Source organism: Massilia sp. BGA-UO-ETr-WB1, from assembly GCF_059567845.1.
Genome location: NZ_JCAQOT010000023.1, coordinates 914,490 through 1,024,449, shown reverse-complemented (window position 1 = coordinate 1,024,449; position 109,960 = coordinate 914,490). Strand labels below are relative to the sequence as shown.

Annotated in this window: 108 protein-coding genes, 1 tRNA gene and 1 pseudogene (1 of these 110 running past the window's edge); 58 read left to right on the top strand and 52 right to left on the bottom strand. The window is 66.5% G+C overall.

The annotated features are described in order from the left end of the window. The first annotated feature begins 368 nt into the window (after window positions 1–368). Window positions 369–1,391 carry a tryptophan--tRNA ligase gene (gene trpS / locus AC56DV_RS13040; protein WP_496314698.1) on the top strand — a complete coding sequence of 341 codons (1,023 nt, stop codon included), beginning with the start codon at window positions 369–371 and terminating at the stop codon, window positions 1,389–1,391. Then, on the top strand, window positions 1,391–1,756 hold the full coding sequence (locus tag AC56DV_RS13035; RefSeq protein ID WP_496314697.1) for a DUF1294 domain-containing protein: 366 nt from the start codon (window positions 1,391–1,393) through the stop codon (window positions 1,754–1,756). The genes trpS and AC56DV_RS13035 overlap by 1 nt, the downstream gene beginning before the upstream one ends. A 10-nt stretch (window positions 1,757–1,766) precedes the next feature. Here AC56DV_RS13035 and AC56DV_RS13030 read toward each other — a convergent pair whose 3' ends face one another. Continuing rightward, on the bottom strand, window positions 1,767–2,867 hold the full coding sequence (locus tag AC56DV_RS13030) for a chemotaxis protein CheB (RefSeq protein WP_496314696.1): 1,101 nt from the start codon (window positions 2,865–2,867) through the stop codon (window positions 1,767–1,769). After that, a complete protein-coding gene (locus tag AC56DV_RS13025) occupies window positions 2,864–4,219 on the bottom strand; it encodes an erythromycin esterase family protein (RefSeq protein ID WP_496314695.1) in 1,356 nt (451 codons plus the stop codon). The genes AC56DV_RS13030 and AC56DV_RS13025 overlap by 4 nt, the downstream gene beginning before the upstream one ends. Window positions 4,220–4,385: 166 nt before the next feature. On the opposite strand from AC56DV_RS13025, the gene AC56DV_RS13020 reads away from it, so the two are divergent. After that, window positions 4,386–5,339, top strand: coding sequence for a DMT family transporter (locus AC56DV_RS13020; protein WP_496314731.1), 954 nt, complete (start codon window positions 4,386–4,388; stop codon window positions 5,337–5,339). Between the two features lie 6 nt (window positions 5,340–5,345). On the opposite strand, the gene AC56DV_RS13015 is transcribed toward AC56DV_RS13020, so the two are convergent. The 5 genes from AC56DV_RS13015 to AC56DV_RS12995 form a co-directional block, all read right to left on the bottom strand. Beyond that, on the bottom strand, window positions 5,346–5,978 hold the full coding sequence (locus tag AC56DV_RS13015; RefSeq protein ID WP_496314694.1) for an FMN-binding negative transcriptional regulator: 633 nt from the start codon (window positions 5,976–5,978) through the stop codon (window positions 5,346–5,348). A gap of 165 nt (window positions 5,979–6,143) precedes the next feature. Further along, on the bottom strand, window positions 6,144–6,758 hold the full coding sequence (locus AC56DV_RS13010; RefSeq protein WP_496314693.1) for an LON peptidase substrate-binding domain-containing protein: 615 nt from the start codon (window positions 6,756–6,758) through the stop codon (window positions 6,144–6,146). Between the two features lie 167 nt (window positions 6,759–6,925). Continuing rightward, complete coding sequence (locus AC56DV_RS13005; RefSeq protein ID WP_107872133.1) at window positions 6,926–7,219, bottom strand: H-NS histone family protein; 294 nt, start codon at window positions 7,217–7,219, stop codon at window positions 6,926–6,928. Between the two features lie 176 nt (window positions 7,220–7,395). Then, window positions 7,396–8,532 (bottom strand): PepSY-associated TM helix domain-containing protein, encoded by a 1,137-nt coding sequence (locus AC56DV_RS13000; protein ID WP_496314692.1) that lies wholly within the window; start codon window positions 8,530–8,532, stop codon window positions 7,396–7,398. A 90-nt stretch (window positions 8,533–8,622) separates the two neighbouring features. Continuing rightward, window positions 8,623–9,579 (bottom strand): sugar-transfer associated ATP-grasp domain-containing protein, encoded by a 957-nt coding sequence (locus tag AC56DV_RS12995; protein ID WP_496314691.1) that lies wholly within the window; start codon window positions 9,577–9,579, stop codon window positions 8,623–8,625. Window positions 9,580–9,792: 213 nt separating this feature from the next. On the opposite strand from AC56DV_RS12995, the gene AC56DV_RS12990 reads away from it, so the two are divergent. The 3 genes from AC56DV_RS12990 (at window position 9,793) to AC56DV_RS12980 (ending at window position 11,211) form a co-directional block, all read left to right on the top strand. Beyond that, entirely contained in the window at window positions 9,793–10,641 is an 849-nt protein-coding gene (locus AC56DV_RS12990) for an aldo/keto reductase (protein ID WP_496314690.1), read from the top strand. A 103-nt stretch (window positions 10,642–10,744) separates the two neighbouring features. Beyond that, the gene (locus AC56DV_RS12985) at window positions 10,745–11,008 is read left to right on the top strand and encodes a hypothetical protein (RefSeq protein WP_496314689.1); all 264 of its coding nucleotides are present in this window, start codon (window positions 10,745–10,747) and stop codon (window positions 11,006–11,008) included. Beyond that, window positions 11,005–11,211: a hypothetical protein gene (locus AC56DV_RS12980; protein ID WP_496314688.1), complete on the top strand. Its 207-nt coding sequence runs from the start codon at window positions 11,005–11,007 to the stop codon at window positions 11,209–11,211. Before AC56DV_RS12985 ends, AC56DV_RS12980 begins: the two co-directional genes overlap by 4 nt. 3 nt (window positions 11,212–11,214) lie before the next feature. On the opposite strand, the gene AC56DV_RS12975 is transcribed toward AC56DV_RS12980, so the two are convergent. From AC56DV_RS12975 to AC56DV_RS12960, 4 genes are read right to left on the bottom strand one after another with little or no spacing between them, the layout of a single operon-like run. Further along, window positions 11,215–12,150 carry a LysR family transcriptional regulator gene (locus tag AC56DV_RS12975; protein ID WP_496314687.1) on the bottom strand — a complete coding sequence of 312 codons (936 nt, stop codon included), beginning with the start codon at window positions 12,148–12,150 and terminating at the stop codon, window positions 11,215–11,217. Further along, window positions 12,150–14,426, bottom strand: coding sequence for a GAF domain-containing protein (locus AC56DV_RS12970; protein WP_496314686.1), 2,277 nt, complete (start codon window positions 14,424–14,426; stop codon window positions 12,150–12,152). Before AC56DV_RS12970 ends, AC56DV_RS12975 begins: the two co-directional genes overlap by 1 nt. Continuing rightward, the gene (locus tag AC56DV_RS12965; RefSeq protein ID WP_496314685.1) at window positions 14,423–14,863 is read right to left on the bottom strand and encodes a hypothetical protein; all 441 of its coding nucleotides are present in this window, start codon (window positions 14,861–14,863) and stop codon (window positions 14,423–14,425) included. Before AC56DV_RS12965 ends, AC56DV_RS12970 begins: the two co-directional genes overlap by 4 nt. 57 nt (window positions 14,864–14,920) lie before the next feature. Then, window positions 14,921–17,074 (bottom strand): TonB-dependent receptor plug domain-containing protein, encoded by a 2,154-nt coding sequence (locus tag AC56DV_RS12960; RefSeq protein WP_496314684.1) that lies wholly within the window; start codon window positions 17,072–17,074, stop codon window positions 14,921–14,923. 186 nt (window positions 17,075–17,260) lie between these two features. Between AC56DV_RS12960 and asd the strand changes: the two genes are divergently transcribed. The 5 genes from asd (at window position 17,261) to AC56DV_RS12935 (ending at window position 20,748) form a co-directional block, all read left to right on the top strand. After that, a complete protein-coding gene (gene asd, locus AC56DV_RS12955) occupies window positions 17,261–18,106 on the top strand; it encodes an archaetidylserine decarboxylase (RefSeq protein WP_496314683.1) in 846 nt (281 codons plus the stop codon). A 20-nt stretch (window positions 18,107–18,126) separates the two neighbouring features. Then, window positions 18,127–18,810 carry a thiol:disulfide interchange protein DsbA/DsbL gene (locus AC56DV_RS12950; protein WP_496314682.1) on the top strand — a complete coding sequence of 228 codons (684 nt, stop codon included), beginning with the start codon at window positions 18,127–18,129 and terminating at the stop codon, window positions 18,808–18,810. A 76-nt stretch (window positions 18,811–18,886) separates the two neighbouring features. Beyond that, window positions 18,887–19,168: a type II toxin-antitoxin system RelB/DinJ family antitoxin gene (locus AC56DV_RS12945; protein ID WP_496314681.1), complete on the top strand. Its 282-nt coding sequence runs from the start codon at window positions 18,887–18,889 to the stop codon at window positions 19,166–19,168. Next, window positions 19,146–19,457 (top strand): type II toxin-antitoxin system YafQ family toxin, encoded by a 312-nt coding sequence (locus AC56DV_RS12940; RefSeq protein WP_496314680.1) that lies wholly within the window; start codon window positions 19,146–19,148, stop codon window positions 19,455–19,457. The genes AC56DV_RS12945 and AC56DV_RS12940 overlap by 23 nt, the downstream gene beginning before the upstream one ends. Before the next feature lie 310 nt (window positions 19,458–19,767). Then, the gene (locus tag AC56DV_RS12935; protein ID WP_496314679.1) at window positions 19,768–20,748 is read left to right on the top strand and encodes a hypothetical protein; all 981 of its coding nucleotides are present in this window, start codon (window positions 19,768–19,770) and stop codon (window positions 20,746–20,748) included. A 3-nt stretch (window positions 20,749–20,751) separates the two neighbouring features. Here AC56DV_RS12935 and AC56DV_RS12930 read toward each other — a convergent pair whose 3' ends face one another. Beyond that, on the bottom strand, window positions 20,752–21,669 hold the full coding sequence (locus AC56DV_RS12930) for a LysR family transcriptional regulator (RefSeq protein ID WP_496314678.1): 918 nt from the start codon (window positions 21,667–21,669) through the stop codon (window positions 20,752–20,754). A gap of 158 nt (window positions 21,670–21,827) precedes the next feature. Here AC56DV_RS12930 and AC56DV_RS12925 point away from each other — a divergent pair, with 158 nt between their 5' ends. Together AC56DV_RS12925 and AC56DV_RS12920 are read left to right on the top strand one after the other, a co-directional pair. Next, on the top strand, window positions 21,828–22,883 hold the full coding sequence (locus AC56DV_RS12925) for a porin (protein WP_496314677.1): 1,056 nt from the start codon (window positions 21,828–21,830) through the stop codon (window positions 22,881–22,883). An 11-nt stretch (window positions 22,884–22,894) separates the two neighbouring features. Further along, window positions 22,895–23,305: an acyl-CoA thioesterase gene (locus AC56DV_RS12920; RefSeq protein WP_496314676.1), complete on the top strand. Its 411-nt coding sequence runs from the start codon at window positions 22,895–22,897 to the stop codon at window positions 23,303–23,305. Between the two features lie 14 nt (window positions 23,306–23,319). Here AC56DV_RS12920 and AC56DV_RS12915 read toward each other — a convergent pair whose 3' ends face one another. The 4 genes from AC56DV_RS12915 to AC56DV_RS12900 are packed head-to-tail and all read right to left on the bottom strand — an operon-like array spanning window position 23,320 to window position 26,731. Next, a complete protein-coding gene (locus tag AC56DV_RS12915) occupies window positions 23,320–24,030 on the bottom strand; it encodes an ABC transporter ATP-binding protein (protein WP_496314675.1) in 711 nt (236 codons plus the stop codon). Beyond that, window positions 24,027–24,806 carry an ABC transporter ATP-binding protein gene (locus AC56DV_RS12910; protein WP_496314674.1) on the bottom strand — a complete coding sequence of 260 codons (780 nt, stop codon included), beginning with the start codon at window positions 24,804–24,806 and terminating at the stop codon, window positions 24,027–24,029. The genes AC56DV_RS12915 and AC56DV_RS12910 overlap by 4 nt, the downstream gene beginning before the upstream one ends. Window positions 24,807–24,814: 8 nt before the next feature. After that, window positions 24,815–25,804, bottom strand: coding sequence for a branched-chain amino acid ABC transporter permease (locus tag AC56DV_RS12905; protein WP_496314730.1), 990 nt, complete (start codon window positions 25,802–25,804; stop codon window positions 24,815–24,817). A 6-nt stretch (window positions 25,805–25,810) separates the two neighbouring features. Further along, window positions 25,811–26,731: a branched-chain amino acid ABC transporter permease gene (locus AC56DV_RS12900; protein WP_496314673.1), complete on the bottom strand. Its 921-nt coding sequence runs from the start codon at window positions 26,729–26,731 to the stop codon at window positions 25,811–25,813. Between the two features lie 220 nt (window positions 26,732–26,951). Here AC56DV_RS12900 and AC56DV_RS12895 point away from each other — a divergent pair, with 220 nt between their 5' ends. The 10 genes from AC56DV_RS12895 (at window position 26,952) to AC56DV_RS12850 (ending at window position 38,577) form a co-directional block, all read left to right on the top strand. Further along, window positions 26,952–28,565, top strand: coding sequence for an AMP-binding protein (locus tag AC56DV_RS12895; RefSeq protein WP_496314672.1), 1,614 nt, complete (start codon window positions 26,952–26,954; stop codon window positions 28,563–28,565). 79 nt (window positions 28,566–28,644) lie between these two features. Beyond that, the gene (locus AC56DV_RS12890; RefSeq protein WP_496314671.1) at window positions 28,645–29,838 is read left to right on the top strand and encodes an ABC transporter substrate-binding protein; all 1,194 of its coding nucleotides are present in this window, start codon (window positions 28,645–28,647) and stop codon (window positions 29,836–29,838) included. A 27-nt stretch (window positions 29,839–29,865) separates the two neighbouring features. After that, entirely contained in the window at window positions 29,866–32,271 is a 2,406-nt protein-coding gene (locus AC56DV_RS12885) for a bifunctional salicylyl-CoA 5-hydroxylase/oxidoreductase (RefSeq protein ID WP_496314670.1), read from the top strand. 2 nt (window positions 32,272–32,273) lie between these two features. Next, window positions 32,274–33,089, top strand: a complete 816-nt coding sequence (locus tag AC56DV_RS12880) for an SDR family NAD(P)-dependent oxidoreductase (protein ID WP_496314669.1) — start codon at window positions 32,274–32,276, stop codon at window positions 33,087–33,089. A gap of 11 nt (window positions 33,090–33,100) precedes the next feature. Next, window positions 33,101–33,640 (top strand): MarR family winged helix-turn-helix transcriptional regulator, encoded by a 540-nt coding sequence (locus AC56DV_RS12875; RefSeq protein ID WP_496314668.1) that lies wholly within the window; start codon window positions 33,101–33,103, stop codon window positions 33,638–33,640. An 11-nt stretch (window positions 33,641–33,651) separates the two neighbouring features. Continuing rightward, on the top strand, window positions 33,652–34,506 hold the full coding sequence (locus AC56DV_RS12870; RefSeq protein WP_496314667.1) for an enoyl-CoA hydratase family protein: 855 nt from the start codon (window positions 33,652–33,654) through the stop codon (window positions 34,504–34,506). 9 nt (window positions 34,507–34,515) lie between these two features. Continuing rightward, window positions 34,516–35,673 (top strand): acyl-CoA dehydrogenase family protein, encoded by a 1,158-nt coding sequence (locus AC56DV_RS12865; RefSeq protein WP_496314666.1) that lies wholly within the window; start codon window positions 34,516–34,518, stop codon window positions 35,671–35,673. 39 nt (window positions 35,674–35,712) lie between these two features. Then, window positions 35,713–36,111, top strand: coding sequence for a RidA family protein (locus AC56DV_RS12860; RefSeq protein ID WP_496314665.1), 399 nt, complete (start codon window positions 35,713–35,715; stop codon window positions 36,109–36,111). Further along, the gene (locus AC56DV_RS12855; RefSeq protein WP_496314664.1) at window positions 36,108–37,697 is read left to right on the top strand and encodes a 3-hydroxyacyl-CoA dehydrogenase; all 1,590 of its coding nucleotides are present in this window, start codon (window positions 36,108–36,110) and stop codon (window positions 37,695–37,697) included. Before AC56DV_RS12860 ends, AC56DV_RS12855 begins: the two co-directional genes overlap by 4 nt. Then, window positions 37,660–38,577: an alpha/beta hydrolase gene (locus AC56DV_RS12850; protein WP_496314663.1), complete on the top strand. Its 918-nt coding sequence runs from the start codon at window positions 37,660–37,662 to the stop codon at window positions 38,575–38,577. Before AC56DV_RS12855 ends, AC56DV_RS12850 begins: the two co-directional genes overlap by 38 nt. A 1-nt stretch (window position 38,578) precedes the next feature. Here the strand turns inward: AC56DV_RS12850 and AC56DV_RS12845 are convergent, their stop codons facing one another. Together AC56DV_RS12845 and AC56DV_RS12840 are read right to left on the bottom strand one after the other, a co-directional pair. Next, on the bottom strand, window positions 38,579–39,175 hold the full coding sequence (locus AC56DV_RS12845) for a YdcF family protein (RefSeq protein WP_496314662.1): 597 nt from the start codon (window positions 39,173–39,175) through the stop codon (window positions 38,579–38,581). Between the two features lie 16 nt (window positions 39,176–39,191). After that, the gene (locus AC56DV_RS12840; protein ID WP_496314661.1) at window positions 39,192–39,617 is read right to left on the bottom strand and encodes a GNAT family N-acetyltransferase; all 426 of its coding nucleotides are present in this window, start codon (window positions 39,615–39,617) and stop codon (window positions 39,192–39,194) included. Window positions 39,618–39,802: 185 nt separating this feature from the next. Between AC56DV_RS12840 and AC56DV_RS12835 the strand changes: the two genes are divergently transcribed. The 3 genes from AC56DV_RS12835 (at window position 39,803) to AC56DV_RS12825 (ending at window position 41,864) form a co-directional block, all read left to right on the top strand. After that, entirely contained in the window at window positions 39,803–40,402 is a 600-nt protein-coding gene (locus tag AC56DV_RS12835) for an FMN-dependent NADH-azoreductase (protein WP_496314660.1), read from the top strand. A gap of 41 nt (window positions 40,403–40,443) precedes the next feature. Further along, a complete protein-coding gene (locus AC56DV_RS12830) occupies window positions 40,444–41,322 on the top strand; it encodes a pirin family protein (protein WP_496314659.1) in 879 nt (292 codons plus the stop codon). A gap of 71 nt (window positions 41,323–41,393) precedes the next feature. Continuing rightward, the gene (locus tag AC56DV_RS12825; protein ID WP_496314658.1) at window positions 41,394–41,864 is read left to right on the top strand and encodes a hypothetical protein; all 471 of its coding nucleotides are present in this window, start codon (window positions 41,394–41,396) and stop codon (window positions 41,862–41,864) included. 8 nt (window positions 41,865–41,872) lie between these two features. Here the strand turns inward: AC56DV_RS12825 and AC56DV_RS12820 are convergent, their stop codons facing one another. Then, window positions 41,873–43,036 carry an acyltransferase family protein gene (locus AC56DV_RS12820; protein ID WP_496314657.1) on the bottom strand — a complete coding sequence of 388 codons (1,164 nt, stop codon included), beginning with the start codon at window positions 43,034–43,036 and terminating at the stop codon, window positions 41,873–41,875. A gap of 71 nt (window positions 43,037–43,107) precedes the next feature. Between AC56DV_RS12820 and AC56DV_RS12815 the strand changes: the two genes are divergently transcribed. Then, window positions 43,108–44,070, top strand: coding sequence for a M14 family metallopeptidase (locus AC56DV_RS12815; protein WP_496314656.1), 963 nt, complete (start codon window positions 43,108–43,110; stop codon window positions 44,068–44,070). A 10-nt stretch (window positions 44,071–44,080) separates the two neighbouring features. Here AC56DV_RS12815 and sugE read toward each other — a convergent pair whose 3' ends face one another. After that, complete coding sequence (sugE, locus tag AC56DV_RS12810; protein ID WP_496314655.1) at window positions 44,081–44,395, bottom strand: quaternary ammonium compound efflux SMR transporter SugE; 315 nt, start codon at window positions 44,393–44,395, stop codon at window positions 44,081–44,083. Between the two features lie 65 nt (window positions 44,396–44,460). Here sugE and AC56DV_RS12805 point away from each other — a divergent pair, with 65 nt between their 5' ends. From AC56DV_RS12805 to AC56DV_RS12795, 3 genes are all read left to right on the top strand, one after another. After that, entirely contained in the window at window positions 44,461–44,820 is a 360-nt protein-coding gene (locus tag AC56DV_RS12805) for a DUF1304 domain-containing protein (protein ID WP_496314654.1), read from the top strand. Window positions 44,821–44,924: 104 nt separating this feature from the next. Beyond that, window positions 44,925–45,227, top strand: coding sequence for an ArsR/SmtB family transcription factor (locus AC56DV_RS12800; protein WP_496314653.1), 303 nt, complete (start codon window positions 44,925–44,927; stop codon window positions 45,225–45,227). A 36-nt stretch (window positions 45,228–45,263) separates the two neighbouring features. Further along, window positions 45,264–46,319, top strand: a complete 1,056-nt coding sequence (locus AC56DV_RS12795; protein WP_496314652.1) for an alkene reductase — start codon at window positions 45,264–45,266, stop codon at window positions 46,317–46,319. Window positions 46,320–46,325: 6 nt separating this feature from the next. On the opposite strand, the gene AC56DV_RS12790 is transcribed toward AC56DV_RS12795, so the two are convergent. From AC56DV_RS12790 to ssuE, 8 genes are all read right to left on the bottom strand, one after another. Beyond that, window positions 46,326–46,754 carry a DoxX family protein gene (locus AC56DV_RS12790; protein ID WP_496314651.1) on the bottom strand — a complete coding sequence of 143 codons (429 nt, stop codon included), beginning with the start codon at window positions 46,752–46,754 and terminating at the stop codon, window positions 46,326–46,328. Then, on the bottom strand, window positions 46,751–48,523 hold the full coding sequence (locus AC56DV_RS12785; RefSeq protein ID WP_496314650.1) for an amidohydrolase: 1,773 nt from the start codon (window positions 48,521–48,523) through the stop codon (window positions 46,751–46,753). Before AC56DV_RS12785 ends, AC56DV_RS12790 begins: the two co-directional genes overlap by 4 nt. A 76-nt stretch (window positions 48,524–48,599) precedes the next feature. Continuing rightward, window positions 48,600–49,166, bottom strand: a complete 567-nt coding sequence (locus AC56DV_RS12780) for a YceI family protein (protein ID WP_496314649.1) — start codon at window positions 49,164–49,166, stop codon at window positions 48,600–48,602. 221 nt (window positions 49,167–49,387) lie between these two features. After that, window positions 49,388–50,215 (bottom strand): ATP-binding cassette domain-containing protein, encoded by an 828-nt coding sequence (locus AC56DV_RS12775; RefSeq protein ID WP_496314648.1) that lies wholly within the window; start codon window positions 50,213–50,215, stop codon window positions 49,388–49,390. Window positions 50,216–50,226: 11 nt separating this feature from the next. Continuing rightward, a complete protein-coding gene (gene ssuC, locus AC56DV_RS12770) occupies window positions 50,227–51,018 on the bottom strand; it encodes an aliphatic sulfonate ABC transporter permease SsuC (RefSeq protein WP_496314647.1) in 792 nt (263 codons plus the stop codon). Between the two features lies 1 nt (window position 51,019). After that, window positions 51,020–52,162, bottom strand: a complete 1,143-nt coding sequence (ssuD, locus tag AC56DV_RS12765) for an FMNH2-dependent alkanesulfonate monooxygenase (protein WP_496314729.1) — start codon at window positions 52,160–52,162, stop codon at window positions 51,020–51,022. Between the two features lie 18 nt (window positions 52,163–52,180). After that, window positions 52,181–53,158, bottom strand: coding sequence for a sulfonate ABC transporter substrate-binding protein (locus tag AC56DV_RS12760; RefSeq protein ID WP_496314646.1), 978 nt, complete (start codon window positions 53,156–53,158; stop codon window positions 52,181–52,183). Window positions 53,159–53,200: 42 nt separating this feature from the next. Beyond that, window positions 53,201–53,809, bottom strand: coding sequence for an NADPH-dependent FMN reductase (gene ssuE, locus AC56DV_RS12755; protein WP_496314645.1), 609 nt, complete (start codon window positions 53,807–53,809; stop codon window positions 53,201–53,203). 192 nt (window positions 53,810–54,001) lie between these two features. Here ssuE and AC56DV_RS12750 point away from each other — a divergent pair, with 192 nt between their 5' ends. Genes AC56DV_RS12750 through AC56DV_RS12730 form a run of 5 tightly spaced genes read left to right on the top strand, consistent with a single transcriptional unit; the run spans window position 54,002 to window position 58,884 of the window. Then, entirely contained in the window at window positions 54,002–55,180 is a 1,179-nt protein-coding gene (locus AC56DV_RS12750; protein ID WP_496314644.1) for an acyl-CoA dehydrogenase family protein, read from the top strand. After that, on the top strand, window positions 55,180–55,992 hold the full coding sequence (locus AC56DV_RS12745) for a methionine ABC transporter ATP-binding protein (protein WP_496314643.1): 813 nt from the start codon (window positions 55,180–55,182) through the stop codon (window positions 55,990–55,992). Before AC56DV_RS12750 ends, AC56DV_RS12745 begins: the two co-directional genes overlap by 1 nt. Next, entirely contained in the window at window positions 55,985–56,647 is a 663-nt protein-coding gene (locus AC56DV_RS12740; RefSeq protein WP_496314642.1) for a methionine ABC transporter permease, read from the top strand. Before AC56DV_RS12745 ends, AC56DV_RS12740 begins: the two co-directional genes overlap by 8 nt. A gap of 15 nt (window positions 56,648–56,662) precedes the next feature. Continuing rightward, window positions 56,663–57,526, top strand: coding sequence for a MetQ/NlpA family ABC transporter substrate-binding protein (locus tag AC56DV_RS12735; RefSeq protein ID WP_496314641.1), 864 nt, complete (start codon window positions 56,663–56,665; stop codon window positions 57,524–57,526). Continuing rightward, window positions 57,523–58,884, top strand: coding sequence for an LLM class flavin-dependent oxidoreductase (locus AC56DV_RS12730; RefSeq protein ID WP_496314640.1), 1,362 nt, complete (start codon window positions 57,523–57,525; stop codon window positions 58,882–58,884). The genes AC56DV_RS12735 and AC56DV_RS12730 overlap by 4 nt, the downstream gene beginning before the upstream one ends. Here AC56DV_RS12730 and epsC read toward each other — a convergent pair. Continuing rightward, on the bottom strand, window positions 58,881–59,810 hold the full coding sequence (gene epsC, locus AC56DV_RS12725; protein WP_496314639.1) for a serine O-acetyltransferase EpsC: 930 nt from the start codon (window positions 59,808–59,810) through the stop codon (window positions 58,881–58,883). The genes AC56DV_RS12730 and epsC overlap by 4 nt on opposite strands. 193 nt (window positions 59,811–60,003) lie before the next feature. Between epsC and AC56DV_RS12720 the strand changes: the two genes are divergently transcribed. Then, a complete protein-coding gene (locus AC56DV_RS12720) occupies window positions 60,004–61,188 on the top strand; it encodes a multidrug effflux MFS transporter (protein WP_496314638.1) in 1,185 nt (394 codons plus the stop codon). Here the strand turns inward: AC56DV_RS12720 and AC56DV_RS12715 are convergent. From AC56DV_RS12715 to AC56DV_RS12665, 11 genes are all read right to left on the bottom strand, one after another. Beyond that, on the bottom strand, window positions 61,166–61,414 hold the full coding sequence (locus AC56DV_RS12715) for a hypothetical protein (RefSeq protein ID WP_496314637.1): 249 nt from the start codon (window positions 61,412–61,414) through the stop codon (window positions 61,166–61,168). The genes AC56DV_RS12720 and AC56DV_RS12715 overlap by 23 nt on opposite strands. An 81-nt stretch (window positions 61,415–61,495) precedes the next feature. Beyond that, a complete protein-coding gene (locus tag AC56DV_RS12710) occupies window positions 61,496–63,223 on the bottom strand; it encodes a ShlB/FhaC/HecB family hemolysin secretion/activation protein (protein WP_496314636.1) in 1,728 nt (575 codons plus the stop codon). Continuing rightward, window positions 63,223–73,083 (bottom strand): YDG domain-containing protein, encoded by a 9,861-nt coding sequence (locus AC56DV_RS12705; RefSeq protein WP_496314635.1) that lies wholly within the window; start codon window positions 73,081–73,083, stop codon window positions 63,223–63,225. Before AC56DV_RS12705 ends, AC56DV_RS12710 begins: the two co-directional genes overlap by 1 nt. A gap of 102 nt (window positions 73,084–73,185) precedes the next feature. Further along, entirely contained in the window at window positions 73,186–73,629 is a 444-nt protein-coding gene (locus AC56DV_RS12700) for a DUF6916 family protein (RefSeq protein WP_496314634.1), read from the bottom strand. A 2-nt stretch (window positions 73,630–73,631) separates the two neighbouring features. Then, window positions 73,632–74,150, bottom strand: a complete 519-nt coding sequence (locus AC56DV_RS12695) for a GNAT family N-acetyltransferase (RefSeq protein ID WP_496314633.1) — start codon at window positions 74,148–74,150, stop codon at window positions 73,632–73,634. 2 nt (window positions 74,151–74,152) lie between these two features. Next, window positions 74,153–74,674 carry a phage tail protein gene (locus AC56DV_RS12690; RefSeq protein WP_496314632.1) on the bottom strand — a complete coding sequence of 174 codons (522 nt, stop codon included), beginning with the start codon at window positions 74,672–74,674 and terminating at the stop codon, window positions 74,153–74,155. A gap of 8 nt (window positions 74,675–74,682) precedes the next feature. Continuing rightward, window positions 74,683–75,219 (bottom strand): phage tail protein, encoded by a 537-nt coding sequence (locus AC56DV_RS12685; protein WP_496314631.1) that lies wholly within the window; start codon window positions 75,217–75,219, stop codon window positions 74,683–74,685. A gap of 19 nt (window positions 75,220–75,238) precedes the next feature. Next, complete coding sequence (locus AC56DV_RS12680) at window positions 75,239–75,748, bottom strand: phage tail protein (RefSeq protein ID WP_496314630.1); 510 nt, start codon at window positions 75,746–75,748, stop codon at window positions 75,239–75,241. An 18-nt stretch (window positions 75,749–75,766) separates the two neighbouring features. Next, entirely contained in the window at window positions 75,767–76,051 is a 285-nt protein-coding gene (locus tag AC56DV_RS12675; RefSeq protein WP_496314629.1) for a DUF6916 family protein, read from the bottom strand. 81 nt (window positions 76,052–76,132) lie between these two features. Next, a complete protein-coding gene (locus AC56DV_RS12670) occupies window positions 76,133–76,801 on the bottom strand; it encodes a helix-turn-helix transcriptional regulator (protein WP_496314628.1) in 669 nt (222 codons plus the stop codon). Next, window positions 76,798–78,036 (bottom strand): MFS transporter, encoded by a 1,239-nt coding sequence (locus AC56DV_RS12665; RefSeq protein ID WP_496314627.1) that lies wholly within the window; start codon window positions 78,034–78,036, stop codon window positions 76,798–76,800. Before AC56DV_RS12665 ends, AC56DV_RS12670 begins: the two co-directional genes overlap by 4 nt. A gap of 265 nt (window positions 78,037–78,301) precedes the next feature. On the opposite strand from AC56DV_RS12665, the gene AC56DV_RS12660 reads away from it, so the two are divergent. After that, window positions 78,302–78,856, top strand: a complete 555-nt coding sequence (locus AC56DV_RS12660) for a protein tyrosine phosphatase family protein (RefSeq protein WP_496314626.1) — start codon at window positions 78,302–78,304, stop codon at window positions 78,854–78,856. Window positions 78,857–78,858: 2 nt separating this feature from the next. Here the strand turns inward: AC56DV_RS12660 and AC56DV_RS12655 are convergent, their stop codons facing one another. The 3 genes from AC56DV_RS12655 to AC56DV_RS12645 are packed head-to-tail and all read right to left on the bottom strand — an operon-like array spanning window position 78,859 to window position 80,300. Next, the gene (locus AC56DV_RS12655; RefSeq protein ID WP_496314625.1) at window positions 78,859–79,380 is read right to left on the bottom strand and encodes a GNAT family N-acetyltransferase; all 522 of its coding nucleotides are present in this window, start codon (window positions 79,378–79,380) and stop codon (window positions 78,859–78,861) included. 21 nt (window positions 79,381–79,401) lie between these two features. After that, a complete protein-coding gene (locus tag AC56DV_RS12650) occupies window positions 79,402–79,848 on the bottom strand; it encodes a cupin domain-containing protein (RefSeq protein WP_496314624.1) in 447 nt (148 codons plus the stop codon). A gap of 11 nt (window positions 79,849–79,859) precedes the next feature. Further along, window positions 79,860–80,300 (bottom strand): carboxymuconolactone decarboxylase family protein, encoded by a 441-nt coding sequence (locus tag AC56DV_RS12645; RefSeq protein WP_496314623.1) that lies wholly within the window; start codon window positions 80,298–80,300, stop codon window positions 79,860–79,862. A gap of 144 nt (window positions 80,301–80,444) precedes the next feature. Between AC56DV_RS12645 and pdxR the strand changes: the two genes are divergently transcribed. The 11 genes from pdxR to AC56DV_RS12590 all read left to right on the top strand — a co-directional run bounded on the left by pdxR (window position 80,445) and on the right by AC56DV_RS12590 (window position 92,876). Continuing rightward, on the top strand, window positions 80,445–81,878 hold the full coding sequence (gene pdxR / locus AC56DV_RS12640; protein ID WP_496314622.1) for a MocR-like pyridoxine biosynthesis transcription factor PdxR: 1,434 nt from the start codon (window positions 80,445–80,447) through the stop codon (window positions 81,876–81,878). Window positions 81,879–81,930: 52 nt separating this feature from the next. Then, window positions 81,931–82,233 carry an ArsR/SmtB family transcription factor gene (locus AC56DV_RS12635; protein ID WP_496314621.1) on the top strand — a complete coding sequence of 101 codons (303 nt, stop codon included), beginning with the start codon at window positions 81,931–81,933 and terminating at the stop codon, window positions 82,231–82,233. Between the two features lie 63 nt (window positions 82,234–82,296). Beyond that, on the top strand, window positions 82,297–83,286 hold the full coding sequence (locus AC56DV_RS12630) for a zinc-dependent alcohol dehydrogenase family protein (RefSeq protein ID WP_496314620.1): 990 nt from the start codon (window positions 82,297–82,299) through the stop codon (window positions 83,284–83,286). Then, a complete protein-coding gene (locus AC56DV_RS12625) occupies window positions 83,283–83,582 on the top strand; it encodes an antibiotic biosynthesis monooxygenase family protein (RefSeq protein ID WP_496314619.1) in 300 nt (99 codons plus the stop codon). The genes AC56DV_RS12630 and AC56DV_RS12625 overlap by 4 nt, the downstream gene beginning before the upstream one ends. Window positions 83,583–83,764: 182 nt before the next feature. Further along, on the top strand, window positions 83,765–86,836 hold the full coding sequence (gene fdnG / locus AC56DV_RS12620; protein WP_496314618.1) for a formate dehydrogenase-N subunit alpha: 3,072 nt from the start codon (window positions 83,765–83,767) through the stop codon (window positions 86,834–86,836). Between the two features lie 9 nt (window positions 86,837–86,845). Further along, window positions 86,846–87,769, top strand: coding sequence for a formate dehydrogenase subunit beta (gene fdxH, locus AC56DV_RS12615; protein WP_496314617.1), 924 nt, complete (start codon window positions 86,846–86,848; stop codon window positions 87,767–87,769). After that, the gene (locus AC56DV_RS12610; protein ID WP_496314728.1) at window positions 87,762–88,400 is read left to right on the top strand and encodes a formate dehydrogenase subunit gamma; all 639 of its coding nucleotides are present in this window, start codon (window positions 87,762–87,764) and stop codon (window positions 88,398–88,400) included. The genes fdxH and AC56DV_RS12610 overlap by 8 nt, the downstream gene beginning before the upstream one ends. 37 nt (window positions 88,401–88,437) lie before the next feature. Further along, complete coding sequence (gene fdhE / locus AC56DV_RS12605; RefSeq protein ID WP_496314616.1) at window positions 88,438–89,451, top strand: formate dehydrogenase accessory protein FdhE; 1,014 nt, start codon at window positions 88,438–88,440, stop codon at window positions 89,449–89,451. Then, window positions 89,448–90,911 carry an L-seryl-tRNA(Sec) selenium transferase gene (gene selA / locus AC56DV_RS12600; RefSeq protein WP_496314615.1) on the top strand — a complete coding sequence of 488 codons (1,464 nt, stop codon included), beginning with the start codon at window positions 89,448–89,450 and terminating at the stop codon, window positions 90,909–90,911. The genes fdhE and selA overlap by 4 nt, the downstream gene beginning before the upstream one ends. Continuing rightward, the gene (gene selB, locus AC56DV_RS12595; protein WP_496314614.1) at window positions 90,908–92,827 is read left to right on the top strand and encodes a selenocysteine-specific translation elongation factor; all 1,920 of its coding nucleotides are present in this window, start codon (window positions 90,908–90,910) and stop codon (window positions 92,825–92,827) included. Before selA ends, selB begins: the two co-directional genes overlap by 4 nt. Next, a tRNA-Sec gene (locus AC56DV_RS12590) sits at window positions 92,781–92,876 on the top strand. The genes selB and AC56DV_RS12590 overlap by 47 nt, the downstream gene beginning before the upstream one ends. A gap of 88 nt (window positions 92,877–92,964) precedes the next feature. On the opposite strand, the pseudogene AC56DV_RS12585 reads toward AC56DV_RS12590, so the two are convergent. The 4 genes and pseudogenes from AC56DV_RS12585 to AC56DV_RS12570 form a co-directional block, all read right to left on the bottom strand. Further along, window positions 92,965–94,623 (bottom strand): annotated as a pseudogene (locus tag AC56DV_RS12585) (putative bifunctional diguanylate cyclase/phosphodiesterase); the annotation flags it as partial. An 86-nt stretch (window positions 94,624–94,709) separates the two neighbouring features. Further along, complete coding sequence (locus AC56DV_RS12580) at window positions 94,710–95,240, bottom strand: YfiR family protein (protein WP_496314613.1); 531 nt, start codon at window positions 95,238–95,240, stop codon at window positions 94,710–94,712. 2 nt (window positions 95,241–95,242) lie between these two features. Then, on the bottom strand, window positions 95,243–97,267 hold the full coding sequence (locus AC56DV_RS12575) for a TonB-dependent receptor plug domain-containing protein (RefSeq protein WP_496314612.1): 2,025 nt from the start codon (window positions 97,265–97,267) through the stop codon (window positions 95,243–95,245). A 93-nt stretch (window positions 97,268–97,360) separates the two neighbouring features. Then, window positions 97,361–99,025 carry an SMP-30/gluconolactonase/LRE family protein gene (locus tag AC56DV_RS12570; RefSeq protein WP_496314611.1) on the bottom strand — a complete coding sequence of 555 codons (1,665 nt, stop codon included), beginning with the start codon at window positions 99,023–99,025 and terminating at the stop codon, window positions 97,361–97,363. Window positions 99,026–99,183: 158 nt separating this feature from the next. Here AC56DV_RS12570 and moaA point away from each other — a divergent pair, with 158 nt between their 5' ends. Continuing rightward, window positions 99,184–100,224, top strand: coding sequence for a GTP 3',8-cyclase MoaA (gene moaA, locus AC56DV_RS12565; RefSeq protein ID WP_496314610.1), 1,041 nt, complete (start codon window positions 99,184–99,186; stop codon window positions 100,222–100,224). Here moaA and AC56DV_RS12560 read toward each other — a convergent pair. Beyond that, window positions 100,207–101,628 carry an aminotransferase-like domain-containing protein gene (locus AC56DV_RS12560; protein ID WP_496314609.1) on the bottom strand — a complete coding sequence of 474 codons (1,422 nt, stop codon included), beginning with the start codon at window positions 101,626–101,628 and terminating at the stop codon, window positions 100,207–100,209. The genes moaA and AC56DV_RS12560 overlap by 18 nt on opposite strands. Window positions 101,629–101,724: 96 nt before the next feature. Here AC56DV_RS12560 and AC56DV_RS12555 point away from each other — a divergent pair, with 96 nt between their 5' ends. The 5 genes from AC56DV_RS12555 (at window position 101,725) to AC56DV_RS12535 (ending at window position 103,446) form a co-directional block, all read left to right on the top strand. Further along, complete coding sequence (locus AC56DV_RS12555) at window positions 101,725–101,991, top strand: type II toxin-antitoxin system RelE/ParE family toxin (RefSeq protein WP_496314608.1); 267 nt, start codon at window positions 101,725–101,727, stop codon at window positions 101,989–101,991. Further along, entirely contained in the window at window positions 101,981–102,349 is a 369-nt protein-coding gene (locus AC56DV_RS12550) for a helix-turn-helix domain-containing protein (RefSeq protein WP_496314607.1), read from the top strand. Before AC56DV_RS12555 ends, AC56DV_RS12550 begins: the two co-directional genes overlap by 11 nt. Further along, on the top strand, window positions 102,259–102,453 hold the full coding sequence (locus tag AC56DV_RS12545; RefSeq protein ID WP_496314727.1) for a type II toxin-antitoxin system RelE/ParE family toxin: 195 nt from the start codon (window positions 102,259–102,261) through the stop codon (window positions 102,451–102,453). The genes AC56DV_RS12550 and AC56DV_RS12545 overlap by 91 nt, the downstream gene beginning before the upstream one ends. After that, on the top strand, window positions 102,443–102,766 hold the full coding sequence (locus AC56DV_RS12540; protein ID WP_496314606.1) for a helix-turn-helix domain-containing protein: 324 nt from the start codon (window positions 102,443–102,445) through the stop codon (window positions 102,764–102,766). Before AC56DV_RS12545 ends, AC56DV_RS12540 begins: the two co-directional genes overlap by 11 nt. Before the next feature lie 104 nt (window positions 102,767–102,870). Beyond that, the gene (locus AC56DV_RS12535) at window positions 102,871–103,446 is read left to right on the top strand and encodes a hypothetical protein (protein WP_496314605.1); all 576 of its coding nucleotides are present in this window, start codon (window positions 102,871–102,873) and stop codon (window positions 103,444–103,446) included. 57 nt (window positions 103,447–103,503) lie between these two features. Here the strand turns inward: AC56DV_RS12535 and AC56DV_RS12530 are convergent, their stop codons facing one another. From AC56DV_RS12530 to AC56DV_RS12515, 4 genes are read right to left on the bottom strand one after another with little or no spacing between them, the layout of a single operon-like run. Next, complete coding sequence (locus AC56DV_RS12530; protein ID WP_496314604.1) at window positions 103,504–103,929, bottom strand: RNA 2'-phosphotransferase; 426 nt, start codon at window positions 103,927–103,929, stop codon at window positions 103,504–103,506. Continuing rightward, a complete protein-coding gene (locus AC56DV_RS12525; RefSeq protein WP_496314603.1) occupies window positions 103,901–104,056 on the bottom strand; it encodes an RNA 2'-phosphotransferase in 156 nt (51 codons plus the stop codon). The genes AC56DV_RS12530 and AC56DV_RS12525 overlap by 29 nt, the downstream gene beginning before the upstream one ends. Before the next feature lie 50 nt (window positions 104,057–104,106). After that, window positions 104,107–104,553, bottom strand: coding sequence for a hypothetical protein (locus tag AC56DV_RS12520; RefSeq protein ID WP_496314602.1), 447 nt, complete (start codon window positions 104,551–104,553; stop codon window positions 104,107–104,109). 12 nt (window positions 104,554–104,565) lie between these two features. After that, on the bottom strand, window positions 104,566–105,228 hold the full coding sequence (locus tag AC56DV_RS12515; RefSeq protein ID WP_496314601.1) for a GntR family transcriptional regulator: 663 nt from the start codon (window positions 105,226–105,228) through the stop codon (window positions 104,566–104,568). A gap of 129 nt (window positions 105,229–105,357) precedes the next feature. Between AC56DV_RS12515 and AC56DV_RS12510 the strand changes: the two genes are divergently transcribed. The 4 genes in view from AC56DV_RS12510 to mdcA are tightly spaced (each overlapping or abutting the next) and all read left to right on the top strand, a layout consistent with a single transcriptional unit that may run on beyond the window. After that, window positions 105,358–106,401: a TRAP transporter substrate-binding protein gene (locus AC56DV_RS12510; RefSeq protein ID WP_496314600.1), complete on the top strand. Its 1,044-nt coding sequence runs from the start codon at window positions 105,358–105,360 to the stop codon at window positions 106,399–106,401. Further along, complete coding sequence (locus AC56DV_RS12505; protein WP_496314599.1) at window positions 106,398–106,958, top strand: TRAP transporter small permease; 561 nt, start codon at window positions 106,398–106,400, stop codon at window positions 106,956–106,958. The genes AC56DV_RS12510 and AC56DV_RS12505 overlap by 4 nt, the downstream gene beginning before the upstream one ends. Then, window positions 106,955–108,304, top strand: coding sequence for a TRAP transporter large permease (locus AC56DV_RS12500; protein ID WP_496314598.1), 1,350 nt, complete (start codon window positions 106,955–106,957; stop codon window positions 108,302–108,304). The genes AC56DV_RS12505 and AC56DV_RS12500 overlap by 4 nt, the downstream gene beginning before the upstream one ends. Then, a protein-coding gene (mdcA, locus tag AC56DV_RS12495; RefSeq protein ID WP_496314726.1) for a malonate decarboxylase subunit alpha crosses the window boundary here: on the top strand, window positions 108,304–109,960 show its 5' portion. 26 nt of this gene lie beyond the right edge of the window; only the first 1,657 of its 1,683 coding nucleotides appear in the window; the start codon lies at window positions 108,304–108,306; its stop codon lies off the right edge, out of view. The genes AC56DV_RS12500 and mdcA overlap by 1 nt, the downstream gene beginning before the upstream one ends.

Below are 109,960 nucleotides of genomic sequence, written 5' to 3'. Positions count from 1 at the left end.
ACGCACTTTTTCTACGGCTGTTGCGTCTGCTTGCAAGCTGCCCGGCGCTACGCCAGCTGACATTGGCTGCACACAACTGGACGTAGTTGCAATATTGTTAATTTATTGCGACCAACAAATAGCTGGAATCACGCGCCGCAAACGCGCGCGCCGGTTGCGCCGCCGGCGCCACCTTGACAGGGCGGCGGCAAACTGCAACCATACGGGCATGAAATTTTTCCAACCACATCGCACCTGCCTGAATTGGTGGCCCCGCTGACATAGCGCGGCCACTGCACAGTGATGTGAGTATTTAGTCAACGCCGCCTTCGCAGGGTGGCGTTTTTCTTGGCGCATCGTGCGGGGCGGCAGAACCCCAAGGAATCCGTATGAGCCAGCCTGCAACGCCCACCACCCCGTCCGTGATCCTGACCGGCGACCGTCCCACCGGTCCGCTGCACCTGGGCCATTACGTCGGCAGCCTGCGCAACCGCGTGGCCTACCAGCACGACTACAAGCAGTTCATCATGCTGGCCGACTCGCAAGCGCTGACCGACAACATGGAAGACACCGACAAGGTGCACCGCAACGTGGTGGAAGTGGCGCTGGATTACCTGGCCGTGGGCATCGACCCGGCCAAGTCCACCATCCTGATCCAGTCGCAGATCCCCGAGCTGGCCGAGCTGACTTTCTACTACCTGAACATGGTGACCGTGGCGCGCCTGGAGCGCAACCCGACCGTGAAGCAGGAAATCATCCTGCGCGGCTTCGAGCGCGACATCCCGGCCGGCTTCCTGACCTACCCCGCCAGCCAGGCGGCCGACATTTCGGCCTTCAAGGCCTCGCTGGTGCCGGTGGGCGAAGACCAGATCCCGATGATCGAACAGACCAACGAGATCGTGCGCAAGTTCAACCGCCTGGCCAACCGCGACATCCTGGTCGAGTGCAAGGCGCTGGTGCCGGAAATCGGCCGCCTGCCGGGCATCGACGGCAAGGCCAAGATGAGCAAGTCGCTGGGCAACACCATCAACCTGGGCGCCACCGCCGACGAGATCACCGCCGCCGTGAAGAAGGTCTACACCGACCCGCTGCACCTGCGCGTGCAGGACCCCGGCCACCTGGAAGGCAACGTGGCCTTCATCTACCTGGACGCGTTCGACACCGACAAAGCGGCGCTGGAAGAAATGAAAGCGCACTACGTGCGCGGCGGCCTGGGCGACAGCATCGTCAAGAAGCGCCTGGAAGTGGTGCTGCAGGAAATGCTGGCGCCAATCCGCGCACGCCGCGAGGAGTTCGCCAAGGACAAGGGCCAGGTCATGCAGATCCTGAAGGAAGGCACGGCCAAGGCGCGCGAAGTGGCAGCCAAGACCGCCGACGAAGTCAAGGCCGCGCTGGGCCTGAGCTACTTCTAATGCACCGCAAGGCGGGAGGCGCCGCCTCCTACCTGGCCATCGGCGCGTTCGCCCTGCTGTACCTGGTCGCCGTCCTGCTGTGGCGCATCCCCGCCTGGCCCGGCCTGCTGTACGCTGGGGCCAGCGTGATGTGCTTCATTTTCTACGCCATCGACAAGTCCGCCGCCAAGGCGGGACGCTGGCGCACGCCGGAAAGCACCTTGCTGCTGCTCGGCCTGTGCTGCGGCTGGCCCGGCGCCATCCTCGCGCAGCAATGGCTGCGCCACAAGTCCAGCAAGACCTCCTTCCAGCTCGCCTTCTGGGCCACCGTCGCTGTCAACCTGGCGGCCTTTGGCTGGCTGGCGCAGCGCTTCCCGGGCGCATAGCAGCCAGCAATCAGCAATCCGGGCCGCGCACCAGCGTTTCGCGCAGCACGGCGGCGGCGCGGCGCGCGGACTCGGCGCGGGCCTGGTAGTCGGCCGACGCGGTGAGCAGGCCGCGCGTATCCGCGTGCTCGGCCAGGCGGCGCGCCAGTTCTGCTTTCTCATTGAGCGCGCGGATCGCCGACCACACGGCCTCCTCCACCACCCGGTCCTGCGTCTGCTCCAGCGCCAGCGCGGTGAAGCTGTGGCCGGTGTGGCAGCGGTAGCGGCCGCGCTGCCTGCTGTTCAGGTCGGCGTTCATGTCGGCGTTCGGGCCGGCCTTCGGTTCTCCCTTCAGTTGCCCATCTATCTCCCACAGCGCGCCATGGCACTCGGGACAGGTGAACGTGGACGGCCGCGCAACGCGCGCCAGCTCGCGCAATTCACGGCCGCCGCCGGCGTAGCGGTTCTCCACCTTGATCCATTCGGGCACCTCGCGCGGCTTGGTCTCCATCACTGCGTCCTCCCTGGCTCCCGGTTCGGACGGCGGAAGCGGCGCGGCGGCCAGGGTCTGCAGCATGTCGCCGATATCGTCGAGTCTCAAAACATGGTCCACGGCCACCTGCTCCAGCGCGCTGGCCGGCATGCCGTCGGCAAAGGCGTCGGCCGGATCCTGCACCACGGCGATGCCGCCGCAGGCCTTGATGGCCTGCAGGCCGGCGGCGCCGTCGTCCAGGTGGCCGGTCAGGATCACGCCCGTCGCGCCCGGGCCGTAGGCTGCGGCGGCGGAGCGGAACAGCGGATCGATGGCCGGCCGGGTGTAGTTCTCCATGGCGCCCAACGTCAGCCGCACGCAGCCGATCGGGCCGTCGCGCGCCACCATCAGGTGGCGGTCCGGCGGCGCCACCAGTATCATCGGCTGCGCCAGGTGCTCGCCGTCGCGCGCGTGGCGCACCTGCAGCGCGCACACCTTGCGCAGCAGCGCCGGCAGGATGCTGTCGCGCGCGCCGATATGCATCACCACCAGCAGCGGCGCCGGAAAGTCGGCCGGCAGCTTGCCCAGCACCCGTTTCAACGCGTCCAGCCCGCCCGCCGAGGTACCGATCACCACCACTTTGTCGATCGCCGGCGTCATAGGCCGGACGGATAGGTTTCGGGCGCTTCATCCGTCGCCCACGAGGCAGTCCGTTCCAGCGGCGGCACCGCCGTGCTGCGGTCGATATGGATCAGCGCATCGAACTGGCGCGCGGGGTCGGCCCGGAAATAGTGGCTGCGGCGTTCCGTTTCCGGCCGGTACACCACGCCGATGGCGCGCTCGATCAGCGGCTCGGGCAGGTGCGCCAGCACGCTGTCGCGCCCGCGCAGCGGCAGCAGGAACTCATTGCCGGGCAAGGGCGCGCCGCTGGCGTGCAGCAGGCGCTCGATGCTGTGCGGCAGCGAAGGCTGCACCGCCTTCAGTTCGGCCGGACCGTCCCAGCCGCTGGCGGCGGTGACGCTGCCGGTGTGGGTGGTGAAACCGAGCAGGAAGGACTCGCCGGGCGGATAACCCTCGCGCACCAGCTGGCCCAGGTTGATCTGGCCGCCCTCGCCCATCTCGGTGGCGCGCGCGTCGCCGATGTGGGAGTTGTGCGCCCACACCACGATCTTGGCCGGGCCGCGCCCCTTGCGCGCGCCCAGGTGCTGACGCAGCGCCAGCAGCGTGTCGGCCATGTGGGTGTCGCGCACGTTCCAGGCAGCGTCGCCGGGCTGGAACATGGCGCGGTAATAGGTCTCGGCGTTGCGCGCCACGCGCGCGTTCTGCTGCGCGTAGAACAGCTGGTCCGGCACGGCCGCGCCGGGCCGCGCCATCAGCCGTGCCGCCTGCAGGCTCAGCTCGCGCAGCTGCCCCACCAGTTCGTCCTCGCAGCCGCGCGTCATGCCGAAGGTGGCGGCGTAGCCGTAGCGTTGCGGAAAATCGGCCATGTGGTCGATGCAGGCGTAGCGCTCGCGGGCGCGGTGCGCGGCGGCCGGGTCTTCCTTGTCCAGGTATTCAATCACGGCGTGCATGGACTTGCGCAGGCTGTACAGGTCCAGCCCGTAAAAACCCGTGCGCCGCGCCGGGTCGCCGGCCTGCGCATTGTGCGCGCGCAGCCATTCCACCAGCGCCAGCACTTCCGTATTGCGCCACATCCACTGCGGAAAGCGCTGGAAGCCGGCCAGCGCGCCGGCCGCGTTGATGTCGCCGTCGGAATGCTGCACGTAACGGCTCACGCGCAGCGCGTCCGGCCAGTCGCACTCCACGGCAATGGCGTCGAAGCCGCGCTCGACCACCAGGCGCTTGGTGATTTCCGTGCGCAGGCGGTAGAACTCCGTGGTGCCGTGCGTGGATTCGCCCAGCAGCACGATGCTGGAAGCGCCGATCTGGTCGAGCAGATGATCGAAGTGCGTGTCGTCCGCCAGCGGCAGCAACTCGGCGCGCAGCGCCAGGGCGGTGGCTGAAGCAGTCATGAGGGCCTCCTACCGCCATGATAGTCCCATCCATCGGAGCGCGCCACACGCCTGCCTGTCTGCTTGCCTGCCTGTCTGCTTGCCGGCCTGCTTGCCTTCCGGCCGGGCTTCCGCGCAAGTCCGTGCTGTGCGACACTGTCGCCCTTGCGAACTGGAAAGCTTGATGATGTGGAATGGAGTGCTGTGCGGCCTGCTGGCCGGGGCCATGTGGGGCATGGTGTTCATCGTGCCGGAACTGCTGTCGGCGTTCTCGCCGGTGGAAATGGCGGTGGGCCGCTATATCGCCTACGGCGCCATCGCGCTGGGCCTGATGCTGCCGCGCCTGGGGCGCCTGTACGCTCGGCTGGAGCGCAGCGACTACGCGGCGCTGGTGCGCCATGCGCTGGCCGGCAACATCGTCTACTACATGCTGCTGGCGCTGGGCGTGAAGCTGGCCGGCGTGGCGCCCACCTCCCTGATCATCGGCGTGCTGCCGATCTCGGTCACCCTGATGGGCCGCAAGGACCACGGCGCCTTGCCGCAGCGCCAGCTGGCGCTGCCGCTGCTGGTGGCGGCGGCCGGCATCGCCTGCATCAATGTGGACGTGTTCATGCACGCGGGCGCGGCCGGCAGCACCGTACTGCAGACCTTGCTGGGCGTGCTGTGCGCCACCGGCGCGCTGCTGTGCTGGAGCTGGTACACGCTCGACAACGCGCGCTACCTGAAGCGCAATCCGCATTTCACGAGCGCGGAATGGTCGGCGCTGTACGGCCTGTCCAGCGGCCTGATCGCGCTGCTGATCGGCGCGGTGGCGCTTGCCGTATGGCACGGCGACGTGCTGGGCGCGGCCGGCAAGGCCAGCGGGCGCGACTGGACGATGTTCTGGATCACCAACTCCCTGCTGGCCCTGGGCGCGTCGGTGATCGGCAACCACTTGTGGAATATCGCCAGCCGGCGCGTGCCGGTCACGCTGTCCGGCCAGCTGATCCTGTTTGAAACGCTGTTCGCGCTGCTGTACGGCTTTATCTACAAGCAGCAGTGGCCGCGTCCGCTGGAAGCGGCGGCCATCGTGCTGCTGGCGGCGGGCGTGATGTGGTCGGTGCGGGTGCACGCCATGGAGGAAGACCTGCCGCCGCCGTAAGCGTGCTTACTTCACCAGCGTCGCCTGCACCAGCGCCGCCATCGCTTCCCCGGCGGGCTGCGTGCGCAAACCCTGCACCACGCCCTCGCGGTCGGCCGCGCTGCGGTTCTGGCTCACCTTCCATTTGCCGCTCAGCGACGCCAGCGGGATCTCCATGCCGACGATGGCTTTCATGGTGGCCTCGATGAAGTCCGGCGGCGCGTCCGACAGCTGCCACGGCTGCGGCAGTCCCGCCTCGTGCACGGCGGTCAGGTCGTTCAGCAAGCGCCACAGCCAGGCGCCGTCCTCCACCACGCGCGCGCTGCCGCGCGCCTGTACCATCGCATAGTTCCAGGTCGGCACCACCTTGTGGTGCTCGGCCTTGCTGGCGTACCAGCCGGGGCTGACGTAGGCGTGCGGCCCCTGGAACAGCACCAGGCACTCGCCGCCGTCCCGCAAGGCCTGCCAGACCGGGTTGGCGCGCGCCACGTGGGCGCGCAGCACGCCGCGCTCGCCTTCGCCGGGATACAGGATGAAGGGAATCAGGTCGGCGCTGACGCTGCCGCCGCTGGCGACGATGAGCGTGCCCAGCGGATGGGCGCGCATCAGCCCATGCAACAGTTCGGGGCGTTCTTCGAGGAAGGCGGCTTGGCTATACATGACAGCTCCACGGTGGCGATGGCCCCAGTGTAGCGAGGCAGGGCGCGCGCGGCGAGAGCCACGGCGCGGCGGGAAATTGGAGCCACATCGCGGAGCCAAATCGCGGAGCCACATCGCGGAGCCAGGCGCAAGGCCGGGCCGTGGGAACGGGCCGGGGTGCGACAACTATTCCAGCAAGCCGCTCTCGCACAGCACGTCCTGCACCAGTTCCAGGCGCAGCACCGGGTTGGGCTGGGCCATCAGCAATTGCTTGCGGCCGGGCGGCATGCGCAGCAGCTCGCACCAGCGGTTGGCCACCCAGCCGGCGTCGTCGAGCTTGTAGGGCGGCAGCAGCGGCATCTGGGTGGTCGGCAGCTGGCGCTTCTGCAGCGAACGGATCACGGCGCCCAGGGCGTCGGCCACGTCCTTCTGCTCGCCGGGAACGGGAATTGGCATGTCCGGCTCCAGCATCTCCACCTCGCCCATCCACAGGCCGTGCTTGAGCTGGGCAGCCGAGTTGATGCGGAAGCGCTGGGTGCCGACGCAGGTCAGCTGGAGCAGGCCCGACAGCGGCGAAGTCCAGTCCACGATGCGCGCCATGGTGCCGATATCCGTTAACTCCTCGTGCTGCTCCGGGCGCTGCACCTCGCTGCCGGAAGCCAGCGCCACCACGCCGAATTCCTCGGAGCGGGCGATGCACTTTTTCACCAGGTCGAGATAACGCACTTCGAATACTTGCAACGGCAAGTGTCCGTCTGGAAACAGTACTGTATTAAGAGGAAATAAGGGTATGACAGGCATCTTGCCATCATCGCACGAAATACGTCATGCCGCCGAGCAAAATTCCAGCGCCGGGGCAGGAAGCATGCGGGCTTTGTGGCGAATGCCACACTGTGATTGCCTAAAATGAAAATATCCGCCATGCCCACGCGGGCAAGACGGATATCTTTTACAACAACAACCTGGATTTATTTAATCAGGAAGTCTTCTTTGTTTTTACCTTCCAGCCATTTTGGTGCGCGGCCGCGGCCGGTCCAGCTTTGACCGGTGGCGGTGTCGCGGTATTTCATCGGCACCGGTGCGCGCGGCTTGCTTACTTTCGCAGGTTTGGCCGTGCCAGCCAGATCAGCCAGGGTCAGACCGTGTTCGCGCATGATGGCGGCGATTTTCTCTTTGGCCGAATTCAGCTCGTCGCGGCGGGCGGTTTCCGCCAGGTTTTGCAGTTCAGCGATTTTTGCCTGGTATTCCTGATAAGTGGTCATGACTCAACTCTTCCTCTATGGTTGATAAGAGATTCCCACAAAAGCGATTAGTTACAATCTGTGAGAATTCAAGACCGCAATTTACCACAAGATTACGCCGGCATTCTAGTTAAATATGAAACGCGAGGCATATTTTCCACGCCGGCGTTGAACCCGGCCCGGGTTCGCCGTCTAAACTATTTCTTTTTCCTGCGCAGTAGCCAGGTAGTAATACCGGTTATAAAGAACAGCGCCGGCAGCAATCCCGCCAGCGCCACCAGCCACTTGACGGCGGTGCCGCCCAGTTGGCCCGAATGCAGAGGGAACAGCGCAGCAAGGAAGCGGTCGCCGGGTTTGCCGGATAAAGGATTGATCGCTTCCAGGATTTTACCGCTGCGCATATCGATGTAAATACGCAGGGTGCCGGTACGCTGCCAGTCGTCGGCGCGGCGCAGGCGGGCGATGTATATGCCCTTATCCGGCTGGCGCGAAATACCGGCCATGATGGCGCCGTCGCGCAAATATGGCGCGGCGATGGCCTGCGCTTCGCCCCAGCTAATAGCGGTCTCGCCTTTTTGCAGCGCCGGCCGGGCGATGGCGCGGCGTTCCGCGCCGGTTTCCGCCACGCTGCCCACCATGGCGCCGACCACTTCCGGCAAGCCGTTGTAAAAACCGGTCAGCGCCAGCAGCAGTAAAGGCAGCAGCGCCAGCAAGCCGATGGAACGGTGCAAGTCGTAATTACTGCGGTAGGTACTCTGGTTCAGTTTAATGCGCAGCGCGCGCAGCCATTGGCGCTTGGCGGGCCATGCCAGGTAAAGTCCGCCCGCCAGCAGCACGGCAATAGCGGCGCCGATATAACCTTGCGCCAAACGGCCGGACTTACCCTGGAACATATTCAAATGCCAGGTCTGCATCATGGGCATCAGATATGACGCGCCGAGTCCCACGGCGGCGCGGTCGCGGCTGCCCAGCAAGGCGCCGGTGCAGGCATCCAGCAGGGCTTCGCCGGTTTCCATGCCGGGCGCCTTGAATGTCACGCGCATGCTGCCGCCTTCGTGGCGCGGCAGGAACACGCCGCCGACCCTGGCTTTCGGCCATTGCGCCTGCACCGCCGCGGCGGCGGCGTCCGGCGTGAGCGGCACGGCGCACGCCGATGCGGAGTGGAACAGCCGGGGATTGAGTGCTTCGTCGATTTCGTGTTCGAACACCAGCAGGGTGCCGGTCAGGCCCATCAGCACGAAAAGCAGGCCCAGCGTGAGGCCGGCCCAGCGGTGCAGCCACGCCATGGCCGGACGGAACGGGAAGCGGCGCAAGGGGACGGCTGCGATGGACATTTTCGGAAAGCAATGATTCAGGAAGCCCGCATCATAGCATTCGTGAGAATAAGTCTCAATTACTCGCCATCCCTGCCCCGCCAGCCAGGCTCAGTGCCGGCTGGCCACCGCCGCCCGGTGGGCCAGCTCGCCCTGCCCGATCTCGGCCAGGATGGCGCGCAGGCGCTCGTCCATCAAGCCCCTGCCGGAGATGGCCTGCGGCACCGCCAGCTCCGATTCCGTGTTCAGCTCCAGCAGCACCGGCCCTTCCGGGCACAGCGCCACGTCCCAGTTTTGCAGGCGCAGGCCGGGGAACAGCGCGCTGGCCGCATACACCAGGCGCACCGCGCGCTGCCAGTGCGGCAGCACAAAGCCGGCCAGCGCGCGGCCGGTGCCGGGGTGCTGGGCGATCTCACCGCCCGGCCCCATGCGGCAGATCACCCGCCGCACCAGGCCGCTGTCCGGGTCGACATCGCCCAGGCAGTTGCCGAAGTCGCCGTGCGAGAAATTGTCCAGCATATTGCGGCCCACGGTGATCTTCCAGAACGCCGTGTGCAGCACCGGCCCGCCGGGTGTGACGAAGCAGATGCAGCGCACGCAGCTCACCGCTTCCGAGCCGGTCATGTCGGCGATGGCATGGTGGGCTTTCAGCGGGCGCTGGAACAGCATGCCGCCGTAGGGTTCAAAGTCGAACGGCAGCAGGAATTGCGCCAGGCCGATGTCGTTGCCGTCCAGCAGCCGCAGGCGCTCGCCTTCCATGCCGGCCACGCCCAGCACACCGCGCCCGTAGCCGGCCGAAATGGGCTTGACATAGAACGGATACACGTCGCCGCGCAGCCAGGCCAGCACCGCGTCCTTGCTGGTGAGCACGGTTTCACTGTCGATGCGGCGGCCGGCCGTGGTGTAGGTGGCCAGCGGCTCGGGGGCCGGGAAGCCGGCCGAGCGCAGCAGCACGTGGTTGATCAGCTTGTCGTTCGCCAGCACGCGCGACTGCGGCGAGTTCAATTCGCGGTCCAGCGCGCTGCTCGCGCGCCAGCCGATAAATTCAGCGCGCCTGGCGGGTGTCACAGAGTTGTGCCAGATGCCATAATCGAAATATTCGCCGATCCCGACCGGGGATCGGCGCAATCGCAGGTTGGCGGCTTCCCATACCTGCCGCAACGCGGTTTTACCGCCCGCGTCCCGCGCCAAACGCAACTTGCCAATTAGCAGCCCCATCGAGACCTCCTCTGCAAGAGAGAGGGTCAGTTTAGTTCATACTTTCACATGCCGGAGGTGTAAATGAAGAGTGTGGTTTTATTGTCGGGCCGACAAGTGCCCGCGCTGGGCCAAGGCACCTGGAATATGGGCGAAGATCCGACCTACCGCGCACACGAGGTGGCCGCGCTGCAGCTCGGCATGGACTTGGGCATGACGCTGATCGACACCGCCGAGATGTACGCCGACGGCGGTAGCGAGGAAGTGGTGGGCGAAGCGATCGCCGGGCGGCGCGACGAGGCTTTTCTTGTAAGCAAAGTCTATCCGCACAACGCCACCCGGGCCGGGGTGGTGGCGGCCTGCGAGCGCAGCCTGAAGCGGTTGAATGTCGAGCAGATCGACCTCTACCTGCTGCACTGGCGCGGCTCGGTGCCGCTGGAGGAAACGCTGGAAGGCTTCATGGCGCTGCAGCGGGCCGGCAAGATAGGCGCCTACGGCGTCAGCAATTTCGACCTGGCCGACATGCGCGAAGCGCGCGCGCTGCCCGGCGGCGGCGCCATCACCGTCAACCAGGTGCTGTACAACCTGGCCAAGCGCGGCATTGAATGGGATTTGCTGCCGTGGTCGCAGCAGCAGCAAGTGCCGCTGATGGCCTATTCGCCGCTGGAATCGAATCCGCTGGAGCAGCGCGCCATGCTGGACAACCGCAGCCTGCAAACGGTGGCGCGGCGCCACGGCGCCACCCCGGCGCAGATCGCGCTGGCCTGGCTGCTGCGGCAGGACGGCGTGATCGTCATTCCCAAGGCCGCCAATCCCGACCACATCCGCCAGAACCGCGCCGCGCTCGACTTCGCCCTGAGCGCCGAAGACCTCGCCGAGCTGGACCAGGGCTACCCCCTGCCCCGCCGCCACAGCCCGCTGGCCATGCGCTGACCTGAGATAAGTTCCACGCGCACTTCTGACGCAGCGCACACGGCAGGTATGGCTTTGCGCCGATACTTATCATGCTGTGCGCCGCTGCGTACGGGAGAATAGTGTGAAGAAAAAGAAGAAATGGTGGGAACCTATCGCATTGTTTGCCAGTCATATAGGCAATGCGACGGTGATCCTTCTGCTGCTGTGCGCTGTGGCGAGCGGCACCACCACGCTGCTGCGGCAATTGGCGTACTTGGCCCTCCCCCCGTTCACTTTGTGGCTGTTGACCGTCCTGGACCATGCCACGCTTGCCGCCGGCGCACTACTTTATCTTGGACTACTGGGCGCCCACACTTGGCGGGTGCTGAAGGAGATGCTGAAATGAGTCGAACTCCCTGGGAGATATTCTGCTACTCAGCGAAACAGACACCCCGATTGTATTTCGCGCCACTCGTCGGCGCGGTAAAAGGGGCAATCGAATACACGCGCGAGCAGTATCGTCTTGCCGATGAAGCCGATGCCATTTTCTTTGGCGAGCAAAACGAGACCGATACGCCGACCGGTGTGCCCGCAAAGGAGAGCGGCTGACACTCAGATCGCCGGGCAGCCGCCGGCCTTGAATTTGCAGTGGCGGGCAATGACGGCGCGGATGATGCTCACCAGCTGGCAAGCCGCCGGCCCCGGCCGCTCGGCGTTGGCGATGATCAGCGACAACGACAGCTTGCGCTTCTGTCCCACCCGCAGCCGCAGCGGCTTGAGCAGGCCCGACGCCAGCTGGCTCTGGATCTTGTGCGTGGCCATCCACGCGAAGCCCAGGCCGGCGCACACCATCTCGGTGCGCGTGTTGGGGCTGGTGACGGTCCAGCGCTGGGCCGTGTTGAGCCAGCCGAAATCGCGCGCGCCCTCGCGCGTGGCCGACACGCCGCCGTCGCGCACCACGATGTGCAGGTGGCGTTCCAGGTCGTCCTCGTTCAGGTCGCGGTTCAGGCCGTGCAACGGGTGGCTGGGGTGGGCCACGGCCAGGAATTCGATGTCCAGCAACGCGTCGCCCAGGAAACCGCTGGGCACGTAGTTGGCGATCACCACGTCGGCGCGCTTTTCGCGCAGCACGTCGTCCGACGCGGACAAGATGGTTTCCTCCAGGTTCACCCGCGTGTGCCGCGCCAGCGGCTCGAACTCCTGCAGGATCTGGATCAGCAGCTCGCTAGGGAACAGGCTGTCCACCGCGAAGCGCAACTCGGACTCCCAGCCCTCGTTCAGGCTGGCCGCCAGCTCTTCCAGCTGGAAGGCGTCGTCCAGCAGCTCGCGCGCCTTGCGCAGCAGGGTTTCGCCGTTCTGCGTGAGCCGGGCGCGCCGGCCGTCGATTTCCAGCAGCTCGATGCCCAGCTGCTCCTGCAGCTTGGCCACCATGTAGCTGACCGAGGACTGGCTGCGGTGCAGCGCTTCCGCCGCCTGCGCGTAGCCGCCGCATTCGACGATGGCCTGCAGCACCTGCCACTGCTCCAGCGTGCTCCGTGGAATCTTCATTATTTGCTTTGCATGACGTAAGTGCCGTCCCAGTCGTCCGGCGGCGGTTCGTCCGCCAGCCGCAGGCAACGCTCGATGTACAGCGCGGCCGCCTTGTCGCCGGGGTTCAGCGCCAGCACTTCCTCGAACAGCTTGCGCGCCGCTTCCCATTTGCGCTGGCGGTAGTTGATGATGCCGTTGCGGAACAAGCCCATGGCGTCGATCAGGTTGGGATAGCTGTCCTCGGTGTGGAAGTCCAGCACCTCGTAGATCGCCACCGGCTTGGTCTTGCCCTGCACCACCACGATGTCCAGCTCCCGGGTCCGGTAAGTGCCGCGCAGCGCGCGGTAGGTGAACTCGCTGATCAGGATGTGCGCGCCGTACTGCTTGCAGGCCGACTCCAGCCGCGCCGCCAGGTTCACGCCGTCGCCGATGATGGTGTAGTCCATGCGCTTCTTGGAGCCGATATTGCCCGACACCACCTGGTCCGTGTTCAGGCCGATGCCAATGTCCACCGGCAGCTTGCCGTCGCGCAGGCGCAGCCGGTTCCAGGCGCGCAGCTCGGCCATCATGGCGACGGCGGTGCGCACCGCGCGGTCCGGGTCGTCCTCGTGCGCCACGGGAATGCCGAAGGCGGCCATGATGGCGTCGCCGATGAACTTGTCCAGCATGCCTTCTTCGCGCTGGATGCAGTCCACCATCATGGTGAAGTACTCGTTCAGCAAGGCCACCGTGCCCTGCGCGCCGAGCTGCTCGGTGATGGTGGTGAAGCTGCGCACGTCCGAGAACAGCACCGTGGCGTTGACGTTTTTCCCGCCCAGCATCTCGGCGCCGTTGGCCACCATCTGGTCGGCGATGCCGGGGTCCATATAGCGCGACATGGTGGCTTTCAGCCTCTTCTCGCTGGAAATATCCTCCAGCATCAGCATCCAGCCTATGCCCTTCTTTTCCACCGACAGCAGCGGCTGCACGTTGAAATTGACCGAGATGGTGTCCTCGCCGACGATCAGCGGCGCGTCCATGAAATGCTCGGCCACGTGGTTTTCTTCTACCAGGCGCAGCTTGTCCAGCACCCAGGTGTTGGGACCGGTGAAGAAGTCGGCCGCCTGCCGTCCCAGCAGCTGGGCCGCGTCGGCGCGCAGGATGCGCAGCCCGGCCGCGTTGCAGGTGACGATTTTCTCCTGCCCGTCCAGCGTGATGACGCCGTTCGACATCGACTCCAGCATCGCCTCGTTGTAGTTCTTCATCTGCTGCACGTCGGCGAACAGCTTGGCGTTTTCCAGCGCGATGGAAATCTGCGCCGTGAAGGCGCGCAGGCGCGATTCGTCCTCCATGCTGAAGGGGCCGCCGCGCTTGTTCAGCACTTGCGTCACGCCGATGGTCTTGCCGTGCTTGTTGACAATGGGCACGCACAGGATGGAGCGCGTGAAAAAGCCGGTGCGCTTGTCGAAGGCCGGGTTGAAGCGCAGGTCCGCGTAGGCGTAGGGGATGTTGATGGTTTTGCCGGAGCTGAACACGGCGCCCGCGATGCCGGCCGTGTTCGGCAGGCGGATCTGCATCGACTCCAGCCCCTGGCCCACTTCCGACCACAGCTCGCCGGTTTTCTCGTCGTTCAGGAACAAGGTGGAACGTTCGGCATTGAGCAGGCGCGTGGCTTCGCCCATCACGCGCTGCAGCAGCGAGCCGAGCTTGATGTCGGCCGTCACTTCGGACACCACATCGATGAACTCCATCTCCTGGCGCCGCACCTTCTTCATGTTTTCCAGGAAGCGCGCGCTTTGCAGCGCCAGCGTGCCCTGGGTGGTGAGCGCGGCCAGCAGTTCCAGGTCCTTGCGGGTGAACTGGCCGCGCTTGCGGTTCAGCGTTTGCGACACGCCGATGATCTCGCCCTTGAAGGTGCGGATCGGCACGCACAGGATGTTGCGCGTGACAAAGCCGGTCTGCTCGTCGATGGCGCGGTTGAAGCGCTCGTCGGCATAGGCGTCGGCGATCATCAGCGGCTCGCCGGTGGTGAACACGTGGCCGGCAATGCCGGACGTGTTCAGGAAGCGGATCTCGCGCTGGGTTTCGCCCTGCGCCACGCGCGAGAACAGTTCGTTGGTTTCGGGGTCGTTCAGGAACAGCGTGCCGCGCTCGGCGTCCAACTCCTCGGTGGTCACCTCCACCAGGGCGGTGAGGATTTCGTCCAGCGTGTCGTAGGCCGCCATGCGGCGCGACACTTCCAGCAGCAGTTCGGCCATGCGCAGGCGCGAGGACTGGGCCGCACCCTTCGGGCTGTTGTTCGACATGTCGTTCATGCCGCCGCCCCTTCCAGCGCGCTGCGCAGGGCGCGGATGGTGTCGTGCAGCTGCTGCACCTCGGCGCGCTGCGCGCTGGCCGCCTGCTGCAGCGTGCTGTCATGCTCGGCGTGCACGCGCTCCAGCTCGGCGCGCAGCACCGTGACGGTGTCGCGCAACTGGGCAATCTCGGCGAGCGACCCGGTCAGCGCGGCCTTGACGGCGGTGTCGCGCTCGCCGTGCGCCAGCTCCAGCGCGTCGCGCAGCGACATCACCGTGGCGCGGATCTGCTGCGTCTCGTTGTGCGCGGCGGCCAGCGCGTCCTGCACCTGGCGCTGGCGGTCGTGCTGGGCCTGCTCCAGTTCGGCGCGCAGCACAACGACGGTGCGCTGCAGCTCCCGTACTTCGGACAGGGCGACGCTGAGGGCGTCCGGCTCGGCGTGGTTGGTATTTGTCATGCAGCAATCATACCACCCGCCTCCGCTGCGGAAAACCGCCCCGCCGCCCCGCTAGTCCTACAATTTCCACTCCAGCCCGGCGCGGAACTGCGCCGCGCCCGGCGCCAGCGAATTGCGGCGCAGGCTGCCCCGGGCGTCGGTGTAGGTGGATTCGTCCAGCCAGTCCTCCGCCAGCGCGCTGACAATGGACAGCCTGAGCGCGTGCCTGGGCGTGAACTTGTACAGCAGGTAGACGTCCAGGTCGCGCTTGGCGGTGACGAAGCTGGACTGCTCGGCGCTGATGCGCATGACCCCGCCGCGCTTGAAGACGAAGCTGCCGCCGGCCGTCACCACCCCGTCGGCCGACTTGTAATCCATGCCCAGCGTGGCCGTCAGCGGCAGCTGCTGGTTCAGGCGGTTGTACGGGCCTGGCACGGCGTCCACCCGCGACCAGTTGCGGCTGACGCTGGCGCGCAGGTCGAGCGCGTGCGGCGTTTGCATCACGGCCTTGAGCGGAAACTTCGCTTCCAGTTCCAGGCCGCGCGCGACCGCCCTGCCGTCGTTGACCGAGGTCTGCACCCAGCGCCCGTTTTCCAGCAGCAGCCCCTGGCGCGTGTAATCGCTGATTTTGCGCACGAAGCCGCTGACGCTCAGCAGCGCCGTATCGGCCCAGTAGTGCTCGTAGCCCATGTCCAGCCCCAGCGCCAGCTCCGGCTTCAGTTCGGGGTTGCCGCGGAAATCCGGCGTGTTCTGGGTGTTGTTGGTGGCCATGAAGCGGCGCGGTATCAGCAAGGTGGTGGCCGGCGCCTTATAGGTGCGGGTCAGCGCGGCGCGCAGCTGGTCCTTGGTGTCGGGAATTTTCCACAGCGCCTGGAACACCGGGCTCAGCACACTGCTGCGGTTGCTCACTGGATCGAAACCGGAGCCGTGGCTGCTGGTTTCCAAGCCTTCCCAGCGCAGGCCGGCGTAAATCGACAGGCGCGGCGTGAAGTCCCACTCGTCCTGCGCGTACAGCGCCAGGCGCCGCACGTCGGCGCTGAAGTCCTCGTCCAGGTTGGACTGGCGCGCGCCCGCCAACGGCACTTCGCGCTGCATGCGGGTGTCGTCGCGGCGGCTGTCGGCGCCGTCCCAGCCCATGGACAAGGCGTGGCCCGTCACCAGCGGCGTCGAATACTTGCCGGTGAAGGTATAGCCGCGCTCCTTGGACAGCGTGTCCACCTGGCGGTCCAGTCCCGGCACGCCGTGGCTGGCGCCGGTCTGGCGCGTGCCGTTGCTGTTGCGGTTGGCGTTCAGGCCCAGCTTGGTGTCCAGCTTGCCGCCGCCGGCCAGCTTGTGCACCCAGTTGAGGTCGGTGCGGTAAAAGTCGTTGCGCTGGTGCACGTCGTTGGCGGTAGCGTCGAACTCTTGCGGCGCGCCGAACACGGTGGCCGTGTCCATGGTGGCGACAAAGCGGTAGCGGTTGGAGGCAATGAAGTTCTGCGAGGTCAGCGTGTCGCCGTTGGCCAGCACCCAGTTCAGGCGCGGCGCCAGGCTCAGGTTCTCCAGGCGTCCCACCTCGTTGGACTCGGAATGGCGCAGCACGCTGGGGCGCCCGGCGGCGTCGGTGCCGTTGTCGTCGATCAGCTTGAGCCAGTGGAAGTTCAACCGGTTGAGCGACAACACGGCGGAATAGGAAAAATTGCCGTCCTTGTCGGAGAAGTTGGCGACCCCATTGGCTTGCGAGAAGTCGTTGCCCCGCCCCGCCGTGGCCTTCACCTCGCGCTGCGCCGTCTTGATGGCCTTCTTCAGCACGATGTTGATGGTGCCGGCGATGGCCTGGGTACTGAACTCGGCGCTCGCCGCACGCATGATTTCCACCCGTTCGATGGTGTCCGGCGCCAGCTGGTCGATGGCAAAGCCGGCCGGCGCGCGCTCGCCGTTGAGCAGGATTTGCGTGTAGCCGCTGCCCAGGCCGCGCAGGCGGATGTCCGTGCTGCCGCCGCGCCCGCCCGTCACGCTGATGCCGGGCAGCCGTTTCAGCACGTCGCCGATATTGCTGTCGCCGTAGCGCAGAATTTCCTCCGATCCCACTACAATCTTGCTAGCCGTGTCGTCGCGCCGCGCGTCGTAGTCGGTCCCCGAGGCCCGCACTTCCACTTTCTGTATAGACGTCTTCTCATCCTTCAAAGGCGCCGGCGCAGCCCACGCATTCAAGGCGGAGGCCACGGCGGCGGCGGCGGCGGAGAAATTCATTGCAGTATGAAAGCGAGGCATGGCGCAGTATAACTTTGCAAAAAAGGCTACATTTTCTCATAATTGCTTGTTGTTGGGAAATAGCTTCAATCGTGTGCGGCCCCAGACCAACAAAGCAGAAATTGACCTCCGTGCCTTGCGCGCCGTTATAATGCGTATTCGTCTATATTGATAGGTGTGATAACTGTGTCCGACCGTCTAGCTGTACTGCCGCAATACCTGCTGCCCAAGGGCGCGCTGACCAACTTCGCGGGCCGCGTGGCCGGCGCGAAGGGCGGCGCCATGACTACCCGCCTGATCCGCTGGTTTGTGGGCCGCTACGACGTCAACATGGCCGAAGCGGCCAATCCGGACATCGCCAGCTACGCCTCCTTCAATGAATTCTTCACCCGCGCGCTGCGCCCGGACGCGCGTCCGCTGGCCGACGCCGACTTCATCTGCCCGGTGGACGGCCGCATCAGCCAGTTCGGCGCCATCGAAGACGACCAGATCTTCCAGGCCAAGGGCCACAAATTCAGCACCACCGCGCTGGTGGGCGGCGACCAGGCACTGGCAGCGCAGTTCCAGCACGGCAGCTTCGCCAACCTGTACCTGAGCCCGCGCGACTACCACCGCATCCACATGCCGTGCGACGGCAAGCTGACGCGCATGATCTACGTGCCGGGCGAGCTGTTCTCGGTCAACCCGACCACCGCGCGCGGCATTCCCGGCCTGTTCGCCCGCAACGAGCGCGTGGTGTGCGTGTTCGACACCGCCAGCGGCCCCTTCGTCATGACCCTGGTGGGCGCCACCATCGTCGGCAGCATGGCCACTGTGTGGCACGGCGTGGTCAACCCGCCGCGCCACAGCAGCATCCAGGAGTGGACTTATGCGGACAAGGACATCGTGCTGAAGAAAGGCGATGAACTGGGCCGCTTCCTGCTGGGTTCCACCGTGGTCATGCTGTTCCCCAAGGACACGCTGCATTTCAACAGCAGCTGGCAGCCGGCCGGCCCGGTGCGCCTGGGCGAAACCATGGCCAACCTTAAATAAGACTGCTGGATAAAACTGCGATGCTGCTGAAACGTACCATACTTGCCTTGAGCCTGGCCATGGCCGCCGCCGTTGCCGCCCAGCCCGCCGCCGCCTCCCCCGCCGTGCCGCGCGACGGCGCCGAATACCGCACGCTGGCCTCGCCGGTGACGCCGCAGGCGCAAGGCAAGAAGGTGGAAGTGATCGAATTCTTCATGTACCACTGCCCGGCTTGCAACATGCTGGAACCGGGCCTGGCGGCGTGGGTCAAGAAGCAAGGCGACGCCATCCAGTTCCGCCGCATCCACGTGCCGCACACCGGCGCCGCCGATCCGGAAGCACACCTGTTCCTGACCCTGGAAGCGATGAAGCTGGACGACAGCATGCACGGCAAGGTGCTGAATACCTGGCACGTGGAGCGCAAGCGCCTGAAGTCCGACGAGGACAACCTGGAGTGGGCCGTGAAGAACGGGCTCGACAAGGCGCAGTTCCAGTCCGCCTACAATTCCTTCGGCGTGCTGACGCGCCTGCGCAACCTGGAAAAGCTGGTCGGCAGCTACCGCGTGGACGGCACGCCCACCGTGGTCATCAACGGCCGCTACCTGACCTCGCCCTCCATCGTCGCCGAAAGCAACCCCAACCTGCCGCGCCCGTCGGTGGAAGCGGCAGCGTTCCAGGTGATGGACGCGCTGGTGCTCAAAGCGCAGCAGGAGCTGGGCAAGTAGGCTACGGCGGCTTGCGCTGTGTCATCTCCGGATAGGTTCTTTTATACTAAACTGAAGGACACAACCGGAGATCAGCGTGCCCACTCCCGCCTCATCCATCAATATCCAGATCGACGCCGATTTGGAGCGCCGTGCCAACGAAGCTTTGGCACAGATCGGACTGTCCATGTCGGACGCTGTCCGAATGTTTTTACATCAGGTAGCCAATGATCGCCGCATTCCATGGGACCTTAAAGTTCCGAACGAGACAACGCGCGCTGCCATGAAAGAATGCGACGAAATAATCGCGCATCATCAAGCCCGTTTCATGACTGCCGAAGAACTGTTCGCAGATCTTGAAAAAAACGGCAAAGAGTAAGCGGACCGCGATGCCGCGCGCGGTGGGCTACTCGAAAGAGTTCCCTAAAGATTGGGAGCGCTTGATTCGCGCTGGTCGCTACGACCCCAACAAACTCAAAGAAGCCATGCTGCTATTAATTGCAGGTGAGGCAGCCATGGGGCCGGAATGGCGCGATCACGCGCTGAGCGGCCCGTGGAACGCATACCGGGAATGCCATATAGGTGGAGACTTCCTGCTTATCTACCAAATATCCGGGAATGTCATTACATTTGCGCGCGCCGGAACACATGCGGAGCTCTTTGAGTAAGCTCAACTCCGTTACTGCTAGCCCAAACTCAAAACTACTTCGTTTGAAGTTATTCCACTTTCCCTAGGCAGCGCCGTTCGCAACAAGCGTAAATACAACAAGCTTAACTATTCTCAAAGTAATTGTTTTCGGATGGCAAATTATCTGAGTGCTGTTTGACTCATTCGATCAACCTATCCGGGAGAATTGCCTTGAAGAGTATCTGCGGTACGCCTGTTTTCCAGAAACAACCAAACAAAACTCCGACGAATACATCTGGCGCCTGCTCACGCAATTCGCGGCGCCCGCGCCGGGTGCGCCGGGCACGGTGGTGTTCGAAACCTGGGCCTCGGACGCCGAAACGTTCTCGGCCAAACCCGTCTGGCCCACGCCCGGCGCGCCGAAAAAGTTCCAGCGCAGCGTACTGCGCGCCTCGCGCGCCCACGGCGCCGGCGCAGCCAGCCCGATCGGCCCGATCGATATCCCCTGCACCGCGCCCGGCAACGCGGCGGCCGGCGGCTTCCCGACCGAAGGCACGCCCACGCCCTGCATCGCCGAAGAGGTGCGGCGCAACCGCCCGCAGTTCGACTACATCGTCACCAACGGCCTCAACACCAAGGCCGGCCTGGCGGCAGCCTACGCCAAGTCGCTCGACGTGCAGATGCCCACCAGCGCCATCTCCATCAAGGGCGACTGGGTGCCGGTGCAGACCCTGCTGCAGTGGATGCCGGAACTCGGCAGCGTGGAGCGCATCCGCCAGCTGTACTACACGGGCGTATCCGACAAGATGGAATACGCGGTGGTGGCGCTGCACGTGAGCAGCCGCCAGAACCCAAACTGGGTCTGGGGCACTTTCGAGCACCAGAAGAACCCCGGCCGCTGCGACGACCTGGGCTGCCATGACAGCTTCGGCGCCACCAAACACGTCGTCGCGCCCAACCGGAATGCCATCAACACGCAATACGGCGGCTGCGACAAACCGCCCGCGCTGAAGGCCCTGATGGCGGACGCCAAACTGTCGCCGGTGTGGCAGAACTACTGCCTGAAATCGTCCCAGGTGGACTACGTGGCCAAGGACGGCACGCCCTACGCGCTGGGCAACTCGGTGATCGAGCGGGTGGTCGGCAACGGCACCGTGGTGGCTTCGTCCTGCATCACCTGCCACGCCTATGCCTCGCTCGACGCCGCCGGCTCCACTTCGCTGGCCGCGTTGGCCATGCTGCCCTTCAACCCCACCGGCAAGCCGATCCCAGCCGTCCTCAAAAACTCGCTCAAGTACGACTTCATGTGGGGCGTGCTCCAGGCCAAGTAGGCGTCAGGGCGCGCGGGTGGCGCCGACCGGGCTGCCCAGCGATTCCAGCATGTCCAGGAACACCCGGGTCTTGGCCGGCATCAGCCGGCGGCCCGGGAAAACGGCCCAGCCGGTCACCGTCGGGAAGCTCCATTCGGGCAACACGCGCACCAGCTGCCCGCTTTCCAGGAAACTCCGCGCGAACAGCTCGGTGCTGGCGGCGATGCCGATGCCGGTGCAGGCCATGCGCACCAGCAGCTCCGGCGAGTTGGCGATCATGCGCGCCGGCAGTTCGCGTTCCCACTCGGTTTTGCCGCGCAGCAGATGCCAGCGGATCATGCCGTTCAGCTTGGGCGGCAGGCTGAGCAGGTCATGCTTGTACAGGTCGTCCGGGTGCTCGGGCAGGCCGCGCAAGGTGGTGTAGCCGGGCGAGGCGTACAGCGCCAGCTTGCTGATGGTCACCGCGCGCGCCGCCAGGGTGGAGTCGTCCGGCAGGTTGCCCATGCGGATGGCCAGGTCGAAGCCTTCGGCCACCAGGTCCACCCGGCGCGGCGACACGTCGATCTCCAGCGATATGGCCGGATACTTTTCCATGAAGCGCGCCATCAGCGCGCCCATGGCGTGGTTGGCGAAGTCGCCCGGCATGGACACGCGCAGCAAGCCGCTGGGCGCCTGCTGGCGGTGCTGCGCCAGCGCCCCGGCCGCTTCCACTTCCTCCGTCACCTTGCGCGCGTGCTCCAGCAGGCTGGCGCCGAACTCGGTGAGCACCAGGCGCCGGGTGGTCCTTTGCAGCAGGCGTTCGCCCAGTTGCGCCTCCAGCAGCGACAGCCGGCGCGACACGGTGGACTTGGGCTGCCCCACCCGATCCGCCGCCGCGCTGAAACTGCCGCACTCCACTATCCGGGCGAACAGGAGCAAGTCGCCGGGGTCGATATCCGCCATAAGAATTCCATGCTGTGTATGCCCGCGCACCTTACCACAACAGGCGCTGTCCAGAAAACAACGCAGCCCGCAACGCCTTGCACAAACTGATTTACACCTAATATGTTTAAGCTTAAAGTATATTCCGCAGGCTCCCCAACCCAACCAGGAAAAACAAGATGAAAAAGACCTTGCTCGCAGTCGCCATGTGTTCCACCTGTTCCCTCTCCGGCCTGGCCGCCGCGCAAAGCAGCGTCACCGTGTATGGCGCGGTCGATGCGGGCATCGTGCGCGAATCGGGCGGCGTGGCCGGCAACATCACCAAGCTGACGGGCGGCGTGGAAGGCGGCTCGCGCCTCGGCTTCCGCGGCAGCGAGGACCTGGGCGACGGCATGAAAGGCATCTTCGCGCTGGAGATGGGCTTCGGCCTGGACACCGGCGTGAGCGGCCAGGGCGGCGTGCTGTTCGGCCGCCAGGCGCTGGTCGGCCTGCAAACCAAGTCCGGCACGCTGACGCTGGGCCGCCAGTACACGCCGCTGTTCATGGCCATGACCAATATCGATCCGTTCCAGTCGCTCAGCACCGCCGGCTCCGCCGCCAACCTGATGTCGAACGCCGGCATCCGCATGAACAACACGGTGAAGTACACCATGCCGGACACCATGGGCTTCTCCGGCGAGCTGGCCTACGGCCTGGGCGAAGTGGCCGGCAACAGCGACGCCGGCCGCAACGTGGGCGCCAACCTGGGCTACACCAGCGGCAAGCTCAGCATCAAGGCCGCCTACGCCAACATCAACAGCATCCCGGCCGGCGCCGCCGCCATGACCAAGGGCCGCACCACCATGCTGGGCGCCACCTACGACTTCGGCGTGGCCAAGGCTGCGCTGGCGTACTCGGTCAACCGCGGCACGGTCAACATCAACAACACCATCAACCCGAACGGCCAGGCCGACTCGCGCGACCTGCTGCTGGGCGTGACCGTGCCGTACGGCCCGCACACGCTGCGCGCCTCGGTCATCGACAAGAAGGACCGCGCCGGCACCAGGCGCGGCGCCGACCAGTGGGGCGTAGGCTACAGCTATTACCTGTCGCGCCGCACCGACGTCTACCTGGCCTACGCCAGCATCGACAACGACGCGGCCAAGGGCGCCACCGGCTTCTACACCGTGGGCAACGCCAGCGAAGTGGGCTCGGGCGACCGCGCCATCAACCTCGGCATGCGCCACAACTTCTAACAAGGAACACCATGGATGCGAAACCGGACTGCAGTTTCGAACGCGAAGTGCTGGTCCGGTTTGCGCATTGCGACCCGGCCGGCATCGTCTACTTCCCGCAATACCTGGTGCTGTTCAATGGCCTGGTGGAGGACTGGTTCAACGAGGGGCTGGGCATAGGCTATGCCCACTTCATCGGCGAGCGCCGCTGCGGGCTGCCGATCGTGAAGCTTGATTGCGAGTTCAAGGCGCCCAGCAAGATGGGCGAACGCCTGACGCTGTCGCTGGGCGTGGCGCGCGTGGGCAACAGCTCGATCGCGCTGCGGCTGAGCGCCAGCGCGGGCGGACAGTTGCGCGTGGTGTCCAACCAGGTGCTGGTGACGACCTCGCTCGATACCAACAAGGCCATTCCGATTCCGGAAGACTTGCGCCGCTTGCTGTAGCGGCGCGCCCGCCATCACACTCCCACGTAGCGGTGCCAGACGTCCGGCGCCGCGCGCAGCGTGGGGGAATCTCCAGACCACACCACTTTGCCGCGCTCGATGATCGTATGCTGGTCGGCGAAGCGCGTCAGCCGCTCCACGTACTTGTCGATCACCAGCGTGGTCTGGCCCACGCTGCGCAGCCGCTCCAGGCATGCCCAGATCTCCTCGCGTATCAGCGGCGCCAGGCCTTCGGTGGCCTCGTCCAGTATCAGCAGGTGCGGGTTGGTCATCAGCGCCCGGCCGATGGCCAGCATCTGCTGTTCGCCGCCGGACAGCTGCTTGCCCATATTGCGCACCCGTTCCTTCAGGCGCGGGAACAGCTCGTAGATGCGCGCCAGCGTCCATGGCTCGGCCGACTGCGAACGGTTGGCGGCGAACGCCACCAGGTTCTCCTCCACCGTCAGGTTGGGGAAAATCTGCCGCCCTTCCGGCACGATGGCCAGCCCGGACCGCGCAATGCGGTCGGTCGCCATGCCGTCGATGCGCTGGCCGTTGAAGGTGATGCTGCCGCTGCCGATCCGGTTCAGCCCCAGGATGGAGCGTATGGTGGTGCTCTTGCCCATGCCGTTACGGCCCAGCAGCGTGGCGATGTCGCCGCGCTTGATCTCGAACGTCACGCCGAACAGCACCTGGCTGCTGCCATAGGCCGCCGTAATGTCCTGCACTTTCAGTATCGCGCTCATGCCGTCACCCCGTCGCCCACTTCATCACCCAGTTCGTCGCCCAAGTACGCCTTCTTCACCTCGATATTGCCGCGAATCTGGTCCGGCGTGCCGGTGGCGATGATGCGCCCGGCCACCAGCACCGAAATCCGGTCCGCCATGCGGAACACGGCATCCATGTCGTGCTCGATGATGAGCACCGCGATCTCCGGACGCAGGCTTTCGATCAGCGGTATCATTTCCACCGATTCTTCGTGCCCCATGCCCGCCATCGGCTCGTCCAGCAGCAGAAGGCGCGGGCGCGTGGCCAGCGCCAGGCCCAGTTCGAGCTGCCGCTGCGCGCCGTGCGCCAGGCTGCCGGCCAGTTTGTCCACGTGCGGCCCCAGGCCAACCCGCTGCGCCAGTTCGCGGGCCTCGTCGAACAACGCGCGCTCGCTGAGCGCCGGGCGCCAGAAGCGCATGCTGGAACCGCTGCGCGCCTGCACCGCCAGCGCCAGGTTGTCCAGCACCGAGAAGCGCGGGAAGATGTTAGTGATCTGATAAGAGCGCGCCAGTCCGGCCTGCACCCGCAAGTGCATGGGCACGCGCGTGACGTCCTCCCCGGCAAAGGCGATCCGCCCGCTGTCGGACGCCAGCGCGCCGGAGATCTGGTGAATCAGCGTGGTCTTGCCCGCGCCGTTGGGGCCGATGATGGCGTGGATTTCGCCCGCGTGCACGCTCAGGTTCAGGTGGTCGGTGGCGGTCAGGCCGCCGTAGCGCTTGACCAGGCCTTGCAGTTCCAACAGTGGAGTGCGCATTGCCTCGCTCATTTCCGCTCTCCTTTGAAACGGTCCGCCAGGCTGGCCAGGCCCTTCGGCAGCAGCAGCACCACGATCAGCAAAATCACGCCCAGCGGCAGCTGCCAGTGCTCGGTGTACCCGGCCAGCACCTCTTCCAGCACCAGCAGGGTGAAGGCGCCCAGCACGCCTCCCCAGAAATAGCCGGCGCCGCCCAGGATCACCATCACCATCAGGCTGCCGGACTGGGTCCAGTGCACCAGGCTGGGGCTCACCAGCATGTTCTGGTTGGCGATCAGCGCGCCCGCCAGGCCGGCCAGCGCGCCGGCGATGGCGAAGCAGGTCAGCTTGTAGCGGAACACCGGGTAGCCGATGGCCGCCATGCGCGTTTCATTGTCGCGCACGGCCTGCAGCACGCGGCCGAAGCGCGAATTGACCAGGCGGTGCATCAGCAGCAAACAGCCCGCCAGCAGTGCCAGCACCACGTAGTAGAAGGAAGTGTCGCTCGACAGGTCCACGCCCGGCAGGCCCAGCGAAGAGCGCGACATCAGGTTCAGTCCGTCCTCGCCGCCGTAGCTGCGCAGCGAAATGAACAGGTAGTACACCATCTGCGCGAAGGCCAATGTGATCATGATGAAGTAGATGCCGCGCGTGCGCAGGCATAGCGCGCCGATGGCCAGCGCCATCAGCCCGCCCACCAGCATGGCCGCCGGCCAGCTTATCCATGCCGAGGCCACGCCGTGCTGCATCAGGATGCCGACCGCATAGGCGCCGGCGCCGAAATAGGCCGCGTGACCCAGGCTGACCATGCCGCCGAAGCCGAGGATGAGATTAAGGCTGCTGGCGGCCAGCGCGAAGATCATCAGGCGGCACGCCATGCTGATGTAGAACTCCTGGCCCAGCGCCTGCGCCCCAAGCGGGAAAACCAGGAACAGCGCCAGCAGCACCAGGGTGCGCGGCAGCGGAATGCGATGGTGCAGATTGCTGTGCAGATTGCTATGCAGGGTGGTATGCATGATGGGCTCCTAGCCGCGTGCGGGGAACAAGCCCTCGGGTTTGAAAAACAGCACGGCGGCCATCAGGATGTAGATCAGCATCGATGACAGCGCCGCGCCCAGGTCCGCCAGCAGGCCTTCCGGCGCCATCGCCGCCGTCAGCATGGGCAGCAGGGTGCGGCTCAGCGTGTCCACCATGCCCACCAGCAGCGCGCCGGCCAGCGCGCCCCGGATCGAGCCGATGCCGCCGATGACGATGACCACGAAGGCCAGGATCAGGATGCCCTCCCCCATGCCCGACTGCACCGTGAGTATGGGGCCGAGCAAAGCGCCGGCCAGCCCGCACAGCGCGGCGCCGAAGGCGAACAGCAGCGTGAACACGCGGCCGATGCTGGCCCCCATCACCACCGCCATTTCGCGGTTCGACGCCCCGGCCCGCACGATCATGCCGATGCGGGTCTTCACCACCACGAAGTACAGCAGCAGCGCCACGGCCAGGCCGGCGCCAATGATGAACAGGCGGTACGACGAGTAGCTGAAGTGCGCCGTGAACTGCACCGGCGTAGCCAGCGCGGGCGGCACATTGAGCGAGATCGGCGCGGCGCCCCACAGCATGCGCGCGGCCTGGTTGAAGATCAGGATCAGCGCAAACGTGGCCAGCACTTGCGACAAGTGGTCGCGTCCGTACAGCCGCCGCACCACCGCCAGCTCCAGCACCACGCCCAGCAGCGCGGTGGCGCCCACCGCCAGCAGCAGTCCCAGCCAGTAGGAGCCGGTCAGCCCGGTAAAGCTGGCGGCGAAATAGGCGCCCGCCATATACAGCGAGCCGTGCGCCAGGTTCACCAGGTCCATAATGCCCAGCACCAGTGTCAATCCGGCCGCCAGCAAAAACAGCATCAGACCGAATTGCAGGCCGTTCAGGCCGTGCTCGATCAGTAGCGCGATATCCATGCCCATCCCTCTCCGAAGAAGTGCCTTGAAAAATACTTTAAGCTTCAAGCATGCTACCCGAATTTGGCTCAGCATCAAGCTTTTTCGCTTGCCGGCAGCGCTTTTTTTCGGGCCCGGATATTTTTCTTGACGCCTATATATTTTAAGCTTAAAGTATATTTCAATAGCAGCGCACCAGCAGTTCGGACTCCCCCGCAGACATCGTCAACACGGAGCAGAAATGATCGCTACAGGCTACACCGACACCTTCGCACGGGACAATCTGCCGCCGCGCGATCAATGGCCGGACATGACCCCCTTGCTGCCGGAACTGCACTACCCTGAGCGCCTGAACTGCGCCGCCGCGCTGCTGGACGAGATGGTGGCCAAAGGCCACGGCGCCAGCCCCGCCATCCACAGCTACCAGCTGTCCTGGACCTACGCCGAACTGCTGGAAAAAGTGGACCGCATTGCCCATGTGCTGCGCGGGCCGCTCGGTCTGGAGCCGGGCAACCGCGTGCTGCTGCGCGGCGCCAACAGCCCCATGATGGCGGCGTGCGCGCTGGCGGTGCTGAAGGCCGGCTGCATCCTGGTGCCCACCATGCCGCTGCTGCGCGCCAAGGAACTGTCCATCGCCATCGACAAGGCCAAGGTCAACGCGGTGCTGTGCTGCGCCGCGCTGGCCGAGGAAATGGAGCTGGCGCGCACCCAGACCGGCATGGCCGGCCCCGCCGTCTACTTCGGCGAAGGCGGCACCTTGGAACAGGTGATGGACCGCCAGCCGTCCGCCTTCACCGCCGCCGACACCGCCGCCGACGACGTCTGCATCATCGGCTTCACCTCCGGCACCACCGGCGTCCCCAAAGGCACCATGCACTTCCACCGCGACGTGCTGGCCATTTGCGACTGCTTCCCGCGCTCCACGCTGCGCTCCAACGCCAGCGACGTCTTCATCGGCACGCCGCCGCTGGCCTTCACCTTCGGCCTGGGCGGCCTGCTGCTGTTCCCGCTGCGCGTGGGCGCGGCCGCCGTGCTGCTGGACCGCCTGGCGCCGGACCTGCTGCTGAAAGCGATCCAGGACTTCCGCGCCACCATCTGCTTCACCGCCCCCACCTTCTACCGCCTGATGGCGCCGCTGGTCCAGGGCTACGATCTGTCCTCGCTGCAGAAGGCCGTGTCGGCCGGCGAAGCGCTGCCGAGCGCCACCCGCACGCTGTGGCGCGACAGCACCGGCCTGGAAATCATCGACGGCATCGGCGCCACCGAAATGCTGCACATCTTCATCTCGGCCGCCGGCGACGCGGTGCGGCCCGGCGCCACCGGCAAGGCCATCCCCGGCTACCAGGCTTGCGTGCTGGGCCCGGACGGCGAAGCGCTGCCGCCCGGCGAAGTGGGCCAACTGGCCGTCAAGGGCCCCACCGGCTGCCGCTACCTGGACGACGCGCGCCAGCAGCAGTACGTGCGCAACGGCTGGAACCTCACCGGCGACGCCTACCGCATGGACCAGGACGGCTATTTCTGGTACCACGCGCGCACCGATGACATGATCATCTCGGCTGGCTACAATATCGCCGCGCCGGAAGTGGAAGAGGCGCTGATGTGCCATCCGGCCGTGGCCGAATGCGCGGTGGTGGGCTGGCCGGACGAGGAACGCGGCCAGATCGTCAAGGCATTCGTGGTGCTGCGGCCGGGCCACGACGCCGGCGCCGAACTGGCGCGCACGCTGCAGGAGCACGTCAAGCAGACCGTGGCGCCTTACAAGTATCCGCGTGCCGTAGAATTCCTGGCGGCGCTGCCGCGCACCCAGAGCGGCAAGCTGCAGCGCCATGTGCTGCGCAGCGCGCCGCTCAAGTAGGCCTGCAACCAGGCCCATCGTCATCGCACATAATCATAATAATCACAATAACCAACCACCACCCAGCCAGGAGCCGCCAGTGAAACTCAACGCCACCGCATTCCGCCACACCGCCCTCGCCGCCGCTTCCGCCGCCGCCCTGCTGGCTGCGGCCGCCCCGGCATCCGCCGCCGACAGTGTGAAGGTCGGCATGGTCACCACGCTGTCCGGCGCGGGCGCCGGCCTGGGCGTCGACATCCGCGACGGCTTCGCGCTGGCGCTCACCCACCTGGGCAACAAGATGGGCAACCTGCCGGTGGAAGTCGTCACCGGCGACGACCAGCAATCTCCCGACGTGGCCAAGCAGATGGTCGACAAGATGATCAAGAAGGACAAGGTCGACTTCATGACCGGCATCGTGTTCTCCAACCTGATGCTGGCGGTCGGCCCCACGGTGTTCAACTCCAAGACCTATTTCGTCAGCGCCAACGCCGGCCCGTCGCAGTATGCGGGCGAGCAGTGCAACCCCTATTTCTACAACGTCGCCTGGCAGAACGACAACCTGCACGAGGCGGTGGGCCAGCAGGTGCAGCAGCGCGGCTTCAAGAACGTGGCCCTGATCGCGCCGAACTACCCGGCCGGCAAGGACGCGCTGACCGGTTTCAAGCGCTACTACCGGGGCCAGGTGGCCGGCGAGATCCTCACCAAGCTGGGCCAGCTGGATTACGGCACCGAAATGGCGCAGCTGCGCGCCCTGAAGCCGGACGCGGTCTACATCTTCCTGCCGGGCGGCATGGGCGTGAACTTCATCAAGCAGTTCGTCGACGCCGGCCTGTCGAAGAACCTGCAGCTGTTCGGCCCCGGCTTCTCGGCCGACGAGGACATCATCCGCGCGGTGGGTGCGCCGATGCTGGGCATGTTCAATGCGTCCCAGTGGGGGCACGACATCGACAACCCGCAGAACAAGCGCTTCGTGGCCGACTTTGAAAAAACCTACGGCCGCCTGCCCAGCCTGTACGCATCCCAGGGCTACGACGCGGCCATGCTGATGGATTCGGCGGTGCGCGCCGTGAAAGGCAACCTGGCCGACAAGGCCGCCGTGGGCAAGGCGCTGCAGGCGGCCAATTTCAAATCGGTGCGCGGCGACTTCAAGTTCAACCGCAACCACTATCCAATACAGAAGTACTACGCCCGCATGATCGGCAAGGACGCCCAGGGCCGCATCACCAACCGCACGCTGGGCGTGGTATTCGACGCCCACCAGGACGCCTACGTCGGCGCCTGCAAGCTGTAACGAACGTACAGGAAACAAGGAGTCACGATGAACATCACATGCATAGGCGGCGGACCGGCCGGGCTGTATTTCGGCCTGCTGATGAAGAAGCAGAACCCTGCCCACCAGATCACCGTCGTCGAGCGCAACCGCCCGTATGACACCTTCGGCTGGGGCGTGGTGTTCTCGGACCAGACCCTGGGCAACCTGGTCAACGCCGACGAGCAGACCGCGCGCACCATCCTGCAGTCCTTCAACCACTGGGACGACATCGACACCCACTTCAAGGGCGCCACCGTCACCTCGGGCGGCCACGGCTTCTGCGGCATCGGCCGCAAGCGCCTGCTCAACATCCTGCAGCGCCGCTGCGAGGAGCTGGGCGTGAAGCTGGTGTTCGAGACCGACGTGGCCGACGACCAGGAAATCGCGGCCGCCTACAACGCCGACCTGGTGATCGCCAGCGACGGCTTGAACAGCCGCATCCGCACCCGCTACGCCGCCAGCTACCAGCCGGACATCGAACAGCGCCAGTGCCGCTTCGTCTGGCTCGGCACCAAGAAGCTGTTCTCGGCCTTCACCTTCGCGTTCGAGGAAACCGAGCATGGCTGGTTCCAGGCCCACGCCTACCAGTACGACGGCGACACCTCCACCTTCATCGTCGAAACGCCCGAGGAAGTGTGGCGCAAGGCGGGGCTGGACCAGATGAGCCAGCAGGAATCGATCGCCTTCTGTGAGCGCCTGTTCGCCAAGCACCTGGACGGCAATGCCCTGATCAGCAACGCCACCCATTTGCGCGGTTCTGCGGCATGGATCACCTTCCCGCGCATCATCTGCAACAACTGGGTGCACTGGAATACCGTGGGCGGAAAACGCGTGCCCGTGGTCTTGATGGGCGACGCCGCCCACAGCGCGCACTCCTCCATCGGCTCCGGCACCAAGCTGGCGCTGGAGGATGCGATCGAACTGGCGCGCTGCTTCGAGAAGCACGGCCAACCTGGTGATAGCGGCATGGAACAAGTGCTGGACGCCTACCAGAAAGTGCGCGCGGTGGAAGTGCTGAAGATCCAGAGCGCGGCCCGCAACTCCATGGAATGGTTCGAAAACGTGGAACGCTACACCGCCATGGAGGCCGAGCAGTTCGCCTACTCCATGCTGACGCGCAGCCAGCGCCTGTCGCACGAGAACCTGCGCGTGCGCGACGCCGGCTACGTGGAACGCTACGAACGCTGGATCGCCGAGCAGGCCCACGCGCAAGCGGGACTGGCGCCGCCGCCCGCCGGCCGCCACAGCATTCCGCCCATGCTCACGCCCTTCAAGCTGCGCGGCACGGTACTGAAGAACCGCATCGTGGTGTCGCCCATGGCCCAGTATTCGGCGGTGGACGGCGTGGCGGGCGACTACCACCTGGTGCACCTGGGCGCGCGCGCCATGGGCGGCGCCGGGCTGGTGTTCGCCGAAATGACCTGCGTGTCCGCCGACGCGCGCATCACCCCGGCCTGCCCCGGCCTGTACGCGCCGGAACACACGGCGGCGTGGAAGCGCATTGTCGACTTCGTTCACAACAACACCAGCGCCAAGATCGCCATGCAGATCGGCCACGCCGGCGCCAAGGGCTCCACCCGCCGCGCCTGGGACGGCATCGACCAGCCGCTCGAATCGGGCAACTGGCCGCTGGTGTCGGCCTCCGAGCAGCAGTACCTGCCCGGCGTGTCGCAGACGTCGCGCGCGGCGACGGCCGAAGACATGGCGCGCATCAAGGCCGATTTCGTGTCCGCCACGGTGGCGGCGGCCGAAGCGGGCTTCGACTGGCTGGAACTGCACTGCGCGCACGGCTACCTGCTGTCGTCCTTCATCTCGCCGCTCACCAACCACCGCCAGGACGAATACGGCGGCTCGCTGGAGAACCGCTGCCGCTATCCGCTGGAAGTGTTCAAGGCGGTGCGCGCCGCCTGGCCGCAGGACAAGCCGATCAGCGTGCGCATTTCGGCGCATGACTGGGTGGAAGGCGGCATCACGCCGGACGACGCTGTGGCCATCGCGCTCCTGTTCAAGGATGCGGGCGCGGACATGATCGACTGCTCGTCGGGCCAGGTCAGCAAGCAGGAAAAGCCGGTCTACGGCCGCATGTTCCAGACGCCGTTCGCGGACCGGGTGCGCAACGAGGCCGGCATTCCCACCATTGCGGTGGGCGCCATCTTCGAAGCGGACCACGCCAACAGCATCATCGCAGCCGGCCGCGCCGACCTGTGCGCGGTGGCCCGTCCGCACCTGGCCAATCCGGCCTGGACGCTGAACGAAGCGGCCAAGATCGGCTACCTGGACGTGGAATGGCCGCAGCAGTACACGGCCGGCAAAGTGCAGCTGGAGCGCAACCTGGAGCGCGAGCGCCAGATCGCGGCGGCCAACAGCGGCATGACGCCGCAGCAGATCGCAGCCAAGCTGCTGGAAGGATAAGCATGAAATCCCCCACCAGCGCCGGCGCAGGCCCGCTGCACGGCAAGCACGCCTTCGTTACCGGCGGCGGGCGCGGCATCGGCAGCGCCATCGCCCTCGCCCTGCTGCTGCAAGGCGCCCGCGTCACCCTGGCCGGCCGTACCGCCGCCGTGCTGGAACAGACCGCGCACGAGCTGGCGTCCGCGCTGGCCGGCGGCACTGCGGCCGCAGTGGACTACGTCACCGTCGACGTCACCAGCCGCGAATCCGTGGACCAGGCCATGGCCGAAGCGGCGCGCCGCCACGGCCGCATCGACATCCTGGTCAACAACGCCGGCCAGGCCGCGTCGGCGCCATTCAGCAAGACCGGCAGCGACGTCTGGCGCCAGATGATGGCGGTGAACCTGGACGGCAGCTACCACTGCATCCAGGCCGCGCTGCCCGGCATGCTGGCGGCGGGCTGGGGCCGCATCGTCAACGTCGCCAGCACCGCCGGGCTCACCGGCTACGCCTACGTGTCCGCCTACTGCGCCGCCAAGCACGGCGTCATCGGCCTCACGCGCGCGCTGGCGCTGGAACTGGCCACCAAGGGCATCACCGTCAACGCAGTCTGCCCCGGCTACACCGAAACCGACATCGTCAAGGACGCCGTCGCCAATATCGTCGCCAAGACCGGCCGCAGCGAAGCACAGGCGCGCGCCGAACTGGCGGCCGGCAATCCGCAGAAACAACTGGTACAGCCGGAACAGGTGGCCGACGCCGTGGCCTGGCTGTGCCAGCCCGGCGCCAGCGCCATGACCGGGCAGTCGCTGGCCGTGGCCGGCGGCGAAATCATGTAAGGAAGCACCGAATGACATCCAAAACACCAGCCGCGCCTGCCGCGGACGTCCAGCCCGCGCCGTCCGCCCAGGTCTTCGACCTGGAATCGCGCCTGACGCAAGACCACCACCAATCGCTCAAGCTGTGGCTGCGCATGCTCTCCTGCACCACCATGATAGAGAGCGAAATCCGCACCCGCCTGCGCAACGAATTCGGCATCACCCTGCCCCGCTTCGACCTGATGGCCCAGCTGCAGCGCCATCCCGAAGGCCTGCGCATGGGAGAACTGTCCAAGCGCATGATGGTCACCGGCGGCAACATCACCGGCATCACAGACCAGCTGGAACACGAAAAGCTGGTGCTGCGCGTGCCCGACCCGAAAGACCGACGCGCCTACAGCGTCAAGCTCACCGCCGCCGGCCGCCGCTCGTTCGAGCGCATGGCGCAGGTGCACGAAGGCTGGATCGCCGAGCTGCTGGACGGCCTCTCGGTAAAAGAAAAGAACGACATGATCGCGCTGCTGTCGCGCATGAAAGGCCATCTCAGCGACGGCCCCCACCAGGACGAATAAGGAACACCGCCATGCGCTACCTCCCAGGAGCCCCACACCAACTGCCCGGCAACAGCCAGGCGCTCGCCGGCTACCAGGCCGCGCACTTCAAGTTCGAAGTGCAGGCCGGCGTCGCCACGCTGACGCTGAACCGCCCCGAGCGCAAGAACCCGCTCACCTTCGACTCTTACGCCGAGCTGCGCGACCTGTTCCGCGCGCTGGCCTACGCCGAGGACGTGAAAGCCGTCGTCATCACCGGCGCCGGCGAGAACTTCTGCTCCGGCGGCGACGTGCACGACATCATCGGCCCGCTCACCAAGCTGGACATGCCCGGCCTGCTGGCCTTCACCCGCATGACGGGCGACCTGGTGAAAGCCGTGCGCGCCTGCCCGCAGCCGGTGATCGCCGCCATCGACGGCGTGTGCGCCGGCGCCGGCGCCATCCTGGCCATGGCGTCCGACATGCGCCTCGGCACGGAGCGCAGCAAGACCGCCTTCCTGTTCACCCGCGTGGGCCTGGCCGGCTGCGACATGGGCGCCTGCGCGCTGCTGCCGCGCCTCATCGGCCAGGGCCGCGCCGCCGAGCTGCTGTACACCGGCCGCTCCATGGGCGGCGCCGAAGCCGAGCGCTGGGGCTTCTTCAACAGCCTGCACGCGCCGGACGCCCTGCTGCAAGCGGCGCAGGCGCTGGCCCAAGGCCTGGCCGGCGGCCCCACCTTCGCGCACGGCATGACCAAGAAAATGCTGCAGCAGGAGTGGAACATGGGCGTGGACGAAGCCATCGAAGCCGAAGCCCAGGCCCAGGCCATTTGCATGGCCACCAACGACTTCCACCGCGCCTACCACGCTTTCGTGGCCAAGCAAAAACCCGAATTCGAAGGCAATTAAGGAGCCGCCATGTCCGACAAAGATTACCTGAGCTGGCCCTTCCTGGAGCCGCGCCACCGCCAGCTGGAGCAGGAGCTGGACGGCTGGGCCACGCAGCACGTCGCCCAGCACCACGAGCATGACGTGGACGCCGCCTGCCGCGCGCTGGTGACGCAGCTGGGCCAGGCCGGCTGGCTGTCGCACGCCATCGCCGGCAGCCGCCACGGCGGCGCGGCCGACGTGATCGACACCCGCGCCCTGTGCCTGATCCGCGAAACGCTGGCGCGCCACAACGGCCTGGCCGATTTCGCCTTCGCCATGCAGGGCCTGGGTTCCGGCGCCATCAGCCTGTTCGGCAGCGACGCCAACCGCGAAGCCTATCTGCCCCGCGTGGCGCGCGGCGAAGCGATTGCCGCCTTCGCGCTGTCCGAGCCGCAGGCCGGTTCCGACGTGGCGGCCATGCAGTGCGCCGCAGTGCAGGACGGCGACAGCTACATCCTGAACGGCGAGAAGACCTGGATCTCCAACGGCGGCATCGCCGATTTCTACGTGGTGTTCGCCCGCACCGGCGAACAGCCGGGCGCACGCGGCATCTCCGCCTTCATCGTGGACGCCGGCACGCCGGGCTTCGAGATCGCCGAACGCATCAACGTCATCGCGCCGCATCCGCTGGCGCGGCTGAAGTTCACCGGCTGCCGCATCCCCGCCGCGCAGCGCCTGGGCGAAGCCGGCCAGGGCTTCAAGGTTGCCATGGCCACGCTGGACGTTTTCCGCACCTCCGTCGCCGCCGCCGCGCTGGGCTTCGCGCGCCGCGCGCTGGACGAAGCGCTGGCGCACGCCAGGCAGCGCAAGATGTTCGGCCAGACGCTGGCCGATTTCCAGATGACCCAGGCCAAGCTGGCGCAGATGGCCACCGGCATCGACGCCGCCGCCCTGCTCACCTACCGCGCCGCCTGGCAGCGCGACCAGGGCCGCAACGTGACCAAGGAAGCCGCCATGGCCAAGCTCACCGCCACCGAAACCGCGCAGCAGGTGATCGACGCGGCGGTGCAGATGTTCGGCGGCCTGGGCGTGGTCAGCGAGCATCCGGTGGAACGGCTGTACCGCGAAATCCGCTCGCTGCGCATCTACGAAGGCGCCTCCGAAGTCCAGCAACTGATCATCGCGCGCGAAATGCTGCGCGCCTGATCCGATACCCTACAACTGAGTACAACTGAGAGGTACACCATGCAATTCCTGCAACCACCGGGCTGGGTACAGCCCAAGGGCTACGCCAACGGCGTGGCCGCCAGCGGACGCACCGTCTGCGTCAGCGGCATGATAGGCTGGGACGCAGAAGGCCGCTTCCACACCAGCGACTTCGCCGGCCAGGTTGAACAGGCCCTGCGCAACATCGTGGCCGTGCTGGCCGAAGCCAACGCCGGACCTGAGCACGTGGTGCGCATGACTTGGTACGTCACCGACAAAAAAGAATACGTCGCCGCCTACAAGGAAATCGGCGTGGCCTACCGCGCCGTGTTCGGCCGCCATTTCCCCGCCATGACGGCGGTGCAGGTGGCCGGCCTGATCGAAGACCAGGCCAAGGTGGAAATCGAAGTCACCGCCATCGTCCCGGAAAGCGCATGACCATGCAGCCCGTCGCGCAAGGCCGGCTCACGCTCGGCGTGGCCGGCGCCGGCGCCATGGGGCGCGGCATCGCCCAGGTGGCGGCGCAAGCCGGCATCGCCGTGCTGCTGTACGACGTGCAGGACGGCGCCGCAGCCAAAGCCGTGGCCACCGTGCGCGGGCAGCTCGCCACGCTGGTCGGCAAAGGCAAGCTCACGGCGCAAGCCGCCGACGCCGCCGGCGCCATGCTGCACGCGGCGGCAGCGCTGGAAGCGCTGGCCGATTGCGACATCGTTATCGAAGCCATCGTCGAGCAGCTGGAAGCCAAGCGCGCGCTGTTCGACGCGCTGGAAGCCATTGTCCGCCCCGGCTGCGTGCTGGCCACCAATACCTCTTCCCTGTCCGTGACAGCCATAGCGGCAGGCGCGCGCCTGCCGGGCCGCATCGCAGGCTGCCACTTCTTCAACCCCGTGCCGCTGATGAAGGTGGTGGAAGTGATCGCCGGCGCGCTCACTGGCGCCGAGGCCACGCAGGCGCTGACCGCCTTCGTGCGGCGCATCGGCCACACGCCGGTGCAGGCCAGCGACACGCCCGGCTTCATCGTCAACCACGCGGGACGCGGCTACCTCACCGAAGCGCTCAGGATCGTGCAGGAGACCGTCGCCAGCTTCGAGCAGGTGGACACGGTGCTGCGCGGCGCCGCCGGCTTCCGCCTCGGTCCGTTCCAACTGCTGGACCTGACCGGGCTCGACGTGTCGCATCCGGTGATGGAATCGATCTACCGCCAGTATTACCAGGAGCCGCGCTACCGTCCCAGCCCCATCACCGCGCAGCGCCTGGCAGCCGGGCTGCTGGGCAAAAAGACCGGGCAAGGCTTCTACCGCTACACCGAGGACCAGCCGGCCCCGCAAGCCGTCGCAGCACCCGCCGGCGCCCCCCAGCCCTGGACCGGTCCAATCTGGATCGACGCACCCGACGCCGAGACCCTCGCCAGCCTGGCAAGCCTGCTGCGCGGCCTTGGAGCGACAGTGGAAACATCCGCCCGTCCCTCAGCCACTGCCTTGTGCCTGGTGGCGCCTTTGGGTGAAGACACCAGCGCCGGCATCGCACGTCTGGACCTCGACGCCGGCCGCACCCTAGGCATCGATCCCTTGTGCGTGCCGGGCGCGGGCCACGCCACACTGATGCTCAGCCCCGCCACGGACACCGAACTGGCCGCGCGCCTGCTTGCCCTGTTCGAGCAAGGCGGCCACCCCGCCATGGTGATCAACGACAGCGCCGGCTTCATCGTCCAGCGCGTGCTGGCCACCATCATCAATATCGGCTGCGACATCGTCCAGCAAGGCATCTGCACGCCGCCCGACCTGGATAGCGCCGTCACATTAGGCCTCGGCTACCCGCGCGGCCCGCTCGCCTGGGGCGACCATATCGGCCCGCAGCGTGTGCTCGCCATCCTGCGCAACCTGCAGCAACTCACCGGCGACCCGCGCTACCGCCCCAGTCCCTGGCTGGTGCGCCGCGCGCAGCTTGGCCTGTCGCTGCTGCACACCAACGGCCCGAGGAGGCAGCATGCGGAACAAGAGCAGCACCATGAACCACATGGATAACCACAAACAGGACGCCGCCGCCCTCTACCAAGGCTACAGCGCGGCGGAACTGGACCGCCAGTACAACGCACGCGCCACCGTGCCGGACGCCACCGTCTACCTGCGCGCCTACGCCGAACAAAGCGCCGCCATGCGCGCCGCGCTGCCCTGCCACTGCGGCGTGGCCTACGGCGGGCACGAAGACGAGCAGCTCGACATCTTCCCCGCGCCGAATCCCGGCAGCCCGGTGCTGGTGTACATCCACGGCGGCTACTGGCGCGCCCTATCCAAGGACGACTCCTGCTTCATGGCCGCCACCTTCACGGCAGCCGGCGCCACCGTGGTGGCGGTCAACTACTCATTGGCCCCCGGCGTGACACTGGACCATATCGTGGACCAGAACCGCCGCGCGCTGGCCTGGGTGCACCGCCACATCGCCCAATACAACGGCGACGCGGCGAAAGTTTATCTTTGCGGGAGCTCGGCCGGCGGCCACCTGGTCGGCATGCTGCTGGCGCCCGGCTGGCAGCAGGCGCACGGCTTGCCCGAACGCGCGGCGGCGGGCGCCTGCCCGATCAGCGGACTGATGGACCTCGCGCCCATCCCCGCCACGCATATCAACGAGTGGGCCAGACTGGATGCCAAAGCCGCGTGGCGCCTGAGCCCCATCCATCACCTGCCCGAACAAGGCGGCCCGCTGCTCGCCTGCGTTGGCGCCACCGAAACCGCCGAATTCCGCCGCCAGAGCCGCAGCTACGCCGACGCCTGGCGCGCCAACGGGCTGGCGGCCGACTACCTGGAGATCGCCGGCACCAACCATTTCGACGTGGTGCTGGAGCTGGCCAAAGCCGACAGCCTGCTCACGCGCGCGCTGCTGCGCATGATGGGCCTGGCCAGCTGATTTAGCGCCCGGCCAATTGCGGGTAGGCCGGGCAGCCGTCTATCTCTTCCAGGAAGCCTTCGGCCGTATAGCGCGGGATCTTCTCGAATTCGCTGAGCACGCGGGCGCGGAATTCCTCATGCTCATGCCAGCGCTCGGCGGGAACGCCGAAATAGTTGACCGGCGAAACCGACAAGCTCAAGCCAGGCCAGTGTTTTTGCAACGTCATCAGATAGCGCCGGGTCGAGCATATTTTGCCGATGGCGACCACGCTGCGAATCGCGGCGACATCCATCACCTGTGCCACCCTGGCCCGGCCGAATCGCACATTCTCGCCGGTGTTCGCCGCCGCCGTCTCCAGTATCAGCACGCTTTCAGGCATCCCAAGCCGGACCAGCCGCTCGGCGATCATGTCCGCCTCCGCCAGAGGCGAGGATCCGGTCCGTCCGCCGGACACCAGCAGGCGGCTGAACGTGCCGCTCTGCCACAGTCCATGCGCCACCTCGCAGAACTCCGGCACGCCATGCCGGGTACCGAACAGAAACCCCAGATCCGAAACGCGCGCCGGAAATGACGGCATGACGTAGTCGGCAATACGCTTCAGATCGTCGTGCGACATGATGGTGGTAAGTAAGCTATAGCTTCTTGGTCATGAAAATACGGCTGATGCCCTCCAGATCGGAGCCTATCTCGCCAAATGCCACCCACCCATTCTTTTCATAGAAGCCGGGCGCCTGGAAGCTGATCGTGTACAGCACTGCCGAACGACAACCCCGTTCGCGCGCTTCCTCTTCGAATGCTTTCAGGAGTTTGGTGCCCAATCCCGAACCACGCAGAGAATCCGGAAGGTGGAACAGGTCCAGAAACGCCAGCCCAAGCGACGTCCTGCCGACGATTCCTCCCAATACCTCGTTGCTGTCGGGATCTCTCACCATCACACACAGCGGACGCCGGTCACTGATGCCGGCTGCCTGTACGTTGAATTCATCCAGTCCTTTACCAATCACTTCCTCGAACGCGGGTTCCGCGTTGTCGGTAATAACAATGACGCTCTGCTTCAAAGTATTCCCTTTCCTTTTTGATACCTCATCTCAACTGTAACCCATCTTGCACGGGCTGTGGGGTCGCCACCCAATTGTTCCACTGGTGAGCCAATGAAACCCATTTGCCCACCTTAATTAAACATTTTGGGACTGTTAAAGTACATCCATCGCAGCACACAACCCAACACGAAGGAAACGACACCATGAACATCCTGCAAATCAACTCCAGCGCCCGCAGCACCGGTTCCGAATCCACCCGCCTGGCCGACGCCATCGTCGCCAAGCTGACCGCCGCCAATCCAGCCGCCGCCGTCGAGCGCCGCGACCTGGCAGCCAACCCGCACCCGGTGATCGACGAGCCGACCCTGCAAGCCCTGTTCACCCCGGCCGACCAGCGCACTCCCGAACAAGCCGCCCGCGTGGCGCTGGACGACGCCCTGATCGCCCAGGTGCAGGCAGCGGACGTGATCGTGATCGGCGCGCCGATGTACAACTTCGGCATCACCGTGCAGCTGAAATCGTGGTTCGACGCCATCGCCCGTGCCGGCGTGACCTTCAAATACGGCCCAACCGGCCCGGTCGGCCTGCTGACCGGCAAAAAAGTCTACGTCGCCCTGTCGCGTGGCGGCCTGCACCGCGATGCGCCGAGCGACACGCAACTGCCGCACGTGAAGGCCTTCCTGAACTTCGTGGGCCTGACCGACGTGCAGTTCGTCTACTCGGAAGGCCTGGGCATGGGTCCGGACGCGGTAGCCAAGGCACAAGCCGAAGCGGACGCGCAAGTGGACGCGGTCCTGGCATAAAAACGGTACCGGCGGCGCAAATCAACTAAAGGAGTATGGCAATGACACAAGTAACCCAGGAAAATGTGCAGCAGTCGCGCGGCGTGGAGCGCATCGTCAACGGCCAGGCCGTGATGGACGGCGCGGGCGTGAAGATCAACCGTGTCCTCACCCAGCCTTTGCAGCGCCGCCTCGACCCGTTCCTGATGCTGGATAACTTCGGCAGCGACTCGGCCAACGACTACATCGCTGGCTTCCCCGAGCATCCGCACCGGGGCTTCGAGACGGTGACGTACATGCTCACCGGGCGCATGCGCCACAAGGACAGCGCCGGCAACGAAGGCCTGCTGACCAACGGCGGCGTGCAATGGATGACGGCCGGGCGCGGCGTGATCCACTCGGAGATGCCGGAGCAGGAGGAAGGCCGCATGGAAGGCTTCCAGCTGTGGCTGAACCTGCCTGCCAAGGACAAGATGCGCGCCCCGTGGTACCGCGACTTCAACGCCGGGGAGGTGCCGTCGTTCAGCACAGAAGGCGCGCAGGTGCGCGTGATCGCGGGCAGCAGCCACGGCGTGGCCGGTGCGGTGCAGCGCGAAGTGACCGAGCCGATCTACATCGACGTGGAACTGAAGGCGGGCGCCAGCTTCAGCCAGCAGATCCCGGCCGGGCACAACGCCTTCGTGTTCACCTATCGCGGCGGCGTGCACATCGGCGGCAAGCCGGTAGCCAATGGCCGCATGGCGATCCTGGAAAACGCGGCCGGCGCCGACGGCGTAACGGTGCAGGCGGCCGAAGACAGCCGTTTCATCCTGATCGCCGGCAAGCCGCTGAACGAGCCGATCGCGCAGTACGGCCCGTTCGTGATGAACACGCAGGCCGAGCTGATGCAGGCGGTGGAAGACTTCCGCGCCGGCAAGCTGGGCGAAGAAGCGCACGCTTAGTCACCATCAAACCAGCCGCTGGGGGAAGCAAGACCCCCAGGGCTGTCCGCATTTTCCGCTAAAATGCCGCCATGACATCCCCACTCATCGGTTGGCTCAAACATCTGAGCCGTATTTGCGGCTTCGACACCGCCGACTCCTTCCCTCCCGGGCATCCGCACGCGCGCACGCGCTGGAACGCCGCGTATTTCGACATTGCCTCGGACGTGAAAGCGGACGAGATGGAGCGCCGCATCTGCGAAGCCATCGGCAACACGCCGCTGGTGTTCATGCACATCACCGCGCCCACGCCGGGCATGCAGCGGGCGCTGCTGGGCGTGATCGAATCGCGGCTGCGGCACAACAACGGCAAGGAAGCGGCGCAACTGGCCGCGCTGCTGATCAAGGCCTACCAGAGCCCGTACACGGCGGAAGCCATGCCCGGCCTGCGCCGCGCCATCGACAGCACGCGCGACGACGAAGCCCCCGCCCGCGTGCGCGCCCTGCTCGAATTCCTCAACAGCATGCAATCGCCCTACGACGTCATCGAAATGCGCACGTAATTGCGGTACTAGGCACGAGTCGCTTGCAAGCGGTCTGAGCCGCATTCGGGGTCTGACCCCGAATGCGGCTCAGACCGCTTGGCGGGGAAGTAGCGGTCGCGCAGTTTCATGAAGGGGGTTTCGATGGCGGCGTAGAGCAGCCAGCCCACCGGCAGGCTGACCGCCGTCATGATGGCGATGCCGGTCCAGCTGGCGGTGCTGATGCCGTGCTGGGCCAGTTCGGGTTTGAGCAGCAGGAAAATCTGCTTGTGCGTGAGGTAGATGGCGTAGGACCATAGCGCCAGTTTGCCGAAGCCGGGAATCGGCGTCTTTTCCAGCAGCGAGCCGGGGCTGAGCGCGGCTATCAGCAGCAGCGTGACGCCCAGCGCCAGCAGCGGGTAGCCGAATACGGTCATGCCGTAGCCGTAGTGGTCTTCCGCGAACAGGTAGAGCGCCGTGCCGCCCACCGCCATGCCGGCCGCCAGCGCCCAGTTGCCGCGCGAGGTGAGCTTGCTCCACGCGCCTGCGTGGTGGTTCTTCAGCAGCGCCAGCGCCACGCCGGCCACCAGCTCGTCGAAGCGGCACAGCGAGGAATAATAGATGACGTTGTAGTACGGGAAGCCGCCGTCGCTGTCGCCCACCTGCGTCTGCCAGAGGTAGCTGCGGATGATCATGCCGCCCAGAAAGCTAACGGCCACCGCCACCCAGGCCCACGCCAGCGAGCGACGCATGGCGGCGATCAGCAGCGCAATGGCCGGCAACAGCACATAGAACTGCTCTTCCACGCACAGCGACCAGGCGTGCGAGAAGGCGGTGCCGGGCGTGAGGTCGAAATTCTGCGTGAAGGTGAGGAATTGCCACAGCGGCGGCAGCGTCAGCCCGGCGCGGAACCAGGGCCAGAATGCATACAGGGCGAGCACCGCGTAGAACGCGGGCAAGGTGCGCAAAAAACGTCGGATATAAAACGTGCGCAGCGAAAAACCGCCTTCGCCGCGCATGGCGCTGAAGATCTGGTTGCCGATCAGGTAGCCGGACAGGCCGAAGAACAGGTCCACGCCGGTCCATCCGACCTCCCCCCAGAAGCCGAATGGCGCGCGGTTGCTGACGAACAGGACGTAATGGTTCATGAACACGAGCACGATCGCTAATGCGCGCAGCGTGTCTAAACCATGAATTCGGGTTATGGATTTCATATGCTATTTTAAGGGCGAACGGCTGAATCCCCGCTAGAATAACGGCCATTCATCAGTTTCGGGGAACCAGCATGACTGTAGCAAGCGATCTGCATTTCAAATCCGTCAACTATACCGGCCAGGGCAAGGGCCCGCGCGTCATTATCACCGGCGCGGTGCACGGCAACGAAACCTGTGGGACCAAGGGCATCAACCGTGTGATGGAGGAGATCGACAGCGGCAAGCTGCGCATCCTGAACGGCATGGTGACCTTCGTACCCATCGTCAATCCGCTGGCTTACGCCAAGGGCGAGCGCTCGGGCGACCGCAACCTGAACCGCAACCTGTTCCCCAACGAGAATCCGCAGGATTTCGAGGACCGCATCGCCAACTGGCTGTGCCCGCTGCTCGGCCAGCACGAGGTGCTGCTGGACCTGCATTCCTTCAACGCGCAGAGCCAGCCTTTCGTGATGGTGGGCCCGCGCAACAACGATGGCAAGCTGCAGCCTTTCCAGCACGAGGAGAAGGAACGCGCACTGGCGCGCCGCCTGGGCGTGAAGCGTTTTGTCGATGGCTGGATGGCGACTTACGGCGCCGGCGTACAGCGCCGCCTGCGCGATGATTCGCAACTGGAAACCGTGCTGCGTTATGGCGTGGGCACCACCGAGTACATGCGTTCGACCGGCGGCTACGCGCTGACGCTGGAGTGCGGCCAGCACGCCGATCCGCAGGCGCCGGAAGTGGCGTACCGCGCCATCATGAACACCCTCGCCTTCCTGGGCCTGATCGATGCGCCGCAGCCGGTGCCGCTGGCGCCGGAGGACACCGAGTACCTGAGCATGGTGGAAGTGCACGACAAGCAGGATGCGGCCGACAAGTTCAGCCGCGTGTGGTCGAGCTTCGACCGCGTGGCCAAGGGCGACGAGATCGGCCGCCGCGCGGACGGCACGCCGGTGCTGGCCGCCGAGGACGCCATCGTGCTGTTCCCGGACACCAACGCCCGCGCGAACGCCGAATGGTACTACCTGGCCAAGGCCAACCCGGCCGGCTTCTGAACGCTGGCGCTTAATGCGCCAGTTTCAAGCCCAGGATGCCGCAGGTAATCATGGAAATGCACACCAGCCGCAGCACGCCGGCTGGTTCTCCCAGCACCAGGATGCCGAACAGCGCCGTGCCCACGGTGCCGATGCCGGTCCACACGGCGTAGGCAGTGCCCAGCGGCAGGTCGCGCAGCGCCAGGCCCAGCAGCGCCATGCTGCCGCCCATGGACAGCAGGGTCAGCACCGACGGCACCAGCTTGCTGAAGCCTTCGGTGTATTTCAGGCCGACTGCCCAGCCTATCTCCAGCAGTCCGGCAACAAACAAGAACAGCCACGCCATTTTCTCTCCTTATCGGGCAAGCGGGCAGTATATCATTGCAACATTTCCATCATGAAGGATGCCCAATGGTACTGTTTGCACAAGTTGTCACCGGCCTGGTTTTACTGATCCACGTCTACATCGTGCTGCTGGAGACGGTGCTGTTCCGCACGCGCGGGCGCCGCGTGTTCGGCCTGAGCGCCGAAAAGGCGGAGATCGTGCAGCCGGCCATGTCCAACCAGGGCTGCTACAACGGTTTCCTGGTGGCAGCGCTGGCGCTGGGCTTTTTGCACCCGGACCCGGCCACGGCGCGCGCTTTCACGCTGTTCGGCCTGTGCTGCGTGGCGGTGGCGGGCGTGTGGGGCGCGGCCACGGTGTCGCGCCGCATCCTGTTCGTGCAGACGGTGCCGGCCGTGATCGCCCTGCTGCTGCTCCTGCTGGGCTGAAAATTTTGAGTTGCCGACGTGCCGCCAGCACGTTTTTTCTTTATATCGTAGAATGCCGATATACGCATCGGATTTTATAGATGCGAGTATCGCTAAAGCCCAATATGGACATTGACATCGACGCAATCCACAAGGCGCTGGCCAACCCGGTCCGGCGCCAGATCCTGGCCTGGCTCAAGGAGCCGGAAGCCTATTTCGCCGACCAGGCCCACCCGCTGACCTTCGGAGTCTGCGCGGGCCTGATCGACCAGCGCACCGGCCTGTCGCAATCGACCGTGTCGGCCCACCTGGCCACCTTGCAAAAGGCCGGCCTGGTGACGGTGCAGCGGGTGGGACAGTGGAATTTCTTCAAGCGCAACGAGGCAGTGATCCAGGGCTTTATCGACCATATGAACCAGGGCCTGTAACCAATCACCGGGCCCGGCAACTCAAGGAAGATAACCATGGCTAACCTGTTCGACCCTATCAAGATCGGCGACCTGACCCTGAACAACCGCGTCATCATGGCGCCGCTGACGCGCGCCCGCGCCGTGGGCGGCGGCCGTGTGCCGAACGCGCTGATGGCGGAATACTACGTGCAACGCGCCTCCGCAGGCCTGATCCTGAGCGAAGCCACCGCCGTCACGCCGCAGGGCGTGGGCTACGCGGACACGCCGGGCATCTGGTCCGATGAGCAGGTAGCGGGTTGGAAAATGGTGACCGACGCGGTGCACGCGGCCGGCGGCAAGATCTTCCTGCAGCTGTGGCACGTGGGCCGCATTTCGGACCCGAGCTTCCTGAACGGCGAGGCGCCGGTGGCGCCGAGCGCCATCGCGGCCAAGGGCCATGTCAGCCTGCTGCGCCCGCAGCGCGAGTATCCGGTGCCGCGCGCGCTGGAGCTGGAAGAGATTCCGGGCATCGTGGCCGCTTACCGCAAGGGCGCGGAAAACGCCAAGCTGGCCGGCTTTGACGGCGTGGAAATCCACGGCGCCAACGGCTATCTGCTGGACCAGTTCCTGCAAGACGGCACTAACAAGCGCACCGACGCCTATGGCGGCCCGGTCGAGAACCGCGCGCGCCTGCTGCTGGAGGTGACGGATGCGGCGATCGAAGTGTGGGGCGCGGGCCGCGTCGGCATGCATTTGGCGCCGCGCCGCGACTCGCACGATATGAGCGATTCCAACCCGGCCGAGACCTTCGGCTATGTGGCGCGCGAGCTGGGCAAGCGCGGCATCGCCTTCATCTGCGCGCGCGAAGCGGTGGGCGAGGACAGCCTGGGGCCGCTGCTGAAGAAGGAATTCGGCGGCATCTACATCGCCAATGAGAAGATGGACAAGGCTACGGCCAACGCCATCCTGGCAGCAGGCACCGCCGATGCTGTGGCCTGGGGCAAGGACTTCATCGCCAACCCTGACCTGCCGGCGCGCCTGCAGCAGGACGCGGCGCTGAACCCGCAGCGTCCGGAAACCTTCTACCATTCCACGGCGGAAGGCTACACGGACTACCCTGCCCTGGCCTAAGCTAAGCTAAGCAGGACGCGTCAGCTTCGCGTCCAGCGAGTAACGTCCGGCACCGGTCAGCGCGACGGTGCCGAACACGATCACCAGCAGCCAGCCGAACTGCCCCTCGGCGATGCTCCAGTCCGGGTGCACCAGCACCATGGACACGGCCAGCAGAAACACCACCGGCAAGGCCGCCAGCCGCGTGAACAGCCCCAGCGCAATCAGCACCGGGCACACCACTTCGGCGAACAGGGCGCACCACAAGGTGAGCGCGCGCCCCATGCCGAGCGGGTCGTCGATGTGCGCCAGCTCTTCCTGGTAATGCACGATCTTCGGCACGCCGTGCACGTGCAGCAGCAGGGCCGCCCCCGCGATGCGGGTGAACAGCAGCCCCGCATCCGGCGTGAACGGTCCTATCAGTCTGCGCAGCAGGGAGGTAATTTGCTGCGTCATTTGTTCTGGTACCCGCCGTAGTATTTGACCGGGCTCCAGTCGGGCGAGATGTCCGGGACCGGCTGCGCGTACTGCCCAAACTCCTTGCCCGCGTATACCACCTTGCCGTTCACCACGGTGAGCGCGCTTTCCAGGTTCTTGATCTGCTCGACCGGCATGCTGAAGTAATCCTGCGGCAGTATCACCAGGTCCGCGTACTGGCCCTTGGCCAGGGTGCCCTTCACTTTTTCCTCGCCGCTCATCCAGGCGCTGCCGCTGGTCATCAGTTTCAGCGCTTCGTAGCGGCTCAGGATGTCCTTCGGCTGCCACATGCTCAGGCCGCCGGCGGTCTTGCCCGTCACCGCCCAGTACACCGACGGCCACGGGCCGTAGCTGCTCACGCGGGTGCCGTCCGTGCCCAGGCCGACCGGCACTTTCATCTCCAGCATCTTGCGGATCGGCGGCATCTGGCGGGTTTGCGCGCCGTATTGCTTCCAGTAGTGCTCGCCCTGGAAGTACATGCGGTCCTGCACGGCGATGCCGCCGCCCAGCGCTTTCACGCGCGCCAGCTGCGCGTCGCTGATGGTCTCGGCGTGGTCGAAGAACCAGCGCAGGCCTTTCAGCGGGATCTCTTTGTTCACTTTCTCGATCACGGCCAGGTCGCGGTCGATCGATTCGCCATAGGTGGCGTGGATGCGGAACGGCCAGCGGTTCTTCACCAGCAGCCGCAGCACGGCTTCCAGTTCGCCTTCCATGTGCCCCGGCATGTCCGGACGCGGCTCGAGGAAATTCTCGAAGTCGGCCGCGCTCCAGACCAGGTTTTCGCCCGCGCCTTCAGTCGTGTAGCCGTTGGCGTAGAACATATGCTGGTTGCTGTCCGGCTTGGTCAGCGTGAGCCAGCGCTGGTAGTCTTCCAGCTCCTTGCCCGGCTTCTGCGCGAACAGGTAGTAGGAGGTGCGCACGGTCAGCTTGCCGTCCTTGGCCAGCTCGACGGTGACGCCGTAATCGTCCGGGAAATTCTGGCCGCCGCCGCCCGCGTCGATGGCGCTGGTCACGCCCAGGCGGTTCAGCTCGCGGTAGTAGTGCAGCGTGGAGTTCAGCTGCTGGTCGCGCGGCAGCACGTTGGTCTTGGCCAGCGTGGTGTACAGGATCAGCGCGTTCGGCTTGGCGATCAGCTTGCCGGTCGGCTTGCCTTGCGCGTCCAGCTCCACCACGCCATCCTTGAATTTGGTGTCCTTGTTGTAGCCCAGCGTCTCGATGCCCTTCTGGTTCAGGAAGCCCAGGCCGTACAGGTACAGCAGGAAGACCGGCTTGTCCGGCACGGCGGCGTTGATTTCCTCCAGCGTGGGCAGGCGCTTTTCCTCGAACTGGAACTCGTTCCAGCCGCCCACCACCTTGATCCAGGCGCCTTCCGGCGTGCGCGCGGCCTGCTCCCTCAGCATTTCCATCGCCTTTTTCAGCGACGTCACGCCGTCCCAGCGCAGTTCGGCGTTGTAGTTCAGGCCTTCGCGGATGACGTGCAGGTGCGAGTCGTTCAGGCCGGGGATGACGGTGCGGCCGCCGGCGTCGATCACCTGGGTGTTGGCTTTTTTCAGCTTGAGGATCTGGGCATTGCTGCCCACGGCTTCGATTTTGCCGTCCTTCATCGCCACGGCCTGGGCGAAGCTGCCCTCCTTGACCATGGTGGCCACTTTGCCGTTGGTGATGATGAGGTCGGCCGCGAAGGCCGGCGCCAGGAACGCTGCAGACAATGCCGCAGGCAGTACCAGCCTGGTGAATACCGGATTCATGTTGTAGTCCTTGGTTTTATAGGGCACATCAAAAATGGCGGCCGGCCGGCACTGCTTTACTGCTTACTTCAAAAACTTATTCCTTGATCGCTTCGATTGCGAAGGTCAGGGTTACTTCATCGCCCACGTGCGGTGCGTATTTGCCGGCGTTGAAGTCGGAGCGCAGGATCTTGGCGACAGCGTTGGCGCCGCAGGCGTCTTTCTTCAGCATCGGGTGCGGCATGCACTGGAACGAGGTCACGGTCAGGGTCACCGGCTTGGTGATGCCCTTGATGGTCAGGTTGCCGTCCACCGAGGCCACCTTGTCGCCGGCGAAGTTCACCTTGGTCGACTTGTAGGTGATGGCCGGGAACTTGGCGGTGTCCAGGAAGTCCGCGCCTTGAATGTGGTTGTTAAACAGCGGGAAGCCGGTGTTGACCGACTTGGTGTCGATGGTCACGTCCACCGAGCCCGTTTTCGCGGCTTTGTCGATCACGATCTTGCCTTCGGTCTTGTCGAAGCGGCTCACCTGGTTGGAATAGCCGAAGTGCGAGTACTCGAAGCGCGGCGCGGTGTGGGCGACGTCCAGAACGTAGGTTTCCGGCGCAGCATTGGCAGCCATGGACACGCCAGCGGCGATCAGCAGAGCAACGATTTTTTTCATAGTTAAAACTCCAGTCAGTATTGATTATCGGGACGGGCTGTATGCCCGTGATCTTTGTGATTGAAAGCGATTATGCGCTGGCACAAATCGATTGTAAAACGGAAAATATACCGGCTTACTATCGAAAAAATCGATTATGGTCACGTAGACTGAAGCAATCATGTGCGCAGTGTACAGATGGGCGCACGCAGCGCCCATCTGCCAAAGGTAGCATTTTTAACTCAGGCTTGTGCGCGCAGTACGTGCGAGAGGATGCGCTGCTCGAGCGCTGCGAAGGCGGCGGTGCCGCGCGCGGCCGCGCGGGGACGGGGGAGATCGATCGCCAGGTCCAGCGCGATGGCGCCGTCCTCGATCAGCAGCACGCGGTCGGCCAGGGCCACCGCTTCGGTCACGTCGTGCGTCACCAGCACGGCGGTGAAGCCGCGCGCCAGCCACAGGGACTCGATCAGCTGCTGCATTTCGATGCGGGTGAGCGCGTCCAGCGCGCCCAGGGGTTCGTCCAGCAGCAGCACCTGCGGCTGGTGCACCAGTGCGCGCGCCAGCGCCACGCGCTGCTTCTGGCCGCCGGACAGGGCGGACGGCCAGTCGTCGGCGCGCTCGCCCAGGCCCACCGTGGACAGTGCGGCGGCAGCGGCGTTCAGTGCGTGCGGCAGGCCAAGCGCCACGTTCTCCAGCACCGTCTTCCACGGCAGCAGGCGCGCTTCCTGGAACATGATGCGCAAGTCCGCCGCGCCGGAGCCCATGGCGATGCTGCCGCTGTCGGCATGCTCCAGCCCCGCCAGCGCGCGCAGCAAGGTGCTCTTGCCGCAGCCGCTGCGGCCGACGATGGCGACGAACTCCCCCGCTTTCAATTGCAGGTCCACGCCGAGCAGCACTTCGCGCGCGCCGTAGGATTTTCGCAGCGCGGCGATGCCGACGGCCACGCCTTCGCGCCCAGGCGCGCCGCGCGCCAGGGGGTGCGGTTGCGGCGGCCCGGCGTCGCCGCGCGCGGCCTCCCCGGGGGCGTCGGTGAACAGGTCGGATTCAAAGTAGGTGGGTGCGAGCAGCATGGCGCTCCTTTTCAACGGTATGCGGGGTTCCAGCGCAGGAAGTGCTTCTCCATGGCGCGCGATGCCAGGTCGGCCAGTTTGCCGAGCAAGGCGTAAAGCAGTATGCCGACCAGCACCACGTCCGTTTGCAGGAATTCGCGCGCGTTCATGGTCATGTAGCCGATGCCGGCTTGCGCCGAAATGGTTTCGGCCACGATCAGCAGCACCCACACCAGGCCGAGCGAGAAGCGCACGCCCACCAGGATGGACGGCAGCGCGCCGGGCAGGATCACGTCGCGGTACAGCGGCCAGCCGGTCACGCCATAGCTGCGCGCCATCTCGATCAGCGCCGGGTCGGTGGAGCGGATGCCGTGGAAGGTGTTCAGGTACACGGGGAAGAACACGCCCACCGCCAGCAGGAACAGCTTGGCCGTTTCGTCGATGCCGAACCACAGGATCACCAGCGGGATCAGCGCCAGCGCGGGAATGTTGCGTATCATTTGCAAGGTGGTGTCGAGCAGCGTTTCGGCGCGGCGGAAGCTGCCGGTCAGCAGCCCCAGCGCCAGCCCGGCCCCGGCGCCGATGGCAAAGCCGGTGCCGGCGCGCCACAGGCTGGTGCGCAGATGCGTCCACAGTTCGCCGGACACCGCCAGCGTCCAGAAGGCCTGCGCCACCGACCACGGTTCCGGCAGCACGCGGCTGGACAGCCAGCCCGCCCGGGCCGACACTTCCCACAGCAGCAGCAGGCCCACCGGCAGCAGCCACGGCGTGATTGCCGACGCAGCCCCCGGGGCCGCAGGCGCCGATCGATTGACAGCACCCATCTCAGGCCGCCTTCTTCGGCAGGATATTGCTGGCCATGACTTCGCCGAACGGCCCGCTCAGCGACTGCTCCGTGGCGGCCCTGCCCTTGCCCACCAGCGGGAACACCAGCTCCGCGAAGCGGTACGATTCTTCCAGGTGCGGATAGCCGGAGAAGATGAAGGTGTCGATGCCGAGGTCCGCGTATTCCTGGATGCGCGCATGCACCGTCTCCGCGTCGCCCACCAGCGCCGTGCCCGCGCCGCCGCGCACCAGGCCCACGCCGGCCCACAGGTTGGGCGACACTTCCAGCTTGTCGCGCCGGCCGCCGTGCAGCTCGGCCATGCGCCGCTGGCCCACCGAGTCCATCTTGCCGAATGCAGCCTGCGCCCTGGCGATCACCTCGTCGTCCAGGTGGCTGATCAGCTCTTCCGCCGCGCGCCACGCCGCCTCGTTCGTTTCGCGCACGATCACGTGCAGGCGGATGCCGAAACGCACCGTGCGGCCATGTTTGGCGGCGCGCGCCCGGATGTCGGCGATCTTCTCCGCCACGGCGGCGGGCGGTTCGCCCCAGGTCAGATACACGTCCATCTGCTCGGCCGCCAGTTCGTGCGCCGGTTCGGACGAGCCGCCGAAGTACAGCGGCGGATACGGCTTTTGCACCGGCGGATACAGGGTGCGCGCCCCCTTCACCTGGATATGCTTGCCCTCGAAATCGTAGCCCGCCTCGCCGCCCTCGCCCGACAGCGAAGCGCGCCACACGCGGATGAATTCATCGGAAATCTCGTAGCGCCTGGCGTGGTCGGCGAACAGGCCGTCCGCCTCCAGCTCGCCCTGGTCGCCGCCGGTGACCACGTTGATCAGCAGGCGGCCATTGGACAGCCGGTCGAAGGTGGACGCCATGCGCACCGCCAGCCCCGGGGTGGACAGGCCGGGGCGCACCGCCACCAGGAACTTCAGCCTCTTGGTCACATTGATCAGCGACGAAGCCACCACCCATGCGTCCTCGCAGGAACGGCCGGTGGGCAGCAGCACGCCGTCGTAGCCCAGCGTATCGGCCGCCACGGCGACCTGCTGCAGATAGTCCGCATCGACCGCGCGCGCGCCCTTGGACGTGCCGAGGTAGCGGCTGTCGCCATGGGTGGGAATGAACCAGAAAATATTCAACGACATTGCGAATCCTCTTTAAAGCTTAAACGGCAGCAGCGCATCCTTGACGGCTATCGGCTTGGGAATCAGCTTCAGGCCCGCGAACGCGTCCGCCACCTTCTGCTGCGCGGCGATCACTTCCGGCGTTACCGGCTTCACGCCGTATGCGTAGCGCGAGGCGGCCAGTTCCACCACGCCGGCGTCCAGACCGGTCTGCACTGCCAGGATGGCGGCCACTTCCTTCTGGTTCTTCAGGCCCCATTCGTCCACCTTGGCCAGCTCCTCGATCACGATGCGGACGATCTCCTGGTTCTTCTCCGCGTAAGGCCGGGCCGCCAGGTAGAACTGGTGATTGGCCACCAGGCCCTGCCCGTCCACCAGCACCCGCGCGCCCAGCTGCTTCTCGGCCGCCGCCAGGAACGGGTCCCAGATGGCCCAGGCATCCACGCTGCCGCGCTCGAAGGCGGCGCGCGCGTCGGCCGGCGGCAGGAACACCACTTCCACGTCCTTGTACGTGAGGCCGGCCTTCTCCAGCGCCTTTACCAGCAGGTAGTGCACATTGGAGCCCTTGTTCAGGACGATCTTCTTGCCTTTCAGGTCCGCCAGGCTGCGCGCCTTGGAGTCCTTGGGCACCACGATGGCTTCGCTGGACGGCGACGGCGGTTCGTTGCCCACGTAGACCAGGTTGGCGCCGGCGGCCTGCGCGAAGATCGGTGGCGCTTCGCCCACCGTGCCGAAGTCGATGCTGCCCACGTTCAGGCCTTCCAGCAGCACGGGGCCGGCGGGGAACTCGGTCCATTTCACGTCCACGCCCTTGGCGGCAAGGCGCTTCTCCAGCGTGCCGCGCCCTTTCAGGAGTGTCAGCGTGCCGTACTTCTGGTAGCCGATGCGCAGCACCGGCTTGGCCTGCGCCTGCGCTACGCCCGGCAGGCCGGCCACGGCCACGCCTGCAGCGCCCGCGAACAGCAGGCCGATGGTGCGGCGGCGCGCCTGGCGCTTGTGATGATTGCTCATGTATTGTCCTTACTTGTATTGATGTTCTTATGCGTGACGTTTTTATGCGGCCTGGCTGGCGGGCGTGTACGGGTGGTCCTGCAGCGAGCGCACCGGCGCGGCGGCGGCAACCCGCAGCCTGGCCAGCGGCGCCAGGGCCGTCACCAGTTCATCCACGCCGGCCGCCACGCGCGCGGCGATAGGCGGCGCCAGGGCCAGCCCTTCCTCGTCCTGCCAAACCAGCTGCTGGCTGGTGGCGAAGATGCTGGTCAAAACCTGCTTGGCGGCCAGCGCATGCAGCACCGGGCGCAGCGCGTAGTCCAGCGCCAGCATGTGCGACTGCGTGCCGCCGGTGGCGATCGGCAGCACCACCTTGCCCGCCAGCCCGTCCTGCGGCAGCAAGTCCAGGAAGGCCTTTAGCACACCGGAATACGAAGCCTTGTAGACCGGCGTGGCGATCACGATGGCCTGCGCCGACGCCACCGCCTGGATGGCGCGCTGGACGCCCGCATCGCCGATATCGGCATGCAGCAGGGCCTGCGCCGGCAGATCGCGCACGTGCACGCGCTGCAGCTGGTGGCCGTGCACCGCCAGTTTGTCGCCGATATGCAGCAGCAGCCTGCTGGAACTGGAAGGAAGCGCGGGACTGCCGCCAAGAAGTAGGATGCTCATTTTTCTCCCCGTGTTGGATGATTTTTTCCAGACTACGGCCGTCCGCTTGAAAGCAGAACGAATTGTTTTGCGCATCGATATTTGGTTTCCGCCGCATGACGTTTCCGCATATGGAAAGCCGGATTTCTTCGTGTACGGCGCAGGAATGCCGGTGCGATACTGGTCCGCATCGACACCACCGGAATCAGTATCATGGATGAACCATTCTTCGCCGAAGATCCCATCGCCGTCGCTTCGGCCCTGGCCGCGAGGCTGGCGGAAAGCGCCGTGGAGCGCGACCGCGCGGGCGGCCACGCCGCCACCGAACGCGAATGGATACGCGCCTCGGGCCTGCTCACGCTGTCCATCCCCGCTGAATACGGCGGCCAGGGCGCCGGCTGGAGCACGGTCTACCAGGTGATCCGCATCCTGGCGCGCGCCGACAGCGCACTGGCCCACGTTTTCGGCTTCCACCACCTGCAACTGGCGGGCATCCGCCTGTACGGCAGCGCGCAGCAGCAGCGCCGCCTGCTGACGGACACCGTGGAGCAGCGCCTGTTCTGGGGCAACGCCCTCAACCCGCTGGACAAGCGCACCACCGCAGCCGACGCGCGCGGCGGCTACGAGCTGAATGGCCTGAAGAGCTTCGCGTCCGGCTCGGTGGGCTCGGACTGGCTTACGCTGTCGGCCTGGCATGCGCCCACGCAAAGCGCGCTGATCGCCGTGCTGCCCACGCGGCAGGAAGGCATCCGCGTGCAAGCCGACTGGGACGCCTTCGGCCAGCGCCAGACCGACAGCGGCAACGTCTCCTTCAAGGGCGTGCGCCTGCCGCAGGATCTGGTGCTGCAGGCGCCCGGCCAGGTCCCCACGCCGCAGGCCACGCTGCGTTCGCAGGTAGCGCAACTGATCATGGCCAATCTCTATCTCGGCATCGCCGAAGGCGCGTTCGAGGCGGCGCGCACCTACACCAATGACGAGGCCCGGCCATGGTTCCAGTCCGGCGTGCCGTCCGCCAGCGACGACCCGCTGGTGCAGCACCGCTACGGCCAGCTGTGGACTTTGCTGCGGCCCGCGCAGGTGCTGGCGGACCACGCGGCGCAGGAGCTGGACCGCGTGTTCGCGCAGGGCGCGCAGGTGAGCGCGCGCACGCGCGGCGAGCTGGCGGTGGCCGTGGCGGAAGCCAAGGTGCTGTCGCACAAGGCGGGGGTGGAGATCAGCAGCCAGCTGTTCGAGCTGACCGGGGCGCGCTCCACCTCGGCCAAGTATGGCTTCGACCGCTACTGGCGCAACGTGCGCGTGCATACCCTGCACGACCCTATCGACTACAAGTACCGTGACCTGGGGCGCTTTGCGCTGCAAGGCACGCTTCCGGAACCAACTGCATACTCGTAATGACAAATCCAACGCAAGTCCCCCGCGCGCCGCTGATACAGATCCGTGGCGCCAGCAAAACGTTCGCCCTTCCCAAGGGCGGCCAATTCCACGCCGTCAAAAACGTGTCGCTGGAAGTACGCGAGGGCGAAATTTTTGGCCTGATAGGCAAGAGCGGCGCCGGCAAGTCCACCTTGCTGCGCCTGATCAACCTGCTGGAGCAGCCCGACAGCGGCAGCGTAGCGGTCGACGGCCGCGAGCTCACGGCGCTGGGCAAGCGCGAACTGCGCGAGGCGCGGCAGAACATCGGCATGATCTTCCAGCAGTTCAACCTGCTGCAGAACGCCAGCGTGTTCGACAACGTGGCCTTCCCCCTGCGCATCCACGGCGGACGCACCCGCGAGCAGATCGCGGCGCGCGTGCGCGACTGCCTGGAGCTGGTGGAGCTGGGCGGGAAAGCGGACAGTTACCCGGCGCAGCTGTCGGGCGGGCAGAAACAGCGCGTGGCCATTGCGCGGGCGCTGGCCAGCGGGCCGGCGGTGCTGCTGTGCGACGAGCCCACGTCGGCGCTGGACGCGGAAACCACGCGCGCGCTGCTGGCCACGCTGAAGGACATCAACCGGCGGCTGGACGTCACCATCGTCATCGTCAGCCACGAGCTGTCCGTGCTGGACGCCATCTGCGACCGCGTGGCCGTGATCGAGGACGGCGCCATCGCCGAGGAATTCGCGCTCAGCGGCAGCGAAGTGCGCAAGACGGCCCTCGGCCGCGAACTCGCCAGCCTGCGTCCCGCTGCCGCAGCGGCCTTCCGCAAGGAGGCCGCCCATGCTTGAGAAAATCATCACCCTGCTGCCCGAACTGTGGACCGCGTTGGGCCAGACGCTCACCATGCTAGGCATCGGCCTGTCCGCCGCCGTGCTGATCGGCGGCCCACTGGGCGTGCTGCTGTTCCTGGTGGCCGACGGCCAGTCGCTGCAGAACAAGCCCGCCTCCTTGCTGCTGGGCTGGATCGTCAACACCGTGCGCTCCTTCCCCTTCATCATCCTGCTGGTGGCGCTGGTGCCGCTGACGCGCATCATCGCCGGCACCTCCATCGGACCGCTGGCGGCCGCCGTGCCACTGTCCTTTGCAGCCGTTCCCTACTTCGCCCGCATGGTCGAGCAGGCGCTGCGCGAAGTGCCGCGCGGCGTGATCGAGGCGGCGCACGCCATGGGCGCGTCCGAACTGCAGATCGTGCTGCGCGTGCTGCTGGTGGAAGCGCGCTCCGGCCTGGTGCTGGCGCTCACCGTGCTGTCCATCAGCTTCCTGTCCTATTCCGCCGTGGCCGGCGTGGTGGGCGGCGGCGGCATCGGCGATCTCGCCATCCGCTACGGCTACTACCGCTTCGAGACCGACATCATGATCGCCACGGTTGCCGTACTGATCTTCATCGTTCAAACCATCCAGTTCACCGGCAACCGCATCGCGCGCCGGCTCGACAAACGTTAATCCACAGGAGTATCCATGACCACTTTCCACCACGCCCGCCGCCGCACCCTCGTCCTGCGCGCACTCAGCGTTGCAGTCCTCACCGCCGCCGGCCTCGCTGCGGGCCTCGCCCCGGCGCCGGCCAACGCCAAAGACCCGAAGGAAGTCGTGATCGGCACCAGCGCCGGCCCCTACGCCGACCAGATCAAGCTGGGCATCAAGCCGATACTCGAAAAGCAGGGCTACAAGGTCAAGCTGGTTGAGTTCAACGACTACATCCAGCCCAATTTCGCGCTGGCCGACGGCTCGCTGGACGCCAACGTCTTCCAGCACATCATCTACCTGAAGAAGTTCGCCAGCGAGCACAAACTCGCATTGAGCGAACTGGTGACCATCCCCACCGCCCCCATCGCCATCTACAGCAAAAAGCACAAGACGTTGAACGACGCCAAAGAAGGCACCACGGTGGCCCTGCCCAACGATCCGGCCAACCAGGCGCGCGCGCTGGTGCTGCTGGACCAGCTGGGCTGGATCAAACTGCGCACCGGCACCGACCCGATCCGCGCTTCCGAGAAGGACATCGCCGCCAACACGAAGAAGATCAAGCTGGTGCCGCTGGAAGCCGCGCAGTTGCCGCGCTCCCTGCAGGACACGGACTACTCTTTCGTGAACGGCAATTACGCGCTGGCCTCGGGCCTGAAGCTGAGCGAGGCGCTGGTGACGGAGAAGATCTCGCCGAACTACATCAACCTGGTGGCGGTGCGCACGGCGGACAAGAACAAGCAGTTCGCCAAGGACATCGAAGCGGCCTACCGCTCGCGCGAATTCCTGGCCGTGACCAACAAGCATTTTGCCGACTATTCGAAGACCGACTACCAGCTGGCGCTCGAGGCTAAATGAGCAAGCGTATCCGCTTCAATGCGTTTCAGATGAACACGGTGGGCCACCAGTCGCCCGGCCTGTGGACCCATCCGCGCGATACCAGCCACCGCTACACCGAGCCGGAACACTGGTCCGAACTGGCGCGGCTGCTTGAGGCGGGCCGCTTCGACGCCGTGTTCCTGGCCGACGTGCTGGGCGTATACGACGTCTACCAGGGCGGCGTGGAGGCGGCGCTGAAGCACGCGGTGCAGGTACCGCTGAACGACCCGCTCGCGCTGGTGCCGCTGATGGCGCAGGCCACGGAGCACCTTGGCTTCGGCGTTACCTGCGCGCTGACCTACGAGCATCCGTACACTTTCGCGCGCCGCATATCCACGCTGGACCACCTGACGCGCGGCCGCATCGGCTGGAATATCGTCACGGGCTACCTGGACAGCGCGGCGCGCAATCTCGGCCTGGAACACCAGCTGGGCCACGACGAGCGCTACGACCTGGCGGACGAGTACCTGGCGGTGGTGCGCAAGCTGTGGGAATACAGCTGGGAAGACGGCGCGGTGGTGAACGACAAGCAGCGCGGCGTCTACATCGATCCGGCCAAGGTGCACCCGATTGCACACGAGGGCCGCTATTACAAGGTGCCGGGCATCCACCTGTGCGCGCCGTCGCCGCAGCGTACGCCGGTGCTGTTCCAGGCAGGCACATCGAAGCGCGGGACGGCGTTCGCGGCGCAGCATGCGGAGGTGACCTTCGTGAGCGGCCCAAGCAAGGCGGTGGTGGCCAAATACGTGGACGACTTGCGCAGCGCCGCCGTGGCGGCGCGCCGCCGGCCGGACAGCCTGCTGATCTACGCGCAGGCGCTGATCATTACCGGCGCCAGCGAGGAAGAGGCGTGGGCCAAGTACGAGGAATACCGCAGCCATATCGATATCGAGGCCGCGCTCGCGCTGCTGTCCGGCTGGACCGGCGTGGACTTCAGCGCCTATCCGCTGGACGCGACCATAGACTATATCGACTCGGACGCGGGCCGCTCGGCGCTGGCCTCTTTCAGCCAGGCGGACCCGGAACGCACATGGACGGTCCGCGAAGCGGCCGAGTTCATTGGCCTCGGCGGGCGAGGGCCGGTACTGGTGGGCGACGCGCGCCAGGTGGCGGACCTGCTGGAGGGCTGGCAGGACGACACCGGCATCGACGGCTTCAACCTGGCCTTCGCCGTGGCGCACGAATCGATGCGGGACGTGGTGGAATACATCGTGCCCGAGCTGCAGCGCCGGGGGCGCTACCAGCGCGAATACGCGCCCGGCACGCTGCGGCAGAAGTTGGGAAACCCGCTGGGGATCGGGCTGCCGGGACGGGCGCGGACGCCCTCGCCTGCTTAGCGGCAGTCGTTGCGCATCTGCGCCTGGGACACGTTGCTGTCGGCCGGCACGCTTTGCGTCAGCCACACGTTGCCGCCGATGGTGGAGCCAGCGCCGATGGTGATGCGGCCCAGGATGGTGGCGCCGGCGTAGATGACCACGTCGTCCTCCACGATAGGATGGCGCGGCGTGCCCTTGATGAGCGCTCCGCTGGCGTCGGCCGGGAAGCGCTTGGCCCCCAGCGTGACGTGCTGGTACAGCCGCACGCGCTGCCCCAGGATGGCGGTCTCGCCGATCACCACGCCGGTGCCGTGGTCGATGAAGAAGCTGGCGCCGATCTGCGCGGCCGGGTGGATGTCGACCCCGGTCTTGGAGTGCGCAATGTCGCAGATCAGGCGGGCGATGAACGGCGCGCCCAGCTGGTGCAGCAAGTGCGCCAGGCGGTAGTGCAGGATGGCGATGGTGCCCGGATAGCACAGCATGATCTCGGCCACAGAGGTTGCCGCCGGGTCGCCCGCGAAGGCGGCCTGCACGTCCGACACCAGCAGCGCGCGTATGGCCGGCAGGCCGGCGGCGAATTCGCGCGTGATGTTGTTGGCCTGCTCGGTCAGCGCTTCCTCGCTGCTGTGGTTGCACTGCTCGCGGAACTGCAAGCCGCGCCGCACCTGCTCGGTGAGCCGGTTCAGCGTGGTGTTGAGGGTGTCGCCGACGAAGTAGTCGATGCTTTCGTCGGTGAGGTTGGGCCGCCCGTAATGGGTGGGGAACAGCACGGCCGACAGGCCGTTGACGATGGTGGTCAGCGCCTCGCGCGACGGCAGCTCGCGCACCCGGCCCTGGTGGCGGATGTTGTGCGTCGCTTCGCGCGAAATGCGCAGCTGCTCGATCACCGGTCCCAGATTCCAGTGCGCAGGGCGCACGCCGGTGCCGTCATAAGTATCGATAGTCATGGGATCTCAAAAAAACAATGTTATAGCCTTGGGAGCATAATCACCCGCCCCCGCAAAGCGAAGGAATTATTTCGCCGTTCGATATGCGTAATCCGCATATCGATATACCTGCGGAAGCATGCCTGCGGAAGCCCAAGCGGCAGAAGCCGCGTGCGTGACGTAAAATACCGCTCCAGGCAACAATAACCCATCTATGAATATTCTGCTGACACTGCTCCTGGCCGGCCTCACCATGGTCGGGCCGCTTGCCATCGACACCTATCTGCCGTCATTCCCGGCCATCGCGCTGGCATTCGATGCAAGCCCCATCGCCATCCAGCAGACCCTCAGCCTGTTCCTGTTCTGCTTCGCCTTCATGATGCTGTTCTACGGCACCATGTCCGATTCCTTCGGCCGCCGCCCGGTCATCCTGGTGTCGCTGGTGATCTACACCGCCGCCTCCATCGTCGCGGCCATGGCGCCGTCGTTCGGCGTGCTGCTGGCCTGCCGCATCCTGCAAGGCCTGTCGGCCGGCGCCGGCATGGTGGTCAGCCGCGCCATCGTGCAGGACCGCTTCGAGGGCGCCGAGGCGCAGAAGATCATGTCGCACGTGATGATGGTGTTCGGCCTGGCGCCGGCGCTCGCGCCCATCCTGGGCGGCTGGCTGCAGGTGTCCTTCGGCTGGCGCTCCATCTTCTGGTTCCTGACCGGCTTCGGCGTGCTGATGTATTTCGCCGTGCTGCGCCTGCTGCCTGAAAGCCTGCCGAAGCAGGACCGCCATCCCTTCCACGCGGGCGCGATCGCGGCCAACTACTGGAGAGTGCTGTGCCACCGCCAGTTCCTGCTGCTGTCCGTGAGCGTGGGCATGGCGTTCGGCGGCTTTGCGCTGTACATCGGCTCGGCCGCCTATTTCGTGATGCACATCCTGCACCTGCCGGAAACGGCGTTCGCCTGGCTGTTCTTCCCGCTGATCAGCGGATCGGTGGTGGGGTCTGCGCTGTCCGGCAAGCTGGCCAAGCGCTATTCGCAAAGCGCGCAGATCTGGGCCAGCTACGCCATCATGGGTGCGGCGGGCGCCGCCAACATGGCATACAACTACTGGTTCGCGGCGGAAGTGCCGTGGGCGGTGCTGCCGCTGTTCGTGTATTCATTCGCGCTGGCCATCGCCATGCCGCCGATGACGCTGATCGCGCTGAACCACTTCCCCAACAACAGCGGGCTGGCTTCGTCGATGCAGTCGTTCATCCAGATGATCTTGTTCGCGCTGATCTCGGGCGTGGTGGCGCCGCTGCTGTTCGACAGCGCCTACAAGCTGGCTTGCGGGGTGATGGCGGGCCTGGCGATCAGCTTCGCCGCCTGGGTGGCGGCGCACCGCGCTACGGCCACGGCGCCGGCGTAACGTCAATATACTGCGCGCCGCCCTGCTCCGGTTCAGGCTCCGCCTGCTGCGGCAGGCGCGCGTCACCCGTCAGGCCCAGCGCAAGGATCTCCTTGCGCGCCTCGACAAAGTCGGACGTGGAAAGCGGCCGGTCGCGGTCCGGCCAGTTGGCGATGGCCCAGTTCTGCACTTCCTCGAAGCGCTGCCATACCTGATTGATAAACTGGCGCCGCTGTTGCTCATCCATTGCTGTTCTCCAAGATAGCTTTGGGAGCCAGTATAAGCCTGCCGCAGCGCGCCGGGGCGCACGGCAGGCTATCACCCCTCTTTAGAAATAGCGGGCGATCTGCACCCAGGCGCGGGTGCGCGATGAGGTGCCGTCCGAGTCGTCGCCGTTGGCGGCGCGCGCCGGATTGCTGCCGATCTTGGTGGCAATCTGCAGCGAGGCGACGGTTTTCGCCATCGGACGCCAGCTCACGCCCACGCCCGCGCCCTGCAGGCTGTACTTGTTGGCCGCGCCGGCGGCCAGCGCGCCCGCGTACGGCGAGCGCACCAGCGTGACGCGTCCAACGTCGTAGAACACCGACAGGTCCAGCTTGTAGGCCGGCACGTCCCAGTGGGTTTCCAGCGTCACGGTATGGCCCGCGTCGCCGCTCGCCTCGCCGGCCGGATAGGCGCGCACGCGGCCCACCCCGCCCAGCGACAGCTTCTCGCCCGACTCCAGGTTGCCCGATGCGAGCTGCCCGCCGACGCTGGCCAGCAGCGTTACGCCCGGCACCAGGGCCTGGATGCGGCTGACCTGGTAGTTGAAGCGGGTGAATTTGCCTGCGGTGCCGGGGCCGGCCGCGTCGCCGGCGGCGAAGGCGGCGTTGCGCGACAGGTCCACGTCGCCGCGCGTCACGTCGGCGGTGGCCGACACCAGGCCGCCGCCGCCCACGTCGTCCTGCACGTTCAGGCTCAGGCCGACGGTGACGTTGCGTACCAGCTTGTCGCTGATCTGCACGTCCCTGGCCGAGTTCTCATAGCGTTTGTCGTCGTAGCCGGCGCGCAGCTGCACGTTGCGGAAGCGCGAACGCAGCAGCGGATGGGTCACCAGCACCTGGCTGATGTTGGCGCTGCCGCTGGAGTCCAACGATTCGAATTCCTTGCCCAGCTTGTAGCGCATGCGCGAGTGCGCCACGCCGGCGCGCGTGCCCGCCGCGCCCACCGGCATCACGTAGCCCAGGCGGCCATAGTTGAAGTCGGAACCGGTGGTGGAGGCCAGCGCCGACAGTTGCCCGCCCTGCCCGCCGATATCGTCCACATTCAGGCCGCCCGAGATGCGGGTGCGGCCGGTGTAGCGGTTGGAGGAGTTGTCCAGGCTGACGTTACCGTTGAACATGGGCCCTTCGGACAGGCCGATGTCGACCGCCGTTTCGCCGAACTGCGCGCCGGGGCTCAGTTCCGCGCGGGCGTTCACGCCCGGCAGGTCTTCCACCAGCAGCATGGCGCGTTCCAGCTCCGCTTCCTTCAGCGGCTGGCCGGGACGCAGCACGCCGTCCAAGTAGCGGCGCACCAGCTCCTGGCTCACGCGCACGCTGGCGTCCGGCACCAGGCGCACGCTGGACAGGCGGCCTTCCAGTACCTGGATGGTGACCACGCCTTGCGCCAGTTCCTGCGGCGGCAGCGAAGCCGACGCGATCAGGTAGCCATGCGCGCGGTAGTGCGCCGAGATGGCCAGTGCGGCCTGGCCAAGTTCATTGAAGCTCACTTCGCGGCCGGCGTACGGCGCCAGCACCTTGGCCAGTTCCTGTTCGGTGAAGGCGGTGTTTCCCTTGAAGGCGTATCCTTTGACGAACACCTTCTGCTCGCCAGGCAGCGCGGCGCTGGTTTGCGGCTTCACGTCCGGCACCACCTTGGCGCCGGAGCGCACCGGCGGGATCAGCGCGGGCGGACGGTTCGATTCCAGTACGCCGCCGGCGTCCGGCACGGTCTGCGCGAACACGGCGGCGGGCGCCAGCAATACCGCCAGTGCGGCGGCGCGGGCTTTGACTTCCATGTGATTCATGTTGCTCATTACTCCAGGTTCCTTACGCCGCCGTTGCGCGACACGATCTTCGAATTGCCGTTCACGAAAGTGACGTCGTTTGCCGGCGCCGGGGCACCCGCGTTATTGCCGTTGTTGCCGTTGTTGCCGTTGTTGGCGTTGTTCTCTGCGCGCGCTTCCGCCAGCAGGGTTTGCGGGCTGCTGCCGCCGGACGCGGCGCCGAAGCTGCCACTGCCGAAGCCCTGGGCCGTTGCGGCGACAGGGTTCACGCTGTTGACAATGGCGGACACCGGGTCGAACTGGCCCGGCTGCACGCCGGCCGACGTCACGGTCAGCACGCCGTCCAGGTAGAACACGCGGTAGTCGTTCGGCGCCGCGCCGCCGCTGGCGGTAATGGCGTACTGGCCCGCCGCCGACTGCGTCGTGGCGCTGCTGCTCAACACCAGGTTGCCCAGCACGTCGCGCGTGTCCCCGCCCACCAGGCCGCTGACGGTGCTGGTGAAGGCCGGGTTGGCCGTGCCCTGCACACGGGACTTGTCGTCCACCACCACGGTCAGCGTGGCTTGCGAGATGGTGCCGGTGCCGGTTGCCGTGGTGCTGGCCAGCGCGTAGTTGGACGCGTTGCCGTTGGCGCCGCTGGCCAGCGAGTAGCCGCTGGCGGTGACGGTCTTGCCGGCGCCGGCGCTGCGGCTGTCGAACACGCCGGTTGCGGGGCCGTTCAGGGTCAGGCTCTCGCCCGCCACCAGGCCAGCCAGCGTGCCGCGGCTGCTCAGCGTGGCGGCCGTGGTGCCGTCGTAAACCTTGGTGGCCGCCTGCACGCCGGTCACCGTCACGGTGCGCGCCGTGATGGCGCCCGCGCCGCTGGCCACCGTTGGCAGCAGGTAGTTCGACAGCAGAGTGCCCTGGGCGGCGCTGAAGTCCGACGACGACAGGTTGGCCGTCACCGTGGTGGCGCCCGCCACGTTGGCGTCGTTGTACCGGCCGGCGCTGCCGCTTTGCAGCGTGGCGCCCTGCCCCGCCACGAAGCCGGAAAGCACCACGGAACCCGGGGTCAGCACCGCGCTGGCGGTGCCGTCGTAAGTCTTGACGGTGCTGCCGGCGATGCTGGCTTGCAGCGCGCGCTGCGTGATGGTGCCGCTGCCGGTGGCGCTGCCGCCGCTGAAGGTGTAGTTGCCCGCGTCCGCGCCGCTCAGCGCCAGACCGGTGATGTTCACCGTCTTGCCGCTGCCTGCGTTGGCGTCGCTGAAGCTGCCCTGGCCGCTCACCTGCAGCGCATCGCCCGCAATCCGGTCGTCGCCCAGCACCACGGTGGCGCTGGTGCTGCCGTCGTACACCTTGGTCACATTGGCGGCGTTGGCGTTCAGCGCACGCTGGGTGATGGCGCCGGTGGTGTTCACAGTACCGGTGGCCAGTACGTAGTTGCCCGCGTCGGCGCCGGACAGCGCGATACCGCTCACGCTGACAACCTTGCCGCTGCCTGCGTTCTTGTCGGCGAAGTTGGCGCTGCCGCTGCTCAGGGACAGCGCATCGCCGGCAAGGCGGTCGTCGCTCAGCGCAACGGTGGCATTGGTGGTGCCGTCGTAGACCTTGCCGTTGGCGGTGGCGCTCGCGGTCAGCGTGCGCTGCGTAATCGTGCCGCTGCCGCTGGCGGTGGTGGAAGCCAGCAGGTAGTTGCCGGCATCTGCGCCGGACAGCGTAATGCCGCTCGCCGTCACTGCCTTGCCGCTGCCGACGTTCTTGTCGGCGAACGATCCGCCGCTGCTGGACAGCGCCAGCTGGTCGCCGGCGATCCGGTCGTCGCTCAGCGAAATGCTGGCGGACGTGGTGCCGTCGTACACTTTGCCGGCGGCCGAAGCGCCCACGGTCAGCGCGCGCGGCGTGATGCTGGCGGTGGTGCTGGCGGTGGTAGAGCCCAGCACGTAGTTGCCCGCATCGGCGCCGGACAGCGTCAGGCCGGTCACGCTGACCGCCTTGCCGTTGCCCGCGTTCTTGTCCGCAAACGCCGCCTGGCCGGCCAGGGTTACCGTGTCGCCTGCCAGCGCGTCGGAAGCCAGCGTCACGCGGGCGGCAACGCTGCCGTCGTAGACCTTGTTCTGGCCGGTGGCGGTGGCGCTCAGTGCGCGCGCGGTGATGGCGCCGGTGGTTTGCACCGCGCCCGGTGCGATGACGTAGTTGCCCGCGTCCGCGCCGGACAGCGTAATGCCGCCCACGGTGATGGTCTTGCCGGCACCCGCGTTCTTGTCCGCGTAGCTGCCGCTTCCCGACAGCGCCAGGTCGTCGCCGGCCACGCGGTTGTCCGCCAGCGTGACGGCGGCGGACACGCTGCCGTCGTACACCTTGGTGCTGCCGGTGGCGGTGGCGGTCAGCGTCCGCTGGGTGATGGAGCCGGTGGTCGCCAGCGAGGTCGAGGCCAGCGTGTAGTTGCCCGCGTCCGCGCCGCCCAGAGCGATGCCGGAGACCGTCACCGCCTTGCCGCTGCCCACATTCTTGTCGGCGAAGGTCGCCGCGCCGCTCAGGTCCAGCACGTCGCCGGCGATGGCGTCGCTGCCCAGCGAGATCTGGCCGGTCAGCAGGCCGTCATAGACCTTGACCGCGCCGTTGCCGCTCGCGTTCAGTACGCGCTTGGCGATGTCCGCGCTGGCGGTGGCGGTGGTGGCGGCCAGCGTGTAGTTGGCGGCGTCCGTGCCGGAGACGGCGATGCCGCTCACCGTCACGGCCTTGCCGCTGCCGGCGTTCTTGTCCGCGAAGGCGGCGCCGGTGCTGGACAGGGTCAGCACGTCGCCGCCGACACGGTCGTCGCCCAGGGTGGCGCTGGCCGTTGTCAGGCCGTCGTACACCTTGTTGGCGGCGGTGGCGCTGGCGTTCAGCACACGCTGGGTGATGTCCGCGCTGGCGGTGGCGCTGGTCGAGGCCAGCGTGTAGTTGGCAGCGTCCGTGCCGGACAACGCAATGCCGCTCACCGTCACGGTCTTGCCGCTGCCGGCGTTCTTGTCCGCAAAGGCGGCGCCGGTGCTGCTCAGCGACAGCACGTCGCCCGCTACGCGGTTGTCGCTCAGCGTGGCGCTGGCGGCCGTGGCGCCGTCGTACACCTTGTTGCCGGCGCTGGCGCCGACGGACAACTGGCGCGCCGTGATGGCGGCGCTGCTGGTGGCGCTGCCCGATGCCAGCGTGTAGTTGCCGGCGTCCGCGCCGCTCAGGGCCATGCCGGTCACGCTCACGGTCTTGGCGCTGCCCGCGTTCTTGTCCGCGAAGGCGGCATTGCCGGTGATGCTCAGCAGGTCGCCGGAGAGGCGGTCGTCGCTGAAGCTCACGCCGGCCAGCACGTTGCCGTCGTAGACCTTGTTCGCGGCGGTGGCGCCGGCGGTCAGCACGCGCGCCGTGATGTCGGCGCTGCCGGTGGCGCTGGCCGAAGCCAGCACGTAGTTGCCCGCGTCCGCGCCGGACAGCGCCAGGCCGCCGATGGTGACTGCCTTGCCGGTGCCCGCATTCTTGTCCGCAAAACTGGCGCTGCCGCCGGTCAGGATCAGCGCATCGCCCGCCACGCGGTCGTCGGACAGCGTGGCGCTGCTGCTTGCCAGGCCGTCGTAGACCTTGCCGCCGCCCACAGTAGTGGCGTGCAGCGTGCGCGCCGTGATACTGCCGGTGCTGGTGGCCGAGGTCGAGGCCAGCGTGTAGTTGCCAGCGTCGGCGCCGGACAACGCAATGCCGGTGACGGAAACGGTTTTGCCCGTGCCAACGTTTTTGTCCGAGTAGACGGCGCTGCCGCTGGTGGTCAGCACGTCGCCGGCCAGGCGGTCGTCGCCGAGTGCGATGGTGGCTGCGGCCAGGCCGTCATACACCTTGTCGACGGTGCCGGTGCTGGCCGTGAGCGTGCGTTTCGCAATGTCGGCCGTCGCCGTGGCGGTGCCGGAAGCGAGCGTGTAGTTGGCCGCATCCGCGCCCGAGGCGGTAATGCCGTGGACGGTGACGGTCTTGCCGGCACCTGCATTCTTGTCCGCGAAGGACGCGCCGCTGCTGGCCAGGGTCAGCACGTCGCCGGCCACGCGGTCGTCGCCCAGCGTGGCGCTGGCGGCCGTCAGGCCGTCGTACACCTTGCCGCTGGCGGTGGCGCTGGCGTTCAGCACGCGCTGCGAAATGGTGGCAGTGGTGCTGGCCGTGGTGGAGGCCAGCGTGTAGTTGCCAGCGTCCGCGCCGCCCAGTGCGATGCCGGTCACGCTGACGGTCTTGCCGCTGCCCGCGTTCTTGTCGGAGAAAGCGGCGCCGGTGCTGCTCAGCGACAGCACGTCGCCCGCAACGGCGTCGCTGCCGAGGGTGACGGCAGCTGTCGTCAGGCCGTCGTATACCTTGCCGATGCCGGTGGCGCTGGCCACCAGGGTGCGCGGTGTGATGGCGGCGGTGGTGCTGGCGGTGGCGCCGGCGAGCGCGTAGTTGCCCGCGTCCGCGCCGCCCAGCGCGATGCCGGTGACCGTCACAGCCTTGCCGCTGCCCACGTTCTTGTCGCCGAAGGCGGCGCTGCCGCTCAGCACCAGCACGTCGCCCGCCAGGCGGTTGTCGCCCAGGGTGACGGTGGCGCCGGTCAGGCCGTCGTACACCTTGTCGATGCCGGTGGCGCTGGCGGTCAGCGCGCGCTTGGTGATGCTGGCGGTGCCGGTGGCAGTGGTCGAGGCCAGCGTGTAGTTGGCCGCGTCCGCGCCGCCAAGGGTAATGCCTTCGATCGATACGGTCTTGCCCGCGCCCGCGTTCTTGTCCGCGAAACTGGCGCTGGCGCCGGTTAGCGTCAGCGCGTCGCCGGACACGCGGTTGTCGGACAGCGAGGCCGTGGCGGCGGTCAGGCCGTCGTACACCTTGTCCACGCCGACGGCGGTGGCGGTCAGCGCGCGCTGCGTGATGGTGGCCGTGGTGCTGGCGGTGGCGCCGGCAAGCGTGTAGTTGCCCGCGTCCGTGCCGCTCAGCGCGATGCCGGTCACGGTGACGGCCTTGCCGGCGCCGGCGTGCTTGTCGCTGAAGGAGGCCGCGCCGCTGGCGGTGAGCACGTCGCCGGCAACCCGGTCGTCGCCCATGGTCACGGTGGCGGTGGCCAGGCCGTCGTACACCTTGTCCACGCCGGCTGCGGTGGCGGTCAAGGTGCGCTTGGCGATGTTGCCGCTGCCGGTGGCGCTGGTGCTGGCCAGCGTGTAGTTGGCCGCATCGGTGCCGGACAGCGAGATGCCGCTCACACTGATGGTCTTGCCGTTGCCGGCGTTCTTGTTGGCGTAGCTGGCGCCGGTGCTGTTCAGGGTCAGCGCGTCGCCGCTGACGCGGTTGTCGCCCAGCGTGACGGTGGCGGTGGTCAAGCCGTCATAGACCTTGTCCACGCCTGTGGCGGTGGCCGTCAGCGTGCGCTGCGTGATGGCGCCGGTGCCGGCGGCCGTGGCCGAATCGAGCACGTAGTTGGCGGCGTCCGCTCCGCCGGAGATGGCGATGCCAGTGTAGTTCACCGTCTTGCCGCCGCCGGCGTTCTTGTCCTCGAAATTGCCGCTGCCGGTCAAGGTCAGCACGTCGCCCGCAACGCGGTCGTCGCTCAGCACGCCGCTCATGCTGGTGACGCCGGTCAGGCCGTCATACACCTTGCTCACGGCGCCGGCCGTGGCGTGCAGCGTGCGCGGCGTGATATTGCCGGTGGTGACGGCGGTGGAATTGATCAGCGAGTAGTTGGCCGCGTCCGCGCCGGACAGGGCGATGCCGCTGACGCTGATGGATTTTCCGTTGCCCACGCCCTTGGAACCGAAGCTGGCGTTGCCGCTCAGGGTCAGCGCGTCGCCGCCGACGCGGTTGTCGCCGAAGGTCACGGTGGCGCCGGTCAGGCCGTCGTACACCTTGGTGTTGCCGGCGGCGGTGGCGGTCAGCGCACGCGGCGTGATGTTGTAGGTGCGCGCCGCCAGCGCGATGGTGTAGCCGAGCGAACTGGCCAGGGAGCCCAACTGGACCGCGTAACTGCCCACGTTCTTGCTGTCGGTGCCGGACAGGCTGCCGGTCAGTCCGGCGTTGGCGTCGCCGTCGATCAGGCCGGTCGGCGTGACGTAGCCGATCGCGCCCATGGCCAGGCCGTCGTAGACCTTGGTGACGCCGCTGTTGGGCGTGACCGTCAGCACCGGTGCGATTTTGTAAAGGAACCAGTTGCCGCTGCCCGCATATGAGGGGTCGGAGCCGGTGTAGGCCTGGTTGTAGTGCTTGTTATAGCCGGTCATGCCTTCCGTGGTGCTGGTGGGCGCGTCCGAGTACACCAGGTAGCGGCTGCCGGCGCCGGCGCTGATGGTGTTGGTGCCGGCGGCGCTGACGAAGGTGCCGCTGGCGGTGGCGTCGCTGCCGGCGCCGCCCGCCGCCACCAGCACCGAGGTGCCGGAGGTGGCGGTGCCGATCAGGCGGCCGGTGCTGGCAACGCGCACGTCGCTGCCGGCGGTCTTGCCGCTGTTGATCAGGCTGATGCGCGCGCCGCGCACGGTGCCGTCGATCTGGATGTCGCCGCTGGCGTCGTCGCCAGTGCGGGCGCCGGTCGCTATGGTCAGCGAGGTCTGGCCGCTGCCGCTGTCCAGCGTATAGCCGCTGGCCACGGTGATGCCGGCATTGCCGTCGTCGCGGTCGGTAGCCGACACCGAGCTGCTGGAGGAGTTGGCCAGCAAGGACAGGCTGCCGCCGTTGGTGGAGATGTTGCGGTTGACGGTGATGCTGCGGCCGGCCTCCAGCGAGAGGTTGCCGCGCGTGCCCGCGCCGCTGCCGACCAGCACTGAGGCATTGACCAGCAAGTCGTTGCTGGCGCGCAGCGTGACCGAGGTGCCGTTGAAGAGCTGCTGCGCCAGTGCGGAGGCGTCGATGCCCACGTTCAGGCCGGTGGCGTCGGTATAGTTCACGTCGCGGAACACCGGGGCAGCCAGCGAATAAGCGTACACGGCGCCGGTGCCTTCGAGGCCGCCGTTGGCGCTGTTCGCATAGGGCGCGCCAACGACCAGCCGGTCGCCGGCGCCGTTCAGCGCCACCGCGTAGCCAAAGCCGGAATAATCCGGCGTGGTGTGGAAGGTGCCGTCGGCCAGGCGCAGGCCGCGCTGCAGCACCGCTTTCAGCACCGGCGCGCCGCCGGAAGTGTCGATCAGGCGCACGCTGCCCGGCCCCAGGCCGGCATCGGCCACGCCGCCGGTGGACGGCGAGCCGACCGCCAGGCGCGTGCCGTCCGCGCTGTAGGACAGCGAGGAGCCGAACAGCTCGCCGCTCGACAGGTTGACGTTCAGGCTGCTGCCGTTGCTGCTGGCGGTGCTGCTGTAAGTGGCGCTCTGCGACACCGAAGCGCCCCAGTTGAAGGTGTACACCGCGCCCTTCAGGTCGTCCACGCCGACCGCGCCCACCGCCAGCTTGTCGCCGGCCGCGTTGAGCGCAACGGCCGAGCCCAATTGCGCGTTGGCGCCGGCGTTGAAGGCGCTGGCGTAGTTGGCGCCCAGCGTGGTGGTCAGCGCGCCGTTGGTGAACAGGTAGACCGCGCCGCAGCTGGAGCAGTCGTTGTTGCCGCCGCTGTCGTTCACGGCGCCCACGGCCAGCTTGGTGCCGTCGCCGTTCAGCGCCACCGAGGTACCGAACTGTTGGGCGTGCGAGGTGCCGCTGGTACCGCCTGCGCCGCCATAGATGGTGCTGGTCAGGGTCGGCTTGCTGGTGTTGGCAGCCAAATCGAACAGGCGCACCGAACCGCCGCCAACGTTGTCGCCCACCGCGCCCACGGCCAGCTTGGTGCCGGCCGCGTTGAGCGCCACCGAGCTGCCGAACAGCGCGCCGTCCGCCAGCGTCAGGTTGTAGTCGGCATCGCCGTTGTAGCCGGAGCCGATGTTGCTGCGCAGCGTGGCGCCGCTGAAATTGCCGTCGGTGAAGCCGAACAGGCGTACCGAGCCGCGCGCCTCGCCGGTGCCGGCCGTGTAGACGGGATTGGTCCCACTGCCGGAAGTGGTGACGTTGCCGTCCATCGGCACGCCCACCGCCAGCACGGTGCCGTTCGCGCTCATGGCCACGGACGAGCCGAAGCTGGCGCCGCTGGCCAGCAGGCCGCCGTCGGCGTTCTTGCCGCCCGTGTAGCCGCTGCCCAGGATGGCCTCGGCGGTCCAGGTGTAGGCGTAGTTGAAGTCACCGATGACCAGGTTTTTCGGGTCCAGCAGCAGCGCGCCGCCGGCGCCGGCACTGATGCCGTCCAGGCCCACGTAGCGCAGGTCGCCTTTCGACGACACTTCCACCGCGCCGCCATTGCTGCCGACGGCGCCGCCGCGCGCGTTCACCGTGCCCAGCACGGTGGTTTGCTGGTCCGACCACACCACGGCCGTGCCGCCCGCGCCGGCCGCGCCGCGCGCGCTCACGTCGATGGCGCTGCTGTCGTTGATGAAGGTGCGCTCGGCCGAGGCGATGTCCGCCGTCCGGCCCCAGCGCTGGACGAAGCGCGGGTCGGCGCTGCCGTCCTGCGCGGCGCCGCCCTGGAAGGCGCCGCCCACGCGCACCAGGCCGCCCTGCTGCTCGCCGGAGGCGTCCACCTTGGCGCTCAGCAGGCTGACCGTGCCGCCGGACAGGTCGATGCGGCCGCCGCCGGCGCCGCCGCGCGCGCTGTAGCTGCCCGACGTCATCAAGCCGCCGTCTGCCTGCACGGCGATGCTGCCGCCTTGCCCGGTGCCGCCTGCGTTGGCCGTGGCGCCGCTGGTTTCCGTCAGGCTGCCGCCTGCGCGGTAGCTGATGCTGCCGCCGTCGCCGGCCGTGCCCTGCGCCGACACGGTGCCGCCCGAGGCCAGCGCGCCGGCCGCCGTCACGCTGACGCTGCCGCCTTGCGCGCCGTCCGCGCTGATGGCGCCGCCCAGCGACACCGCCTTGCCGCTGATGGCGACGCTGCCGCCGCGCGCGTCCTGGCTGGACGCCTCCAGCCGGCCCGCCTGCACGTCGCCTCCCTCGGCCACCAGGCGGATGCTGCCGCCCTTGGTGCTCAAGCCGCCGGCCTGCACCAGGCCCGCGTTGTTGACGCTGGCGCGCGCCAGCGCATCGGCCGCGCTCGCGCTCAGCAGCACCTGGCCGCCGGCAGCCTGGATCAGGCCCTGGTTCTCGGCCAGCGCGTTGAGCGCGCCGCGGCTGGTGCGCACGGTGATCAGGCCGTCGCCGCGCAGGTCGACGCCGATCTGCTGGCCGGCGGCCAGCGCCACGCTGCCCTGCGGGGCGCTGATGCTGCCGCTATTGGCCACGCTCGGGCCCAGCAGGGCCACGTAGCCGCCGGCCGCGCCGCGCATGGCCGCGATGCTGCCTTCATTGCGCACCGCGCCGCCGCCCTCGCCTGCGAAGCTGTAGTCGCGTGCCAGGAAGTCGCGGTCCGCCAGACCCAGCGAGGACGCCACCAGGCCGCCCACGTTCACCTGCGCGCCCGGCGCGAACAGCACGCCGTTCGGGTTGACCAGGAACACCTGGCCGTTGGCGTCCAGCTTGCCGTAGATCTGCGACGGGTTGGCCGACTGCACGCGGTTCAGCGCCACGGCGTTGGCCGACGGCTGCTTGAACTGCACCGAGGCCTGCGCGCCGATGTCGAAGCTGCCCCAGTTCAGGATGGCCTGCGCGGTGGACTGGTTGACCGTCATCTGGCTGCCGCTGGTGCTGATCTGCGCCTGGCCCGCCGCCACCTGGCCGCCGGTTGGCAGCGCGGTGGGCAGCGGCGGCGCGGCCGATGCGGTCCCGGCAGCCCCGCCCCCCGCCATGCCCGCCGCCGCCAGCGCGGCCAGCAGCGTGGCCTTGCGGCGGCGCGCCCCGCCCTTGCCATGGCCGCGCGCCCCTTCGGCCACCGCCACCCAGCAGGCGTGCACATGGCTCCAGACGAGGCGGTAGTAGCGGTTCATGGTGGCATGTTTGTGCATGGGGTTTCCGTAGCGTTGGGGTCAGGCGAAAAATTTAACTGGCGTGATGGCGTGGTGCGCGCGGCCGCCCGGCTGGCGGCCGTAGCGCGCAATCCGAGTCCATCAGGCTGTGATGTTGAGCAAGTTGAAGTCGGCGCGGAAGTTGCTCAGGCCTTTGGCGCGCGGCAGCGGCACCAGGTGCAGCTGGAACGTGCCGGTGCGGCTGTTCTGCAACTCGTAGGTGCCTTCGGCCACCGCCAGCAGGGCCGCGCCTTCGAACACCAGCGAGAACTGCTGCGTGGCCGGGTCGGGTTGCTTGGCGGGCTGGGCCACTTTCAGCAGTTTGAGCGGCACGGCGCGCAGGTCCGGGTGGTTCAGCCAGAATTGCTGGCCCACCAGCGCCCTGGCGCCGGCCAGGCTCCAGGCGTAGCCGGCGTCGCCGGGCACGGCAGCAGCGGCGCCTGCGGTGCCTGTCCCAGCCGCCACCGCCGGTGCGCCGGCGGCCATGCCCATGCCGCCGATGACGGCGGAGCCAGCGTACAGTTTCAACACATCGCGTCGTTTCATTTTCACTCCTGGATATTTGTTTGCCCGGCCGCGCGCCATTCCATCAGGTCGTGCATGCCGTTTTCACGGATTTTCTGAAAGCCCAGCCGCTGGTACAGCGACAGCGCCGGATTGCCGTGCTCGACGTGGATGCTGACCGCGCCGCCGCTGCCGCTGCCATACTCGGCCGCCTCGCGCTGCAGCGCTTGCAGCAGCAGCGTGCCGTAACCTCGCTGGCGGAACTCGGGCAGTATCGTGATCTCCACGATGTGCAGCGCGCCGGGGCGGCGCCACACGTACAGGCGGCCGACAGGCGTGCGCCGCTGGCCTTCCACCACTTCGGCCACGCAAAACTGCGCGCCCGCGTAGTGCTGGGTATAGTGCTGGTGCTGGGCCTTGAACTGCATCTGCACGAAGGCGGCCTTGGCCGCGTCGTCCCACGGCACGGCGGCCAGTTCGGCCGCGCGCGTGCTGGCGTAGATGCGCTGCAGCAGCGGCATATCCGCTTCGGCGATGGGGCGCAGGTGCAAGGCGTCGCTCATGCTCAGGAGCGCGGCGGGAACACGCCTTGCAGCGCGATGCAGAAGTTAAAGCCCAGCGCAGGCTGGCGGTTGTTGTGCGGCAGGCCGCTGCCGGACGTGGCCAGGCCGCCTGCGTAGGCGTCGACCGTGGCGCCGGTGGTGGAATAGATCTGCGTGCCGCGCGTGACGCCCATCACCACCGACTGGCCCGGTACGCTGTGAGCGGCCTGGCTGCCGCCGCCGCCCTGGTTATGGCTGTGCGCCGGGATTTCAGACTGCTGCAGCGTGACGGTTTCCGAGCCCGTCATCTCGCCCAGGTAGCGCTCGGACAGGCCGCCGCCCTGGCCCACGCCGAGGGGGTGGCGGTCCTGCAGGTCCGGCAGGGCGAAGGTCGACTTGCCATCGCCGCCGTAGAAGGTGCCCAGCAGCGAGAACAGCGCCGTATTCTGCGACAGCGGCAGAAGCTGGCCGTCGCAAAACGCCCAGCCCTTGGGCGCGAAATTGAAGGGGAAGATGCGGATTTCCGCGACAAACGGGTCGGCCATGGCGGTCCTCAGGTAGGGTTCGGGAAGAGCCCGAACAGAGAAATGATGTAGTTGATGCCCAGCGAAGGCCCCATGTTGTCGTGCGGCTGGCTGCCGCCGGTGGCGCCGGTGAACGTGTTGGCATCCGAACGCATCTGGCTCAGGCTGCCGCCCGCTAGGCCGTAGACCGGCACGCCGCCGGTACTGGCCAGCACGCCGGTCCTGGCGGTGTAAGCCGGGCTGGCGCGGTTGCTGGTGGCCACCGGAGGATGGCGGTGCGCCGGTATCTGGCTGGTGCTCAGGGTGACGCTTTCCACGCCGAACATCTCGCCCACGATGTAGCTCGTGCTGATGCCCGGCCCTTGCCCCTGGTGCACCGGGACACGGCCTTGCAGGTCCGGCAAACAGAAAGTTTCCTGGCCGTCGCCGCCGTAAGTGGTGCCGATCAGCTGGAACAACGTTTCGTTTTCAGAAATCGGCAGCGCCTGGCCGGCGCAGATCATCCAGCCGGCCGGGGCGAAACTGCCTGCAAACAGGCGGATCTCGCCGACATAAGGTTGCGCCATGGTGTCGCTCCGCGTTGAGTTAGTTCGGGGAAGGGAAAATGCCTTGCAGCGCAATGCAGTAGCTGAGCGTCAAGGACGGCTGGCGGTTCTCGTGCGCCTGGCCGCCGCCCACGCTCGCGCCGGCAGCGCTGTTCAGCGCCATCAGGTTGTCCGGTGCGCCGAACACGTCGTGGCCCAGGCGCCCTTTGCGGCCCACCATGCCGTTCACCGGCGTGCTGCTGTTGGCGAGTACATCGCTGGCCTTGCCGACGTGGGTGTGGGGCGGCAGGTGCGATTCGCTCAGCGTGACGAATTCCGCGCCCATCTGCGTGCCCAGCGAAAACAAAGAGCCTTTATGCACCGGCGTGCGGCCGCGCATGTCCGGCAAGGCGAAATTGACCCGGCCGTCGCCGCCGTAAGTGGTGCCCAGCAGCGAGAACAATGCCTGGTTCTGGTTGATCGGCAACAATTGGCCGTTGCACAGCGCCCAGCCCTGGGGCGCGAATTGGAACGACATCAGCCGGATTTCGGCCAGGAACGGTTCAGCCATGGATTACTCCTGCAAGATTCAGTTAAAAACGGCTTCGTATTGGATAGCGCCGGCCTTGGCGCCCACCGGCACCAGGAAAATATCGAAATCGCCCGCCGTTTCGTTGTGCAACCGCAACATGCCCTGCCCGAGATTGGGCTGGACCGGGCCTTCGAAGATCAGGGAAAAGGCTTGCGGGCGCGCATAGCCAGGCATGCCGGCGGGCTTGACGGTGGCCAAACGCAGCACCACGCCGCCGCTGCCGGCCACGCCAAATTGCGCGCCTTCATAGGAGCTGAAGAATTCCAGGGAGAGATCTTGCACGAGCGGCACATCGATTGTAATTTAATAAACAATCATTATATCCGCAACAACCAATCGTGTCACTAAACAACTTTATTTTTGCTAGTTAGTTATCTGGCGGATAACGTAAACGCAGCGGCGCGCGCCGGACAGCAAGTGCTCGGCGCGCTCGACCTGGCAGCCCTCGCCCAGCACGCGCTGGAACACCTGCAGCTCGGAGCGGCAGAAGCCCTGGCAGCTGGTGGCGGCGGCGCAGATGGGGCAATGGTTTTCGATCAGCAGCAGGCTGCCGTCGGGCTGGACTTCGGTCTCGGCCATATAGCCTTCGGCGTCGCGCGCGTGCGCCAGGGCTTGCACGCGGACAGCGAGGGCCTGCTGCGGCGCGGCTTGCGGCGTGGCCGCTTCCGCATCCGCTTCGGCCTCCGCCAGCGCCGCCTGGTAGACGGCCTCGCTTTCCTGCTCGCGCGCGGCGATCAGTTTGTCCATGCCCTCCTCGCCGAACAGCGCGCGCACCTGCTGGATCATCTGCAGCGTGAGGTCGGCGTGGCGGTCCGGGAAGCGCGCGTGGCCGGCCTCGGTGAGGTGCCAGCGGCGCGACGGCCGCCCCACCTTGTCGGCCACGTCCTCGAAGCCGACCAGGCCCTTTTCCTGCGCCGATTCCAGCTGCCGGCGCGCGCCCATGGACGTCAGGTCGAGCAGCTCGGCGAGCTTCTGCGCGGTTTGCGGGCCGCGCGTCTTGAGCAGGAAAAGTACGTTGTCGGCAGTGTTCATTCGGGCGTTTTCGTCAGAGTCATCGGGGTGGCCGCAGCGGCGCCGGCGGGCAGCCGCAAGCGCCATGCATGCAGGTGCCAGCCGGCGGCGGCGCTCAGCGCGGCGCCCAGCAGCAGCACCAGGCGGGTGTCGATCAGCGTCAGCACCGCGCCCGCAAGCGCCATCAGTATATTCGCCAGGCAGAAAGTCGTCGACAACAGTCCCATGACCGCGCCCTGCCCGTGCGCGCCGAAACGGTCGGCGGCCCAGTTCTGCACCACCGCGTTGTAAAAGGAATTCGGCAGGCCGAACAGCACGATGCCTACCAGGCCCAGCCACAGGTTGCCCAGCGCGACCAGCCCCACCGCGCAAGCGATGCCGAATGCATGCAAGGACGCGCGCTTGAGCGGCGCGGTGGCGCTGGGACGCCCGGAAAACAGCGAGGACAGCGTCATCAGCCCGCACAGGCCGACGTTGATGGCGGCGATGCCCTGCGCGTCGTAGCGCCCCACTTCCACCAGCCACAGCGGATAGAACTCGTAGAACGCCGTCACGCCGCAGGTGACCGCCAGCTGGATCTTGAACAGCGTGCGCAGTTCGGCGTGCTTGAGCAGGTTGAGGGAATGGCGGTCGCGCGCCACCTGCCACCACGAGGTGGTGAGCGTGGACGGCGCCTCGCGCGGCAGCACCGCCATCACCACCAGCGCCACCGCCAGCAGCGCGCCGGCGGCAATCCAGAACGGCACCGTCAGGCCGTAGCCCACCGTGAGGCCGCCCAGCAGCGGACCGGCCAGCCAGCCGAAGTGGAAGGCGCCGTTCAGCCAGCCGATGGCGCGGTTGCGCAGCGGCCCTTGCAGCCGCTCGGCCAGCATGGCGCGCGCCACCGCGCCGTTACCTTCGAGCAGACCGGTGGCGAAGCGGGCCGCCAGGAACAGCGGGTAGGATTCGAGCATCATGGCGCCGGCCGTCAACGCGTGGCCGGCGGCGGCGCCAAGGCCGGTGGCCAGCAGGACCGGGCGGCGGCCATAACGGTCCGACAGCGCGCCGAGCACTGCGGAACCGATCAGCAGGCCGAGGGGATTGATCATCACCGCCACGCTGAACAGCAGCTTGGGCGGCAGGCCGAAGAACTGATTCAGGCCGGATTCGGCGCCGGACGCGAATAGCGGCGGCAAAATGGGATATGGGAGCGAGGCTCCGATGGTGGACAGCAGGGCCAGCAGGCAGGCGGCGGTGATCAGCAGCGCATTTTTCATGGTGTTCTCGGGTTGCTAAAGTCCCATCAATATACTTGCGCGCCAGCCATAAGTAAACAATATTGTTTACTTATATTGCTGCGTAAGTTGATTGGCGGCAGGACAATTGCGGCACAGGAGCCGTACAATCCCGGTATCGAACCGGTCCGGCAATACGATGAGCGACTGGAAGCTGTGCATGCGCGACCGCCAGCAGATCGCGTTTTGCGGAGCTTGCGCGTGGCAAGACAGTTCCACCATTTTTTAATTCGTGAAGGCACACCGCATGCGCATTGACAGGCTACCCGGCAGCATTTTGATCGCGATCGCCGTGCTGATTTCGGCGCTGGCCGCCACGCAGGCGCGGGCCGAAGAGCAGGGCATCCAGGCGCCGAACGTGGTTGCCATCTCGCCGAGGATCGTGACATCGGGCCAGCCGACTGCCGCCTCCCTCGCCCGGCTCGCCAACCAAGGCTTCCAGGCCGTCATCTACCTTGCGCCGCCCACAGTCCCCGACGCCATTGCCGGCGAGGCGGAAACGATCCGGCGCCAGGGGCTGGAATTCGTCAACATCCCTATCCCGTTCGGAGATCCCACCGAAGCCGACTTCGAACAGTTCGTCGAGGCGATGGACCGGTTTCGGGACATGAAGGTGCTGGTCCATTGCCAAGTCAATATGCGCGCCTCCACCTTCACGTTCCTGTACCGGGTGATCAAAGAGCGGGAGCCACCGGAGCAGGCCTACCAGGCGGTGGCGCGGGTCTGGTCGCCCCGGGGGCCCTGGAACCGGCTGCTGACATCCCAACTGCGCAAGGCGGGGATAGCGTTCGAACCGTACTGACCTCACGCGTGCAGATCGATTTCCAGCATGCCCTCGCGCGCTTGCCGGTAGCCGAGTTTGTTGAACAGGCGCCGCGCCTGGCTGTTTTCGACCGCCACGTCCGCCACTAAGCAGTTCAGGCGCAGCACGTCTTCAGCGAAATCCGCCAACAGGCCAAGGGCTTCCGACATATAGCCGTTGCCCCAGGCGGAGCGCTTTAGCAAGCAACCCACTTCCGCCCTCCGCAATGCGCTGTCGAAGCTATGCAGGCCGCAGGTGCCGACCATCTGGCCCCCATCGCGCAAGGCAACCGCCCATTCAAGGGACTGGCCCCTGACAAGGAGGCTGCGCACGCTCTTGAGCATCAGCCCTACCGTATCCAGGCCAGGGAACGGCGCCTCGTCCGTGTATTTCATGACCTGCGGGTCGCCGTAGATATCGAACAGGGCCCCCGCATCGCTGTCCGCCATGGCTCGGAGGACGAGCCGCTCGCCCCGCAGGACGGGCAAGATGGAGGGAAGGCATAGCTGGCTGGTTTCGGTCATCCGCCGATTATAGCGACACCTCTACTTGTCCAGCGGAAGAACCGGAGGATCGCCCTCGCCCAGCATCATGTAGACCAGCAGCCTGGCCGGCTTGGTGGCGCTGGCGTTGCGCGACACGGCATGCTCGATCAGCGGCGTTTCGTACCAGGAATCACCCTGCTTGTAGGTCACGGGCTTGCCGTCGCCCAGCTGCGACACCACCGCCCCCTCCATCACGTAGGCGAACACGGAGCCCGGATGGCGGTGCGGATTGGAAGCCTGGCCGGGAGCGTAGGTCACCGTCATCAGCACGCCGTGCTTGCCCGGCGCGTCCGGCAGCGGCAGGTGCTGCAGGACGCCCAGCTTTTCCTTGCCGGTGGCGGCATCCTTTTCGGCGTGGCCTTCGTGGGCGCCCGCGACCAGCGGCAGCGACAGCGCGGCGACTGCGGCGGCCGCCACCGCAGTCATGGATATGGATCGACGTTGCATGGTGGCGCTCCTTACAGGGTTGGTGCTTTGCGGAAGCCGATTGCCAACCGGTTCCAGCTATTGATGGTATTGATGGCCATGGTCACGGCCACCATCTCGGCTGGCGTGAAGTGCTCGGCCAGTTCAGCGTAGACCGCGTCCGGCGCGCGCGTGTCGGCGATGCGGGTCAGCGCCTCGGTCCAGGCCAGCGCGGCGCGTTCGCGGGCGGTGAAGAACGGCGTTTCTTCCCACACCACCAGGCCGCTCAGGCGGCGCTCCGTTTCACCGGCCTTGCGCATGTCGCTGGTATGCAGGTCCACGCAGAAGGCGCAGCCGTTGATCTGCGAGGCGCGCAGCTTGATCAGTTCCACCAGCGGCGGCTCCAGCCCCAGCTTGCCGACCGCCACTTCCAGCGCGATCATGGCTTTCAGGGCGTCCGGGTTGGCGGCGTAAAAATCGATACGTGGGTGCATTTTGCTGTTCCTTCAATGTGTTGTTCAGTGAGACCATTTTAGGAGCGTGAACCGGCGCCACAGGGTGCCAATTCCAGTCAAATTGAGCAGGCCAAGAGTCCAATCCCTTGCCAAGCCGTGCGAATCCGGGCAGCCTTGCTATCCATGGAACTCCACATCGTTATCGAAGGCCGCAAAGACCTCACCGGGCAGCTTTACCGCCAACTGTCGGACGCGATCCGCAGCGGGCGGCTGGCGCCCGGCCAGCAGCTGCCCCCTACCCGCCTGCTGGCCGGGCAGCTTGGCCTGTCGCGCAAGACCGTGGCCGAAGCCTATAGCCGGCTGACGCTGGACAAGCTGGTGCTGGGCCGCGTGGGCGCGGGCAGCTTCGTGCAGGCGCCGGCGTCGCCGCGTCCGCAGCACATGGACCGCAGCGGCCTGGCCAGCGCGGACATCGTGCGCAAATGGGACAGCATGCCCACGCCGCTGCGCCACCCGCTGCCGGAAGGGCGCTCGCGCTACGAGTTCATCGGCGGCGGCACCACGCCCAGCCACTTCCCGATGGACCAATGGCGCCGCTGCGTCACGCACGCCCTGCGCCAGGACCCGATGCTGCGCGGCCGCTACGGCGACGCGGAAGGCTTGCCGGTGCTGCGCGAAGCCATCGCGCGCCACATCGCCTACGCGCGCGGCGTGGCGTGCACGCCCGCCAACGTAGTGGTGACCAACGGCGCGCAGCAGGCGCTGGACTTGCTGGGCCGCGTGCTGCTGGAGCCAGGCTGCGTAGTGGCGGTGGAAGAGCCCGGCTACCCCGCCGCGCGCGGCCTGTTCACCAGCCAGGGCGCGCAGGTGGTGGGCATACCGGTGGACGACGAAGGCATCATCGTGGAACGCATACCGGACGGCACGCGGCTGATCTACGTCACGCCCGCGCACCAATTCCCGCTCGGGATGCCGATGAGCGTGGCGCGCCGCCGCGCCCTGCTGGCCCGCGCGCGCGACATCGGCGCCATCATCATCGAGGACGACTACGACAGCGAGTTCCGCTACGAAGGCCGGCCCACGGACGCGCTGCAAAGCATGGACACCCACGGCATCGTGGTCTTCGTCGGCACCTTCTCGAAGGTGATGCTGCCGGAGCTGAGGCTGGGCTACATGGTGCTGCCGGAGACGCTGCTGAACGCCACGCTGACGGTCAAGCATCTGACGGACTGGCACACCAACACCATGAACCAGCACGCGCTGGCCAAGTTCATCGGCGACGGCTACCTGCAAAAGCACATCCGCCGCTGCCACGGCATTTACGCCACGCGGCGCGAGCGCCTGCAGACGCTGTTCGCCACGCTGCTGGCGCGATGGTTCGAGCTGGTGCCGGCCGAAGCGGGCTTCCACCTGGCGGCGCTGTGCAAGCGCCAGGTTGACATCGACCTGCTGCTGCGCCTCGCGCGCCGCGCCGAAGTGGGACTGTACCGGCTGGCCGACTTCTACGCCGACCAGCCGCCGCAGCAAGGCCTGTTCCTCGGCTACGGCGCCATCGACACGCTGGACATCGAGCCCGCCCTGACCCGCGTGCGGGACATTTTGATTGAGATGGGATAGCCCGGAAAAATTTCGCATTGACATATCGAAAAATATCGATATACTGTGGTTTATGGACCTGCTCGAAATATTCAAAGCCCTCTCAAACCGCACACGCCTCGACATCTTGAGAGGTTTGAAGGAACCCGCGAAGTACTTCCCTCCCCAGGATGAAGGGGACGTCGAGACGGTTGGAGTCTGCGTCAGCAGTATTCAGGAAGGCGTCGGACTGTCGCAGTCCACCGTGTCCAGTTACCTGGCGACGCTGCAACGGGCAGGCCTGGTCGAAGTCAGGCGCATCGGCCAGTGGACGTACTACAAGCGGAACGAAGCAACCATCAATGCCCTTGCCGAGGTGCTAGGGAAAGAGCTGTAAATTTTTTTGCCACTTCATATCGATAATTCTCGATATCCCTTTTTAACGAAATAAGGACACACAATGAAAGCGATGACACTTAAAGCATTTGGCGGCCCCGAATCATTCGAGTTTTCCGACGTGCCCAAGCCAGTTCCGCAGGCGGGACAGGTCCTGGTCAGGGTCCATGCCACCTCGATCAATCCGCTGGACTACCAGGTCCGGCGCGGCGATTACCCCGACTACGTGCCCCTGCCTTCGATTACCGGCCACGACGTATCCGGCGTGGTCGAAGAAGTCGGGCCGGGTGTGAAGGCATTCGTCCCAGGAGACGAGGTCTGGTACACCCCGCAGATTTTCGACGGTCCGGGGAGCTATGCCGAGTACCACGTTGCGGCCGAAAGCATCGTCGGCAGGAAGCCTGCCTCGTTGAGCCATCTGGAGGCGGCAAGCCTGACCCTGGTTGGCGGCACGGCGTGGGAAGCACTGGTCGTGCGCGCCGCGCTCAGGGTGGGCGAAAGCATCCTGATACATGGCGGCGCCGGAGGCGTCGGCCATGTGGCGATCCAGCTCGCAAAAGCCATCGGCGCAAAGGTGTTCACGACCGTGCGCGAAGCAAACTTCGAGTTCGCGCGAAGCATGGGTGCCGACGTGGTCATCGACTACGAAAAGGAAGATTATGTCGACGCCATCATGCGGGAAACGGGCGGGCACGGAGTCGATGTCGTGTTCGACACCATCGGCGGCAGCACATTGGCGCGCAGTCCCGACGCGCTGGCACAGCTGGGCCGCGTTGTCTCGATTGTGGACATTGCGCAGCCGCAGAACCTGGTGCAAGCCTGGGGCAAGAACGCCAGCTATCACTTTGTGTTCACCCGGCAGAACCGGGGCAAGCTTGACGAGTTGAGCGCATTGATAGAGCGCGGCCAGCTGCGGCCGCACGTCGGCGCCGTCTATTCGCTGGCCGAGATCCCGCTCGCCCATGCGCGGCTGGAAAGCCGCGACAATGGCCTCCAAGGCAAAATCGCGATCGCAGTCGGGCCGTTGGCCCATCTCAAGAAGGAATTGCCATGATTTATGAGATCGCCCTGCTCCCCGTTCACGCTGAACACATTGAATCGTTCAAGCGGGCATTTGCCGAAGTCGCCCCTTTGCTCATCCGCGCAAAGGGTTACTGCGGCCACTTGCTCGCGCAAGGGATCGAAAAACCCCATGAATTCAATCTGATCGTGCGGTGGGATTCACTCGAGGATCACACGCCGGGTTTCGAAGCGAGCGAAGACCATCGGGTGTTCATGATGGGCTTGCAGGAGTATTTTTCGGACGAACCAAGGGTCTACCATATTGAAGGGGCGACACCTCTCCCCTAAGCAGATTCCCATGGTGGTCTCATGGAGGGGTTTTACTAAAAGCTACTAACCCCTCCGCTGCCTCCCACTATCCTCATCATGCCACAAAAGCAACAGATACATCCCCGATACAATTCCAACAATCCTTGATTCTTATCAAGTGCTACACTACTCAGACATTCAGGACGATGATGGAGGCCTCCATGCACCAGATGTCGCGGCGCCAGTTCCTACGGGTAACAGGCGCTACCTTGGCGGGTTCGAGCATTGCTGCGCTCGGCTTCGCCCCTACCCCGGCGCTCGCCGAGGTGCGGCAGTACAAGCTGCTGCGCACCACAGAAACCCGCAACACCTGTCCCTACTGCTCGGTGGGCTGCGGGATCCTGATGTACGGACTGGGCGACGGCGCGAAGAACGCGGCGGCGCGCATCATCCACATCGAGGGCGACGCCGACCACCCGGTCAACCGCGGCACGCTGTGCCCCAAGGGCGCCAGCCTGATCGACTTTATCCAGAGCCCGAACCGCCTCAAGGTGCCTGAGTACCGCGCGCCCGGCTCGTCGGAATGGAAGCAGTTGTCGTGGGACGATGCGCTGGACCGCATCGCCAAGCTGATGAAGCAGGACCGCGACGCCAACTTCATCGAGAAAACTGAGGATGGCAAAACCGTCAACCGCTGGCTTTCCACCGGCATGCTGGCGGCGTCGGCGTCGAGCAACGAGGTCGGCTACCTGACCCACAAAACCATGCGCAGTCTCGGCATGCTGGCATTCGATAACCAGGCGCGTGTATGACATGGTCCGACGGTGGCAGGTCTTGCCCCGACGTTTGGCCGTGGAGCGATGACGAATCACTGGGTCGATATCCGCAATGCTGATGTAATTCTTGTCATGGGCGGCAACGCTGCCGAGGCCCACCCTTGCGGTTTCAAATGGGTGACCGAGGCCAAGGCGCACCGCAAGGCGCAGCTGATCGTGGTCGATCCGCGCTTTACCCGCACCGCTTCGGTGGCCGACTACTACGTGGCCACGCGCACCGGCACGGACATCGTGTTCCTGGGCGCGGTGATCAACTACCTGCTCACGGCGGACAAGATCCAGCGCGAGTACGTGGTGAACTACACCGACATGCCCTTTATCGTGCGCGAGGACTTTGCGCTGAACGACGGCCTGTACTCGGGCTATGACGAGGCCACCGGCAAGTACGCCGACAAGACCAGCTGGGACTACGAGAAAGGCGAGGACGGCTACGCCAAGGTCGATCCGACGCTGCAGCATCCGCGCTGCGTGTACCAGCTGATGAAGACGCACTACTCGCGCTACACGCCCGAGCTGGTGGAGCGCGTGTGCGGCGTCCCGAAGGACAAGTTCCAGAAAGTGGCGGACATGCTGGCCTCCACGGCGGTGCCGGGCCGCGCAGGCACCATCCTGTACGCGCTGGGCTGGACCCAGCACACCACCGGCGCGCAAACCCTGCGCCTGGGCGCCATGATGCAGCTCCTGCTGGGGAATATCGGCATCGCGGGCGGCGGCATGAACGCGCTGCGCGGCCACTCCAACATCCAGGGCCTGACCGACCTGGGGCTGATGTCCAACCTGCTGCCCGGCTATATGACCTTGCCGAACGAGGCGGAGCAGGACCTGGAAGGCTACATCAACGCGCGCGCCCTGAAACCCTTGCGGCCGAACCAGCTCAGCTACTGGAGCAATTACCGCAAGTTCCACGTGAGCCTGATGAAGGCCTGGTGGGGTGCGGCGGCGACGGCGGAGAACAACTGGGCCTTCGACTACCTGCCCAAGCTGGACAAGCCTTACGACCTGTTGCAGGCGTTCGAGCTCATGCACCAGGGGAAAATGAACGGCTACATCTGCCAGGGCTTCAACGTGCTGGCGTCCGCGCCGGACAAGCAGAAGGTGACGGAGGCGCTGTCGAAGCTGAAGTTCCTGGTGGTGATGGACCCGCTGGCGGTGGAGACGGCCGAATTCTGGAAGCCGCACGGCGAGTTCCACAAGGTGGATCCGGCGCAGGTCCAGACCGAGGTGTTCCGCCTGCCCACCACCTGCTTCGCCGAGGAGCGCGGCTCGCTGGTCAGTTCTTCGCGCGTGCTGCAATGGCACTGGCAAGGCGCCGAGCCGCCGTGGCAGACGCGCAGCGACCTGGAGATCATGTCCGGCATCTTCCTGCGCATGCGGAAAATGTACCAGACCGAGGGCGGCAAGTTCCCCGACCCTATCGTCAACCTGACCTGGCCTTACGCGCAGCCCTTCAGCCCCACGCCGGAGGAACTGGCGATGGAGTACAACGGCAAGGCGCTGGCCGAGGTGACCGATCCCAAGGACGCCACCAAGGTGCTGGTGAAGAAAGGCGAGCAGCTGGCCGGCTTCGCGCAGCTGCGCGACGACGGCTCCACCGCCTGCGGCTGCTGGATCTTCGCCGGCTGCTGGACGCAGGCCGGCAACCAGATGGGACGGCGCGACAATAGCGACCCGACCGGCATCGGCCAGACGCTGAACTGGGCCTGGGCCTGGCCGGCCAACCGCCGCGTGCTGTACAACCGCGCCTCCGCCGACACCCAGGGCAAGCCGTTCGATCCCACCCGCAAGCTGGTGGCCTGGAACGGCACCGCCTGGGGCGGCGCGGACGTGCCGGACTTCAAGGTGGACGAGCCGCCCGAAAACGGCATGGGCCCCTTCATCATGCTGGCCGAGGGCGTGGCGCGCTTCTTCGCCCGCGCCGGCATGGGCGAAGGCCCCTTCCCCGAGCACTACGAGCCGTTCGAGAATCCGCTCGGCTACAACCCGCTGCATCCGAAGAATCCGCGCGCCACCAGCAACCCGGCGGCGCGCATGTTCAAGGACGACCGTGCCAAGCTGGGCACGCACACAGACTTCCCGCACGTGGCCACCAGCTACCGGCTCACCGAGCACTTCCACTTCTGGACCAAGCACGCGCGCCTGAACGCCATTACCCAGCCGGAGCAGTTCGTGGAAATCGGCGAGGACCTGGCCAAGGAACTCGGTGTGCCCAACGGCGGCATGGTCAAGGTGTCGTCCCGGCGCGGGCAGATCGTCGCCAAGGCGGTGGTCACCAAGCGCATCAAGGCGCTCACCATCGAGGGCAAGAAGACCCATACCGTGGGTCTGCCGCTGCACTTCGGGTTCAAGGGCGTGACCCGTCCCGGCTATTTGATCAACACGCTGACGCCGTCGGTGGGGGACGCGAACACGCAAACGCCGGAGTACAAGTCCTTCCTGGTGAAGGTGGAGAAAGCTTAGGAGAACGGCATGGCACTGCAATCATTGGATATCAAGCGCATGTCGGCCACCACGGTGCAGGAGCCGGCGGCGCGCAGCCCCGTCACCGGCACCGTGGCCAAGCTGATCGACGTGTCGAAGTGCATCGGCTGCAAGGCTTGCCAGACCGCCTGCATGGAATGGAACGACCTGCGCGACGATGTGGGCGACACCAACGGCGAGTACGACAATCCGCGCGACCTGACGCCGCAGTCCTGGACCGTGATGCGCTTTACCGAGCATGAGGAAAAGGACGGCAACCTGGAATGGCTGATCCGCAAGGACGGCTGCATGCACTGCGAGGACCCGGGCTGCCTGAAAGCCTGCCCGGCGCCGGGCGCCATCGTGCAGTACACCAACGGCATCGTCGACTTCCACCAGGAGAACTGCATCGGCTGCGGCTACTGCGTGGCGGGCTGTCCGTTCGACGTGCCGCGCATCTCCAAGAAGGACAGCCGCGCCTACAAGTGCACGCTGTGCTCGGACCGGGTGGCGGTGGGCCAGGAACCGGCCTGCGTGAAGACCTGCCCTACCGGCGCCATCGTGTTCGGCACCAAGGAGGACATGCAGCTGCACGCGGCCGAGCGGGTGGAAGACCTGAAGTCGCGCGGCTTTGCGCAGGCCGGCCTGTACGACCCGGCAGGCGTGGGCGGCACGCACGTGATGTATGTGCTGCACCATGCGGACCGTCCGGGGCTGTATCACAACCTGCCCGCCAACCCGTCCATCAGCCCGATGGTTGGCCTGTGGAAGGGGCTGACCAAGCCGCTCGCGCTGGCCGGCATCGCCGTCACCGCGCTGGCCGGGTGGTTCCACTACAGCCGCGTGGGGCCGAATGAAGTGAGCCGGGAGGAGGAGGCGGAGGCGCTGCACGAGGCCAACCGCATCAAGGAGAGCCAAAATGAGAATCGATAAAGACGGCAATCCGCTCATCGAGCGCTACAACGCGAATGAACGCAGCAACCATTGGGTCACGGCGATCTGCTTCGTGCTGCTGGCCGTGTCTGGGCTGGCCATGTTCCATCCGGCCACCGCGTGGATGGCGGTGTTCCTGGGCGGCGGGCAGTGGACGCGCATCCTGCATCCCTTCATCGGGGTGGTGATGGCGGTGTCCTTCGGCCTGCTGGTGGTGCGATTCTGGCATCACAACCGCTTCGAGCCCGGCGACAGGGAGTGGTTAAAAGGCGCCACGGACGTGATGACGCTGCACGAGGAGAAGGTGCCGCCTGTCGGGCGCTACAACGCGGGACAGAAGCTGCTGTTCTTCGTGCTGATCGCGTGCATGGTGGGGCTGATCCTGTCCGGTATCGTGATCTGGCGCGAGTATTTCTCGTTCTACTTCCCGATCGGCCTGGTGCGCTTTGCAGCGCTGCTACACGCGTTCTGCGCTTTCGTTATCATCGTGGCGATCGTGATCCACGTGTATGCGGGCTTCTGGGTGAAAGGTTCCGTAGGGGCGATGGTGCGCGGAACAGTCACTTACGGGTGGGCGCGCAAGCACCACCGGCGCTGGTTCGAGGAAGTGGCGCGCAAGCAGCGGGACTAGATTAGAATGGATTAAATACGCAGACGAGAGGACTTACTTGGTACAACGCCTTCTGTCCCCCGGCGAGATCGAATCGCTGGACCATAACACCATTCCGCGCCTGGTGTTGCCGCAGCCGGGCGTGCTGTTCCCCGCCCGCGCCGCGCGCCTGCGCCAGCTCGCCGACGGCAACGTGCCCGGCATCCCTGCCCCCGACTCGCTGCACGGCTACCTGTACCTGATGGCCGCCCTCGCCGACGCCCAGGCCGCAATATCGGCGGCCGCCATTCCGCCGCTGCCGTCCTCCGACGCCATGGAGACCGCCCTGGCCCACAACATGCCGCCGCTGCCCGTTTCCGGCCCGCGTCCCGCCGGCTGGCGGGCTATCTATTTGGCGCTGCTGGACCGGCTGGACGCCGCCGCCAGCGGCCAGCCGCAACTGGCCGCAACGCTGGCCGGCCTGCGCGCGCTGTCCGACGCCGACCTGGAAGGCTGCGCGGACGCGGTGCTGGCCGAATTCGGCGAGGGCATCAATCCCCTGCACGCGCCTTTTGTGGCCGCCGCGCTGCAGGTGCTATGGGCCGCGCACGCCAGCCAGCTGGATGCCAGCCGCGTCCAGCCGCCCGTCACCGGTACCCTGTGCCCCGTCTGCGGCTCGCACCCGGTGGCCAGCGTGATCCGCATCGGCGGGCAGGCGCAAGGCTACCGCTATTTGCACTGCGCCATCTGCGCCAGCGAATGGCACATGGTGCGGGTGAAGTGCAGCTGCTGCGAGAAGAACGCCCGCATCGCCTACCAGAGCCTGACCCCGGCCGGTGCCGATGCCGATGCGAATATCGGCCTCGACGCCGATGCCGCGCCCATCAACAAAGCCCAGGATCCGTCGCGCGTGGCCCGCGCCGAGACCTGCGATGACTGCCGCAGCTACCGCAAGATCTTCAACCAGGAGCACGACTTCATGGTCGAACCGCTGGCCGACGACCTGGCCAGCCTGGCGCTGGACGTGCTGGTGTCGGAAGCCGGCTATGCGCGCGGCAGTGTCAATCCCCTGCTGTGGTTCGGTTCCGAATGAGCGCCCCGGCCGACAGCAAGCCTGTCACCGGCCGCGCCGTGCGCCTGCCCGCCGTGCACCGCGTGCTGTCCGACGCCGCCTGCCAGGCGCTGCTCGCCCAGTACGGGCGCGAACAAACCACCGCCGCACTGCGCACCCTGCTGGCTGAACTGCGCGCCTGCTCGCTCGGCGCCGCCGCAAATGCCGACGCCGGTGCCGCTGCCGCTGCAGACATCGCCTCGGTCATCGCCCGCCTGGCCGCCCGCCTCGAACGCAGCAACCGCTCCGCCCTGCGCCCGGTCTTCAACCTCACCGGCACCGTCCTGCACACCAACCTGGGCCGCGCCCTGCTGCCCGACAGCGCCGTGCAAGCGGTGGCCGAAGCGCTGCGCTGGCCGATGAACCTGGAATGGGACATCGACACCGGCAAGCGCGGCGACCGCGACAACCTGGTGGAAGAACTGCTGCGCGAGCTGACCGGCGCCGAAGCGGCCACGGTGGTCAACAACAACGCCGCCGCCGTCCTGCTGATGCTCAACACCCTCGCCATGGGCCGCGAAGTGATCGTCTCGCGCGGCGAGCTGGTGGAGATCGGCGGGGCCTTCCGCATCCCGGACATCATGACCCGCGCCGGCGCCACGCTGCGCGAAGTGGGCAGCACCAACCGCACCCACCTGGCCGACTACGGCAACGCCATCGCCGACAGCACGGCCTTGCTGATGAAGGTCCATTGCAGCAATTACGCCATCACCGGCTTCACCAAGGCCGTCGACCTGCCCGAACTGGTGCCGCTGGCGCGCCGCCACAAGATTCCGGTGGCGGTGGACCTCGGCAGCGGCACGCTGGTGGACCTGGAACAGTACGGCCTGCCGCACGAGACCACGGTGCGCGAAACCATCGCCGCCGGCGCCGACCTGGTGACCTTCAGCGGCGACAAGCTGCTCGGCGGACCGCAGTGCGGCATCATCGCCGGCCGCGCCGACCTGATCGCCGCCATCAAGCGCAACCCGCTGAAGCGCGCCCTGCGCGTGGGCAAGCTCACGCTGGCTGCGCTGGAACCCGTGCTGGCCCTGTACCGCGCGCCCGACCTGCTGCCCGAACGGCTGACCACCCTGCGCCTGCTCACGCGCCCCGCCGCCGCCATGCGCGCGCTGGCGGACGCCCTGCAGCCGCAGCTCCAGCAAGCGCTGGGCGAGGCCTACAGCGTGGCCGCCGAACCGATGCTGAGCCAGATCGGCAGCGGCGCCCTGCCGGTGGACCAGTTGCTCAGCCACGGCGTGGCGATCCGCGCATTGCGCACGAACGGCAAGGCCACCGGCGACCCGCTCGGCACACTGGAAAAACGCCTGCGCACCCTGCCCCGCCCCGTCATCGGCCGCATCGCCAACGACACCCTGTGGCTGGACCTGCGCTGCCTGGAGGACGCGCAGCTCGACATCTTTGTCCAGCAACTGCAGCAATTGCGGCAACCGCGGCCATGATAGTCGGCACCGCAGGCCATATCGACCACGGCAAAACCTCGCTCACGCGCGCGCTCACCGGCGTTGACACCGACCGCCTGAAGGAAGAAAAGGAACGCGGCATTTCCATCGAGCTGGGTTACGCCTACGCGCCGCTGGAGGATGGCGTGGTGCTCGGCATTATCGACGTTCCCGGCCACGAGAAATTCATCCGCACCATGGCCGCCGGCATCACCGGCATCGACTTCGCGCTGCTCGTGATCGCCGCCGACGACGGCATCATGCCGCAGACGCTGGAGCACCTTGCTATCCTGCGCCTGCTGGGAGTGCAGCGCGGCGCGGTGGCGCTGAACAAGGCGGACCGCGCCACGCCTGAACGGCTGCAGCAGCTGCAGGCCGAGATCGGCCTTCTGCTGGAAGATACCGCCTTCGCCGGCTGCCCCGTGTTCCCCACCGCCGCCACCGTCTCCGGCGACGCCGGCGTGGCCGCGCTGCGGCTGCATCTCACCGCCGCCTCGCGCGCGCTGCCGGCGCGCGACGAGCAGCGCCTGTTCCGCCTGGGCGTGGACCGCGTGTTCACGCTGTCCGGCCAGGGCACCGTCGTCACCGGCACAGCGCTGGCCGGCAGCGTGGCCGTGGGCGATACGCTGGTGCTGGCGCCCGGCGGCCGCGAAGTGCGCGTGCGCAGCATCCATGCGCAGAACCGCGCCGCCGCTGAAGGCCGGGCGGGCCAGCGCCTTGCGCTCAACCTGGCCGGGGCCGCACGCGAGGACATTGAACGCGGCAGCTGGGTGGTCGCCCCCGCGCTGGCCGCCTGCTCCTGCCGCATCGACGCCGAGCTGACGCTGTTGCCCGGCAGCGGCGCCGCGCTCAAGGCATGGTCGCCCGTGCATGTGCACCTGGGCGCGGCGCACCGCACCGCCAATGTGGTTCCGCTGGACGGGGACGCCGCGCGGCCCGGAGAGAACGCCCGCGTCCAGCTGGTGTTCGAGCAGGAGGTGCACGCCGTCCCCGGCGACCGCTTCGTGCTGCGCAACGCGCAGGCCACGCAAACCATAGGCGGCGGCATGGTGCTCGATCCCTTCGGCGCGGCGCGCAAGCGCCGCAGCCCCGCGCGCCTGGCCTGGCTGGACGCCCTCGGCGCTTTCGCCGCCAGCCGCGATATCGCAGCCCTGCTGGCCTGCTCGCCGCACGGCTTGCCCATGAGCGCCCTGGTGCGGCTGTCGCAGCTGCCGCCCGCGCACGCCGGCGTGCCGCCCGGCGTGCACCGCATTCCGCTGCACGGCGGCGACGAGCTGCTGGTCGGCGACGAAGCGCTGGCCCGGCTGCAGCAGCACGCGCTGGCCTCGCTGGCCGACTTCCACGCCCGCTTTCCGGACGAAACCGGCCCCGAGCTGTGGCGCCTGAAACGCATCGCCAGTCCGGACTGCGAAGACCAGCTATGGAGCCACGCCATCTCCGCCCTGCTGGCGCAGGACGCCATCCGCCGCCACGGCAACGCGCTGCACCTGCCCGGCCACAGCGTGGAGCTGAGCGCCGCCGAACAGGCGCTGGCGGACCGCCTGCTGCCCGAACTCCTGGCGGGCCGCTACGACCCGCCCTGGGTGCGCAGCCTGGCCGCCACGCTGGCCGTGCCGGAAGACGACACCCGCCGCCTGCTGCGCAAGCTGGCGCGGGCCGGCGCCGTCAGCCAGGTGGTGCCGGACCTGTTCTACCACCCCGCCCCGCTGGCCGAACTGGCGCACATCGTCGCCACGCTGGAAGAGGCGCAGGCCGCCAGCTTCCGCGATGCGGCCGGCCTGGGGCGCAAGCGCGCGGTACAGCTGTTGGAATATTTCGATCGTGTCGGCTATACTCGGCGCGTGCGCAACACTCACCTGGTGCGTCCAAGGAAGGCATTCCCGTCCGGTGACGGGGCCGGGCTTCAAACCCGGTGAGGGGCGTCAGCCGTTCCTCTGTAAGTTCGACTCTTTCTGCCTTCCGCCATCACTTCCAGCAGCACCGGCGCCGGCATCGGCCGGCCCAGCAGATAGCCCTGCGCATAGGTGCAGCCGGCGCGCTGCAGCCACTCCAGCTGTTCGCGGTTCTCCACGCCTTCGGCCACCACGGTCAGGTGGAAGTCCTGCGCCAGCGAGATCACCGCGCTGACGATGGTGCTGCCCTCGCCCGGCAGCGACTGCAGGAAGCTGCGGTCGATCTTCAGCTGGTTGATGGGGAAGGACTGCAGGTAGGCCAGCGACGAATAGCCGGTGCCGAAATCGTCGATCGACAGGCGCACGCCGAGCGCGCGCGCGTCGCGCATGAACTGCACCGCCGACTGCACGTCCTCCATCAGCACGCTCTCGGTCAGCTCCAGCTCCAGCAGCGCGGCCGGCAGGCCGCTGGCGCGCAGCGCGCCCACCACTTCGTCCAGGAAGCCGCGTTCGCGCAGCTGGCGCGCCGACACGTTCACCGCCACGCTGACGGGCTGCGCGCCGGGGCATTGCCAGGCCACGGCGTCGGCGCAGGCGCGTTCCAGCACCCAGCGCCCCAGCGCCACGATCAAGCCGCTGTCCTCGGCCACGGGAATGAATTCGGCCGGCGAGATGAAACCGTGTTCGGCATGGCGCCAGCGCAGCAGCGCCTCGGCGCCCACCATGCGCTCGCTGGCGCATTCGAACTGCGGCTGGTAATGCAGCGCCAATTCGCCGTTCTCCAGCGCGCGGCGCAGGTCGCGCTCGAGCTGCAGGCGGCGCTGGGTCTGCACCGTCATCGCGGGCAGGAATTCGGCCAGGCGGTTGCGGCCGGTCTGCTTGGCGTGGTACAGCGCGGTGTCGGCCCGGCTCACCAGTTCGCCCATGTTGGCGGCGTCGTCCGGGAACACGCACATGCCCACGCTGGCGGTGGCAAACAGCTCGCTGCCGCCCACCTGGAACGGCGAACGCAGCGCCTCCGTCACCTTGTCGGCCAGCGCGCGCGCCTCCGCGCGCCCGGCCACCGACGGCACGACGATGGCAAATTCGTCGCCGCCGATGCGGCCCACCGTGCCGCTGCCCCGCACCACGGCGCCCAGCACGCCGGCCACCTGGCGCAGCAGCTCATCGCCGGCGGTGTGGCCGGCCGTATCGTTGACCACCTTGAAGTTGTCCAGATCGATCAGCAGCAGCGCCAGCTGGCCGCCGTCCGCACTGCGCTCCGCGATCGCTTCCTCCAGCAGGCCATAGCTGGCGCGCCGGTTCGGCAGCGCCGTCACCTGGTCGGTATGGGCCAGGTAGTCGAGTTCACGCTCGGCAGCCACCACGCGCGCGCGGGTGCGCCGCGCCAGCAGCTGCGCCAGCAGCAGCGCGCCCAGCGAGGCCAGCACCAGCAGGCCGAGATAGTGCGCCATCGCCTCGCGGATGCCGCCGGTGCCGTGCACCAGCACCACCATGCCCAGCCGCTTGCCGCGGTACTCCACCGGCGCGGACTCCTGCGCGCTGCGCAGCCAGTCCAGCGTCCGGCGTCCAGCCACCGGCTTATGGCCGTTCACGCCGTAGTGTTCGAACAGCAGGCCTTGCTGGTCGTACACCGCCACCCAGTGGAAGTACGGCGCCGAGCGCAGCGCGCGCAGCGCGTCGGCGGTGGCGTCGCGGTCGCGGAACATCAGCGGCGCAGCCAGGTTGTCCGCCACGATGGCGGCCTGCACCCGCGTTTCGCTGTTCAGCGCCTGGTGCAGCGACAGCACCTGGTACACCAGCAGCACCAGGCCGGCCATGGCCAGCGCTGCCACGGCGGCCATCAGCTGGCCGGCCCCGAGCATGCTGGTCAGGGTCAGCCGGTCGGCCTTCCTGCGGCGGCGGTTTACCATACATTCCTCGCCAGGCGCAGCAGGCGCGAACTGAATTTCAGGCCGAGGCGGGCCGCCTCGCGCGTATCGACGTCGAAGCGCACGTGGCGGTCCTCGTCCACCAGCGCCACCGCGCCGGCGTATTTGCCCGCGCTCACGCCGTCGGCCACGAACAGCGTTCCGCTGCCCTCGGCGGGACGGGGCTGGCCCAGCTCCGCCGCGAATATCGTGATGTCGCAGCTGCGCGGCGCCGTGCCTGCGCCGGCGTCGTACATGGTCCAGTTGCGGCCGTTCACCAGCTTGCCCTCCAGCTGGCGCAGGCTGTCCCAGAACGGCAGCGAGGGCCGCGCGCACACCGCGAAGGGGCGGTCCGCCGCCGCGCCCGCAGGCGCCGCCGGCCAGCTGGTGAACATGGCGATGTTGTAGATGTAGGCCGCCTTCAGCGCGCCGTTCTGCACTTCCTGCACTTCCTGCACGCCCGCGCGGCACAGCGGCGCCAGGGCCGGCAAGGCGCACAACAGGCAGATGCGGAGAGCGGCGCGCATGGTCAGAACCCGTACACCAGTTTGGCCGCCACCGTGCGGCTCTGGCGCGCCAGCGCTTCCTGCACGAACACCGGGCCGGCCGGGTCGGCATAGCGCGCATCGAAGGCGTTGTACAGCGCCAGCGACAGCTCGGTGCGCGGCAGCAGGCCGCTGCTGGTGGCCAGCAGGTTGCTGACGCAATAGCCCCCCACCTTGCTGTTCTGCGTCAGGCGCGCCGAACTGCACTGCAGTTCCGCCCCCAGGCGCGCCTTCAGCGCGGGAACCGGCAGCGCCAGGTTCAGCTTGGCCAGGCGCCGCGGCGAGTTGACCAGCTGCGCATTGTTGCCGTCGTCGGCATGCTGCATGGCGTAGCTGGCCCGCAGCCGCAGGCCGTGCCCGAACTGGCGCTCGTACGCCATTTCGGCCCCGGTGGCAACCGCGCGCTGGATGTTGGCGAACATCAGCAGCCCGCTGTCCGGCTGGACTTCCTGCGAGATCAGGCCGCGCATGCGGTAGTTGAACAGCGACAGGCGCGCCAGGCTGTTGGCGTCCAGGCGGCGCTCGAAAATCAGTTCGCGCGTGCTGATGCGCTCTGCCGACAGTGCCGGATTGGGCCGCTGCCCGCCTTCGCCCGGATAGCCGTAATACAGCTCGTAGGCGTTCGGCGCGCGGTAGGCGGTGCCGTATATGAGTTTGACGGTATGGTCCGGCGTGGCGCGGTACATCAGCGCCAGGCGCGGGTGGAACTGGCTGCCCGCATTGCTGTCCCTGTCGTAGCGCAGGCCGGCGTTGAGCAGCAGGCCGGGCCGCACGCGCCATTCGTCCTGCACGAAGACGCCGCCGCGGCTGTCGCTGCGGCGGTCGTCCAGGAACAGCTCATACGGTTCCCTGTAATAGCTGAACTGGTCGCGCCGCGCATTGCGCTGCAAATCCACGCCCGCCACGATCTTGTGGTCCGGGATATTGTTGAACGTCAGCTGCGCGCTGGCGCCGTACCAGGCGGCGTGGTCGCCGTCCACGTTCACCAGCGGCTGGCCGGCGTCGCCGGGATAGCTGCCTATGCCCTGGTAGTCGGCGCGGCCCCAGTGGAGCAGCACGGCCAGGTCCGCGCCGCTGGCCAGCGGCATGTCGAAGGCCGCCTTGGCGAAGGCCTGGACATCGCGGGTCTGGTTGGCGGTGTCGAACAGCGCGCCGAAGGAGCCGGTGGGCACGCCCTTGGTGCGCGCCACATAGCCGGCCGACACGGTCCACGGACCGCGCGCGGCCTTGGCGAACAGCCGGTGGGCGCGGTCGAAATCCAGGCCGTGGGCCACGCCGTCCGAACCGCCCAGGTGAGACCCGTGGTACTCGGCGAAGTACAGGTCCTGGCCGTCGCGCCGGCTGCTGCTGGCGGACAGCAGCACGTCGGTGCCGTCCTGCGCATGCCAGCCGTAGCTGACGCGCGCGCCGCGCCCGCCATGGCTGGCCGCCAGTACCGCAGCCTGCGGCCCCCCCATGGCGCTGCCGGACTTGGTGATCACATTGATCACGCCGAACAGCGCGTTCGAGCCGTACACCGCCGAACCGGGACCGGGCACGTATTCGATGCGCTGCACCAGGTCCATATCGAGCAAACCCTCGCTGCCGATGCTGGCCTGGTCGTACACGCTGTCGTTGGTGCGCACGCCATCCACCAGCAGCAGGAAGCGGCTGTCGTAATCGCCCGGGCGCAGGAAGCCGCGCGCGCCCAGGTAGGAATAATTGCGGTCGTTGGTGACGTAGAGGCCGGGCAGCGATGCCAGCGCGTCCGCCAGCGTGCGCCAGCCGAAGTCGCGGATGTCCTGCGCGGTCAGCACCACCACGGCGGACGGCGCGTCGGCGATGGCCTGCGAGAAGCGCGAGGCGGAGGTGACTTGCAACTCCACCAGTTGCTCAAGCGGCAAACCTGCCAGTTCCTTACTGCCGCTATCGAGCGACACCTGGCCGGCCCATGCGGGCAGTGCGCTGGTGGCCAGCAAGAGCGCGCAGGGCCACAGGACGGCGAACGCAGGAGGGGGCGGCAGTTTCATTAATTGTTGTAATAGATTTGACGCAGGCATAACGGCCGCTAGACGACACAAATAGTACCGCTTACCGCCCTGCCAGGCCAATCGACTGTTGCTTTACGGCACAGCCTCCGCGCTCGGCAACCACCCCACGCTGTTGCCGTTGACATTATGAATATATAGCCGGTCAACTGTTTCGGTGGCGCCGGTGGTGACCGGCGAGGCGCCGCTCGGGTCCTGCAGGTCCGCCACCACTTTGCCGGCCTCGGTGAAGGCCAGCACGTGGCCGTAGCGCTTGGGCGCAGGCCAGAAGGCGCGCGGAATGCGCAGCACCAGTTTGCGCAGGAAAGGCTGCCGGGCCATCGCGTCCAGGTCGTCGCGCTGGCCGGCCAGGCCGAGCCAGATCCGGCCGTTCAAGCCACGCGTGAGGTTGTCCGGGTAGCCGGGCAGATTATCCAGCACCACTTGCGCTTGCGGCGAGCGGCGCGCCACGTCGAGTTGCACGGCGGCGGTGTCGATGCGCCACACGCGGTATCGGCCGCTCTCGCTGACGAAGACGGACTGTTCGTCGGCAGCCAGCACGACGCCGTTGGCGAAGCTCAGGCCCTTGGCCACCACCCGCACCGTCTTGCCGGCCGGGTCGTATTCCAGCACGCGGCCGGTGGCCGACTGTTCCAGCACGTCCAGCGTGGCCGCCCACTGCGTGCTGCCGGCGCGCGACGGCGCAAAGCGCATGGAGGAATCGGTGAGGTAGATCTTGCCGCTGGCCGCGACGGCCACCGCGTTGGCAAAACGCACCGGGCCGTCCTCCCCGGCAGCCAGCAAGACCGTGCGCGCGCCGTTGGTATCGAAAGACAGCAAGCCTTTTTCTGCATCGGCGACGATCAGATTGCCGTGCGCGTCGAACGCCATGCCCAGCGGCCTGCCGCCGGTATGGGCCAGCATGCCCTGGGCGCTGCCGTCCGGCTGCATGTGCAGCAGCGTGCCATCCGCAATGCCCGCATACAGCTTGCCGTCCTGGCCGGCCACGATGTGCTCGGGGCCGATCTGCCGGTGGTCGAGCGCAATGGTCCTGATGCCGGCCAGCCTGGCGTTCGCCGCATGCGCGCCCGCATAGCCCGGCACGGCCGGCGCCTGCCAGGCCACCGGCTCGATGGGAACGGGCCACAGGCCCAGGTAAGCCGCAGCCGCTCCCAGCGCCAGCGCCAGCACGGCGCCGGGCCGCACGCGCCGCGCCGGCTTGGCGGCCGACCACGGCAGGCCCGCGCCGACGGAGAAGCAGAACGTCATCAGCAAATGCGCGCCGGCGATGGCGGCAATCGCCCGCAGCGCAGCCCTGGCGCCGCCACCGGCCAAAAAGGGAAGCGAAACCACCAGCGAAATCCCCAGGGACGCCAGCAGAACCCACCCCACGCTGCCCCGCCCCGCGCGCGTCAGCCGCAGGATCACCGGCACGCCGACCAGCGCGATGCCCGCCGTGCTGAACATGATGGTCGGGGCCAGCGTGAACGCGAACTCCTGCCGGATCGCAGTCCAGTACTTATCCGGCGGCACGCGCCAGACTTCGGCAGCTTCTTCGGGCGTGACGTAGGCGGACAGCGCGGTGCACACCACGCAGGCCAGCACCGCGCCCATGTAGCCGCCGAACAGCCGCCACGGCGCAATCGGCATCGCGGCGCCATGCTTGTTGTACAGGCCATATGAGCAACCGACGATGAACGCCAGCCAAACCAGCACGGTCAGTGGATAGGTCAGTATGCCGAACAGTAGATCGATCCCCAAAATCAAGGCTCCCTGCTTGCGTTATTGTCGATCAGCGGCAGTGTACATATTTCCAACGGGAAAATACTCTCGCTTTGTCACAACGGCCGCACTGTACCCCTGCGCCTGCCGATGAACTGTGCTGCTCCGCGCCGCCGGCCGGGCGCTATGCTGGCCCTATGAACCAGCCCCCTACCGAACTGCGTGACACCCGTGGCCGCCCGCTGAAAGACTTGCGCCTGTCGGTCATCGACCAGTGCAACTTCCGCTGCACTTACTGCATGCCCAAGGAAAGCTACGGCCCGGACTACGCCTTCATGACCTCCTCCGAGCGCCTGTCGTTCGGCCAGCTGGCGCGCCTGGCGGGCACTTTCGTGCAGCAGGGCGTGGAGAAGATCCGCATCACCGGCGGCGAACCGCTGCTGCGCAAGGACTTGCCGCGCCTGATAGAAACGCTGGCCGCCATGCGCACGCTGGAAGGCCGCCCGCTTGACATTGCGCTCACCACCAACGGCTCGCTGCTGGCGGCGCGCGCGCAGTCGCTGAAGGACGCCGGGCTGCGCCGCATCACCGTGAGCCTGGACAGCCTGGACGACGCGCTGGCGGGCCGCATGAACGGCGTCGGCTTCCCGGTAGCGCGGGTACTGGAAGGTATCGCGGCGGCGCAGCGCGCGGGGCTGGCGCCGGTCAAGGTCAACACCGTGATCGAACGCGGCGTGAACGACAGCCAGATCCTGCCGCTGGTGCACCACTTCCGCGACAGCGGCGTGCAGCTGCGCTTTATCGAATACATGGACGTGGGCGGCGCCAGCCGCTGGAACGCGGGCCAGGTGCTGAGCGCGGACGCCATGCGCGCCATCGTGCAGCAGCACTACCCGCTGGTGCAGGCCAGCGCCGCGCGCGGCCACGACACGGCCGACATCTGGCGCCACGCCGACGGCTCGGGCAGCCTGGGCTTCATCGCCAGCATGTCGCATCCCTTCTGCGGCGAATGCGTGCGCGCCCGCGTGGCGGCGGACGGCAAGCTGTATCTGTGCCTGTTCTCGCAACAAGGTTCGGACCTGCGCCCCTGGCTGGGCGAGGGGCAGGAAGCACAGCTGCGGGAACGGGTACGCGCGCTGTGGCAGGCGCGCGCCGACCGCTACTCGGAACTGCGCGGCCAGTCCGCCGGCCGCGTGCACGCGCACAAGGTGGTGCGCATGTCACTGGTGGGCGGCTGACGCCAGGCGCCCCAGCATGCGCAGCGCATCCTCGATCTCTTTGCTCCAAGGGTAGCTGTAGTTCAGGCGGATGTAGTTGGGATAGCTGCCGCGCGCCGAGAACATATGCCCCGGGCCGACTGTGATCTTGCGTTCCAGCGCCAGTGCGTAGAGCTTCATCGCGTCCACCGCCGGCGGCATCTCCACCCACAGCACATAGCCGCCCTGCGGTTCGGACACGCGTGTGCCGGCCGGGAAGAAGCGCAGCACGGCGGCCGCCATCATGCGCGCGCGCTGCTCGTAGCCCTTGCGCACCTTGCGCAAATGGCGGTCGTAGCCATCGTGCTGCAGGTAGTCGGCGATGGCCATTTGCGGCAGCGTGGGCGTGGTGAGCGTGTTGAGGAACTTGAGCTTCTCCACCTGCGCCGTATAGCGCCCGGGCAGCGCCCAGCCGATGCGGTAGTTCGCCGTCAGGCTCTTCGAGAACGACGAGCAGTGCAGCACCAGGCCTTTTTTGTCGTAGGACTTCAGCGCCGTGGGATGGCTGTCGCCGTAATACAGCTCATTGTAGACGTCGTTCTCGATGGCGGGGATATCGTGGCTGGCCAGCAGCTCCACCAGCTCGCGCTTGCGCGCGTCCGGCATCTGGAAGCCGAGCGGATTCTGGAAGTTCGGCATCACCATGCAGGCGGCCACGCGCTGCTGCGACAGGATGCCGCGCAGCGCTTCGATGCTGATGCCTTCGCGCGGATCGGTCGGCACCTCCAGCGCCCGCATGCCCATGCGCTCTATCGCGTGCAGCATGGCGTAGAACGTGGGCGATTCGACCGCCACCGTGTCGCCCGGCTTGGCCACCGCCTGCAGGCACAGGTTGATCGCCTCGGTGGCGCCCATGGTGACGATGATTTCGGACGGATCGACCGCCAGCCCGTTCTCCAGGTGGCGGCGCGCGATCTGGCGGATCAGCTCCGGGTTCCCGGGCGGCAGGTCGTCCATCACGCTCCAGTGCTGCGCGCGGCGCGCCAGCGCGTTGGCGTAGTGGCTGATGCGCGGCCAGGGGAACGGTGCGGGGTCCGGATACGGAGAACCGAGCGGCACCGCGCCCTCCTTGCGGATGGTGCGCAGCGTGGACAGCACCAGCCGGCTCACGTCCACCTCCGATGACAGCACCAGCGGCTGGCTCGGCGCAGGCGGCGCGGCGCGCGGCACGTTGGCCTGCCTGGCGCGCACGAAGTAGCCCGATTGCGGACGGCTTTCGATGATGCCCCGGCTCTCCAGCTGCGAGTAGGCGCGCAGCACGGTGCTGATGCTCAGGCTGCGGTGCTGGCTGGCCTGGCGCACCGAAGGCAGCTTCTCCCCTTCCAGCAGCACGCCGCGCGCGACCTGGCCTTCGATGTCGGCGGCGAGGGTTTGGTAGAGATTCATGCTGCGCAGTATAGCGCAGCGGCATCTGAATTGATGGGCATCAGAAGCGTGTCTAATATTCCATAGCTGGCATAGCACCCGGTGCTATGCTAAATTATGAGCACGGGGCCGCGGACGACCTTGGCGATGGCGTGTACAAGAAGCGACTTGATAGAAACGAGCAACGGTCGATCATACTGGCAAGAGGGGGGGCATTATTGGGTCTTCCAACACCTATTTGCAAAGCGCACCCGGGACAATATCGATGAGACTGAATTGCGTATGCTTCGCACCCTTGCAAAAGCGTATGCCGCCCTGTCGGAGCAAGAAGTAAGCATGTATGTGCGAAACAAGACGCTTAAGGAAATCTGTCATGGCACGTAGGCAAAAATACAAAAGCGGAATATTGGAGTCGGTGTACACGTCAGCGAAGTCCTTGTACGACGGCGGCTCTATCGACAAAGCGACCATGCGCCAGTTCGACGAATCCTGCGTGACTGCCCCTGCTGAAATCGAGCCGGCACAGATCAAGCAGATCCGCGAAGCGAGCCATGTCAGCCAGCCGATTTTCGCCCGTTACCTGAATACCAGCGAATCAACGGTGCAAAAATGGGAGAGCGGCGCCAAACAGCCTAGCGGCATGGCGCTGAAATTGCTGTCGCTCGTGGCGATTCACACTACTGGGTATTCGAGTATCTTTTTTCAAAGCAGGACCGAAGCAATATTACGCAGCTTGAATTGAGCAATTTACGTTTGCTGGCGAAGATTTACGCGAGCATGTCAGCACAGCAGGTAAGTACGCGGCTTGCCAGCAAAGAGTTTGTGGAGATATGTCATGGCAGTTAAGACAAGATTCAAAAGTGGCATTCTGGAAGCTGTGCACAGCTCCGCCAGCTCGCTTTTCCGGGAAGGCGTCATCGATAAAGCGACCATGCGTCAGTTCGACGAGTCCTGCCTGGCGGCGCCGCCGTTGATCGAACCGGCCCAAATCAAACAGCTTCGGGTCACGAACCGCGTCAGCCAGCCGGTCTTTGCCCGCTATCTGAACACCAGCGAATCAACGGTGCAGAAGTGGGAAAGCGGCGCGAAACGCCCCAGCGGCACGGCGTTAAAGTTGCTCTCGCTGGTGCAAAAGCACGGGCTGGAAATACTCGCCTAGTGTACTGAATGGTGGAGGTTGAAGCGGCCGAACAGAACCTACTGCGTTAGTAGCGCAAGCAGCTCGATCGGCATGCAGCTGTCCCAGACCAAACCGGCCCTACAATGAAACCACTATTCCTTACGATCCTGATGTCAGCAGCGCTGGCGGTCCCACAGACATGTACGGCCCGGCCGGACTCGCCGGTCACCGACACGTCTGCCGCGCCGCACGACGGCCAGCGTGATTTCGACTGGGAGATAGGCACCTGGGATACGCGGCTGAAGCGCCTGCGCCAACCGCTGAGCGGCAAGACCGAGTGGCTGGAATATGCAGGCACGTCGGTCGTCAAGCAGGTCATGGGCGGACGGGCCAACCTGGTCGAGCTTGATGTGCGCGGCAGCGCCGGCCGGATCGCGGGCGTGTCGCTGCGCCTGTACCAACCGGCGAGCGGCCAGTGGACCCTGCATTTCGCAAACTTGGCCAACGGCTTGATGACCGATCCGATGCACGGTTCCTTCAAGGATGGCCAAGGCAGCTTCTATGGCCAGGACACGGTGAACGGGCGCGTGGTGCTGGTAAGGTTCCTGATAGTGCCGGCGGGCGCCGGCCAGTGGCGCTTCGAGCAGGCTTACTCGGCCGATGGCGGGCAACGCTGGGAGACCAACTGGATCGCCATCGATACCCGCCGCAAGGAATAGTTGGCCAGATGATGCGCGTTCAACTCGCTGATGCAGAGCTTAACCAGTTAGTGGTGCCTAGGATTCGCCGCCAAAATCGATGTAATGAACGGGAACGACATCAGTTAGCCATACGCCGTTGTCTGACAAATAGAAGGCGATCCCATCGCGATGCATATCGTCCGCACGAATTGTCAAGACAACAGGCTTGCCATGGCGCGAGCCCACAGTTGTCGCAACATCCCTTGCCGAAGAAAGATGGACGTGCTGGCGCGCCCCACGGAGCAGACCATCTTTCTGGATCGATTCCAAGAAGCGTGTTGCGGTTCCGTGGAATAACTGCACGGGCGGCACTTGCGTATTCAACTTCAAGTCTACCGAAATCGAGTGCCCCTGGTTTGCGCGGATTTTCGTACCGCTGCTGTCAATGGCAAAACGTTGCTTGTCACTGCTGGCAACAATTTCCAGCACGAGATCACGGGTTAGAGGTTCGGCCTTGAGCATTGGACAAGGACACCAACTGCTCAAGGCTGGCCCAGCCTTCGCCATCTAGTTCCAAGCCAATCGCCGCCGGATCATGACGGAGCACCAAACTGAGAAACTTGCTGGTTCGTTCGAGATGTTTTGACATTTGGAAAATTGCTATATGGAGTTGGAATTGTCGGCCTAAACCCCTCGATGCTACCCTATCGGCAGGCTGGCAATGAAGCCCAGTGGATTTCTTACGAACTTGGACGCCCTTGAGTTGGCTATGATTTGCCTGACAACCTCAGGCCTGGGTTCGAAAAGCTGCCGTCCTTCGATATCAAAATATCTGCAACCAAGGGTACGCGCCAGCGTACAAATTGCATCGAGCAGCGTGTCCCCAACCGAGCTGACATCGAGACGCACCATTATCTCAACAGTATCCATCGCATCAAAATTAAAGTCGATACGAGTGCCTTTCTCTGCCCCATAGACAAGCCAATCATTCAGCATAAGCCAAGGCTGTCCAAAGACTCCGGCTAGTTCTTCCTGTGCATCGCGCGTCAACCCGGCCGGCATAGCCGGGATGTCAAAGTCGCCCTCAACCGTAGGCATCGGCGCGTCCTCTGGAATCAGGTGCAAATCTAATTGCCAAGTAGCCATGTCGCTCAATCCCTAAGCCGCCTGCTTCCCCAACTGCGGCAGCGACGCCATCAGATCGGAGAAGCGCTGCCCCTGGATCATCACGTGCTCGCGCAGCAGTTCGGCGGCTTTCTCGCCCTCGCCGCCGAGGATGGCTTGCACCACGCCGTCGTGCTCGGCGTACGAGTTGGACAGCCGGTTGCGCACCCTGAGCTGCAGGCGCCGGTAGGGCCGCAGCCGCCGGTACAGGCTGCGCGCCTGCTCGATCAGGAACTGGTTATGGCTGCCCGCGTAGATGGCTTCGTGGAAGGCCTCGTTCTTGTAGTAATAATCATCCGGCTGCTGCGCGTCCAGCGCTTCCTTGCACGCCTGGTGCGCCGCCAGCAGCGCCTGCTGCTCCTCCACCGTCATGCGGCGCGCCGCCAGCCGGCCGCACGTCGCTTCCAGCTCGGACATCACTTCGAACATCTCCACCAGCTGCTGCGGCCCCAGTTCGGCCACGATGGCGCCGCGCCGCGGCCGGATCACCACCACGCCCATGGACGCCAGCTGGATCAGCGCTTCCCGGATCGGCGTGCGCGACACGTCGAACCGCGCGGCCAGTTCCGTCTCGTCCAGATGCTGTCCGGGCGTGAGCGTGCCCACGGCAATCATTTCCTCTATGTCTTCGCGCAGTTGCGTGGATCGGTTCGTCATGGCGGATAGTTTTCTTGTATGTAGGTCTTCATTATAGAAGCGATTTTTAACTTGACAATGTATGCAGTCAATATATTCTTGTATACACAAAAACGGCAATTGCATATTTCATTCACCCTTGGAGGACGTATGACTGTAATGAACCGCAGAACGGCGCTAGGCAACCTCGGCAAACTGGGCACCCTGGGCGCACTCGCCAGCAGCCCGTTGTGGACGTCCAGCGCCTGGGCGCAAACCGCCACCCTGAAAATCTCCCACCAGTTCCCCGGCGGCACCGTGGCCGATGGGGACTTCCGCGACCGCCTCACCCGCATGTTCGCGGCGGAGGTGGAAAAGCGCTCCAAGGGCGCGTTGAAGTTCGCCATCTACCCCGGCTCCTCGCTGATGAAGACCAACGCCCAGTTCTCCGCCATGCGCAAAGGCGCGCTGGACCTGTCGCTGGTGCCACTGTCCTACGCCGGCGGCGAGGTGCCAGAGGTGAATATCGGCCTGATGCCCGGCCTGGTCACGTCCTACCAGCAGGGCTACAGCTGGAAGAACGCGGAAGTGGGCAAGGAGCTGGCGCGCATCCTGTACGACAAGGGCATCGTGGTGGTGAGCTGGATCTGGCAGGCCGGCGGCGTGGCCTCGCGCACCAAGCCGGTGGTGGAGCCGGAGGACGCGAAAGGCATGAAGATACGCGGCGGTTCGCGCGAAATGGACTTGATCCTGAAGGCGGCCGGCGCTGCCGTGGTGTCGCTGCCGTCCAATGAAATCTACGCGGCCATGCAGACCGGCGCGATGGACGCCGCCCTCACCTCGTCCACCTCGCTGATCTCCTTCCGCCTGGAAGAAGTGTCGAAAGCGCTGACCTCCGGGCGCGGCAACGCCTACTGGTTCATGTTCGAGCCGCTGATGATGTCGCGCGCGGTGTTCGACAAACTGCCGAAGGACCAGCAGGCCACCATCCTGGCCGTGGGCGCGGACATGGAAGCGTTCGCGCTGAAGGCGGCGCAGGAGGACGACAGCCAGGTGGCCGCCGTCTACCAGAAGGCCGGCGCCAAGGTGGTGGACCTGAACGCGGCCACCGTCAAGCGCTGGCAGGCCATCGCGCGCACCACCGCGTGGAAGGACTACAGCGAGAAGAACGAGAACTGCGCCAAGCTGCTCAAACTGGCCGAGAAGACGCTATGAGCCACGGCTTCGAACTCAAGGCCGCCCCCGGCCCCGCAGTGCCGGACAACGCGGCACTGGCCAGCGCCTCCGGGCTGCTGAACCGCCTGAACAAGGCCCTGCTGACGCTCTCCATGTGCGCGCTGGTGGTGACGGCGCTGATACTGACCTACTCGGTGGTGTCGCGCTACTTCTTCAACGCGCCGACCGACTGGCAGGACGAGGCCTCCGTCTTCATGCTGGTGGGCGCCACCTTCTTCTGCGCGGCCTACGTGCAGTCCTACCGGGGCCATATCGGCATTGAAGCGCTGGCCGAACTGCTGCCGCCGCGCGTGAACGCGGCGCGGCTGTTCGTGGTCGACCTGTTGTCCACGCTGTTCTGCGCCTTCTTCTCGTGGAAATCCTGGACGCTGTGGCACGAAGCCTTCGTCGAGGGCCAGACCACCACCTCCACCTTCGCGCCGCCGCTGTGGATCCCGTACGGCATGATGGCACTCGGCATGACGCTGCTGGCGCTGCAGCTGCTGCTGCAGACCGCCGCGCGCATGAGCGACAAACCTCTGGAGAACGCAGCATGAGCGAGCTTACCTTAGGCGCCCTGTACGGCGCAGTGACGCTGGTGGTCATGTTCTCCGGCATGCCGATCGCGTTCGCACTGGGCGTGGTGGCCACCGGCTTCATGTACTTCTTCATGCCGCCCTCCTCGCTCGACACAGTGACGCAGAACGTGTACGAGGAAATGGCGTCGATCACGCTGCTGTCCATCCCGCTGTTCATCATGAAGGGCGCGGCCATCGGCAAGTCCCCTGCGGGGCGCGACCTGTACGCCGCCATCCACGCCTGGCTGCACAAGGTGCCGGGCGGCCTGGGCATCGCCAACGTGTTCGCCTGCGCGCTGTTCGCCGCCATGGCAGGCTCCTCGCCCGCCACCTGCTCGGCCATCGGCTCGGCCGGCATCCCCGAAATGCGCAAGCGCGGCTACTCGCCCGGTTTCGCGGCCGGCATCATCGCCGCCGGCGGCACGCTGGGTATCCTGCTGCCGCCGTCCATCACCATGATTTTGTACGCGGTGGCTGCCGAGCAGTCGCTGGGCCGCCTGTTCCTGGCCGGCATAGGCCCGGGCGTGCTGCTGGTGCTGCTGTTCGCCGGCTACGCCGTGTACCGCGCCCGCAAGGAATACCGGATCGCGCTGGACATCTACGAGAAAGGCGGCGTGAAAGCGGCCAGCCTGCACGACGAGCACTTCACGCTGGCGGACAAGGTGGAAATGCTGCCGCGCGTGCTGCCCTTCCTGGTGCTGCTGATCGGCGTGATGGTGGCGCTGTACGGCGGCTTCGCCACGCCGTCCGAGACGGCGGGCCTGGGCGCGCTGCTGGCCATGGTGCTAATCGCCATCGTCTACCGCGTGTGGAAGCCGAAGGACCTGGCGCCCATCCTCACCTCCACCATCAAGGAATCGACCATGCTGCTGATGATCATCGGCATGTCGCTGTTCTATTCCTATGTGATGAGCTATCTGCATATCAGCCAGTCGGCCGCCAGCTGGGTGGTGGGCATGCAGCTGTCCAAGTGGCTGCTGCTCACGGTGATCCTGCTGATGGTGGTGGTGCTGGGCTTCTTCCTGCCGCCGGTATCCATCATCCTGATGACCGCGCCCATCATCCTGCCACCGCTGAAAGCCGCCGGTTTCGACCTGATCTGGTTCGGCGTGGTGATGACGGTGGTGATGGAAATGGGCTTGATCCACCCGCCGGTGGGCCTGAACATCTTCGTCATCAAGAACATCGCGCCCGACATACCGCTCAGGGACGTGATCTGGGGCGTGGCGCCGTTCGTGGTGCTCATGTTCGTGGCGGTTGTTTTATTATGTCTGTTCCCCGGCATCGCGACCGGACTGCCTGACATGATGATGGGAGCAAAATGATGAATGCGCCGGCGATCAACGCGGGTACGCGGACCTGGGACACGTTGCAGCGCAACCGCGCGCAGCGCCTGCAGCGGGCCGGCGCGGCCCTCGGCGCAGACCTGGACGGCAAAAGCCTGCCCGCCGCGCGCATTGCGGACCTGCTGCACGCGGTGCTGGAATGCGGCGACCGGGTCTGCATCGAAGGGAACAACCAGAAGCAGGCCGACTTCCTGGCGCAGGCGCTGGCCAGGCTGGACCCGGCTCGCGTGCATGGCCTGCACATGCTGCAATCCGTGCTGACCCTGCCCGAACACCTGGACGTGTTCGAGCGTGGCGTGGCCTCGCAACTGGACTTTTCCTTCTCCGGCCAGCAGGCCGGGCGCGTGGCCAAGCTGCTCTCGGCGGGCAAGCTCAATATCGGCGCCATCCACACCTACCTGGAGCTGTTCAGCCGCTACTTCGTGGACTTGCCGCCGCGCGTGTCCATGGTGGCGGCCGAAGCGGCGGACCGGCACGGCAACCTGTACACAGGTCCCAACACGGAGGACACGCCCACCATCGTGGAGGCCACCGCGTTCAAGAACGGCATCGTCATCGTGCAGGTGAACCGCATCATGGACACGCTGCCGCGCGTGGACATTCCGGGCGACTGGGTGGACTTCGTGGTGCAGTCGCCCCGCCCCTACTACATCGAGCCGCTGTTCACGCGCGACCCGGCGCTGATTTCCGAGATCCAGGTGCTGATGGCGATGATGGCGATCAAGGGCATCTACGCCGAATACGGTGTGCAGCGCCTGAACCACGGCATCGGCTTCGACACGGCAGCCATCGAGCTGCTGCTGCCCACGTACGCGGAATCGCTGGGCCTGAAGGGCAAGATAGGCCGGCACTGGGCGCTCAACCCGCACCCGGCGCTGATACCGGCGATCGAAGCGGGTTTCGTGGAGTCGGTGCACTCCTTCGGCTCGGAGCTGGGCATGGAGGACTATATCCGCGCGCGGCCGGACGTGTTCGCGGTGGGCGCCGACGGTTCCATGCGCAGCAACCGCGCGCTGTGCCAGGCCGCCGGGCATTATGCTTGCGACATGTTCATCGGCTCCACCCTGCAGATCGACTTGCAGGGCAACTCGTCCACCGCCACGCTGGGCCGCATCGCCGGCTTCGGCGGCGCCTCCAATATGGGGGCGGACGCGCGTGGACGCCGCCACGCCAGCCCCGCGTGGCTGAAGGCCGGCCAGCAGGCGCGCGAGGGCCGCAATATGATCCCGCGCGGCCAGAAGCTGGTGGTGCAGATGGTGGAAACCTTCCGCGAGCATATGCATCCGGCCTTCGTGGAACGGCTGGACGCGTGGGAGCTGGCCGAGCAGGCCAACATGGCGATTCCACCGGTGATGATTTACGGCGACGACGTGACCCACATCCTGACCGAGGAAGGCATCGCCAACCTGCTGCTGTGCCGCAGCGACGAGGAGCGCGAACAGGCGATACGCGGCGTGGCTGGCTACACCCCGATGGGGCTGGGACGCGACCGGCGCATGGTGGAAAACCTGCGCGACCGTGGCGTGATCCAGCGGCCGGAAGACATCGGCGTGGACAAGCGGCTCGCCACGCGCGACCTGCTGGCGGCGCGCAATATGAAAGACCTGGTGCGCGCATCGGGCGGCCTGTACGATC

Excerpts from the sequence above, each read along its gene's own strand:
- AC56DV_RS12680 (WP_496314630.1), bottom strand. The coding sequence starts at position 75,748 with ATGGCTGAACCGTTCCTGGCCGAAATCCGGCTGATGTCGTTCCAATTC.
- AC56DV_RS12900 (WP_496314673.1), bottom strand. The coding sequence starts at position 26,731 with ATGGATATCGCGCTACTGATCGAGCACGGCCTGAACGGCCTGCAATTC.
- fdxH (WP_496314617.1), top strand. The coding sequence starts at position 86,846 with ATGGCACTGCAATCATTGGATATCAAGCGCATGTCGGCCACCACGGTG.
- AC56DV_RS12625 (WP_496314619.1), top strand. The coding sequence starts at position 83,283 with ATGATTTATGAGATCGCCCTGCTCCCCGTTCACGCTGAACACATTGAA.
- AC56DV_RS13025 (WP_496314695.1), bottom strand. The coding sequence starts at position 4,219 with ATGACTGCTTCAGCCACCGCCCTGGCGCTGCGCGCCGAGTTGCTGCCG.
- AC56DV_RS13010 (WP_496314693.1), bottom strand. The coding sequence starts at position 6,758 with ATGCCTGTCATACCCTTATTTCCTCTTAATACAGTACTGTTTCCAGAC.
- AC56DV_RS12775 (WP_496314648.1), bottom strand. The coding sequence starts at position 50,215 with ATGCTGCTCGCACCCACCTACTTTGAATCCGACCTGTTCACCGACGCC.
- AC56DV_RS12710 (WP_496314636.1), bottom strand. The coding sequence starts at position 63,223 with ATGAGCAACATGAATCACATGGAAGTCAAAGCCCGCGCCGCCGCACTG.
- AC56DV_RS12655 (WP_496314625.1), bottom strand. The coding sequence starts at position 79,380 with ATGACCGAAACCAGCCAGCTATGCCTTCCCTCCATCTTGCCCGTCCTG.
- AC56DV_RS12665 (WP_496314627.1), bottom strand. The coding sequence starts at position 78,036 with ATGAAAAATGCGCTGCTGATCACCGCCGCCTGCCTGCTGGCCCTGCTG.
- AC56DV_RS12760 (WP_496314646.1), bottom strand. The coding sequence starts at position 53,158 with ATGAGCAATCATCACAAGCGCCAGGCGCGCCGCCGCACCATCGGCCTG.
- AC56DV_RS12880 (WP_496314669.1), top strand. The coding sequence starts at position 32,274 with ATGAAATCCCCCACCAGCGCCGGCGCAGGCCCGCTGCACGGCAAGCAC.
- AC56DV_RS12525 (WP_496314603.1), bottom strand. The coding sequence starts at position 104,056 with ATGTCAAAACATCTCGAACGAACCAGCAAGTTTCTCAGTTTGGTGCTC.
- AC56DV_RS12870 (WP_496314667.1), top strand. The coding sequence starts at position 33,652 with ATGCGCTACCTCCCAGGAGCCCCACACCAACTGCCCGGCAACAGCCAG.
- AC56DV_RS12980 (WP_496314688.1), top strand. The coding sequence starts at position 11,005 with ATGAGTCGAACTCCCTGGGAGATATTCTGCTACTCAGCGAAACAGACA.
- AC56DV_RS12650 (WP_496314624.1), bottom strand. The coding sequence starts at position 79,848 with ATGCAACGTCGATCCATATCCATGACTGCGGTGGCGGCCGCCGCAGTC.
- AC56DV_RS13000 (WP_496314692.1), bottom strand. The coding sequence starts at position 8,532 with ATGTCCATCGCAGCCGTCCCCTTGCGCCGCTTCCCGTTCCGTCCGGCC.
- AC56DV_RS12720 (WP_496314638.1), top strand. The coding sequence starts at position 60,004 with ATGAATATTCTGCTGACACTGCTCCTGGCCGGCCTCACCATGGTCGGG.
- AC56DV_RS12805 (WP_496314654.1), top strand. The coding sequence starts at position 44,461 with ATGGTACTGTTTGCACAAGTTGTCACCGGCCTGGTTTTACTGATCCAC.
- AC56DV_RS12785 (WP_496314650.1), bottom strand. The coding sequence starts at position 48,523 with ATGAATCCGGTATTCACCAGGCTGGTACTGCCTGCGGCATTGTCTGCA.
- AC56DV_RS12790 (WP_496314651.1), bottom strand. The coding sequence starts at position 46,754 with ATGACGCAGCAAATTACCTCCCTGCTGCGCAGACTGATAGGACCGTTC.
- AC56DV_RS12670 (WP_496314628.1), bottom strand. The coding sequence starts at position 76,801 with ATGAACACTGCCGACAACGTACTTTTCCTGCTCAAGACGCGCGGCCCG.
- AC56DV_RS12575 (WP_496314612.1), bottom strand. The coding sequence starts at position 97,267 with ATGAAACTGCCGCCCCCTCCTGCGTTCGCCGTCCTGTGGCCCTGCGCG.
- AC56DV_RS12965 (WP_496314685.1), bottom strand. The coding sequence starts at position 14,863 with ATGACAAATACCAACCACGCCGAGCCGGACGCCCTCAGCGTCGCCCTG.
- trpS (WP_496314698.1), top strand. The coding sequence starts at position 369 with ATGAGCCAGCCTGCAACGCCCACCACCCCGTCCGTGATCCTGACCGGC.
- AC56DV_RS12745 (WP_496314643.1), top strand. The coding sequence starts at position 55,180 with ATGACAAATCCAACGCAAGTCCCCCGCGCGCCGCTGATACAGATCCGT.
- selA (WP_496314615.1), top strand. The coding sequence starts at position 89,448 with ATGAGCGCCCCGGCCGACAGCAAGCCTGTCACCGGCCGCGCCGTGCGC.
- AC56DV_RS12885 (WP_496314670.1), top strand. The coding sequence starts at position 29,866 with ATGAACATCACATGCATAGGCGGCGGACCGGCCGGGCTGTATTTCGGC.
- AC56DV_RS12735 (WP_496314641.1), top strand. The coding sequence starts at position 56,663 with ATGACCACTTTCCACCACGCCCGCCGCCGCACCCTCGTCCTGCGCGCA.
- AC56DV_RS12540 (WP_496314606.1), top strand. The coding sequence starts at position 102,443 with ATGGCAGTTAAGACAAGATTCAAAAGTGGCATTCTGGAAGCTGTGCAC.
- AC56DV_RS12580 (WP_496314613.1), bottom strand. The coding sequence starts at position 95,240 with ATGCGCGCCGCTCTCCGCATCTGCCTGTTGTGCGCCTTGCCGGCCCTG.
- AC56DV_RS12550 (WP_496314607.1), top strand. The coding sequence starts at position 101,981 with ATGGCACGTAGGCAAAAATACAAAAGCGGAATATTGGAGTCGGTGTAC.
- AC56DV_RS12865 (WP_496314666.1), top strand. The coding sequence starts at position 34,516 with ATGTCCGACAAAGATTACCTGAGCTGGCCCTTCCTGGAGCCGCGCCAC.
- sugE (WP_496314655.1), bottom strand. The coding sequence starts at position 44,395 with ATGGCGTGGCTGTTCTTGTTTGTTGCCGGACTGCTGGAGATAGGCTGG.
- AC56DV_RS12820 (WP_496314657.1), bottom strand. The coding sequence starts at position 43,036 with ATGAAATCCATAACCCGAATTCATGGTTTAGACACGCTGCGCGCATTA.
- AC56DV_RS13020 (WP_496314731.1), top strand. The coding sequence starts at position 4,386 with ATGTGGAATGGAGTGCTGTGCGGCCTGCTGGCCGGGGCCATGTGGGGC.
- AC56DV_RS12750 (WP_496314644.1), top strand. The coding sequence starts at position 54,002 with ATGGATGAACCATTCTTCGCCGAAGATCCCATCGCCGTCGCTTCGGCC.
- AC56DV_RS12915 (WP_496314675.1), bottom strand. The coding sequence starts at position 24,030 with ATGAGCGCGATACTGAAAGTGCAGGACATTACGGCGGCCTATGGCAGC.
- moaA (WP_496314610.1), top strand. The coding sequence starts at position 99,184 with ATGAACCAGCCCCCTACCGAACTGCGTGACACCCGTGGCCGCCCGCTG.
- AC56DV_RS12555 (WP_496314608.1), top strand. The coding sequence starts at position 101,725 with ATGAGCACGGGGCCGCGGACGACCTTGGCGATGGCGTGTACAAGAAGC.
- AC56DV_RS12825 (WP_496314658.1), top strand. The coding sequence starts at position 41,394 with ATGACATCCCCACTCATCGGTTGGCTCAAACATCTGAGCCGTATTTGC.
- AC56DV_RS12695 (WP_496314633.1), bottom strand. The coding sequence starts at position 74,150 with ATGAGCGACGCCTTGCACCTGCGCCCCATCGCCGAAGCGGATATGCCG.
- selB (WP_496314614.1), top strand. The coding sequence starts at position 90,908 with ATGATAGTCGGCACCGCAGGCCATATCGACCACGGCAAAACCTCGCTC.
- AC56DV_RS12950 (WP_496314682.1), top strand. The coding sequence starts at position 18,127 with ATGCTGCTGAAACGTACCATACTTGCCTTGAGCCTGGCCATGGCCGCC.
- AC56DV_RS12920 (WP_496314676.1), top strand. The coding sequence starts at position 22,895 with ATGGATGCGAAACCGGACTGCAGTTTCGAACGCGAAGTGCTGGTCCGG.
- ssuC (WP_496314647.1), bottom strand. The coding sequence starts at position 51,018 with ATGGGTGCTGTCAATCGATCGGCGCCTGCGGCCCCGGGGGCTGCGTCG.
- AC56DV_RS12930 (WP_496314678.1), bottom strand. The coding sequence starts at position 21,669 with ATGGCGGATATCGACCCCGGCGACTTGCTCCTGTTCGCCCGGATAGTG.
- AC56DV_RS12835 (WP_496314660.1), top strand. The coding sequence starts at position 39,803 with ATGAACATCCTGCAAATCAACTCCAGCGCCCGCAGCACCGGTTCCGAA.
- AC56DV_RS12815 (WP_496314656.1), top strand. The coding sequence starts at position 43,108 with ATGACTGTAGCAAGCGATCTGCATTTCAAATCCGTCAACTATACCGGC.
- AC56DV_RS12795 (WP_496314652.1), top strand. The coding sequence starts at position 45,264 with ATGGCTAACCTGTTCGACCCTATCAAGATCGGCGACCTGACCCTGAAC.
- AC56DV_RS12975 (WP_496314687.1), bottom strand. The coding sequence starts at position 12,150 with ATGAAGATTCCACGGAGCACGCTGGAGCAGTGGCAGGTGCTGCAGGCC.
- AC56DV_RS12925 (WP_496314677.1), top strand. The coding sequence starts at position 21,828 with ATGAAAAAGACCTTGCTCGCAGTCGCCATGTGTTCCACCTGTTCCCTC.
- AC56DV_RS12530 (WP_496314604.1), bottom strand. The coding sequence starts at position 103,929 with ATGCTCAAGGCCGAACCTCTAACCCGTGATCTCGTGCTGGAAATTGTT.
- AC56DV_RS12645 (WP_496314623.1), bottom strand. The coding sequence starts at position 80,300 with ATGCACCCACGTATCGATTTTTACGCCGCCAACCCGGACGCCCTGAAA.
- AC56DV_RS12535 (WP_496314605.1), top strand. The coding sequence starts at position 102,871 with ATGAAACCACTATTCCTTACGATCCTGATGTCAGCAGCGCTGGCGGTC.
- AC56DV_RS12505 (WP_496314599.1), top strand. The coding sequence starts at position 106,398 with ATGAGCCACGGCTTCGAACTCAAGGCCGCCCCCGGCCCCGCAGTGCCG.
- epsC (WP_496314639.1), bottom strand. The coding sequence starts at position 59,810 with ATGACTATCGATACTTATGACGGCACCGGCGTGCGCCCTGCGCACTGG.
- AC56DV_RS12510 (WP_496314600.1), top strand. The coding sequence starts at position 105,358 with ATGACTGTAATGAACCGCAGAACGGCGCTAGGCAACCTCGGCAAACTG.
- AC56DV_RS12690 (WP_496314632.1), bottom strand. The coding sequence starts at position 74,674 with ATGGCCGACCCGTTTGTCGCGGAAATCCGCATCTTCCCCTTCAATTTC.
- AC56DV_RS12520 (WP_496314602.1), bottom strand. The coding sequence starts at position 104,553 with ATGGCTACTTGGCAATTAGATTTGCACCTGATTCCAGAGGACGCGCCG.
- AC56DV_RS12895 (WP_496314672.1), top strand. The coding sequence starts at position 26,952 with ATGATCGCTACAGGCTACACCGACACCTTCGCACGGGACAATCTGCCG.
- AC56DV_RS12700 (WP_496314634.1), bottom strand. The coding sequence starts at position 73,629 with ATGAAACGACGCGATGTGTTGAAACTGTACGCTGGCTCCGCCGTCATC.
- AC56DV_RS13005 (WP_107872133.1), bottom strand. The coding sequence starts at position 7,219 with ATGACCACTTATCAGGAATACCAGGCAAAAATCGCTGAACTGCAAAAC.
- AC56DV_RS12730 (WP_496314640.1), top strand. The coding sequence starts at position 57,523 with ATGAGCAAGCGTATCCGCTTCAATGCGTTTCAGATGAACACGGTGGGC.
- AC56DV_RS12705 (WP_496314635.1), bottom strand. The coding sequence starts at position 73,083 with ATGCACAAACATGCCACCATGAACCGCTACTACCGCCTCGTCTGGAGC.
- AC56DV_RS13030 (WP_496314696.1), bottom strand. The coding sequence starts at position 2,867 with ATGACGCCGGCGATCGACAAAGTGGTGGTGATCGGTACCTCGGCGGGC.
- pdxR (WP_496314622.1), top strand. The coding sequence starts at position 80,445 with ATGGAACTCCACATCGTTATCGAAGGCCGCAAAGACCTCACCGGGCAG.
- AC56DV_RS13035 (WP_496314697.1), top strand. The coding sequence starts at position 1,391 with ATGCACCGCAAGGCGGGAGGCGCCGCCTCCTACCTGGCCATCGGCGCG.
- AC56DV_RS12715 (WP_496314637.1), bottom strand. The coding sequence starts at position 61,414 with ATGGATGAGCAACAGCGGCGCCAGTTTATCAATCAGGTATGGCAGCGC.
- AC56DV_RS12630 (WP_496314620.1), top strand. The coding sequence starts at position 82,297 with ATGAAAGCGATGACACTTAAAGCATTTGGCGGCCCCGAATCATTCGAG.
- AC56DV_RS12830 (WP_496314659.1), top strand. The coding sequence starts at position 40,444 with ATGACACAAGTAACCCAGGAAAATGTGCAGCAGTCGCGCGGCGTGGAG.
- AC56DV_RS12560 (WP_496314609.1), bottom strand. The coding sequence starts at position 101,628 with ATGAATCTCTACCAAACCCTCGCCGCCGACATCGAAGGCCAGGTCGCG.
- AC56DV_RS12875 (WP_496314668.1), top strand. The coding sequence starts at position 33,101 with ATGACATCCAAAACACCAGCCGCGCCTGCCGCGGACGTCCAGCCCGCG.
- AC56DV_RS12685 (WP_496314631.1), bottom strand. The coding sequence starts at position 75,219 with ATGGCGCAACCTTATGTCGGCGAGATCCGCCTGTTTGCAGGCAGTTTC.
- AC56DV_RS12970 (WP_496314686.1), bottom strand. The coding sequence starts at position 14,426 with ATGAACGACATGTCGAACAACAGCCCGAAGGGTGCGGCCCAGTCCTCG.
- AC56DV_RS12990 (WP_496314690.1), top strand. The coding sequence starts at position 9,793 with ATGAAGAGTGTGGTTTTATTGTCGGGCCGACAAGTGCCCGCGCTGGGC.
- ssuE (WP_496314645.1), bottom strand. The coding sequence starts at position 53,809 with ATGAGCATCCTACTTCTTGGCGGCAGTCCCGCGCTTCCTTCCAGTTCC.
- AC56DV_RS12850 (WP_496314663.1), top strand. The coding sequence starts at position 37,660 with ATGCGGAACAAGAGCAGCACCATGAACCACATGGATAACCACAAACAG.
- AC56DV_RS12960 (WP_496314684.1), bottom strand. The coding sequence starts at position 17,074 with ATGAATTTCTCCGCCGCCGCCGCCGCCGTGGCCTCCGCCTTGAATGCG.
- AC56DV_RS12500 (WP_496314598.1), top strand. The coding sequence starts at position 106,955 with ATGAGCGAGCTTACCTTAGGCGCCCTGTACGGCGCAGTGACGCTGGTG.
- AC56DV_RS12740 (WP_496314642.1), top strand. The coding sequence starts at position 55,985 with ATGCTTGAGAAAATCATCACCCTGCTGCCCGAACTGTGGACCGCGTTG.
- AC56DV_RS12780 (WP_496314649.1), bottom strand. The coding sequence starts at position 49,166 with ATGAAAAAAATCGTTGCTCTGCTGATCGCCGCTGGCGTGTCCATGGCT.
- AC56DV_RS12515 (WP_496314601.1), bottom strand. The coding sequence starts at position 105,228 with ATGACGAACCGATCCACGCAACTGCGCGAAGACATAGAGGAAATGATT.
- AC56DV_RS12635 (WP_496314621.1), top strand. The coding sequence starts at position 81,931 with ATGGACCTGCTCGAAATATTCAAAGCCCTCTCAAACCGCACACGCCTC.
- AC56DV_RS12910 (WP_496314674.1), bottom strand. The coding sequence starts at position 24,806 with ATGCGCACTCCACTGTTGGAACTGCAAGGCCTGGTCAAGCGCTACGGC.
- AC56DV_RS13015 (WP_496314694.1), bottom strand. The coding sequence starts at position 5,978 with ATGTATAGCCAAGCCGCCTTCCTCGAAGAACGCCCCGAACTGTTGCAT.
- AC56DV_RS12860 (WP_496314665.1), top strand. The coding sequence starts at position 35,713 with ATGCAATTCCTGCAACCACCGGGCTGGGTACAGCCCAAGGGCTACGCC.
- AC56DV_RS12800 (WP_496314653.1), top strand. The coding sequence starts at position 44,925 with ATGGACATTGACATCGACGCAATCCACAAGGCGCTGGCCAACCCGGTC.
- AC56DV_RS12855 (WP_496314664.1), top strand. The coding sequence starts at position 36,108 with ATGACCATGCAGCCCGTCGCGCAAGGCCGGCTCACGCTCGGCGTGGCC.
- AC56DV_RS12660 (WP_496314626.1), top strand. The coding sequence starts at position 78,302 with ATGCGCATTGACAGGCTACCCGGCAGCATTTTGATCGCGATCGCCGTG.
- AC56DV_RS12845 (WP_496314662.1), bottom strand. The coding sequence starts at position 39,175 with ATGTCGCACGACGATCTGAAGCGTATTGCCGACTACGTCATGCCGTCA.